The 115,343-nt window shown below is 63.4% G+C and carries 92 protein-coding genes and 3 pseudogenes (2 of these 95 cut by a window edge); 39 read left to right on the top strand and 56 right to left on the bottom strand.

All coding sequences use genetic code 11. From position 1 onward, the window contains the following. The 8 genes and pseudogenes from BMY90_RS17385 to BMY90_RS02180 form a co-directional block, all read left to right on the top strand. Positions 1-534, top strand: partial view of a copper resistance protein B gene (locus BMY90_RS17385; protein ID WP_245734805.1) — the 3' end only. 753 nt of this gene lie to the left of the window's left edge; the window shows 534 of its 1,287 coding nt (coding positions 754-1,287); its start codon lies beyond the left edge, outside the window; the stop codon is at positions 532-534. A gap of 9 nt (positions 535-543) precedes the next feature. Beyond that, a pseudogene (locus BMY90_RS02210) lies at positions 544-1,257 on the top strand (c-type cytochrome); the annotation flags it as partial. A gap of 34 nt (positions 1,258-1,291) precedes the next feature. Continuing rightward, a complete protein-coding gene (locus BMY90_RS02205) occupies positions 1,292-1,735 on the top strand; it encodes a hypothetical protein (protein ID WP_139201665.1) in 444 nt (147 codons plus the stop codon). A 75-nt stretch (positions 1,736-1,810) separates the two neighbouring features. Then, positions 1,811-3,100, top strand: a complete 1,290-nt coding sequence (locus BMY90_RS02200) for a TolC family protein (protein ID WP_092700946.1) — start codon at positions 1,811-1,813, stop codon at positions 3,098-3,100. Further along, positions 3,097-4,380 (top strand): efflux RND transporter periplasmic adaptor subunit, encoded by a 1,284-nt coding sequence (locus BMY90_RS02195; protein WP_092700943.1) that lies wholly within the window; start codon positions 3,097-3,099, stop codon positions 4,378-4,380. The genes BMY90_RS02200 and BMY90_RS02195 overlap by 4 nt, the downstream gene beginning before the upstream one ends. Continuing rightward, a complete protein-coding gene (locus BMY90_RS02190) occupies positions 4,377-7,556 on the top strand; it encodes an efflux RND transporter permease subunit (RefSeq protein WP_092700940.1) in 3,180 nt (1,059 codons plus the stop codon). The genes BMY90_RS02195 and BMY90_RS02190 overlap by 4 nt, the downstream gene beginning before the upstream one ends. Next, a complete protein-coding gene (locus BMY90_RS02185; RefSeq protein WP_092700938.1) occupies positions 7,553-7,903 on the top strand; it encodes a copper-binding protein in 351 nt (116 codons plus the stop codon). The genes BMY90_RS02190 and BMY90_RS02185 overlap by 4 nt, the downstream gene beginning before the upstream one ends. 131 nt (positions 7,904-8,034) lie before the next feature. Then, positions 8,035-8,376 carry a hypothetical protein gene (locus tag BMY90_RS02180; protein WP_092700936.1) on the top strand — a complete coding sequence of 114 codons (342 nt, stop codon included), beginning with the start codon at positions 8,035-8,037 and terminating at the stop codon, positions 8,374-8,376. 134 nt (positions 8,377-8,510) lie between these two features. On the opposite strand, the gene merR is transcribed toward BMY90_RS02180, so the two are convergent. Continuing rightward, positions 8,511-8,918: a mercury resistance transcriptional regulator MerR gene (gene merR / locus BMY90_RS02175; protein ID WP_092700933.1), complete on the bottom strand. Its 408-nt coding sequence runs from the start codon at positions 8,916-8,918 to the stop codon at positions 8,511-8,513. 68 nt (positions 8,919-8,986) lie between these two features. Here merR and merC point away from each other — a divergent pair, with 68 nt between their 5' ends. The 8 genes from merC to BMY90_RS02135 all read left to right on the top strand — a co-directional run bounded on the left by merC (position 8,987) and on the right by BMY90_RS02135 (position 17,171). Further along, complete coding sequence (gene merC / locus BMY90_RS02170; RefSeq protein WP_092700930.1) at positions 8,987-9,409, top strand: organomercurial transporter MerC; 423 nt, start codon at positions 8,987-8,989, stop codon at positions 9,407-9,409. A gap of 71 nt (positions 9,410-9,480) precedes the next feature. After that, complete coding sequence (locus BMY90_RS02165; protein ID WP_092700928.1) at positions 9,481-9,696, top strand: GDCCVxC domain-containing (seleno)protein; 216 nt, start codon at positions 9,481-9,483, stop codon at positions 9,694-9,696. A 107-nt stretch (positions 9,697-9,803) separates the two neighbouring features. Beyond that, positions 9,804-10,193: a hypothetical protein gene (locus BMY90_RS02160; RefSeq protein WP_092700925.1), complete on the top strand. Its 390-nt coding sequence runs from the start codon at positions 9,804-9,806 to the stop codon at positions 10,191-10,193. Between the two features lie 212 nt (positions 10,194-10,405). Next, positions 10,406-11,569, top strand: a complete 1,164-nt coding sequence (locus BMY90_RS02155; RefSeq protein WP_092701089.1) for a TolC family protein — start codon at positions 10,406-10,408, stop codon at positions 11,567-11,569. After that, a complete protein-coding gene (locus tag BMY90_RS02150) occupies positions 11,566-12,663 on the top strand; it encodes an efflux RND transporter periplasmic adaptor subunit (protein ID WP_092700922.1) in 1,098 nt (365 codons plus the stop codon). Before BMY90_RS02155 ends, BMY90_RS02150 begins: the two co-directional genes overlap by 4 nt. Next, positions 12,663-15,797, top strand: coding sequence for an efflux RND transporter permease subunit (locus tag BMY90_RS02145; protein ID WP_092700919.1), 3,135 nt, complete (start codon positions 12,663-12,665; stop codon positions 15,795-15,797). The genes BMY90_RS02150 and BMY90_RS02145 overlap by 1 nt, the downstream gene beginning before the upstream one ends. Further along, positions 15,794-16,120 (top strand): P-II family nitrogen regulator, encoded by a 327-nt coding sequence (locus BMY90_RS02140; protein ID WP_008209838.1) that lies wholly within the window; start codon positions 15,794-15,796, stop codon positions 16,118-16,120. The genes BMY90_RS02145 and BMY90_RS02140 overlap by 4 nt, the downstream gene beginning before the upstream one ends. A gap of 94 nt (positions 16,121-16,214) precedes the next feature. After that, positions 16,215-17,171: a cation diffusion facilitator family transporter gene (locus BMY90_RS02135; protein ID WP_008209840.1), complete on the top strand. Its 957-nt coding sequence runs from the start codon at positions 16,215-16,217 to the stop codon at positions 17,169-17,171. Between the two features lie 27 nt (positions 17,172-17,198). Here the strand turns inward: BMY90_RS02135 and BMY90_RS02130 are convergent, their stop codons facing one another. The 3 genes from BMY90_RS02130 to BMY90_RS02120 are packed head-to-tail and all read right to left on the bottom strand — an operon-like array spanning position 17,199 to position 20,262. Next, positions 17,199-17,783, bottom strand: coding sequence for a phosphatase PAP2 family protein (locus tag BMY90_RS02130; RefSeq protein ID WP_008216069.1), 585 nt, complete (start codon positions 17,781-17,783; stop codon positions 17,199-17,201). Then, the gene (locus tag BMY90_RS02125; RefSeq protein ID WP_027489457.1) at positions 17,780-18,403 is read right to left on the bottom strand and encodes a cation efflux transmembrane domain-containing protein; all 624 of its coding nucleotides are present in this window, start codon (positions 18,401-18,403) and stop codon (positions 17,780-17,782) included. The genes BMY90_RS02130 and BMY90_RS02125 overlap by 4 nt, the downstream gene beginning before the upstream one ends. Continuing rightward, the gene (locus tag BMY90_RS02120) at positions 18,400-20,262 is read right to left on the bottom strand and encodes an FTR1 family protein (RefSeq protein ID WP_027492554.1); all 1,863 of its coding nucleotides are present in this window, start codon (positions 20,260-20,262) and stop codon (positions 18,400-18,402) included. Before BMY90_RS02120 ends, BMY90_RS02125 begins: the two co-directional genes overlap by 4 nt. Positions 20,263-20,559: 297 nt before the next feature. On the opposite strand from BMY90_RS02120, the gene BMY90_RS02115 reads away from it, so the two are divergent. Then, positions 20,560-23,553 (top strand): Tn3 family transposase, encoded by a 2,994-nt coding sequence (locus BMY90_RS02115; protein WP_027489456.1) that lies wholly within the window; start codon positions 20,560-20,562, stop codon positions 23,551-23,553. Positions 23,554-23,814: 261 nt separating this feature from the next. Here BMY90_RS02115 and BMY90_RS02110 read toward each other — a convergent pair whose 3' ends face one another. The 7 genes from BMY90_RS02110 to BMY90_RS02075 all read right to left on the bottom strand — a co-directional run bounded on the left by BMY90_RS02110 (position 23,815) and on the right by BMY90_RS02075 (position 33,624). After that, positions 23,815-25,317 (bottom strand): hypothetical protein, encoded by a 1,503-nt coding sequence (locus tag BMY90_RS02110; protein ID WP_139201664.1) that lies wholly within the window; start codon positions 25,315-25,317, stop codon positions 23,815-23,817. 223 nt (positions 25,318-25,540) lie between these two features. Beyond that, positions 25,541-28,156, bottom strand: coding sequence for a GAP1-N1 domain-containing protein (locus tag BMY90_RS02100; RefSeq protein ID WP_092700910.1), 2,616 nt, complete (start codon positions 28,154-28,156; stop codon positions 25,541-25,543). After that, the gene (locus tag BMY90_RS02095; RefSeq protein WP_092700907.1) at positions 28,156-29,004 is read right to left on the bottom strand and encodes a TRAFAC clade GTPase domain-containing protein; all 849 of its coding nucleotides are present in this window, start codon (positions 29,002-29,004) and stop codon (positions 28,156-28,158) included. Before BMY90_RS02095 ends, BMY90_RS02100 begins: the two co-directional genes overlap by 1 nt. Further along, entirely contained in the window at positions 29,001-29,882 is an 882-nt protein-coding gene (locus tag BMY90_RS02090) for a TRAFAC clade GTPase domain-containing protein (RefSeq protein WP_139201663.1), read from the bottom strand. The genes BMY90_RS02095 and BMY90_RS02090 overlap by 4 nt, the downstream gene beginning before the upstream one ends. A gap of 125 nt (positions 29,883-30,007) precedes the next feature. Continuing rightward, positions 30,008-31,027 carry a GTPase-associated system all-helical protein GASH gene (locus tag BMY90_RS02085; protein ID WP_092700901.1) on the bottom strand — a complete coding sequence of 340 codons (1,020 nt, stop codon included), beginning with the start codon at positions 31,025-31,027 and terminating at the stop codon, positions 30,008-30,010. Continuing rightward, complete coding sequence (locus BMY90_RS02080) at positions 31,024-32,373, bottom strand: metallophosphoesterase family protein (protein ID WP_175481471.1); 1,350 nt, start codon at positions 32,371-32,373, stop codon at positions 31,024-31,026. The genes BMY90_RS02085 and BMY90_RS02080 overlap by 4 nt, the downstream gene beginning before the upstream one ends. 156 nt (positions 32,374-32,529) lie before the next feature. After that, the gene (locus tag BMY90_RS02075) at positions 32,530-33,624 is read right to left on the bottom strand and encodes a site-specific integrase (RefSeq protein WP_092700895.1); all 1,095 of its coding nucleotides are present in this window, start codon (positions 33,622-33,624) and stop codon (positions 32,530-32,532) included. Positions 33,625-33,729: 105 nt separating this feature from the next. Here BMY90_RS02075 and BMY90_RS17380 point away from each other — a divergent pair, with 105 nt between their 5' ends. Both BMY90_RS17380 and BMY90_RS17375 read left to right on the top strand, forming a co-directional pair. Continuing rightward, positions 33,730-34,674 carry a DNA-binding protein gene (locus BMY90_RS17380; protein ID WP_092700892.1) on the top strand — a complete coding sequence of 315 codons (945 nt, stop codon included), beginning with the start codon at positions 33,730-33,732 and terminating at the stop codon, positions 34,672-34,674. Positions 34,675-34,759: 85 nt separating this feature from the next. Then, complete coding sequence (locus BMY90_RS17375; RefSeq protein WP_175481470.1) at positions 34,760-34,969, top strand: nucleotidyltransferase family protein; 210 nt, start codon at positions 34,760-34,762, stop codon at positions 34,967-34,969. Between the two features lie 541 nt (positions 34,970-35,510). On the opposite strand, the gene BMY90_RS02060 is transcribed toward BMY90_RS17375, so the two are convergent. After that, positions 35,511-35,822 carry a type II toxin-antitoxin system RelE/ParE family toxin gene (locus BMY90_RS02060; RefSeq protein ID WP_092700889.1) on the bottom strand — a complete coding sequence of 104 codons (312 nt, stop codon included), beginning with the start codon at positions 35,820-35,822 and terminating at the stop codon, positions 35,511-35,513. Continuing rightward, positions 35,819-36,103: a type II toxin-antitoxin system ParD family antitoxin gene (locus tag BMY90_RS02055; RefSeq protein ID WP_092700886.1), complete on the bottom strand. Its 285-nt coding sequence runs from the start codon at positions 36,101-36,103 to the stop codon at positions 35,819-35,821. Before BMY90_RS02055 ends, BMY90_RS02060 begins: the two co-directional genes overlap by 4 nt. 653 nt (positions 36,104-36,756) lie before the next feature. On the opposite strand from BMY90_RS02055, the gene BMY90_RS02050 reads away from it, so the two are divergent. Further along, positions 36,757-37,167, top strand: coding sequence for an ester cyclase (locus tag BMY90_RS02050; RefSeq protein WP_092700883.1), 411 nt, complete (start codon positions 36,757-36,759; stop codon positions 37,165-37,167). Between the two features lie 56 nt (positions 37,168-37,223). After that, on the top strand, positions 37,224-37,640 hold the full coding sequence (locus tag BMY90_RS17540) for a MarR family winged helix-turn-helix transcriptional regulator (protein ID WP_369501456.1): 417 nt from the start codon (positions 37,224-37,226) through the stop codon (positions 37,638-37,640). Positions 37,641-37,863: 223 nt separating this feature from the next. On the opposite strand, the gene BMY90_RS02040 is transcribed toward BMY90_RS17540, so the two are convergent. From BMY90_RS02040 to BMY90_RS02015, 6 genes are all read right to left on the bottom strand, one after another. Next, positions 37,864-38,709 (bottom strand): sulfotransferase family protein, encoded by an 846-nt coding sequence (locus BMY90_RS02040; protein ID WP_008214253.1) that lies wholly within the window; start codon positions 38,707-38,709, stop codon positions 37,864-37,866. An 83-nt stretch (positions 38,710-38,792) separates the two neighbouring features. Beyond that, positions 38,793-39,800, bottom strand: a complete 1,008-nt coding sequence (locus BMY90_RS02035; RefSeq protein WP_008214250.1) for a LacI family DNA-binding transcriptional regulator — start codon at positions 39,798-39,800, stop codon at positions 38,793-38,795. A 31-nt stretch (positions 39,801-39,831) separates the two neighbouring features. Then, a complete protein-coding gene (locus BMY90_RS02030) occupies positions 39,832-42,504 on the bottom strand; it encodes a glycosyl hydrolase 2 galactose-binding domain-containing protein (RefSeq protein WP_092701083.1) in 2,673 nt (890 codons plus the stop codon). A 58-nt stretch (positions 42,505-42,562) separates the two neighbouring features. Beyond that, complete coding sequence (locus BMY90_RS02025; RefSeq protein ID WP_092701080.1) at positions 42,563-43,948, bottom strand: APC family permease; 1,386 nt, start codon at positions 43,946-43,948, stop codon at positions 42,563-42,565. Positions 43,949-44,128: 180 nt separating this feature from the next. Continuing rightward, a complete protein-coding gene (locus BMY90_RS02020) occupies positions 44,129-47,344 on the bottom strand; it encodes a TonB-dependent receptor (RefSeq protein WP_092700880.1) in 3,216 nt (1,071 codons plus the stop codon). Between the two features lie 324 nt (positions 47,345-47,668). Then, on the bottom strand, positions 47,669-48,685 hold the full coding sequence (locus tag BMY90_RS02015) for a glucokinase (protein ID WP_092700877.1): 1,017 nt from the start codon (positions 48,683-48,685) through the stop codon (positions 47,669-47,671). Between the two features lie 307 nt (positions 48,686-48,992). On the opposite strand from BMY90_RS02015, the gene BMY90_RS02010 reads away from it, so the two are divergent. Beyond that, complete coding sequence (locus tag BMY90_RS02010; protein ID WP_092700874.1) at positions 48,993-49,838, top strand: NAD-dependent protein deacetylase; 846 nt, start codon at positions 48,993-48,995, stop codon at positions 49,836-49,838. Between the two features lie 54 nt (positions 49,839-49,892). Here the strand turns inward: BMY90_RS02010 and tadA are convergent, their stop codons facing one another. After that, a complete protein-coding gene (gene tadA, locus BMY90_RS02005) occupies positions 49,893-50,390 on the bottom strand; it encodes a tRNA adenosine(34) deaminase TadA (protein WP_092700871.1) in 498 nt (165 codons plus the stop codon). Between the two features lie 566 nt (positions 50,391-50,956). Here tadA and BMY90_RS02000 point away from each other — a divergent pair. From BMY90_RS02000 to BMY90_RS01990, 3 genes are read left to right on the top strand one after another with little or no spacing between them, the layout of a single operon-like run. Beyond that, the gene (locus BMY90_RS02000) at positions 50,957-52,474 is read left to right on the top strand and encodes an efflux transporter outer membrane subunit (protein ID WP_139201662.1); all 1,518 of its coding nucleotides are present in this window, start codon (positions 50,957-50,959) and stop codon (positions 52,472-52,474) included. Next, positions 52,464-53,639 carry an efflux RND transporter periplasmic adaptor subunit gene (locus tag BMY90_RS01995; RefSeq protein ID WP_092700868.1) on the top strand — a complete coding sequence of 392 codons (1,176 nt, stop codon included), beginning with the start codon at positions 52,464-52,466 and terminating at the stop codon, positions 53,637-53,639. Before BMY90_RS02000 ends, BMY90_RS01995 begins: the two co-directional genes overlap by 11 nt. Further along, complete coding sequence (locus tag BMY90_RS01990; RefSeq protein WP_092700865.1) at positions 53,636-56,764, top strand: efflux RND transporter permease subunit; 3,129 nt, start codon at positions 53,636-53,638, stop codon at positions 56,762-56,764. The genes BMY90_RS01995 and BMY90_RS01990 overlap by 4 nt, the downstream gene beginning before the upstream one ends. 195 nt (positions 56,765-56,959) lie before the next feature. On the opposite strand, the gene guaA is transcribed toward BMY90_RS01990, so the two are convergent. From guaA to folD, 3 genes are all read right to left on the bottom strand, one after another. Beyond that, complete coding sequence (guaA, locus tag BMY90_RS01985) at positions 56,960-58,537, bottom strand: glutamine-hydrolyzing GMP synthase (RefSeq protein ID WP_092700862.1); 1,578 nt, start codon at positions 58,535-58,537, stop codon at positions 56,960-56,962. Between the two features lie 225 nt (positions 58,538-58,762). Further along, positions 58,763-60,220, bottom strand: a complete 1,458-nt coding sequence (gene guaB / locus BMY90_RS01980) for an IMP dehydrogenase (RefSeq protein ID WP_092700859.1) — start codon at positions 60,218-60,220, stop codon at positions 58,763-58,765. Between the two features lie 143 nt (positions 60,221-60,363). After that, positions 60,364-61,218 carry a bifunctional methylenetetrahydrofolate dehydrogenase/methenyltetrahydrofolate cyclohydrolase FolD gene (gene folD, locus BMY90_RS01975; protein WP_092700856.1) on the bottom strand — a complete coding sequence of 285 codons (855 nt, stop codon included), beginning with the start codon at positions 61,216-61,218 and terminating at the stop codon, positions 60,364-60,366. Here folD and BMY90_RS01970 point away from each other — a divergent pair. Then, positions 61,205-61,894, top strand: coding sequence for a GNAT family N-acetyltransferase (locus BMY90_RS01970; protein WP_245734803.1), 690 nt, complete (start codon positions 61,205-61,207; stop codon positions 61,892-61,894). The genes folD and BMY90_RS01970 overlap by 14 nt on opposite strands. Here BMY90_RS01970 and moeB read toward each other — a convergent pair. The 8 genes from moeB to ndk all read right to left on the bottom strand — a co-directional run bounded on the left by moeB (position 61,855) and on the right by ndk (position 69,961). Beyond that, on the bottom strand, positions 61,855-63,024 hold the full coding sequence (moeB, locus tag BMY90_RS01965) for a molybdopterin-synthase adenylyltransferase MoeB (RefSeq protein WP_092700850.1): 1,170 nt from the start codon (positions 63,022-63,024) through the stop codon (positions 61,855-61,857). The two genes, BMY90_RS01970 and moeB, sit on opposite strands and share 40 nt — an antisense overlap. Before the next feature lie 128 nt (positions 63,025-63,152). Next, positions 63,153-64,553, bottom strand: a complete 1,401-nt coding sequence (der, locus tag BMY90_RS01960; RefSeq protein WP_008214605.1) for a ribosome biogenesis GTPase Der — start codon at positions 64,551-64,553, stop codon at positions 63,153-63,155. A gap of 36 nt (positions 64,554-64,589) precedes the next feature. Continuing rightward, a complete protein-coding gene (gene bamB, locus BMY90_RS01955) occupies positions 64,590-65,807 on the bottom strand; it encodes an outer membrane protein assembly factor BamB (RefSeq protein WP_092700847.1) in 1,218 nt (405 codons plus the stop codon). Next, positions 65,804-66,454 (bottom strand): YfgM family protein, encoded by a 651-nt coding sequence (locus BMY90_RS01950; RefSeq protein ID WP_008214601.1) that lies wholly within the window; start codon positions 66,452-66,454, stop codon positions 65,804-65,806. Before BMY90_RS01950 ends, bamB begins: the two co-directional genes overlap by 4 nt. Positions 66,455-66,620: 166 nt before the next feature. After that, on the bottom strand, positions 66,621-67,586 hold the full coding sequence (locus BMY90_RS01945) for a helix-turn-helix domain-containing protein (protein ID WP_081491834.1): 966 nt from the start codon (positions 67,584-67,586) through the stop codon (positions 66,621-66,623). A gap of 26 nt (positions 67,587-67,612) precedes the next feature. Then, positions 67,613-68,389: a type IV pilus biogenesis/stability protein PilW gene (pilW, locus tag BMY90_RS01940; protein ID WP_092700844.1), complete on the bottom strand. Its 777-nt coding sequence runs from the start codon at positions 68,387-68,389 to the stop codon at positions 67,613-67,615. Continuing rightward, a complete protein-coding gene (gene rlmN, locus BMY90_RS01935; RefSeq protein WP_092700841.1) occupies positions 68,379-69,533 on the bottom strand; it encodes a dual-specificity RNA methyltransferase RlmN in 1,155 nt (384 codons plus the stop codon). Before rlmN ends, pilW begins: the two co-directional genes overlap by 11 nt. A 2-nt stretch (positions 69,534-69,535) precedes the next feature. Further along, positions 69,536-69,961 (bottom strand): nucleoside-diphosphate kinase, encoded by a 426-nt coding sequence (gene ndk / locus BMY90_RS01930; protein ID WP_092700839.1) that lies wholly within the window; start codon positions 69,959-69,961, stop codon positions 69,536-69,538. Positions 69,962-70,178: 217 nt separating this feature from the next. Between ndk and BMY90_RS01925 the strand changes: the two genes are divergently transcribed. From BMY90_RS01925 to BMY90_RS01910, 4 genes are all read left to right on the top strand, one after another. Then, a complete protein-coding gene (locus BMY90_RS01925; protein ID WP_037101613.1) occupies positions 70,179-70,814 on the top strand; it encodes a TetR/AcrR family transcriptional regulator in 636 nt (211 codons plus the stop codon). A gap of 90 nt (positions 70,815-70,904) precedes the next feature. Beyond that, positions 70,905-73,295: a 3-hydroxyacyl-CoA dehydrogenase/enoyl-CoA hydratase family protein gene (locus tag BMY90_RS01920; RefSeq protein WP_092700836.1), complete on the top strand. Its 2,391-nt coding sequence runs from the start codon at positions 70,905-70,907 to the stop codon at positions 73,293-73,295. 151 nt (positions 73,296-73,446) lie between these two features. After that, on the top strand, positions 73,447-74,652 hold the full coding sequence (locus BMY90_RS01915; RefSeq protein WP_092700834.1) for an acetyl-CoA C-acyltransferase: 1,206 nt from the start codon (positions 73,447-73,449) through the stop codon (positions 74,650-74,652). Positions 74,653-75,025: 373 nt separating this feature from the next. Continuing rightward, on the top strand, positions 75,026-76,612 hold the full coding sequence (locus BMY90_RS01910) for an SDR family NAD(P)-dependent oxidoreductase (RefSeq protein ID WP_175481476.1): 1,587 nt from the start codon (positions 75,026-75,028) through the stop codon (positions 76,610-76,612). A 235-nt stretch (positions 76,613-76,847) separates the two neighbouring features. Here the strand turns inward: BMY90_RS01910 and BMY90_RS01905 are convergent, their stop codons facing one another. The 3 genes from BMY90_RS01905 to BMY90_RS01895 form a co-directional block, all read right to left on the bottom strand. Further along, positions 76,848-77,849: a GlxA family transcriptional regulator gene (locus BMY90_RS01905; protein WP_245734799.1), complete on the bottom strand. Its 1,002-nt coding sequence runs from the start codon at positions 77,847-77,849 to the stop codon at positions 76,848-76,850. Next, positions 77,797-78,345 carry a cysteine hydrolase family protein gene (locus tag BMY90_RS01900; RefSeq protein WP_092700828.1) on the bottom strand — a complete coding sequence of 183 codons (549 nt, stop codon included), beginning with the start codon at positions 78,343-78,345 and terminating at the stop codon, positions 77,797-77,799. The genes BMY90_RS01905 and BMY90_RS01900 overlap by 53 nt, the downstream gene beginning before the upstream one ends. A 312-nt stretch (positions 78,346-78,657) precedes the next feature. After that, entirely contained in the window at positions 78,658-79,659 is a 1,002-nt protein-coding gene (locus BMY90_RS01895; RefSeq protein ID WP_217638542.1) for an MBL fold metallo-hydrolase, read from the bottom strand. 311 nt (positions 79,660-79,970) lie between these two features. Between BMY90_RS01895 and BMY90_RS01890 the strand changes: the two genes are divergently transcribed. Beyond that, positions 79,971-80,891 carry a LysR family transcriptional regulator gene (locus tag BMY90_RS01890; RefSeq protein ID WP_092700822.1) on the top strand — a complete coding sequence of 307 codons (921 nt, stop codon included), beginning with the start codon at positions 79,971-79,973 and terminating at the stop codon, positions 80,889-80,891. 24 nt (positions 80,892-80,915) lie between these two features. On the opposite strand, the gene BMY90_RS01885 is transcribed toward BMY90_RS01890, so the two are convergent. From BMY90_RS01885 to BMY90_RS01870, 5 genes are all read right to left on the bottom strand, one after another. Beyond that, positions 80,916-81,350: a hypothetical protein gene (locus tag BMY90_RS01885; RefSeq protein WP_139201661.1), complete on the bottom strand. Its 435-nt coding sequence runs from the start codon at positions 81,348-81,350 to the stop codon at positions 80,916-80,918. Next, complete coding sequence (locus tag BMY90_RS16955) at positions 81,347-82,192, bottom strand: hypothetical protein (RefSeq protein WP_139201660.1); 846 nt, start codon at positions 82,190-82,192, stop codon at positions 81,347-81,349. Before BMY90_RS16955 ends, BMY90_RS01885 begins: the two co-directional genes overlap by 4 nt. Before the next feature lie 69 nt (positions 82,193-82,261). Next, on the bottom strand, positions 82,262-82,870 hold the full coding sequence (locus BMY90_RS01880) for a hypothetical protein (RefSeq protein ID WP_092700817.1): 609 nt from the start codon (positions 82,868-82,870) through the stop codon (positions 82,262-82,264). A gap of 432 nt (positions 82,871-83,302) precedes the next feature. After that, complete coding sequence (locus BMY90_RS01875) at positions 83,303-84,400, bottom strand: hypothetical protein (RefSeq protein ID WP_139201659.1); 1,098 nt, start codon at positions 84,398-84,400, stop codon at positions 83,303-83,305. A gap of 327 nt (positions 84,401-84,727) precedes the next feature. After that, positions 84,728-85,624: a LysR family transcriptional regulator gene (locus BMY90_RS01870; protein WP_092700811.1), complete on the bottom strand. Its 897-nt coding sequence runs from the start codon at positions 85,622-85,624 to the stop codon at positions 84,728-84,730. 198 nt (positions 85,625-85,822) lie between these two features. Between BMY90_RS01870 and BMY90_RS01865 the strand changes: the two genes are divergently transcribed. Further along, positions 85,823-86,698, top strand: coding sequence for an aldo/keto reductase family oxidoreductase (locus BMY90_RS01865; RefSeq protein WP_092700808.1), 876 nt, complete (start codon positions 85,823-85,825; stop codon positions 86,696-86,698). A 403-nt stretch (positions 86,699-87,101) separates the two neighbouring features. Next, positions 87,102-88,565, top strand: coding sequence for a DHA2 family efflux MFS transporter permease subunit (locus BMY90_RS01860; protein WP_092701075.1), 1,464 nt, complete (start codon positions 87,102-87,104; stop codon positions 88,563-88,565). Positions 88,566-88,636: 71 nt separating this feature from the next. On the opposite strand, the gene BMY90_RS01855 is transcribed toward BMY90_RS01860, so the two are convergent. Continuing rightward, positions 88,637-88,900 carry a DksA/TraR family C4-type zinc finger protein gene (locus BMY90_RS01855; protein ID WP_008212863.1) on the bottom strand — a complete coding sequence of 88 codons (264 nt, stop codon included), beginning with the start codon at positions 88,898-88,900 and terminating at the stop codon, positions 88,637-88,639. Between the two features lie 272 nt (positions 88,901-89,172). Here BMY90_RS01855 and BMY90_RS01850 point away from each other — a divergent pair, with 272 nt between their 5' ends. The 3 genes from BMY90_RS01850 (at position 89,173) to BMY90_RS01840 (ending at position 91,925) form a co-directional block, all read left to right on the top strand. After that, positions 89,173-89,874 carry a pirin family protein gene (locus tag BMY90_RS01850; protein WP_092700805.1) on the top strand — a complete coding sequence of 234 codons (702 nt, stop codon included), beginning with the start codon at positions 89,173-89,175 and terminating at the stop codon, positions 89,872-89,874. A gap of 275 nt (positions 89,875-90,149) precedes the next feature. Then, positions 90,150-91,157: an NAD(P)H-quinone oxidoreductase gene (locus tag BMY90_RS01845; RefSeq protein ID WP_092700802.1), complete on the top strand. Its 1,008-nt coding sequence runs from the start codon at positions 90,150-90,152 to the stop codon at positions 91,155-91,157. A gap of 114 nt (positions 91,158-91,271) precedes the next feature. Then, positions 91,272-91,925 carry a thiopurine S-methyltransferase gene (locus BMY90_RS01840; RefSeq protein ID WP_092700799.1) on the top strand — a complete coding sequence of 218 codons (654 nt, stop codon included), beginning with the start codon at positions 91,272-91,274 and terminating at the stop codon, positions 91,923-91,925. Between the two features lie 94 nt (positions 91,926-92,019). Here BMY90_RS01840 and BMY90_RS01835 read toward each other — a convergent pair whose 3' ends face one another. The 5 genes and pseudogenes from BMY90_RS01835 to BMY90_RS01820 form a co-directional block, all read right to left on the bottom strand. Continuing rightward, positions 92,020-94,455 (bottom strand): GH92 family glycosyl hydrolase, encoded by a 2,436-nt coding sequence (locus BMY90_RS01835; RefSeq protein ID WP_092700796.1) that lies wholly within the window; start codon positions 94,453-94,455, stop codon positions 92,020-92,022. A gap of 58 nt (positions 94,456-94,513) precedes the next feature. Next, positions 94,514-95,968 carry a glycoside hydrolase family 125 protein gene (locus BMY90_RS01830; protein WP_092700793.1) on the bottom strand — a complete coding sequence of 485 codons (1,455 nt, stop codon included), beginning with the start codon at positions 95,966-95,968 and terminating at the stop codon, positions 94,514-94,516. 28 nt (positions 95,969-95,996) lie between these two features. After that, positions 95,997-97,445 (bottom strand): annotated as a pseudogene (locus tag BMY90_RS17535) (glycoside hydrolase family 3 C-terminal domain-containing protein); the annotation flags it as partial. Positions 97,446-97,685: 240 nt separating this feature from the next. Beyond that, positions 97,686-98,459, bottom strand: a pseudogene (locus tag BMY90_RS17530) (glycoside hydrolase family 3 protein); the annotation flags it as partial. Positions 98,460-98,599: 140 nt separating this feature from the next. Further along, entirely contained in the window at positions 98,600-101,200 is a 2,601-nt protein-coding gene (locus BMY90_RS01820; RefSeq protein WP_092701072.1) for a beta-mannosidase, read from the bottom strand. Positions 101,201-101,616: 416 nt separating this feature from the next. On the opposite strand from BMY90_RS01820, the gene BMY90_RS01815 reads away from it, so the two are divergent. Continuing rightward, positions 101,617-102,537 (top strand): MBL fold metallo-hydrolase, encoded by a 921-nt coding sequence (locus tag BMY90_RS01815; protein WP_008212853.1) that lies wholly within the window; start codon positions 101,617-101,619, stop codon positions 102,535-102,537. A gap of 13 nt (positions 102,538-102,550) precedes the next feature. Here BMY90_RS01815 and bla read toward each other — a convergent pair whose 3' ends face one another. From bla to cmk, 11 genes are all read right to left on the bottom strand, one after another. After that, positions 102,551-103,384, bottom strand: a complete 834-nt coding sequence (bla, locus tag BMY90_RS01810; protein WP_092700788.1) for a subclass B3 metallo-beta-lactamase — start codon at positions 103,382-103,384, stop codon at positions 102,551-102,553. 250 nt (positions 103,385-103,634) lie between these two features. Continuing rightward, positions 103,635-103,982 (bottom strand): tRNA-binding protein, encoded by a 348-nt coding sequence (locus BMY90_RS01805; protein ID WP_008212849.1) that lies wholly within the window; start codon positions 103,980-103,982, stop codon positions 103,635-103,637. A gap of 8 nt (positions 103,983-103,990) precedes the next feature. Further along, positions 103,991-105,280, bottom strand: coding sequence for an NAD(P)/FAD-dependent oxidoreductase (locus tag BMY90_RS01800; RefSeq protein WP_092700785.1), 1,290 nt, complete (start codon positions 105,278-105,280; stop codon positions 103,991-103,993). Positions 105,281-105,376: 96 nt separating this feature from the next. Continuing rightward, on the bottom strand, positions 105,377-106,249 hold the full coding sequence (gene galU, locus BMY90_RS01795; protein ID WP_092700781.1) for a UTP--glucose-1-phosphate uridylyltransferase GalU: 873 nt from the start codon (positions 106,247-106,249) through the stop codon (positions 105,377-105,379). Then, complete coding sequence (locus BMY90_RS01790; RefSeq protein ID WP_008212841.1) at positions 106,246-108,144, bottom strand: polysaccharide biosynthesis protein; 1,899 nt, start codon at positions 108,142-108,144, stop codon at positions 106,246-106,248. Before BMY90_RS01790 ends, galU begins: the two co-directional genes overlap by 4 nt. Next, the gene (locus BMY90_RS01785) at positions 108,131-109,162 is read right to left on the bottom strand and encodes an MraY family glycosyltransferase (protein ID WP_245734793.1); all 1,032 of its coding nucleotides are present in this window, start codon (positions 109,160-109,162) and stop codon (positions 108,131-108,133) included. The genes BMY90_RS01790 and BMY90_RS01785 overlap by 14 nt, the downstream gene beginning before the upstream one ends. 7 nt (positions 109,163-109,169) lie before the next feature. Then, entirely contained in the window at positions 109,170-110,342 is a 1,173-nt protein-coding gene (lapB, locus tag BMY90_RS01780) for a lipopolysaccharide assembly protein LapB (protein WP_092700776.1), read from the bottom strand. Further along, positions 110,339-110,599, bottom strand: coding sequence for a LapA family protein (locus tag BMY90_RS01775; protein WP_008212836.1), 261 nt, complete (start codon positions 110,597-110,599; stop codon positions 110,339-110,341). The genes lapB and BMY90_RS01775 overlap by 4 nt, the downstream gene beginning before the upstream one ends. A 140-nt stretch (positions 110,600-110,739) precedes the next feature. Further along, positions 110,740-111,039, bottom strand: coding sequence for an integration host factor subunit beta (locus BMY90_RS01770; protein WP_008212834.1), 300 nt, complete (start codon positions 111,037-111,039; stop codon positions 110,740-110,742). A 68-nt stretch (positions 111,040-111,107) separates the two neighbouring features. Next, on the bottom strand, positions 111,108-112,784 hold the full coding sequence (gene rpsA / locus BMY90_RS01765) for a 30S ribosomal protein S1 (RefSeq protein ID WP_092700773.1): 1,677 nt from the start codon (positions 112,782-112,784) through the stop codon (positions 111,108-111,110). Between the two features lie 175 nt (positions 112,785-112,959). Continuing rightward, positions 112,960-113,640 (bottom strand): (d)CMP kinase, encoded by a 681-nt coding sequence (gene cmk / locus BMY90_RS01760; protein ID WP_008212832.1) that lies wholly within the window; start codon positions 113,638-113,640, stop codon positions 112,960-112,962. 102 nt (positions 113,641-113,742) lie between these two features. Here cmk and BMY90_RS01755 point away from each other — a divergent pair, with 102 nt between their 5' ends. Together BMY90_RS01755 and BMY90_RS01750 are read left to right on the top strand one after the other, a co-directional pair. Further along, the gene (locus BMY90_RS01755; protein WP_092700770.1) at positions 113,743-114,006 is read left to right on the top strand and encodes an acyl-CoA-binding protein; all 264 of its coding nucleotides are present in this window, start codon (positions 113,743-113,745) and stop codon (positions 114,004-114,006) included. A 211-nt stretch (positions 114,007-114,217) separates the two neighbouring features. After that, positions 114,218-115,343 carry the 5' portion of an NADPH-dependent 2,4-dienoyl-CoA reductase gene (locus BMY90_RS01750; protein ID WP_092700767.1) on the top strand. 893 nt of this gene lie beyond the right edge of the window, so the window shows 1,126 of its 2,019 coding nt (coding positions 1-1,126); it begins with the start codon at positions 114,218-114,220; its stop codon lies beyond the right edge, outside the window.

The raw sequence follows: 115,343 nt of genomic DNA, 5'->3' as shown, positions 1-115,343 counted from the left end.
AACGACGAGAACAAGCTGTGGATCCGCACGGAAGGCGAACGCAGTCGCGGCAAGCTCGACGATGGTGATCTGGAAGCTTTCTGGAACCACGCCATCGCGACCTACTGGAGCACCCAACTGGGTGCTCGCCAAGACATAGGCGCAGGTCCGAAGCGGACGTGGGCCGCGTTCGGCGTGCAGGGGCTGGCGCCGTACTGGTTCGAGCTGGAGGCCACCGGCTACGTCGGCACCAACGGCCGCACGGCCGCGCGCCTACGGGCCGAATACGAGCTGCTATTCACCCAGCGATTGATCCTGCAGCCCGAGGCCGAGGTCAATCTGTACGGCAAGGACGATCCGCAACGACGCATCGGCAGCGGCGTGTCCGACCTGCAGTTCGGCCTGCGCCTGCGCTATGAGTTCCATCGTCAATTCGCGCCGTACATCGGCGTGAACTGGACGCGCCGCGTCGGCACCACGGCCGATTATGCGCGACAGGATCACCAACCCGTACTCGACCGGCAGATCGTGGCCGGCGTCCGCATCTGGTTCTGAGGGGCACTTATGAAAAAACATACCGCACACGTCATCACGGTCGCCGTTACCTTGGGCGTATTGGCCATCGGCGCCGGCGTGTTCGCCTATTCCGGTCTATACAACATCGGTGCGGACGATCACCACACCAAGCCGGTGTTCGCCGTGCTGCAGACCCTGCGCGACCGTTCGATCCACGTGCGCTCGGAGGATCTGACCGTGCCGAATCTCGACGATCCACAGTTGATCCTGAAAGGTGCTGGCCAGTACGCGGCGATGTGCACTGGCTGCCATCTGTCGCCCGGCGTCAATGACTCCGAGCTGCGGGTCGGCATGTACCCACAGCCGCCCAACCTCTCCAAAGTGCATGTCGATCCGCAGGATGCGTTCTGGGTGATCAAGCACGGCATCAAGATGAGCGCGATGCCCGCCTGGGGCAAGGCGGGCCACGACGATCCGACCATCTGGAGCATGGTGGCCTTCCTTGAAAAACTGCCCGGCATGACGCCTGCCGAATACAAGGCCATCGTGGCGAAGGCGCCACCGGACGACGACATGGACATGGACGAAGACAGTGGCCACAACCACGGGGACAGCGATGCGCATGCCCACGGTGCGGCGGCGGCCATGAAAGGCATGGACATGAAGGGCATGGACATGTCCGGCCAGGGTGCTGCATCCGCACCCCCGCCCGCGATGGCCGGCACGGTCGGCGCGAAGCCGACCGGCGACGGGCACGCGCATCCGTAACGGACTTCGCATGGCACGCGCCCGATCCATGCCACGCAGACCGCGCCCATGGCGATTGCGCGAGCTTCGTCGCGCCCGCCTGACACGCGGGCTGCTGCTGGTCGGCGCGCTGTTCATGCTGGGTCTGCAGACGGCGCTCGCGGCCTTCGCCTGCACCATGCCGCCGACCCTGATGGGGCCGGTCATGGCGATGGGCACGGCCGCAGGGGATGCCGCCATGCGCGGCACCTGCCCGGAGATGCGGCATGCCGCGGCCGACCGCGTCCTGTGCGCCCAGCATTGCGCCTCGCAGGCATCCGCACCCAGCGACGCGCGGCCCATGACGGTGCCGCCCAACCTGCTCGCGGCGTTGCCGCCCGTCCTGCCGCTCGTCGTCCCGCCAACGCCAGCGGCCTCGATTCCCGAACGCTACTACCGGCTGCGTGCGCCACCGCCACCGGCCACCCTGCTGTTCTGCTCCCTGCTGATCTAGCGCACTCCGGCCATCGCCGAGGTGCCGTCGTGCCTGCGTGGTGCGATGTCTGTTCGATCACGGGAGTGAATCCTCATGCTGTTTTCCAGTCTTTCCGGGCGCCGTTGCGCGTGGGCTCTGCTCATCGCCCTGGGCGGGTCGGTGGCTGTCGCCGCGGCCCAAACCGCCGACGCACCCCTGACGCTCGCCGCCGCCGTGCGGCAGGGCATGGCACGCGCGCCGCTGCTCGCCGCGCGCAACGCCGACCTCGAAGCCGTGCGCAACGAGGCGGTGCGCGCGGGCCGCTTGCCCGATCCGTCGTTGACCTTCGGCGTCTCCAACTACCCGGTCACCGATCCGGGCGCTTTCAGCCTGCGCTCGGACACGATGACCATGCGCACGATCGGCGTGATGCAGGCGATTCCTTCGCACGCGGCGCGCGCGGCGGATCGTTCGCTTGCGGCGGCGCAGGTCGATGCCGCCGAGGCTGACCGCACCGCCACCGCACAGGATGTGCGCGAGCGCATCGCCGACGCCTGGATCGGCGTATGGGCGGCCACACAACAGCGCACTTTGCTGGAAGCTTTGCGCGACGAAAGTACCCTCGCGGTGCAGGTCGCCACGGCGCGGTTGCACGGCGGCACCGGCAGTGCGGTGGACGTGCTGGCGGCACAGGCCGAGGCGCTGACGCTGGCCAACCGGATCGAAGCAGCCGACGCTGATCTGCAGGCGGCAAACGCGTCCTTGCAGCGCTGGCTGGGCGATGCGCCGACTGCGCTGGCGGACGCCCCGGACTTCGACCAGTTGCCGGTCGCGCCGGATCAACTCGAACGGCACACCGATCGGCAGGCGCCAATGCAGGCGTGGCGAGCCCGCGAGCAGGTGGCCGACGCCGCACTGGCGCAGGCGCGCGCCTCGAAGCATCCGGACTGGAGTGTGGACGTGACCTACGGTCACCGCGCGCCGTATCTGTCCGACATGGTGATGGTGCAGGTCGGCGTGAGCCTGCCGCTGTTCACACGCAACCGGCAGGACCGCGACATCAGCGCGAAGCAGGCGCAACGTGATGCGGTCGAGTCGGCGCACGAGGATGCCCGCCGTGCGCAACGTGAAACCGTCGCGCGCGACGTCGCCGCCTGGCAGGGCTGGGGGCGGCAGATCGCACGCGATCGCACGGCGCTGCTGCCGCTGGCCCGCGATCGCAGCCAGGTGGCGCTGGCCGCTTACCGCGGCGGCGGCACGCTGCAGCCGTGGCTGGATGCACGACGCGACGAGATCGCGTTGCGTCTGAGCTACGCCGATGCACTGGCCGCCCGCGCCCGCGCGTGGGCCGCCTTGGCCTATCTGTTGCCCGAATCCACCTCGTCTTCGGAGAACCTGCCATGAAACGGATCGGTATCGTGATCGGTGCGCTGGCGGGTGCCGCCGTGCTGCTGGCTTTGGGCTATGTCGGTGGCCGCCATGTTGGCTCTGCATCGATGCCGGCCAGCACCACGGCGGACACGCAAGGTGCGCAACGCAAGGTGCTGTACTGGTACGACACGATGGTGCCCGACCAGCACTTCGACCACCCCGGCGTGTCGCCGATGGGCATGCAAATGGTGCCCAAGTACGCCGACGAAGCAGGAGGCGACAAAGCCGTGGTGCGCATCGACCCGGCCACCGTGCAGAACCTGGGTGTGCGCACCGTACCCGTGGTGCGCCGGGTATTGGCGGCCCAACTCGAAGTGCCGGGCACCGTGAGCTGGAACCTGCGCGACGCCGTTACTGTGAGCGCGCGCGTCGACGCGACGGTGGAGCGGCTTGACGTGCGCGCGCCGTACACCGCCGTCAAGGCTGGGCAGCCGTTGGCCGAACTGCTGGCACCGCAGTGGAGCAGCGCAATTGCCGAATACCGCGCCCTGCAACACGCGCAGTCCCCTGACGCGCAGGCGTTGCGCGCAGCCGCGCGACAGCGACTGCAAGTGCTGGGCCTGACCGCACGGGACATCGCCTCGGAACGGGATGGTCATATCACGCTGCACGCGCCGCAGGACGGCGTGGTCACGACGCTGGACGTGCGCGAAGGTCAGCAGGTCGACACCGGGCAGACGCTGATGACGCTCAACGGCCTGTCCACGGTGTGGGTGGAGGCGGCGCTGCCGCAGGCCGCAGTGGGCACGGTGCGCGCCGGCACGCCGGTGACCGTACGTGCGGCGGCCTTGCCCGGCCAGGTGTTCCGCGGCCAGGTGGAAACCCTGCTGCCGGACATCGACGCCATGACCCGTACCCAGCGTGCGCGCATCGTGCTGGCCAATCCGGATCACGCGCTGAGTCCCGGCATGTTCGTCAGCGTGGAGTTGCAACCGACGGCGGGGGCACCCGAACCTGTGGTGCCGGATGGTGCCGTGATCGCCACCGGTAGCGACACACCGCGGGTGATCGTGGCCGAGGGCAATGGACGCTTCCGGCCGGTGGCAGTACGCCTTGGCCATTCGTCCGGCGGCTACACCGAGATTCTCGCGGGGCTTTCCGGCGATGAGCGCGTAGTGGTGTCCGGCCAGTTCCTGATCGATTCGGAAGCGAGCTTGTCCGGCGCGTTGCAACGCCTGCAGACGGGCGAGTCGGTGCCCGCGCCGGCGACCAGCACAGCCATGCCGGGCATGCCGATGGGAGACGGGCGATGATCGCCGCGCTGATCCGCGTTTCGATCCGGTATCGCGTATTCGTGCTGCTGGCCGCGCTGGCGCTGGCGGCGGTCGGTGTGTTCTCGGCGTGGCATACGTCCATCGACGCGCTGCCGGATCTCTCCGACACCCAGGTGATCATCCGCACCAGCTACCCCGGCCAGTCGCCGCAGGTGGTGGAGGATCAGGTGACCTATCCGCTGGCCACCACCATGCTGTCGGTGCCCGGCGCGACCACGGTGCGCGCGTATTCGTTCTTCGGCGACTCCTACGTGGATGTGCTGTTCAGCGACAGCACCGACCTCTACTGGGCACGCTCACGCGTGCTGGAATATTTGAGCCAGGCGCGCGATCGACTGCCGGCCGGCGTCAATCCCGCACTGGGTCCGGATGCCACCGGGCTGGGCTGGATCTACGAATACGCGCTGGTCGACCGCACCGGTCGACACGACATCGGCCAGCTCACCGCGCTGCAGAACTGGAACCTGCGCTTCCAGCTGAAGACCGTGCCGGGTGTCGCCGAGGTGGCCACCCTGGGCGGCATGGACCGCGCCTGGCAGATCGTGCCCGATCCGCAGGCGCTGGCCGCGCGCGGCCTCACCGTGGCGCAGCTCGTTGATGCCGTGCGCGCCGCCAACGGCGCCAACGGCGGCTCGGTGATCGAGCAGGGCGAGGCCGAGCTGATGGTGCGCAGCGAGGGGTATCTGAAGACCCGCGCCGACTTCGAGAACGTGCCCATCATCGCCAACGCGAACGGCGTGCCGGTCCGATTGCGCGACGTCGCCACCGTGCGTCGCGGCCCGATCTTCCGTCGCGGCCTCGCCGAGCTGGATGGGCAGGGCGAAGTGGTCGGCGGCATCATCGTGATGCGCTCGGGCCAGAACGCCAAGGCCACCATCGCGGCAGTGAAGGCGCGCTTGGTGCAGTTGCAACGCAGCCTGCCGCCGGGCGTCGAGATCGTGCCCACCTACGACCGCTCCCAGCTGATCGACGCCACCGTGGAGAACGTCTGGCGCAAGTTGCTGGAGGAGTTTCTCGTCGTCACCCTGGTCTGCGCGCTGTTCCTCGGTCACCTGCGCTCGGCGCTGGTCGCCGTGATCACCCTGCCGCTGGGCGTGCTCGCCGCCTTCATCGTGATGAACCTGCAGGGCGTCACGGCGAACCTGATGTCGCTGGGCGGCATCGCGATCGCGATCGGCGCGATGGTGGACGCGGCGATCGTGATGATCGAGAACACCCACAAGCATCTGGAGCATTGGCGTGATGCGCACGACGGCGCGGAACCACAGGGCAAGGCACGCTGGGCGTTGATCGCCGAGGCCACCGTGGAAGTGGGGCCGGCGCTGTTCGTGAGCCTGCTGATCATCGCGCTGTCGTTCGTGCCGGTGTTCGCGCTGCAAGGCCAGGAAGGCAAGCTGTTCAAACCGCTGGCGTTCACCAAGACCTATGCGATGGCCGCCGCCGCGGGACTGGCGGTGACCCTGGTGCCGGTGCTGATGGGCTACCTGGTGCGCGGACGCTTGCGCGCCGAGCACGCCAATCCGATCAATCGTGGCCTGATCGCGCTGTACCGGCCGATCCTCGACACGGTGCTGCGTTTTCCGAAGGCCACGCTGGGGCTGGCCGCCTTGGTGCTGCTCACGGCGCTGGTGCCGCTCAGCCGCCTTGGCAGCGAGTTCATGCCCGCGATGGACGAAGGCACGCTGCTGTACATGCCCACCGCGCTGCCCGGGTTGTCCGCCGGCAAGGCCGCGCAGTTGTTGCAGCTCACCGACCGCATGCTCAAGACCGTGCCCGAGGTGGCCCACGTGTTCGGCAAGGCAGGACGCGCCGATACCGCCACCGACCCGGCACCGCTGGAGATGTTCGAGACCACGATCACGTTCAAGCCGAAGGACCAATGGCGGCCCGGCATGACGATGGCCAAGATCAAGGCTGCGTTGAACCAGGCCGTGCACGTACCGGGCCTGACGAACCTGTTCGTGCCGCCGATCCGCAACCGCATCGACATGCTCTCCACCGGCATCAAGAGTCCCATCGGCATCAAGGTGCTGGGCACCGACCTGACCACGCTGCAGACGGTGGCCGACCGCATCGAAGCGGTCGCCAAGACCGTGTCCGGGGTCAGCTCGGCGGTGGCCGAGCGTCCGACCAGCGGGCGCTATGTCGACGTGCATATCCGCCGCGATGAGGCGGCGCGCTATGGACTGACCCAGGAACAGATCCAGCAGCTGATCGCCACCGTGGTGGGTGGCGATCCGATCGGGCAGTCCATCGAAGGACGCGAGCGCTTCCCCATCGTGGTGCGCTACCCGCGCGTGGATCGCGATTCGGTACAGGCGCTGCGGCAGTTGCCGATCGTGGCCGCGAACGGTGCCCAGCTCACGCTGGGTCAGGTCGCCGACATCACGGTCGCGGCGGGGCCGTCGATGCTCAAAAGCGAGGACGGCCAGCTCGCGACCTACGTCTACATCGACACGGCCAGCAGCAACCTCGGCGGCGTGGTCGCTCGGCTGCAGCAGGCCGTGGCGCTACAGGTCACGTTGCCGCCCGGCGTCACGCTGGACTGGTCGGGCCAGTTCCAGTACCTGGCCACTGCGGCGGAGCGGCTCAAGCTGGTGGTGCCGGTCGCGCTGCTGATCATCTTCGCGCTGATCTATGCAGTATTCCGACGTGCCAGCGAGGCGGCGCTCATCATGGCCAACGTACCACTGGCGCTGGTCGGCGGTCTGTGGCTGATCTGGCTGCTCGGCCATGCGGTATCAGTAGCCACGGTGATCGGCTTCATCGCGCTGGCCGGCGTCGCCGCCGAGTTCGGCGTGGTGATGCTGCTGTACCTGCGCCATGCGTGGGATCGGCAACTTGCGCTGGATCCCCGTGCGGGTATCGACGCGCTGGATGAAGCCATTCGCCAAGGGGCCGCACAGCGCGTGCGGCCGTTGGCGATGACCGTGGCGGTGATCATCGCTGGCCTGCTGCCGATCCTGCTCGGCCACGGCGCTGGCTCCGAAGTCATGCAGCGCATCGCCGCACCGATGATCGGCGGCATGGTCACCGCGACGCTGCTGACCATGCTGGTGCTGCCGGCGGCGTTCCGTCTGCTGATGCGGTACCGGCTGCGCAAAGCAGCGCGATCCACCCCGACGTTTCATCCACCCCAGGAGATCCAACCATGAAGAAGTACGTTTTCACCCTCGCATGCTCCAGTGCGCTGGCCTTGGCCTCGACCGCCGCGTTCGCCCAGCAGATGGATCCCAACATGCCTGGCATGGCCGGCATGCAAGCGGCGAAGCCCACCCAGGCGCAGGGCGTGGGCATCGTCAAGGCGATCGATACGGCCAAGGGCACGATCACGCTGCAGCATCAGGCCATCGCCGCGATCGGCTGGCCGGCGATGACCATGACCTTCAAGGCCGATCCGCCGGCGCTGCTGCAAAAGGTGAAGGTGGGCGAGCAGGTGAAGTTCACCCTGCATCCGGCCGGCATGGCCAGCACGGTGACGGCGATCAGCCCGGCAGGTTGATCGGGAACCGCCGCCAACCGGCGCTTGCCTCCGGCAGGGGCCGACCGGCGGGGGTGGCAGTGCGGCCACGTGCATCGTGAGGTTTGTGGCCGCACCTGTCCACGGTAGTCCGATGATTTTGGAGTACACCGATGAAATCGCACACTGCGTATCTCGGCACCGCCCTGCTATTCACGGGCTTGACCATCGGCACGATCGCGCACGCGAACAATACTTACGCCGACGGCTGGATTGGTCATGTTAACGGACGGCAGCTGGACATCTGCTACCGGGTTACGCCACTGCCCGCCGTCGGCACGCGGCTGCAGGTCATGAGGGTGGCTTACGTGATTCCCAGCAAAGGCGTGCCCATTGAACACTTCGCCGCGAGCGGGCAAGCCACGGTAACGTCGATCACGGACGCGCATTGCGTGCGGGCCGAACTGATCCAGGGCACGGCGCAGTGGGCCGATCACGCGCGGCCCATGCCCTGAACCGGCGCGACGACGAGGCCGCCAAGACTGCATGCTCCGCAACGGGCCATGGCGGAGTGGCCAAGGCGTGGTTACACCATCCAGCCGATGCGGTTCACCGGCGTCATGCCTGTCGCATCCTGCCAGCCGCCATTTCAGCGGGCATACAACGAGGCGATTAGCGGGCAGGACACGTTGCGCTGACGTGTGCCGCATTGCTCGACAAGCGCAGCGAGGGCCGTCTCCATGCGTGCGAGGTCGGCCAGCCGGTTGCGTACATCGGCCAGCCGCAACGCGGCCAGATCGGCCGCTTCCGTGCAATGGGCGCCGTCCTCCAGTCGCAGCAGCTGCGCCACCTCATCGAGGCTGAACCCCAAGCGCTGCGCGGATTTCACGAACTTCACCCGTGCTACCTCCGCGTTTCCGTAGCGACGGATGCCGCCCGGCGGACGGGCGGGTTCCGGCAACAGGCGCTTGCGCTGGTAGAAGCGAATCGTCTCGACATTGACTCCGGCTGCCTTGGCGAAGGCGCCGATGGAAAACGTATCCTGCCTGGATGGCATGGGCTTGACTCCGTACTTGACTACGGGAATACCTTAGACCACCGGCATCCCGCGCGAAAGGAGACTCCATGTCCTTGCTTACCCGGCTGGCCGACAAGGCCGGACTGATCGGCAGTGCCGTCTCGGCGGCGGCCTGCGTGAATTGCTTTCCCGCCCTGGCCGGCCTCGGTGCGGCGATCGGGCTGGGCGTATTGAGCCCGTATGAAGGCCTGTTCATCCGCATCCTGCTGCCGGCGTTTGCCGCCATCGCGCTGCTTGCCAACGCGCTGGGCTGGCTCAGTCACCGGCAGTGGCCGCGTGCCGCGCTCGGTGTGCTCGGCCCGCTGCTGGTGCTGCTGGCGGTATGGGTGATGCGGGCCAGTGACCATCGCACCGGATGGCTGCTCTATCCGGGCCTGCTGCTGATGATGGCGGTGTCCCTCCGCGATCTGCTGGCGCCAGCACCCAGCGCATCCTGTCGCACAGCCAGCGATACGGCGGATGCCCGCTGAATCGACACGATTGGCAAGGGCATAGCGAAGACCCTGTCAACACTCCACTCTCATTATCTCCGGCGAAACGCTTGACGACCGAACTCATCCTGCAGAGCACGCTGACCTGTCCGCATTGCGGCCACCAGGCCACCGAGACCATGCCGACCGATGCCTGCCAGTTCTTCTACGACTGTGAGGGGTGCGGCGAATTGCTGCAGCCCAAACCCGGCGACTGTTGCGTGTTCTGCTCCTACGGCAGCGTGCCGTGTCCGCCGATCCAGCAGCAGAAATCGTGCTGCAGGTAGACCATCTTTCATAGGGTCATATGGCGCCGGTAGGGGCTGTCTGAATTCATCACAACCGGCGCCAAGTGAAATTGTCTAACAGCGCGACTGTCGTTTAGGATCGAAGCATGTATCGGTCCGCGCCATCCCTGCTGACTCGCCTGCGCCGCCACCGCGGTCTGTGGGTGTTGGTCGTGGCCGTGTTGCTGATCAAGCTGGTCAGCGGGTCGATCTGCGTGGCCGATGGGGCCGGGATGCGATTCGCTTCGACGACTTCCGCTGCCTCGACCATCTTGGTGACAGATACCGCCATCAGCTCGACCTCGGCTGACGATGCGAACAGCTGTCTCCTGGGTGAAGGGAGCAGCTGTCATTGTGCCTGTGCGCATTCGGTGACGTTGCCGGCCAGTGCACCGCTTCCCATCGCCAGGATGGAGGCGCACTTCGCGCCGCTCACCTTCCATTCGGGATTCATGCCGGCCACGACCGGCTCGCTGCTGCGCCCTCCGATCGCCTGAAACCGCTCCGTTACGCGACGCCACCGCCTGTGCGGTGCATCGCTTCGTGACCGTTTTCAGGAGATCGCTTCATGTCTGTTTTTCGTTCGGTGCCGATCGGCGCCGTGTGTCTGTTGTACGCGGCCATGCTCAGTGCCGCCCCCGTAACTCATCCGTCCTCACCGGTAGCTCCCCTGCCGACAGCATTGGCGTCATCACCGTTGCAGGCGGCGGTGCGTCGTATCTGGCAAACCAGCCCCGAGGTGCAGGCCGCGCGGGCCGATCTTGACGCGGCCCAAGCCCGTGCACGTGCCGCCGCGCAGCCGCTGTACAACCCCTCTCTGTCACTCGATGCGGAGAACGCCGACGTCAATCGGCGTACGGCTGGCATCAGTCTGCCGCTGGATCTGTCCGGTAAGCGTCGTGCCCGGGCCAGTCAGGGCGAGGCCGACCTGCGCGCCGCCGAGGCGGCCTATAACCTAGTGCGGCGTGACGTCGCCGCCCGCTGGCTGAAAGCCTGGTCGACGGCCGCGCTCGCGGCCCGACAGAGTGAGCTGGGCCAGCGTCGCCTCACGCTGATGCAGCGCTTCGATGACCTGGCCGCGCAGCGGCTGAAGGTCGGCGACATCAGTAGTCCCGAACGCGATCTGGCCGGCCTGGCACTGGGTGAGGCGCAGGTGCAACAAGCCACGCTCGCGAGCAACGAAGCGGCGGCCCGTGCCGCGTTGCTGGCCATCAGTGGCGATCAAGGGGCCGCGCTTCCGCCGTTGCCCAAGGGCCTGTCACCGGCGGCGGGCAGTGTCACGCCGTTGCCCGTCGACGAGCTGCCCGAACTGCGTCAGTCCCGCGCCCAGCAAGCGAGTGCCGAGGCCGGGGTGCAGGTCGCCCGCCGTGCACGCATCCCCGATCCCACGCTCAGCCTGACCGGCGGTCAGGTACGCAGCGGACCGCGCACCGATCAGGTGATCGGCCTGAGCGTGTCGATTCCCTTGCCCGTGCTCAACACCGGACGCGCCGAAGTGGACGCCGCTCGTGCGGAAGCCGATGCGGCGGCCGCGGGCGTGCGTTCGCGCCAGTTCGTGCTGCGCGCAGGGTTGCAGGAAGTACAAGCCCGCTACGCCGCCTTGCGTAGTGCCACCGAGGCTTTTCGCAGCGGTCGCGCCGCCGCGTTCGAGGATCGCACCGCGTTGCTGGAGAAGCTCTGGCGTGCCGGTGAAATCAGCACCTCCGATTACCTCGTACAGCTCAAACAGAGCCTCGATACCGCGCTGTCCGGCCAGGAACTGGAAACCCAAACCTGGCAGACCTGGTTCGACTACCTCACCGCTGCGGGCCGTCTGACCGACTGGCTCGACGGCCGCACTCAGGACGGCCCTACTCAGGATATCTCCCGATGAATCTCTCTTTTTTGAAACGCAGTCTGCTCGGCATGGCGCTGCTTACTGCGCTGGCCGGTCCCGTCATGGCGCAGGAACCCGCACCCGCCAATCCGCTGGCGCTGGACGCCAAGGCGATCAAGGACGCCGGCATCGTCCTCGACAAGGCCGCCACGCGCGCCCTGACCGATGAACTGAAAGCCCCCGGTGAAGTGAAGGCCGACGCGTATTCCACCGTACTGGTGTCGCCGCGTGTGGAATCGCAGGTGCTGGCCCGCAAGGCCAAGCTCGGCGACGTGGTGAAAGCCGGTGCACCGTTGGTGGTGCTCTCCAGCGTGCAGGTCGCCGAGACCCAGGGCGCGTTCATCGTGGCCGAACAGGACTGGCAACGGATCGCGTCGCTCGGCCCTCAAGCGGTCTCGGCACGACGCTACAACGAAGCGAAGGTGCAGCGCGATCAGGCGCGCGCCAAGTTGCGTGCCTACGGTTTGTCCGACGGCCAGATCGGCGGCTTGCTGCGCAAGGGTTCGGCCGGTGCCGACGGCAGCTTCGAGTTGCTCGCGCCGGCCGCTGGTCGCGTCACCACCGATGAATTTCTGGTCGGTGAGCGGGTGGAACCGGGTCGCACCTTGTTTACCCTGGTGAAGGAGGATTCGGTCTGGGTCGTCGCGCAGATGGCACCGGCCGATGCCGAACGGGTCAAGCCCGATGCCGACGCCCGCATCCTCGTGCACGACACCGCGATCCCCGGCAAGGTGGTGCAGCGCTCGCATCAGACCGACGAGCGCACCCGCACCGTGCCGGTGCGCATCGAAGTCGACAACCGCAAGGACCTGTTGCACCCGGGCGAACTGGTAGAGGCGCGCATCGCCGCCGGCAGCGCGGTGCAAAAGCTGGCGGTGCCCGCCGAAGCGATCGTGTTGCTGCAGAACCAGCCAACGGTGTTCCTCGCCAAAGGCAACGGCCCGTTCGAGCCAGCATCGGTCATGGTCGGCGACACGCGTGATGGCTGGACGGTGATCACCCAAGGCCTCAAGGCCGGCGACAGCTACGTGCGCAAGGGCGCGTTCGCCTTGAAGGCGCGTCTGTTGCGCTCGCAGCTGGGAGAAGAATAATGCTGGAACGTCTGGTTGAACTCTCCCTGCGCTACAAGGTGCTGGTGCTGATCATTTTCGTGGTGATCGGCTTCCTCGGTTTCCAGGCGGTGCGTCAGCTGCCCATCGACGCGTTTCCCGATGTCACACCGGTGCAGGTCAATGTCTACACCGAGGCATCGGGGCTGGCGGCGGAGGATGTCGAACAACTCCTCACCACGCCGGTGGAATCGGCGCTCGCCGGCCTGCCCAAAGTGGAGCAGATCCGCTCGGTGAGCTTGTTCGGGCTGTCCTATGTGTCGGTCTACTTCGACGACAGCATGGACATCTACTTCGCTCGCCAGCTGGTCAACGAACGGTTGCAGCAGGTGGGCGATCGCTTGCCGGCCGGCTACGGCAAACCGGAGATGGGACCGAACACCTCCGGTCTCGGCCAGGTGTTCTGGTACACCGTCGAACGCGCCGACAGCACCTTGAAAGGCGCCACGGCCGGTACGGCACCGAACGACATGGATCTGCGCACACTGCAGGACTGGACCATCCGTTTGATCCTGCGCACCGCACCGGGTGTCGATGACGTCAGCTCATGGGGCGGCCAGGAAAAGCAGTTCCAGGTGCGCATCGACCCGATGAAACTGATCGCGCACAAGCTTGGCTTCAAAGAGGTGATCGAGGCGCTGCAGGCCAACAACGCGCAAGTCGGCGGCAACTTCGTCGATGTCGGCCGCGAGCAGTACCTGGTACGTGGACTGGGCCTGATCCAGAACGCGAAGGATCTGGGCAACATCGTGCTCAAGACCGAAGACGGCACGCCGGTCTACGTGCGTGACGTGGCCACCATCACCGAGGCGGGTGCGCCCCGCACCGGTGCCGTGACGCGCGATGGCAAGGAAGTGGTGATGGGCCAAGCGCTGGCTCGCATTGGCGAGAACGCCAAGAGCGTGGTCGATGCGGTCAAGGCCAAGCTCGACACAGTGAAGCAATCCTTGCCGCCGGGCGTGGTCGTAAAACCGGTGTACGAGCGCACTGAACTGGTCAACGCGGCGGTGGGCACCGCGGTGCGTGCGCTGGTGGAAGGTTCGATCCTGGTGGCACTGGTGCTGTTCCTGTTCCTGGGTGAGTTTCGCAGCGCGCTGGTGGTCGTCGTGGCGTTGCCGTTGGCGATGCTGATCGCCTTCATCTGCATGAATCAGGTCGGCCTGTCGGCCAACCTGATGTCGCTGGCGGGGTTGGCGATCGGTATCGGCATGATGGTGGATGGCGCCGTGGTGATGGTGGAAAACGCCTACCGCATCATGGCCGAGCGCAAGGCGCATGGCGGCCCGGTCGATCGCACGTCCGCGGTGCTGGCCGCGGCGCGCGAGGTGGCCAATCCAATGGCGTTCGCGATCCTGATCATCATCGTGGTGTTCCTGCCGCTGTTCAGCCTGCAAGGGCTGGAAGGCAAGATGTTCAAGCCGATGGCGTTCAATATCAGCTTCGCGATGGCCGGCTCGCTGATTCTCGCCTTGACGTTGATACCGGTGCTCGCCGCGCTGGTGTTGAAGCCGAAGGAAGAGAAGGACACCTGGCTGGTGGCATTCCTGAAACGCCACTACGCCACGGTGCTCGCCTGGGCGCTGGCGCGCCGCAAGCTAGTGCTGGGCATCGCCGCCGGAGCCTTGGTCGGCAGCCTCGCGCTGTTCCCGTTCCTCGGCAAGGAGTTCATGCCTAACCTGAAGGAAGGCGCCATCATGTGGCGCATTACCTCGATTCCGTCGGCATCGCTGGACGAATCGATCGCCATCTCCAAGCAAGTGTCGACACTGGTCAAACAAAAGTTTCCGGAAGTGGAAACCACGCTGGCGATGATCGGTCGCGCCGAAAAAGGCGAAACGGCGGATGTGAACTACATGGAGGTGTACACGCCGCTGAAACCGAAGGATCAATGGCGCAAGGGCGAGACGCTGGAAAGCATCGAGGAAGCGATGCAGAAGGAACTGTCGGCGGCGCTGCCCACCGCGGTGGTGAGCTACACGCAGCCGATCCAGATGCGCATCGAGGAACTGATCTCGGGTGTGCGCGCCACGCTGGCACTGAAGATCTATGGCGATGACCTGGGCGAACTTGATCGCTTGAGCAGTCGCATCAAGAACGTGTTGGCCGGGGTGCCTGGCGTCGCCGATCTCGCGCTGGAGGCGAACATCGGCAAGCCGCAGATCCGCATCAAGGTGGATCGCGATGCGCTGGCCCGTTACGGCTTGAACGCCGACGACGTGCTCACCGTGGTGAAGAACGGCATCGGCGGCGAGCCGGTGACGACCTTACTCGACGGCGTGAAACGCTTCGACATCGCCGTGCGGCTGGACGATGCGGACAAGGCCTCGTTGCCGGCGATCAAGCGCATTCCGATCCGCACGCCCAGCGGCGCACTGGTGCAGCTGTCGCAGGTGGCTGAGGTCAGCGATGCGGAAGGCTACTCGTTCATTCGTCGAGAACAACTGCAGCGCTATGCGGTGATCCAGATGGATGTTCGCGGTCGTGACATCGACGGCTTCGTCAAGGAAGCCAATGCGGCCATCGCGCAACAGGTGAAGTTGCCGACTGGCTATTACAGCGAATGGGGCGGCGCGTTCGAGAACCAGCAGCGGGCGTTGAAGCGATTGTCGCTGATCGTGCCGGCGACGATTTTCTTCATCTTTGTCTTGCTCTACACCGCGTTCAACTCGGTGAAGCACGCCACGCTGATCTTGGCCAACGTGCCGTTTGCCACCATCGGCGGCATCGTCGGCTTGGCGATCACCGGGCAATACCTGTCGGTACCCTCGGCCATCGGCTTCATCGCGGTGTTCGGCGTGGCGATGTTGAACGGCATCGTGCTGGTGAGTTTCTTGAACGAACAACGTGAGAAAGGCTTGCCTGTGCGCGAGGCAGTGATCCGCGGTACGGCCCTGCGCATGCGCCCGGTGATGATGACCGCGAGCGTAGCGATCCTGGGCCTGGTGCCGATGCTGCTCTCCAGTGGCGTGGGTGCGGAAACCCAGCGCCCGCTCGCCACCGTGGTGGTCGGTGGTCTGATCACCTCGACCTTGCTGACGCTGGTGCTGCTGCCGGTGCTCTACGACTGGATCGAAGAACGCGCCGCCCGGCGCCTCGCCAAGGAGAAGACCCCATGAAAGAAGTGAAGGCCTTCATCCATCGTGGCCGCGTGGTCGACGTCATCCATGCGCTGGAAGAAGCGGGGTTTCGTTACCTGTCGGTGAGCGACGTCAAAGGTCTGCTGACCGCGCTCAACGGCCAGGAACAGGTCTATTCGATGGAACTGGGCGAACGGGTGACCCGGCAGATCAAGCTCGAAGTGTTCTGTGAGGACGATCAGGCCGAACGGGCGGTGCAGTTGATCCGCCTGCACGGGCGCACCGGTCAGAGTGTGGCCGGCTGGGTCTACCAGAGCACGGTGGATCGGGCGTGGCCCATCGACGGTCAAGGGGCTGAATGAAGAAGACGGGCGGGTCACTCCCGCCCGTCCTTCCCGATGTCATGTCATAACACTTTGGCGCTCACGTAGAGTGGCCGCCGCACTGGAGACTCCTATGGGCACAACCAAGCCCCACGAACATGACCATCATCACGACCATAGCCATGGCGTGGCACCGGATGCGGACAAGAAGTACCTGACCATCGCGCTGTTGCTGCTGCTCGGCTTCATGGCGGTCGAGGTGGTGGTCGGCATCCTGGCCAAGTCGTTGGCCCTGATTTCCGATGCCGGGCACATGCTCACCGATGTGGGCTCGATCGGACTGGCGCTTGTCGCGATGCGTCTGGCCAGCCGCCCGGCCAGTGGCAGCTACACGTTCGGACTCAAGCGGGTCGAAATCCTGAGCGCCCAGGCGAACGGGCTGACGCTGTTGTTGCTGTCGGTCTGGTTCATCGTCGAGGCGATCCGCCGGCTGATCGACCCGCCGGTGGTGGAAGGTCTGCTGGTCACGGTGATCGCGGTGGTCGGTATTGGCGTCAACCTGCTCGCCGTGTGGGCGATGAGCAAGGCCAACCGGCAAAGCCTCAACGTGGAAGGCAGCTTCCAGCACATCCTCACCGATCTCTACGCCTTCATCGCCACTGCCATTGCCGGTGCCATCATCTGGTGGACGGGTTGGAATCGCGTGGACTCCCTTGCCGCACTGGTCGTCGCCGGATTGATGCTGAAAGCCGGTATCGGACTGGTGCGCGACTCGGGCCGCATCTTCCTGGAAGCGGCACCACGCGGTCTGGACCCAGTATCCATTGCCGAGGCGATCCGTGCCATGCCGGCGGTGACTCGGCTGGACGATCTGCACGTGTGGGAAGTGACCTCGGGCATGCCGGCACTGTCGGGCCACATCTACGTGAATCACGACATCGACTGCCACGATGTGCGCCGAGAGATCGAAGCGATGCTGCATGATCGTTTCGCCATCACGCACACCACCTTGCAAACCGATCACGCGACCACGGACGAATCGGCCCGCGCGACAGGCTGCACGTTCACCTCACCCGGCGCAGCGCACTAGACCCTCGCTTCGCAGCGGGGCGAAACCTTATCCCTGAGATGGCAATGGCGCGATGGCTGATGTCACGGACCGGCGAAACCACAGCCAGCCACTGAGCATGGCCAGTCCGCCCATCCCGAGGGCTCCCAGCATATCGCCGGGGTAGTGCACGCCCAAGTAGATCCGTGCCCAGGCCATCGGCAGGCCGAGCAGTGCGATCCCGATGCCCCAAGGCCGGCTGCATTGATTCAGCAACAGTATGCCGGCCACCACCCATTGCACAGTCAGATGGTCGCTGGGAAAGCTGCCGGTCGCCGCATGAGACACCCATGCTTGACCGACTCCAGCGACAAAGGGACGTGCGCGATCCCAAACCAAGCCGATGATCAGGTTCGCGAGCAATGCTGCAGCGGCGGCACCCGATGCTTTCAGGGCGATCAAGCGCATCGACTGGCGAGGAACCATCAGCATCCACCCAAGAAGGAGAGCTGTCAGGATCAACGGTCCATCGGCCAGGACGCGCGCCACATGAAGCATCGCTGGCGACGGTGGCACCGGCGAATGAATGGCGTTGAACAGTCGAAGGTCAACGGCGTAAACCATCGAGCCAAATCCCGAGATCGGCGACGTCATGGCTTGCCGTTCGGTGCAATGGCGGCGATCCGTGCGTCCTTCGCTTCGCGCAGAATGCCCAACGCCTCCTTCAGCACGTAGCAGGCGATGGCCGTACCGATCACCAGATCAGGCACGGCGCTGTGCAGAAGAAGCACCAGCACACCGGACACGATCACCGCCAGATTGGCGATGACGTCGGCCCGCGTGCATATCCAGATGGCGCGCAGATGCACTTCACCGTGACGAAATCGCGCCAAGAGCCTCAGCACCGTGGCATTCACGATCAAGGAAACGAAGGCAACGCTCATCATCCATAGGCCTTCCGGGTGGCTACCGGTCACCAGACGCCAGAGCACCCCCACCAGTACGCCGACGCCAAGAACCACCAGCAAGGTTCCATTCCAGTGCGCGGCCGACGCCTTGAAATAGGCGCTGCGTGTCCACGCCAGCAAGGCGATGCCGTAGGCGCAGGCATCGCCCAGCATATCCAGCGAATCAGCGACCAGGCCCATCGATTGGGCGATCAGGCCGGCCACGACACCGACCACGAACATGGTGGCATTGAGACCGAGCGCGATGCGCAGGATGCGGCGTTCCGCCTCGCTGGCGGCTTCGGCGTGGCAACCGCAGTCGCTCATGCGCGATCCTCTTCCGGGCGTGTAGTGGTGGATGCGGGCAATGCGTCGGGAGCGCTACGGCCACGAAGCATATTGAACATGAAACCCGCACTCAGCATCAGGACCACGGCGATTTGTGCGAGCAGCGTCTGCCAGGTCGGATAGATGCCGAGCAGTTCAATGTGCGGCACCGGGGCGACCGTCACCGACACCCAGCCAGCTTCCTGCAACGCGGCGATGCCCTTACCCGCGAGAACGACGGCCAGCACGGCGATCAGGATCGAACTCGCCGCGAAGAACTTGCCGATGGGCAGACGCCGACTGGTGCGCAGCAGGAGCCAGGCGATCAGTCCCAAGGTCACCGCGCCGGCCGCAATGCCGCCCAGCAGCCAGACTTCCTGGCCGTCGTTCCAGAGCGCGGCGTAGAACAGGATCGTCTCGAACACTTCCCGATACACCGAAATGAAGGCGAGGCCGAACAGGAACCACGCCGAACGTCGGTCGAGTGCCGCGGCCATCTTTTCCTTCAGGTAGGCCTGCCAGCGTCCACCAATACTCTTTTGGTGCATCCACAAGCCGACACTGAGCAGCACCACGGCGGCGAACAGCGAAGACAGGCCCTCGGTTAGTTCGCGACCGGCGCCACTGATCGAGATGGCATAGCTGGCCAGTGCCCAGGTGATCCCGCCGGCCACCAAGGCAAGAATCCAGCCGGCATGCACGTAACGCACTTCCACGCGTCGATCTGCCTTGCGCAGGAAGGCCAGCAAGGCGACGACCACCAGCAAGGCTTCCAGACCCTCGCGAACCAGAATCGTGAAGGCGCCGAGGAACGTGGCGGCCGGATCGCCCGCCGCATCCGCCGTGACCTCCTGCGCCTGCGCAAGCAGGACATCCACGGCGTGGGCCTGCTGGGTCACCGCCGGCAGCGCGGCCTTGCCCGACACCGCTGTGCGATAGGCGCCCATGGCCGTTTCGATGCGGGCGCGTAGCGCGCCATCGCGTGCGTTGAGCTGGGGTTCGATGGGTTCGACGCCATCGAGATAGGCCGACAATGCCAGTTGTGTGGCTTCCTTGGCGTCGCCGGCACGATAGGCCGCCAGGCTTGCAGCAAGTCGCCCCCGCGCAAGCGGAAGCCCCGTCAACGCCTGTTGCATCGCCTGCGGATGCGCACGCAGGTAACCGATGATCGCGCGGGCATGTTCGGCACCCAGTGCAGGAGCCAGTTGCGACACGCGTGCTTGCGACAACTCCTTCAGGTCCGCGATCTGCGCACGCGCGGCCGTATCGTGCTGCCAGAGGGTCGCACCGGTCGTGGCTTCGCGGGTATAGGCTAGCGACCCCACGTAGTACGCGAGTGCCCATCGCTCGTCCGACGACAGCCGGGACGAGTAACTGGCCATCGGCGTTCCCTCGACACCGTGGCTGATCACTTCGTACAGGGACAGCGGGCTGCGCTGGTCCGCACGCGCCTGGTCAGTGAAGTCCACCGGTCGCGGATTGAGCTGCAGCCCCACGGGACCATCGCCATGCCCGGTGGCGCCGTGACACATGGCGCACTGGTTCTGGTACAGCGTTGCGCCCTGCGTCAGATCGGGCGCTTGGGCCGGCGCGGTGGGTATCGGGTACGCCTTCAGCAAGGCATCGGCCAGGGCATGTGCCTCGATCGCCACCTGCGCTGGCGAGGCCTTCGCATCCACTGAAGCGATGAGCTGGTCGGCCTGGGACAACAACGCGGGTGTACCGGGCGTCGGCGGCAACGCCTGAAGGCGGCGATGCACGGTGGCTGTGAACTCCCGCATCTCGGCGTATTCAGACGCGCTGAGCACCGCTCCGTTCTTGACCGCGCCGGCGTAATCCGTGGCCAGATAGTCGATCATCTGCCATGTCTGCGGCACGGTTGAACTGACGTCTTGAGCATGCGCCCGCGGGAGTGGGAGTGCCCAAAGCAGAAGGGCGGCCACGGAGAGGTTGCGCAATATGCTGCGAATACGAGTCGTTATCATTCATGTATCGTACTCGACCTTGGCGAAACCGCCAATGCAATGCCTCCCGGCAGAACCCAAGAAACATGGTTGAAGGCGATCCCACCTCGCCAGCTCCAAGGCGTGATGGGCGAAAGGCTTGATTTTCAGTGATGGAACCTTCTACCCAACTCTCCGCAGAAGGAAACCTTGATGCCGGTCAGCTACGTTACCGAGGGACAACGCGACAATTACGGCCGGTACAACGGCAACCCGTCCAGCGACGAACTGGCACGCTACTTCCATCTCGACGATGCAGATCGCACCTACATCGCGCGCAAGCGCGGTCATGCGAATCGTTTGGGCATCGCATTGCAGCTGACGACGCTGCGCTACTTGGGAACATTTCTGGACGATCCGCTGGATCTCCCTGCGCTGGTGTTATCCACCGTTGCCAGGCAGCTGGATATTACGGACACGGATCCCTCCCTCGACGACTACCGGACAGGTGAACTCCGGTGGGATCATCAGCGCGATATCTGTCGTCAATACGGCTTCGTCGAAATCACCGAACCGCCTATCGGCTTTCGATTGGGTCGCTGGCTGTACGCACTCTGCTGGACGGGAACGGAGCGGCCCAGCGTCCTGTTCGAGCGAGCCATGACATGGCTGTTGACGCACAAGGTACTGCTTCCCGGGCGCAGCACACTCGAACGATTTGTCGCTCGCGTGAAAGCCCGCGTCGAAGAGCATCTTTGGCGGCGTCTGGGAACCCGTCTCTTGGACAGGCAGCGCGAACGCCTCGAACAGTTGTTGATCGTGCCAGCCGGCAGCCGCTACTCGCTGCTGGATCAGCTGCGATCGGGCCCCACGCGCGTCAGCGGACCGGCACTCATTCAAACGCTGATGCGACTACGGGAGGTTCGTGAGCTCGGCATCGACCTGCCCAGGGTGTCACACCTTCCGGCCAGTCGCGTCATGGCACTGGCTCGCTTTGCGGGAGCCGCCAAAGCCAGCGCCGTGAGCCGCTTGCCCGACGTTCGCCGCCTTGCCACTCTCGTAGCGTTTGTGCATTGCCTGGAAGCCACCGCGCATGATGACGCCGTCGAAGTTCTTGAAATGCTGCTGCGGGATGTTTTTTCCACAGCGCGCAAGGAGGATCGGAAAACACGCTTGCGCACGCTGAAAGACCTGGATCGTGCGGCCACGCTGCTGGCCGATGCTTGCCAAGTGGTGCTGGACAGCACGCTCCCGGACAAGAAACTACGCAAAGCCTTGTTCGCCAAGGTGCCGCGCGACGTCCTCGCCCAGGCGCTCCAGGAAGTGAGCAACCTGGTACGACCGCCCGACGACGTGTTTTACAGCGAGCTGAGCGAACGCTATCGGCGCATCCGGCGCTTTCTCCCCTTTGTGCTGGAGAATCTGCGTTTCGGCGCGAGTCCCGCAGGCGAGGCTGTGGTCGCCGCCTATGAATGGCTTCGCTCGCATCCCGGGCGATTCAAGGCCGACGACGACGTCCCGCGTGATGTCATTCGCAAACGCTGGCAGCGCTACGCGATTCGCGACGACGACAGCATCGATCATCGGGCCTACACTTTCTGCGTGCTCGACGAATTGCATACGTCGTTACGCCGGCGCGACGTGTTCGTCGCCCCCAGTTGGAAGTATGCCGACCCGCGCGCAGGGCTGTTGAGCGGCAACGAATGGGAGACTGCGCGCCCCATCATCTGCCGCACGCTCAGCTTGTCTCCAACGCCCTCGTCGGCACTCGTCGCGATCACCAAAGAACTCGATGAGACCTACCGCGCGGTAGCGTCCCGACTTCCGGACAATCCTGCGGTGCGGTTCGAAGGCGAGAACGACCTGGTCGTCAGCTCCCTCGACAAGCTCGAAGAACCAGCGTCTTTGCTGGCCTTGCGCGCTGCGGTTAATGAGCGTTTGCCACGCGTGGACATTGAAGAGGTATTGCTGGAGATTGCGGCCCGTACCGGTTTCACCGATGCCTTCACCCATCTCACCGAGCGGTCTGCTCGTGCTGCGGAGCTTCCGATCAGCCTCTGTGCCGTATTGCTGGCTGAGGCGAGCAACACGGGCTTCGAACCCCTCGTTCGTGCCGACATCGCTGCACTGAAACGATCGCGTCTGTCGTGGGTCGACCAGAATTACCTCCGCAACGACACCCTGGTTGCGGCCAATGCCATCCTGGTGGCGGCTCAGAACCGGTCGATTCTGGCCCATCAGTGGGGTGGTGGCGACGTGGCGTCAGCCGACGGGATGCGTTTCGTCGTGCCCGTGCGCACTGTGCATGCGGCCGCCAATCCGAAGTATTTCGGTCGGGAACGCGGCGTGACCTGGTACAACCTGATCTCCGACCAGTTCAGCGGTCTCAACCACATCACCGTGCCGGGCACGCTGCGCGACAGCTTGATCTTGCTGGGCGTGGTGCTCGAACAGCCCACCGAATTGCAGCCGACGCAGATCATGACCGACACCGGCGCATACAGCGACGTGGTGTTCGGGTTGTTCAGGCTGCTGGGGTACCGGTTCTGTCCCCGATTGGCGGACGTCGGCGGCACGCGATTCTGGCGCATCGATCCCGAGGCCGACTACGGCGACCTCAATGCCGTTGCCCGCCAGCGGGTGAAACTGCCATTGATCGAGGAGCAGTGGGACGACATCCTGCGGCTGGTGGGCTCGCTGAAACTGGGTCGTGTACCAGCCAACGGCATCATGCGAACCTTGCAGATCGGCGACCGTCCAACCCGTCTGGCCCAGGCCTTGGCTGAGTTCGGACGGATTGAAAAGACCCTGCACACACTGACCTATATTGACGATGAGGCGAAGCGGCGTAGCACGTTGACCCAACTCAACCGTGGCGAGGGGCGTCACAGTGTGGCGCGCGCCATTTTTCACGGAAAACGCGGCGAACTCCGGCAACGCTATCAGGAGGGTCAGGAGGACCAGCTGGGCGCGCTGGGCCTGGTGCTCAACATCGTCGTCTTGTGGAACACCATCTACATGGAGGCGGCACTGGATCAGTTGCGTCAAGACGGTTTTCCCGTACGGGATGAGGACGTCGCACGGCTGTCGCCGCTCAGCCATGACCACATCAACATGCACGGCCGATATTCCTTTGCCGTGCCCGAGGCAGTGGCCCGCGGAGAACTACGCCCGCTACGAGATCCCAACGATAGGGAAGGCGATTGAGAGGATGAGTGCCCCCGGAGGGGTGTTTGGCTATCTATATGGTTTCTATGGATAAATAGACCTTATCCCGGTTTTTCGTTCCATTGCTCCCCAAACCCCTAGATCGGCAATGTCGATCCGAAAGCGAACCTGCCGCGACTCGATAAATGGACGCGCAGCCCGGTCATTTCAGGGCTGGCATAGGTCGCATCCAAGGGCGGGCCTGAACTCATAGCAGGAGGACATCGTGTGGCCCGCCAGCGGCCAGGGAGGACCCGATAGCTATACCCCCCCCAGGACTCTCTTCAAATCGCGCAACGCAATAATTCGCTTGTTCTCAGAAAAGACTGGGAAACGGGAGATCACGTAATGGCGAATCTCTCTCAGGCCTATTTTTGCAATCAGTAATGCCTCACGCGCCTCCTCCTTGCGCAGCGCGCGCTCGAAATAGCGAACAATTCGCTTATTATGACGAATGAAGGTCTTTATATCGCTTTCCATCTGCTGATAATCTAAGCGCACATTCTTGCACTGGAAGTTGTGAATTATCCCGTTTCGCGTTGTCACAACATCGAACTCCTTCCGCTGAATGCGCTTGATGCCCAAGACCGTGAAGCCCAGGTGAACGAGGTCATTCTTAATAAGATCCTCAAAGAGGAACCCGGAGCGAATCTGATAACGGCGATGCTTTTCCAGTATTCGATCGCGAGTGTTGTAGGCGAAGCGCATCAAAAGGAAGAGGTTGGATTCGAAGGATCCACCGATCTCGACAAAGGGGGCAAATGATCCAAGAAACGGATGCGCCGGATCAGCCCGATAGACTGCCCGCTGCAGCCACCACGTGTGTACGTACCGTGCGGAAATGGACCTATATGCGTCCACTGGCACCCGAACAAAGTAGTCATCCTTGGTATACGACAAGAGCTCCTCAATAAAAAATGTGAGATCGGAGAATCCTTTCTCCCTCAGATCAAATTCCTGATAACTGTTCTCGATCTGGGAGAGCATCCCGCGAAGCTCCGCCGCTGATATGATCTTTCGCACGTCAAATAGAGATCGATCGAGCTCCTGTGACGGAAGGTCTGTGATGGCAATGCGCTCTGCCTCCAAATAGTTGTCATCAAGGAACTCCTGCCAATGCAGACTGCCGTCTAGCAGTCCATTACCCGTATGCCAGCACCCGTAACCGCTATACAAATCTATCTTGGCTAGCTTCTGATGGAGGCCTGTCAACGTTACGAGTGTGTAGTCGGTTATGCGAAAGGCGAGCCTAAAGAGCTCGGCAGCGGACAACTTCGCGTTACCAGTACAGACATCAGACACTGCATACAGTAGCGTATTGAGATGTCGGCGTCTTGATTTCAAGTAGTTAGCCAGATCCCTTGGGGTGCGCAAGCCAGAAAATCGCCCGTCAAAATCACCCTGATACGAGAGAATAAACTCGCGCAGCACGCTCACGTGTGAAAATAATCCTATTACGCGCCGACATGCCGCCTCGTCAAAGCGCCGTTGAAGAGCCTCCCCAAAGCTTTCTTGAGCGTCTTTGCTTTGAAGGCGATCCAACGCGACATTCATTGCGCGATCAAGAGCGACGTTGTGCGACGCGACCTCGTCAATGTTGATCAGGTCTTCCACACTCCTGATCAGCTGATGCAATCCAGTCCAAGTGTGTCCGCGATCGAGTTTGCTTAACTGATGAATGGCTCCTTCAGAGTGAAGGCGGCTTTGCTCTTCTAAAATGTGCCTCAATGATTCGCCAGAAACCCAATTATCGTGAGTATTCATTTCCTTTGACCCTGGAAGTCGTGAGATTGCGTCGACGCAATGCATCCATGCCAATGCAATAATGGGCCGGCGCCAGCTTCGAGGAGTTACGGCCCGGGGCACGCGTACCACGCGACAACCGCAGCCCTAGACGCAAGGTGGCGAGGTCCCCCCGCTTTGAGTAGCGGGACGGTTTGGAGTCCGGGGTCAACGTGCACCAGGCCCAAGTGCGATGGCCAGCAGTCTAACTCTTGCGCTTCGCATGACTAAGAAGCCGTAGCGAGTCCATCTGCAGCTCTTTGGGCAACTCTCGTGCGGCTTCCTCTAGCTTCACAAGATATCGTTCGCCCTGCCATCGATCGCTAATGCGCCTGAAGATCGACTGTGGGTTTTCCGAAAGCATGGCGCAAACTAACAAATCATACGGTGGCCAAGACGAATCCATGAAGGCGCGGACAAGGTCACCTTCAATCCACTTGGCCTTACTCATCGCCCAAGGCCAAGCACCTCGTTCGCGAGCTCGAGCTGCTTGGTAAGCTACAGGGAAGGTGGCTACTACAAGTGAGCTGGCAGGATAACGGACCAAACGCAGCGCATATTGCAACACCTCGAATGCCGTGCCAGTAGCGCTTTGGGGGTCTTTTGCGAATGCAGTCGATAGCAAATCAGCCCACACGATATAGGCGTTCTCGCCATAGTTGGCTTGCCAACGAAAGAGGGACAACGATAGCGGCTCTATGCGGCTCACGAATTGAGCGCGCAGCCGACTGTCCCCGGAGCAGAGCACTACAAGATTCCGACCGACGAACTGCTCGCTTCCGCGCTGTCGGAAGGCGTACTCCATGAGTCTATCTACTGATTGGCCTGCCTCGACGAACGCATATGCGAGATCCTCAATCAGGGCGGTAGGCACTGCCAGATCCGTCATCGCATACTTCAGCAGGGCATCGAGCAACACAGATCCCCGGAACTCATCCAGCAAGGGCAGCACCTTCATTCCAATCGTAAATTCGTGCCCGTTTGAAATACCCTTGACACCAAGCAACCCAGCAATGGCTCGAAAGGTCAGCTCGGGCTCATTGGCGAGCATTGTGAATACACTCTCCAGTCGGACTTCATCGCCAGCAAGCGTGGCGATCTCCTCAGTGCTTGCATTATCAAGGAGAGCTGTTAAGACAGAGATCTTTCGGAGCTCACTGAGCTCTCGAGCCTTGGAAAGCCAATCGATATCTGGCCCGTGCAGCGTCAGCGTTGACGAAAGAAAATGCTCTGTCTCCGGGGTGTACTCAAATTCCAGTATCGCTCCTCGCAAGGGCTCGAGCTGACCGTCGCACCACTGAATGAAAACCTTGTTCAGTGCCATTTGGTCGAAGCGCGTGGCAAGCCAGATATCAGAGAGGGTCCGCTTCACATCCTTCCAGCCGAGCTCTTGCATCAGGGCACTTAACAGCGCGCGCCATCGATCTGAGCGGAATCGCGCGGCGACACTGCGCAGCAATCGTCGCTTGCTCATAGAAGGTGCCGTCTGCGCAATGTCAGTCAGCGCTTCAATGCCCAGCTCGCTCGGGTGCGATTCGTAGTAATCGACCAGCGCACGCGCGAGGTGCCTGCTAGCGATCACGAGACGCGAGCTCACTGCACTAGGGAGATGCCATATTTCAGTAAGATTGAAAGCGTTTGATTGAGCCAGGCCCTCGCCAATCCATGCATCGACGAGCGGAGGAGTGTCTCGATCCGTGCTCTCAAGCGTCACGACGTGAGACAGAGAGTCTTGCGGCGACCTGCCCACCAAACAGATGACCGCCTGATGGAGGTGTCGCCGTAGAGAAGACGGAATACGCCCCCTGGGAAGTTTAGTAAGCAGCGCGGTCAGAAACATCCAAGCCTGATCAATGGGAAACTCAAGCGCCACCCGCGTCGCGGCCTGCTTGATGACTGGAAAGATTCCAGTTGCCCCATCCAGAGGGGGGCGACCACGCACACGGAGGATATCCAACAGGCCGAGCACGGCTGTCGGCGACTCAGCTGCGCTGTTCACTAACTCCTTCCAACGTAACGACATGCGCAACGAACTCTCGTCTATGCGCTCGAATTCGGGGACAAACCCCAATGCGGAATCGACCTCGAGGCGGGCACGATCCTTGTCAAAGATGCGGCGAACCAAGTCGGCTGTCCAACGGTGACGCGACTTCTCCGCACCTGTCTTGGTTGCATCGATCCTCCGTCCGGACCAGCTAGTGAACCGCGCTCGGGCATCGGAAGGGGCAAACAAGAGATCGAAAGGACGTCCCTCGATGAATCGAGGCGCCAAAGCGTAGGTGCAAAATGCGAAGTTGGATCGAATGCTCGAAAGGAGTGCGCTCTCAAGCCTTAGCGCAATCAGTTCCGCCTCTGCGCAGTCAAACATGACGATCGGCTGTCTATCTTCAAGGAAGAGCGCCTCCACTAGCTCAAATCGCCGCGGATCTTTGACCACTGAGTCTGAAGGCAACGTATGCTCAACAATGCCCATGACCTCAAACGGCGGCCTCTGAAAAGATGGAAGCAAGGCGGCAATATCAGGCAATTCCACCCACTGCCATATGGGTATCAGCAAGCTTTGTGTCCACACGCAACCGGACCTTGGCGCACCTTCATCCTGCCAAGTCTTGGCCAAGACAAAATGCTCACCGCTGGGCAGGGGGTAGCCCGTGAGATACGGGGCGAAACGTTCACCAGGCCGCAGTTGTCCGGCCATGTCTGACAGGCGATCGACTACGTCCTGATCCAACCTGGAAAGTCGGATAGTCGCCGACAGCAGCTGGTGCCCGCTGCGATAACCATGTATCTGCTCATCAAAGTGAGGGCTGGGGAGATCCATTACTTCGCTCGAATGCACCATGCCAATGGCGAAGTTAAATCTTGGGAGTACTGGAGTTCGTCATTCGCCTGTTGAACAATGTATCCCCGGCCCTGAATGCTGTTGGACGCTAGGAATTCTTCCTTGAACAGCAGATCTTCGGCGGGATCTCCCCCAAGTATGCTCACGCCGAACACGCCGATTTCTAACCGCGTGATGTCCCGCAGGCGCCCAGCCAACATCGGAAACTGTTGCCGGATGTAGCGCTCCGGCCCTTCTTCTTGCTCCTCAGGGGAGAGCAAGTCCCACGCCGTGACCAGCACAGCCACGCGTGGCGCAACACCGTTTTTCCTCGCGAGCGCGATTTCGAGGAAACGAAGGAGTTCGCAGAGCATGACCTGCGTGGGCGTATCGGTGGCATCAGCAGGTTCACCAGGCTGATGCTCCATGCTCCGCTTGGTTGCCACCCAGTCGAGGGGTTTGACTACATCTTGTGAATGAACACGCAGCAAGAGCAAAACGGCATTGCTTGAATGTAGTCGGTCCATCCACTCCTTCGGCAGTTCGGAGTTAAGAACTGCGGCCTTCCACAGTTCGCCCCGCACGTCCGGAACCATAAGTGGCATCACCTTGCCGGACGATGGGTCAGTTACCTCTAATACAAAGGGCCTTGGCTCTTCATTCTGATTGGAACGCGGCGCAAACTGCCCCTGGAGCAAATGCAGCACCAACGATTCCACGTACGTGATGTCATCAGGAGTGCCGTGCGGTTTGACCGCACAACCCTTCTCAGTGAGCGCAATCCAGGTTCGCGCTAGAAAATTAGTTTTCCCCGAATCGGGTAGCCCAATCAGCAATACGGGGTTCATACATCACCCTCCGCATGGCACCTATAGCGGAGCATTTCGCGGGCACCGATGTCATGCCGGCCAGACCCGCTCGCGATGAGACGTGCCGGGCGCTCAGCAGCAGAGGCGTGAATCAGCTGCTCAACGCCTTCGCCCGGCTGAACCTCGGAGTCTTCTCCCGCAAATGACGCAACCAAATGAACAGTTGCTTCGAAGCCGCGCTCCTCGGCCAAAGTCTTCATGCGATCAAGGATATCCCTTGGAACGTCCACCACATCTCGCCGCGTAGCCACAAGGAAAACAGGGGGGTACGGTGGGGTTAATAGTGACTGGAGCCGAGTAAGCAACAGTGATAGGCGGTGCAGTTTCAGCAGATGCTGCCCATTGGTCAGTCCGCGTCCGTCGACTATTAGCCACAGCACATCCGCCGAGTCCAAGAAATCCCAGCGATCCGTGCGTGCCTCATCAATCAAGGATTCGGTCCATTCACCCGGTAAGTCCGGAATCAGGAAATCTGCAACCCTTTCTAGATTCATCGCACGCAGACGCAGGTGCAAAAAGCCTGGAATTCGCTCATCAGCCATCTGGGTGTGGTCGGTTAGCTGTTCCGGCAAGCGACCATTATTCCAGTGACGAGCCCCCTTGCTGATTTGTTCAAAGCCCATCAACGTCTTGCTGTCAGCGAACGCATAGTCCGCCAGACGATCATGGGCGACCAACAAGTAGAGGCTGGCCAGTAGCGCTGTTTTTCCCGAATCGGGAGCACCCAAGATACCCACCGTATGACAGTAGCGGTTGGCGGACAGTTGAGCGACTTCAGCCAATCCGAAAGTCGTACTGGCGGGAAACCTTGGGTTTTCTTCCGGTGTGGGCAGGGCTGGTGCGAGTCCCGTCTCCACCTCGATTTCTTCATTTGCCGGTGAGATTGGCGCTATCCGCCGGGGGCACTGTGCCGTCGGATTTCCAAGGACGCAGATGCCCGTCACCGCGACGGTGCAATCCGGCTGCGTGCATCCATCCACGCTCACGACTCGGCCTGCGACGCGAGCACTTGGCGGGCCAGGGCGGCCTCCGTGAGCACTCGTCTAACCCATGTGGAAAAGGAGTGCGCACAATCGTCATCGCTCCCCGTTGTCTGTCCACTAATCAGCGAAGAGAGCAGGGGGAATACGGCGCGATGATTTGGCACCAACTCTTGTAGGTGTTCGAGACCCTGACGCAGGGCCCCTATATCAGCCGCCGTCGCCTCGATAAGCCCGCTCAACGTGCAGCTCGAATCGGAAGGAACGAAGCGGAGAATAATCTGATAATGAGATTCGGCGGGCAGGTGTCGAAGCTTGCCAGCCATCTCCAGCCCTCCCGCCAAGAAGCCGGCCAGATCATCTCGGCGAGAAAAATGCGTCCGCAGGAGACTACTCCAGTCGGCCAGCACCCACCACAGCAGATCGATCTCCTCCCGGTCCAATTCTGCGTTCCACCGCAACGCGTCAACGGCTTGGAGCAGGGCATCTGGGCGCGCGTCGCCCTCACTCTCTTCTTGCTCCGCACCTGAGAAGCTTTCGACTTCGATTCGCTCCCTGAGCGCTTCAGCGCGTTGTGCCACTCGGCCGAGGGCCGCCTCCAAAACTTCCTTTCGCAGAGCTTCAAGCCGTGCTTCTGCCAAAGGCTTTTGGAATCGCAGGCCGGATGACAGTGCGCAGGCAAACGCATCGCGTGCATCAAAGCTCGCGTCATCTGATGCGGTGCTAGCTAAACACCTTAGGGCGGCTGCCAAGCTGCACACCAACGCATCCAGCTCGCCATCCTCAATCGAGAAAGACGGACTATGCAGCGCGATGACTCCCGCCGTTTGCTCGCCCAGCTTTTTCGGGAGCTTACCTTCTCGGACGCCGCGAACTAGGTCGGCCGCAAGTTGCAAAGCGCTCAGCGGCGTTTCTTCGGTAAGGTAGGCTTTGCACAAGCCTTCAATTGCAGCGCTTCGCTTCTCAACAAGTTCATCGCTGGGCTGCAGATTAAAAATTCGGACGTACCTTGCCACGTTCATCGGCCAGAATCCTTCGTCGGAATCGATTTGGAAATTTGCGACTGCTCGTCAATCGCATGCTTGAGCCTCTCTAACCCGTCGCCGTGCCTCAAGCTATCCAGTGCCCGCGTTTCGTCTGCATGGGTTAGCGGCGGACTGAAGTCAGCGGGCAAAACGTCGAGTGCTACTAGAACAGCTACCCGCTGCCTTGGCGAAAGGGCGCGAAAGAAGCGGTAACGCAGTTGTGGGTAGATGTCGGGGGCGCTGTTCATATCGTCGTTCGGGCGCAAGATTTCTTGCTCGATTGATGGCGATACTTGGAGACTCACCTCGTCAGGGACTCGCGATACCTCAATCGCTTCCTCACCCGGTGGTGTGGGGCGCCGCAACATGACCACGCGATTGCGCCCACCCAGGCGCGTATCATCAGGGCCAAATTGCTTGCGCTCCGGCATCCAGGCCCGCGGGTGAACCGTCACTGCCAGAGCCTCTTCTTCGGCCACCCACGCGAACTCCAACACGTTATAGGTATAGGCTACTTCGGTCTCGTTCTCGGGGCGTGCTGCAGCGCCAGCCGCCAACATCATCAGCTGGCCGCCATGCTCGAGATCTAAGACTTCGAGTTTCGGGTCATGCTCGTGACCAGTAATGAGAACGCGCGCTCGATTGAGAATGTAGCCCTTGGCATCCGTGGAATCCTTCAGCCAGTCCAGCGGGTGGTGAATGAGGACAACAACCTCTTCGTGATCTTCACAGGCGATTGGCCACTGCCGCCGTCCAAGCAGCAGATGCCCCTTCTCATCCTTTTTTCTACAGGTAAGCGCGGAGTTGAGACCTACAAAGCGTAGTACACGACTTTGATCGGGCGTGAGATAATACGACTGTGCCTCGGGACGCCCTCCCTCGCGATCGAGTGGACAGTTGTACGCCAACGCAAAGGGCTGATATGCCTCGAATCGCCGGTAAAGCGTATCCCTGTCGTGGTCGGTCTCAAGGAACCCTTCCAGGCTGGCCTGTCCGTTGTTCCGGATGTCGTCCAGCATTAACTGGGCTCCCTTGTCGATAGTGGCCTGATCGATGTCGTGGTTACCTGGCACCATCATGACTGCTGTGCGATCACAGCCTCCTGCCGCAGTTAGCAGATCAAGCCACGTTCCCGCGTCCTGGTACTGCGCAGCCTTGCCGCTAAAGGCGATGTCCCCTGTAACTAATACACCCGATACTTTTTTGTTCGGGAGGGTACCCACGAATCGGCGGACGTCCTCAATCAACTGCGCCTTGACATCATTGTTGATGTGAAGAAATCCATTCTTCTCCTGGCCAAAATGGATGTCCGACAAATGAATAAAAGCAACTGAGTCCGTCACGTCATACCGCCTCGTTCCATCGATAGGCCGCGCCGTGGGCCATGAATTATTGGGGTTTGCGCCAGTCGTAACTATACGGTGTTCGGATGCACGGTTGGCTGCCATCTTGACCGAATCCGACGACTATTTCCGTACCGGAAAAGCCCATCCGAGGCATCAGCCGCTCCCATCATCCAGTAAGCGTGCGGCGGGATTCTTGTCGACCGACCCAGCCTGGAAGTAGCCCACCACGCTGGACGCCGCCCGGTGCTCGGTCATCGCCATGATCGCCGGCAACGCCACGCCCTGGCGGCTGGCCTCGGTGACGAAGCCCGAGCGCAGGCTGTGGCCGCCGAAATCCCCCTCCAGCCCCGCCAGCCGCGCTCGCCGCTGTACCAGCTCGCCCACCGCCGCCGGGGAGAGGGGAGGGCCGACCCGGTCCTTCCACAGCCGCCGGAAGATGGCCCCCTCGGTAATGCCGGCCGCGCTCAGCCAGGCTTCCAGCGCTGCGGCCGCCCGATCGAGCACCGGCTTGTCCGGCGTGGAAGCCGCAGTGACGCCGCCTTGCTGGGTCTTGCTGTGCTCGAGGCGATAGATGTACGCCTGCGGGCCGATCCGGCGCAGGTCGCGCAGATCCGCCGCGGCGATCTCGCTGCGCCGGCGTCCGCCGCTGGCGAAGCCGAAGCAGAGCAGGGCGCGATCGCGCAGGCCTTCCAGCGAGTCGTCGCAGGTGGCGAGCATCGCCTCGAGCTCAGGCAAGGTGATCGCCGTCTTCTTGCGTGCCCGCTCGCCCCGTTTGACCGCGGCCCGGGCGGCGCGGCTGAGCACGGTGCGGATCGCCGGCTGTTCGCACGGATTCGGCAGTTGCTTGAGCCGGTGGGCGGTCGAGAGCACGGCGACCCGATGGCGCACGGTGGCCAGCGTCCACGGACCGGGTTTGGCCTTGAGGCCGGCAGCCACCAGGGCCTGGTCGACCGCCGGCGGCAGTTCCCACGCCAATTCGCCCTCGGCCGAGCGCCGCACCACGTGGTCGACCACGAACTGCAGCACGGTGGCTTCGGGGACCGGCAGCGCCAGCTCGACGCCGTAGCGCGCCGCGTGCCAGCCGGCCCAGTAGCGCAGGGCGCTGGCGTAGCTGCGGGTGGTGTTGGCCGCGGCCGCCTCGGCAAGCAGTTCGCGCACCGCGTCGGCGGCCTGCTGGGCCAGCTGTTCGGGCAACGCCAGGCTGGACGCGGGTTGCGCGAGGGTCGGAAGGGCGAAAATATCGTTCATAGTGTGTAATGTATACTACGAAATAGGGCGCCTACCCACGATAATCATCACTTATCACCAGTACGTAATCAACCGGGCAGGGCGCCGACAAGGGAGACATCCGCGATGGCCAAAGGCATCACCCAAGACCAGGTCAGCGCCGCCGCCGATGCGCTGGTGACCGCCGGTGAGCGGCCGACAGTGGAGAAAATTCGGGCGCGGCTCGGGACGGGCTCGCCCAATACCGTGACCCGTATGCTGGACACCTGGCGGGGCGCACTAGCCACGCGGCTGAGCCAGGTGCTCGAATTGCCTGAGCTGCCAGGGGATGTGGGGCAGGCGTTTACCGAGGTCTGGCGCCTCGCCACGACCCAGGCGGGGTCGCTGGCGCAGGCCGCCCTCGCGCAAGAGCAAAACGCCCTGCTGGCCGCTCAATCGGCACTCACTCAAGAGCGAAAGCTCTGGGACATCGCGCTCGCCGAAGCCCAGGAGGTCGCCCAGAGTGCCGATCAGGCTCGTCAGCTCGCCGAAACGCGACTGGCGGACATGCAGCGTCTCGTCGAGCAACAAGCGGGTCAACTGGCAGAGCTGACCCAGCAACGCGATACCTGGCAGCGGCGTGCTGAGCAGTTGGACGATGCGTTCGAGGCGCACAAAGGCAGCGTGGCGGCCGAGCGTGAGTCGCAGGCGTCGCATGTTCGGGCGGTCGAAGATCGGGCGCACGCCGAAATCGATCGGGCCCGGGAAGAATCCAAAATACTGCAGGCAACATTGCGCCGGCAGGAGCGGGAAGCATCAACCATGGCCGCACGGCTGGAGCGCGCGCTGGATTCTGCTCGCGTGGCCGAGCACCGGGCCGCCGAACAACGGACTTGCGCCAAAACCTTCGAGCAGCAACTGGCCCGGATGGATGGCGTTCCTGCAGCCTTGCTGGCGGCTCAGCAGTCCCTGCAGGCGGCCCTGCAGCGAGAAACGATTCTACAAGCCAAACTGGATCATCTGGCCAAGGGCAACAGGACCCCTGCCGCCGTCAGGAAAAGAAAGCCTCGGAGTGCGTCAGGGGCGAGCTAGGATTTGGGCCAATGGGTACCGTATCATAAAATTAGCGGGCCTCAGCTCGATCGGGTGTCTGGTGTGTCATGGGCGTATCGCGCGGGTGTTCGGCTCTGTCTTGCATGGCCTGGACACGGACAACAGCGACCTCGACATCCTCATCGACTCAACGCCAGAGACGACGTTGTTCGACATCGGCGCGATTCGCCACAAGCTCGGCCAGTTGTTGGGTGTGCCGGTGGATGTGCTGTCGCCCAACGCCTTGCCCGATGGCTTCCGAGCCACGGTGCTCGCAGAGGCACGTTCCGTATGACCCGTGCGGCCCAATCTTAAGTGTCGATTCCAATGAACACCGTGACTCGACAGAAATGCGTGCGAGCGTTGGAATCTGTACAACTCGATCCGTGCGCCGCAGCGCCTGACCAGAATTCTCGGGGCCAATTGCACAGAAAGTCTGCGTCGTCTGTTCAACTTTTTCCGTAGCCAACAAAGCGTTCTCCGCTGCGTAAGGTTCGCTGCGTTGCATTCTTTGGTTCGAGGTTGAGGGTCGGCAGGGATTCGTCCAAAAACCGGCAATCTCGCGCGTAAGTTTGCGATATACCTTGCGATCTTGCTTCGACGCTGACCTTCGGTGTCGGCGTCGAACACTGGCGCGGTCGCGCGTGCCCGTGTATTTCGTACTACGGTACATAATGCGTCATTACGTAATGAACATTGGGGCTTGTTCAGTTTCGTGGCGTCGATTCTAAGGCGGGATAATCCGGAGTTATCCCGCCTTACCTGCCGCAGAGCGTTGCTCGGTGGCTTTGGGCAATACGTGTGAGCACGTTCGCCTGTATCCGCCGCAAGGCGTCCTACGACTCTTGCAGGACGGCCTCGTAATCTTGGCCACCGTAGAATACGCCCACGATGGCCACCGCCTCAGCAGCCTTGCTCACGACAAAGGCAATCACCGCATTGCCACGATAGTTGGTGATTCGCAGTCCAGGAAATAGATCGTCGCGAGACGTTCCTCGCTCCGGGAACGTCGTCAGAGTTTCGCAGTAAGCCACGATGGCATCGACATACCGGGCCGCCGGGATCGGCGAGCTAGCCTCGGCAATATACTGCTCGATGACATCGAGGCGATCTTGCGCCTCGGGTGAAAAAATGACGCGCCAGCTCACGCCCGCGAGCGGCCGGTGCGTGCAGCCCTTTTCGAGGTGAGGTGTTTGCGCACCTGGTCGATCGGAATTCCGCGCGACGGATCACTTTCAAGTGCTTCGGCCGCTGGCACCACCTGGTCACGCAACCAAGCTTCGACAGCCTTGTCGCGGGCAGCCAACGTGCGCAAGCCATCGCGGATGACTTCGCTTTCGGTCGCGTACTCGCCGGCGGCGACCTTCGATCGCACTAAGTCGGCCATTTCATTCGGAAGGGTGATGCTGAACTGCTGTGTGGTGCGCATACGTGGCTCCTCGAGAAGCGTAGGATTAAATCCTACGCCATCGCGCGAAAACTGCAAGCACTCTACGACCATTTCCCCAGAGGGGGCGGTTGGTTACGGATGAGATTGCCGGTTTTTGGACGAATCCCTGCCGATCCTCAGGTTTGTATGCGCTGCTTCCCCCAGTGTCGAGGTCTGTGTGCGCCAAATGAGGGAGTTTGGTGTCGTGGGTGTAGAGGTCACTCTGCGGAGAACAATTACCTCAAAGTTGTGAACTCGACTCCGTCGAGGTAGCGTACGACCACAATGCATGGCTAAAGCCTGAAAAAGAGCGCACATCAATGTGTTACGAGCCTCAGCGCAGCAAAGTTGTGACTCAGTCTGGTTCTTTTGGGGCGGAGCACTGAAGTCGTGATCTGCGCAGCGCAGAGCTAGAAACAATACAAAAGCGGCTTCTCAAGCGGGCTAGATCACGAGATTAGTTGGGGAACCTGGGGAGATGTACCAGAGGCGCTTGCGGGGCCGTCTGGGGGTCTTGGCGATTGCGCATAATGTATATTATGTAAAATTACAAAATGACTTGGTCGGCTGATGTCTGCGGTCCCAATAGATAGATGTATACAGTTTTACTGTATATAATGCTGAACATAATTTTGATTAGCTAGAGTGAAGCCATGTCCGAAATTGCCAACAAGGAAGTCGTCCGCCGCTTCAATATCGAGGTCATCCAGGAAGGCCGACGTGAGGCCTTTGACGCGTTAATGGCTTCCGATTTCGTCAATCGGTCGGCACCGGCCGGCACACCCAACGATGCGGAAAGCATGTGGAACACGTTTAAGAACATGCTCCACCCGGCGTTGACGGACCTTACCGTGATCATTCACGAACAGATTGCCGAAGACGACAAAGTCAGTACGCGCAAGACCATCCATGGCGTTCATACCGGACAACTGCTGGGAATCGCTCCGACCGGTAACGCGATTTCGATCGATGTGATCGACGTCGTACGTGTACGTGACGGGCGATATATCGAGCATTGGGGAATCAACAGCTTGTCGAGTGTGCTGGCGGGACTCAGGGCTTGAAGCGGCACGGAACAAACTTCGCACCTGACGACGATATCTTCGGGTTGGCGGAGCGCATGCGGCAGGTGCTGGGCGATTTCGTTCGAGCTGCACGCGCGCAAGCAGACACCCCGAGTACAGCCCGTGCGGAAACACTAGGCCTTCTCGATCGCGAAGGAGCGATGAGTACCGCCGCACTGGCCGAGCGTCGCAGCGTCAAGCATCAGAGTATGCGTCTGGTCGTCGCTCAGCTTAAGGCAGATGGGTTGATCGGACAGACTGCGGCCCCCCACGACCGTCGAAGTCAGTTGGTGACTCTCACGACAAGAGGGCACGCTGCGCTAATCAAGGACCGCCGAGCTCGTGCCGAATGGCTTGCCGCGGCTTTGCGCAACCAAGTAACTCCGCAGGAGCACCAGACGCTTGATGCTGCGGTCTCCATTTTGAGAAGGATTGCGATGGCTTCTTGGTGCGAAGGATCGGAGGACAATTAGTGCTCCGTAGCTAGTTGCGGACTAACCGCGTACCCCTACGTGAAGGAGCGCGCCGCCTCCCCTCACCCTCGCAAGTCAACTCCGGACCTCCGCGTACGCAGCTGTGCAAGCACTTGATCGCGTATGGCGATGAGGCACGCGATCGACTCGTTGTGTTTCAAAGGAACAATGGTGCGATCAGCTTATGACAAGGTTAAGTGGAAGGCGACAGCACTCGTGTCTCTTACACGATCGGCACCTGGCTGACGTTGTTCTTCGGGTCCATCCAGAACGACTCGTTGACGAAGCGGCCGAAGATTTCGCGTGGCAGGATCGAGGTGCGTTCGACCGGCTCCACTTTCGGGCGTACGGCGTGCAAACCCGGCATGCCGACGCGGGCGTCGAATTCGTCCGCGGCATAGGCGATGTGGTCGAAGTCGTGTTCGAACCAGGGTTCGCCGAGGAACTGGTAGACCGCGCGCATGGCGGCGGCGGGATTGCGCACCAGGCTTTCGTAGGTCAGCAACAGCAAGTGGCCTGGCGCGTATTGGCCGTAGAACGCATCCTTGGTGGCCTGGAAGGCGAAGCCGACCATGCCGCGTGGATCCGTCAGTGCCTCGACGCGCGAGTACACCGTGGTATTGGTGTCGAAGCGGAATACCTTACTGACGCCGACCGGCTGTTTGCGCACCAGGCGTTCCATGCTGTCCAGCACCCATGACAGCTGACGCACGCAGGCGATGACCTTCGCTTCCGGAAACAGCGTGTCGAGCATCGGCATTCGGCTGCACCACAGCCGACTGGTATCGAACACCACCGCGGCATCCGCCTGCCCTTCGTAGAAGTTCTCGACCAGGCCACGCAACATCGCGGCACGCTGCGCGTCGGAGACGTCGAACGAAAAATCGTTCTTGCTGCTCGCCTCGGCAATCACCACGCCCATGATGTCGGCCAGCGGGCTGGTCATGCCGGCGCGAAAACGCGGGTTCTGGTTGAGGATCGCGGCCAGCAGCGTGCTGCCTGAGCGTGGCAGCCCCGAGATGAAGTGGAACTTCCGGGCGGGTTTCGCGATGTCGGATGCGGCTGGCATGCAGGCACTCTCCTCTGGATCGGTGGTGTGGATGGCGCAATCGTGTTCCGCTCGGGGTGTCTGTCGGCTGGAACGCGATCAGGCTACACGGTGGGCGCGGTGGACGCGCGGATGCACATTTCGTAGTCGACCTCGACCATCTTCGGCTCGCCCTTGTTCAACACCCGCAGCAGCAATTCCTGGGTGGCACGCCGGCCCATCTCGCGCACGGGCTGGTGGATGGTGGTCAGCGGTGGCCACACCTGGGTTGCAATGGTCGTGTCGTCGAATCCGCAGATGGACATGTCGCGCGGGATCGATACGCCGGCTTCCGCAGCGGCCCAGATCGCACCGACGGCCATGTCGTCGTCGGCCGCGAAGATCGCGGTCGGCCGCTGCGGCAACGCCAGCAACTGGCGCATGGCAGCCACGCCCGACTCGAAGGAAAACCGGCCCTGCACCATGTACGCGGGGTCTTCTTTCAGTCCGGCGCGCTTGAGTCCGTCCCGATAGCCCGCCAGTCGCCAGATGCCGGCGCCATGTTCCGGGTCGCCCAGAATATGCGCGATGTGCCGATGGCCCAGTGACACCAGGTGATCCACCATCGCTGCGGCGGCTTCGCGCTCGCGCAGTATCACGCCAATGCATGTCTCCGGGTGCCGCGGCGCGATCGAGGCGAACGGCACACCGTGCTGGCGCAGGCATTCCAGCAGTTGCGGATGATCCGTGAGCGGCGGCGTGAGGATCAGTCCGTCGGGCTGGTGCCGCGTGAGAATGTCCTCGATCCGCTCGACGAAATCCGCCGAGGTGGAGACCAGCGGCTGCACCATCATGCTGTAGTGCTGCGCCTCGCACGCCTCCAGCACGCCGGCCTGCACTTCCATGATGTAACTGGGCGAACGGTTGTCGTACAGCAGACCGATCATGAAGGAACGGTTGGTCGCCAGGCTGCGCGCCGAGGTCAGCGGCCGGTAATTGAGCTCCGCGACCACCGACAGCACGCGCTGGCGCATCGACTTGCTGACATTCGGATCGTTGTTGAGTACCCGTGAAATGGTCTTTTTCGACGTCCCCACCGCACGGGCGACATCGCTGATGGTCACGCGCGTCATGAAAGTCTGGCCTGATTCAATGCGTCCTGGTTCAACGGGGTTTCCCTTGCGAAGCGTTCGACTGGCTCCCCACGACGACCGGAAAGCTCCGGGTGGGAACGTTCCAGCCGCCTACCTCGATGACCGGCGCTGCCGTCCCCCGCCCTGCGTAACGCGCGGTCAGGGTGATCGATTCGCCAGGCCACAGCGTGACGTCATTGTCACTCCACAGGATCGGCAGCGCGAGCTTGCCGTGTGCGGATTGCTTGATCGACACATGCTGGAACAATGCCACGGTCCTGGCCGATGCGGGCACGCTCAAGGTGACGGTAACAACGTTGTCGCTCCCTTCGCGGCGCATCGTGGCCTTGGCCTCGCTTGCAGCGGCCGGCAGCGACTGCAATGCGGTCAGATCCGCGTATTGCGCCACCGGCGTCAGGTACCAGTTCGAATGCGCCCAGTCGAGCTTGTCGGCTTGGGTGGACAGCCAGTACACATTTCGGCTGACCGGTTTGCCGTCGGCGGAGGTGAGCGCAAGTTCGACGAAGTACGTGGGCGACAAGCCGGTCGGCATCGGCAAGGTCGCCAGTTGCCGCGTGCTGTTGCCGGCGAGATCGATGTCGTGCAGCTGCCGCTGGTAGCGTACGCGGCCATCCAGGTTGCGCACGCGAATGCTCGCGTTCAAGCCGTGCACGCGGGTCGAGGTCAGGTTCACCAGCATGATCGCGTGGGTGTCGTACGAGTATTGGATGTGCACCGGCTCGTTGGCCTTCTTGGCGCCGAAGTAGGCGCCGGCCGGATTCATGTAGTAGTCGTACAGATGCCAATGCAACGAAGGCCAGGCATTGTTGAGCATCCAGTAGATCACGCCGGTCGACGGATTGGCCGCGTCCATGTGCGCGTTGTACGCCTCGAACTGGGCGCGGGTGTTGTCGTAATTGTCGAGTTGGGCCTTGGCGACGTAGTCCGCCAGGTCCTTGGGCGCGCCATAGCGCTTGGCCAGCGCGGTATCGAACGGCGCGATGCTGGCGAATGGCGACCATGCGGCTGAGGCGTGGTATTGCCGCAGCTCGGGATACTTCCACAGTGCTTCCTGCTCCTGCGGCGACAGCATGCGGACGAGGTCTTCCAGTCGCGGGATGTCGGCACCCGCGCTGGTCTCGGAATTGAAACCGAACGCACCGCCCAGTTTGTCGGCATACCAGTAGGACGGCGGAACCCATGCGTAGGGCCCGCTCATCTTCATGCCGGAAGGGCCGGTCTCGGCGGTGGCCTGGGCAGATGCCGCGGCAATGATCGGTGTCGACCAGTCTTCGGCGTGCAAGGTGTCGACATACATCTTCGCGACGGCCGGCGGCAGCGCATTGTCGCTGCCGATCAGGAAGCCGATCACCGAGGGATGATTGCGCAATAGCCGTGCCTCGCTGGCCATGGAGGCTTGGGCCACCTTCAGGTCGGCGGCATCCCATGGTGCCCCACCCGTCTTGGCCGCCGACTCCCACTTGTCGCAACACTCCCATCCGGCCAGAACCATGATGCCGTCGCGGTCAGCCAGATCGTAGAAACGCGAGTTCTCCAGCTTGCCTTCACTGCGAATGGTGTTGAGCCCGAGGTTGCGGATGTAGCTGAACTCGGCTTCCATGCGTTTGGGGTTGTCGCGCAGGAACATGTCCGGCGCCCAGCCCGCGCCACGAATCAGCAGCGGCTTGCCGTTGATCACGAACTGGCGATAGCCCTGCTTCGTCAGCCTGGAACTGACGCTGCGTATGCCGAACCTGGTCTCTGCCCGATCGGAGACCGCGCCATCGACGGTTGCGCTCATCTGCAAGTCGTACATCGGATGCGCGCCCATGCCGATCGGCCACCAGACGTTGGGATGATCGAGGTCGAGGCCGGGGTCGGTTTCGGGTGTGAACGACACGGTCTGCGTCTGGCCTGGCGCCAGGCGGATTGTCTGGCGCAGCGAAACGCCGGCCACCGTGCCGGTGATCGTTGCCTCGTGCGCCACGGTATCGAGGTTCCGCGCCTGCACTTTCACAGTCAGTGCGGCATGCGTGAGATCCGGCAGCGACAGCGTCGGTGTCACCTGCGGGAAGCGCAGCTCGACCGGCCCGCTGCGCACGATGTCCACGCCCCGCCACGGCCCCATGTTGTTGTCCGGCGGCGTCGGATTCCAGTCGACCCAGCCGATCGACAGGCTCCTGCGCGGGTCGGACGGATGCACGCGCAAGGCGAGAACGTTGTTGCCCGCATGCACCCAGCGCGTCACGTCGAGCAGGTGCACGGGATAGGCACCGGCAACGGCGGCATGGTCGGCGACTTGATGGCCGTTCACCCACACATCGGCGCTCGCGATGATGCCGTTGGTACGCAACAAGGTGTGCATCCCCGCCGCATTCCTGGCCAGCGTGAATTCGGTGCGGTACCACCAGGGATTCACGAACAGGTTGCCGCTGGCATCGGGCACCTGCACCGCGCGCAGATTGTCGCTGTAGAACACGTTCTTGTACGTGCCGTTTTCCAGCAGCCCGGCCATCACCGTCGCGCGGCCACTCACCGGATACCAGCCGTGGGTGGAAAAGCCCGATGATGAAGTCGCGGCGCCGCTTTGCTGCGCCTTGGCGCTGGATTGGATTTGCCATTGGGCCACGGCCGTCGTGGAACCTGCCCCACCGTCCACCTGGGTGGGCGAGAAAGCGGTTTTGGCATGAAGCGGGGCGGCCATGGACGCAGCCAGAGCCAGCATCGTCGCGCACAGGGATGGGGCAAGAATTCGCATGGTGTCAGTCGTTCCCGAGATAGGCTTCGCGGATTTCCAGTGACGCAAACGGCCAGGACCGGTTGACCCTGGCCCAGATCGCGAACACCACCAGGCCAGCGACGATCCACGCGCCGGACAGGATCAGCGACATGGCGGACGCCGACAGATAGACGTATATCCACCCTGCCAGCGCAATCACGCACGGTATCGGATACAGCCATTGCCTGTACGGCCGTTGCAGCGTCGGCTGGCGCTTGCGCAATACCACCAGCGCGGCGATCTGCGCAATGGACTGCACGATGATGGTCGCGGCCAGCAGCATGCTGATCACTTCGGTCAGGTCGAAGAACGTGCCGATCGCCGTCACCACGCCCATCGTCAGCAAGGCCACATGCGGGAAGCCGTGCTTCGCGTGCAGCTTGCCGAACACGGACAGGAACACTTTCTCGTGCGCTGCCTGGAACGGCACGCGCGAACCGCCGAGCAGGCCGGTAAATACCGAGGCGAACGCCGTCACGATGATCAAAATGGTCATGACCGAAGCCGCCGGGCGACCCCAGCTGTGCTCCACCACGAACGAGGCCACGGACTTGGACTGGGCGATCTCCTGCCATGGCGCCACGCCGAGCACGCTGATATTGAGGATGAGGTAGACAAACATCATCGCGACCACGGAGATGATGATCGAACCGGGCATGGTCCGGCCCGGATTGCGCAATTCGTCGCCCATGTAGGCGGTGGTGAAATAGCCGAGGTAATCGTAGATGCCGATGATGAGTCCGGCGCCCAGGCCGACGAAGAAGTGCCCGCCGAACGCGCCGGCCGGATAGGTGAAGGCGAAGCTCGCGTGGAAATCCCAGAAGCCGGCCGCTGACACGCCAACGACCGAGAGCAGCATGATCACCCACATCGCAATGGTGATCGCGCGGATCGATTCGATTCGCCGGTACAGCAGCAAGGTCACGAGGCCGGTCGCCGCCACGCTGACCAGATGCACCGGCCACCAGCCCAGGTTCGGCAGGAAGTATTCCAGGTATTCGACCATCCCGATGATGCCGGTCGACATCAACAGCGGAATCGTCAGCAGCACCGTCCAGATGAACAGGAACGGCATCAGTTTGCCGGTGCGGTACTGGAAGGCTTCGCGCAGATAGACGTAGGTGCCGCCGGAGCCAGGCATGGCCGCGCCCAGCTCGGCCCAGACCATGCCGTCGGCCATCGCGAGAATGGCGCCCACGATCCAGCCGACCACCGCCTGCGGCCCGCCCATGGTGGCAACCATGATCGGAATCGTGATGAACGGCCCGATGCCGCACATCTGCGTCATGTTGATCGCGGTGCCCGAGAACAGGCCGATGGAACGATGGAAGTTGCCATCGAAATGAGGTGGGGGCGTATTGGAGTCCATGTTTGCCTTGTCGCAATGGTTGCTTGCGTCGAAATTCGATTCGTTCACCCTGAGCGCAGGCCCAGAGGGCCGGAGTCGAAGGGCATCATGCGATGGCCGCTTCGACTCCACTTGCTGACGCAAGCTACGCTCGGCGCGAACGGGACTTTTTGCCGGGCATCGCCGTCGATCCGGTTTCCATCACCATTGCCCGCGAATGCCGACCATGAACATGCGCTCGGAGAAATTCGAGTGCGCGGGCTGGTCGGGCCACACGAGGTAGTAGCGCTGATACTCGTTGGCCAGGTTGGTGCCGTCCACGAACAGTTCGGCGTATTTGTCGATCTTGTACGAAACCGACGCGTCGACGTACTTCTGCGGCGCCTCGTACATTTCCATGCCGGTGATGCCGCCCACGTCCTCCGATGCGGCGCGCTTGGAGCGGTAGTTGTACGCGATGCGCGCCTGGAAGCGGTCGTCCTGGTACCACAGGATGAAGTTGCCGGACTTGGTCGAGTTGTCCTGGAACGGAATCTTGTGTCCGGCCAGGTCGGTCTCGCCGGTGTCGCTCGGCGCGTAGGTGGCGTTGACCTCCATGCCGGTCTTGGACAGGATGCCCGGCAGGAAGGTGAACCCCTGGCGGTAATCGAACTCTGCACCATGGATGCTGTTGCCGGTGCCCTGGATCGGTTCGCTGATCGTGATGCAATGATTGCGCACCACGCCATCCTCGTCCGGCAAGGTGCAATTGGTGACACTGCCGCTCTTGATGAAGCTCTGCACGTTGATGCGGAACAGTGCCAGGCTGAGCATGCTGGTGTCGTTGATGTAGTACTCGAGCGAAGCGCCGAAGTTGGTGGAACGCCACGGGTCGAGGTTCGGGTTGCCGTTCGAGCTGCCCGCCGCCACGCGGTACAGCGGACCTTGCGGGGTTTCCACCAGCGAATAATTCAGCTCCAGGCCACCGCCCCAGGTACTCAGGTCAAGCGGCATCATGTTCTTCGAATAGGCCAGGCGAAGCTTCAGTGCATTGGTGAGGTCCAGCGCGAAATTCGCGGACGGCAGGTAGTCCTTGTACTCGCGGCGCGTGACCTGGGTGCCCGCATCGGCCGGCTCCGTGCCATAGGCGCCCGGATCACCGGAAAGATGCTGGGTAACGTCGAGATTGGTGCGGATCGCGCGCAGGCCGACATTGCCGCTGTACGGCATGTTGCCGATGCTGCCATTGAAATCGGCTTGCAGATAAGCCGAGGTTTCCTTCATCCACACGGCCCAGGTGCGCCCCGGCGTGCCCTGCCGCATGGTGTCCGGATAGAGCGACTTCCAGTACGCCTCCGGATCGTCCATCGCGTGGGGATTGATCGCCCAGTAGTTGATCCCCGACCCGAGCAGGTTGTTGTACTGCTTCCAGTTGTTGGCCAGTGGTGGCGGTGTGTTCGACATCTGCAGCGCCGAGATCGGGCCGCCGCGGAAATAGCCCTGTGCATTGCCGGCGGTACACGCACCGCTGTTCAACACCACGTCGGCGCCCACGTAGCGCACCAGGCATCCGTTCGGGTCGCTGGCGCCCATGCCGGCGTATACCGGCGTGACCAGGGTGAAACCGATGTTGTCGGCGCTGCGGATGCTGTTGCGTACGCCGAAATCGAGCTTGATGCCGTCATCGAAGCTGTAGTGTCCATCGAAGCGCAACGCGCTGAGTCCGACCGAGCGGTCGTAGTCGCCGGCGGATTCCAGCGTCTTCATCGTCCAGCCATTCGGATTGGCAAATTGGTTGGCCAGCGCCGCCGGCATGCTGACGGTGATGTTGCGACCGCCGAAGTTCGCAATGATCGGAAGCGTGTTCTGGGCGATGCCGCTGGCATTGAACACGCGGTTTCCGCCCAGTTGGCTGGGAAAGATGAAGGTCCCGGGCGAGACGGCGTCATCGGGCACGCCGGGCATCAGCACATTGGGCCACAGGCCACCGTCGGAATCGGAAATGTTGACGTCGGTCTCGACGTTCGACTGACGCGCCGTATCACGAATGCCGCGCACGCTTCCCGTGAACGGGCCGCCATTGTCGAAGTCCACCTGGAGATTGAAGTTCTGCGCGGTGGAGTCCTTCCGCGTCACCTGCGAGAACGACTCCACGTCGCCGGGCCACTTTTCATACACCTGGGTGGTGTACAGCTGCATGCCGTCCCAGCCCGGCTCGGGCGTGCCGTACGAGCCGGCGATGGGGCGGCCGGTGTCGCGCGATTGCAGCGGTACGTAGGTCGCGCCCTGCCAGTTGGTGGAGTTGAACTGGATGCCGGCGACGCGATCGAACTGCTTCTGCTGCGCGTAGAAGTAGTCGCTGGTCAGGGTGAATCCGTTGCCAAGATCCATCTGGAACGAAGCATTGCCGGACTTGCGCTTGCGCTGGGTGGTGGTGTCGTACAGGCCGATGTTCTGGCTGCCCATGAACACGCCGTTGGATTTCCCGTCGCCGTTCACGTCGACACTGCCGTCGGGGTTCTGCACGATCTGCGAAGGAATCGGCGCACCGTTCCACGGCGTCAGGAAACCGTTGTAGCCGCCCGCACTGGCCGCGTTCTCGCCATTCAGGGCGACGCCGTACTGGTCCAGGCCTTCGGTCGAATTCTCCCGTGTGGTGTTGGAAAAGTCGGCGGAAACCAGCAGGCCCCATTTGCCATCATCGTTGTACGAGATGAGGCCGTTGGCCTCCGGTCCGGTCTTGCGGCTGGTGCGGCCGCGCTCACCATCGGCGGAATAGCTGTAGGTGAATCCGCTGGGAAGATCCCAGGGCCGATAGGTGTGCAGGTTGAGCGAGCCGCTGATGCCGCCGTCGGTCAGGCTGGCGGTAGGCGACTTGATGACGTCCACGCCGTGGAACAGCGTGGCCGGCAGCATGGTGAAGTCGGGCTGCTGCGAGTCGATCTGGTCCGCGGTGATGAATGCCTCGCCATTCAACATGGTGCCCACTTCGGGCAGGCCGCGCACATCCACCGTGGTACCGACGCCGGCGTCGCGGTTGATCTGCACGCCGGTCACGCGCTGCAGCGCATCGGTGATGGTCACGTCGGGCAACTGGCCGATGCCTTCGGCGGTGATGCTGTCCTGGATATCCGGCGCCGAACGCTTCAGTTCGATCGCACGCATCTGCGACGCGCGTACGCCGACAACGTTGACCGCCGCCAGCGTGGCTGCATGCTTGGCGTCCTTGTCCGTTCCGGTATCGCCGGTCGCGGGCTTGGCTTTCTTCGCGTCGGGCGCAGATGCTGCCTGCGCATTTTGTGGTGTGCTGGCCTGCGCTCCCGAGGTGTCCACCTGGACTCCCGCACGCGGTGATGCCATCGCGGATGTCGCCACCGCGGCGAACAGCGACATCGATATGGCAAATGACAAAGGATGCTTGCGATGTACGGTGGACATGAGCTTTCCCTCTTGGTTGATGTCTGCCGAATCTGTGGAGCTCCGCCATGCGTCAGCGCGCGCCCCGTTGGCGCCGGATGCGTGGCGCCTGCTGCAATGCCGAGCCCGAGGCAGCGACCCATGACACTGCGTGCCACGACCGCTTCCATCCGGCGTTCCCCCGCGGAATCCGACATCCGCGTATTGCCTAGAAACCGTGCGCGTCGTCCGCGCGGGTCCGTCGTCCCTGCACGCTTTTCGCGTGCACGCTCCCGCGTGGCCCTGCCCTGCGCATGCCACAACCTGGTTTCGTCCAGCCATACAGGCGCGGTTCCGTGATGCAGTTCATCCGGGTACCCCGTCAGCCGCGGCGCGACCGGGTTTCGTGTCTCCTGCCACGCTACGCCGGAGATACCAGCGTGCCGCCCCCAGCACGCCGTTGCGCCCGTGTTCCGTTACCCGTACCGGAACCTGCGACAGCAGCGCACGCACGCTGCGCCCATGCAGGAATCGCTGTTCGAAAGCGCTGCGCTCAAGCAACGTGAACATCGAATAGAGGAAGCCGCCGGCGAGGTACACGCCACCCGTGGCCATGAAGGTCATGGCCAGGCTGCCGGCAAAACTTCCCAGCGCAGCACAGAAGATCTCCACCGCTTCCACGGCCTGCGCATCGCTGCATGCCGCTGCTGCCGCGGTGATGGCTTCGGGCGAGGCCAGCCTTGGCGCTTCCCCGAGCAAGGCGCACAGCACCGCGTACAGGATCAGCAGGCCGGGGCCCGAGACGATGCGTTCGTACGCCACGTAGCCGCCGTCCGGTGCCAGGTGGGCAAGGACCTCGCGTTCGCGAATCGAATGGGGCGCGAAATCCGTCTGGCCGGCTTCCGTCGTCAGCACGTGGCCACCTGCGGAAGCGGGCAAGCGCACCGCCGCGCCAAGTCCGGTGCCCGGACCGATCACCAGCGTCGGGCCATCGGGCTGGCTGTCCGGTCCGCACAGCAGCCGTGCATTGCCAGCGGAGGGGTGGTCGAGGGCGTACCCCAGCGCTTCGAAATCATTGAGAACGGCGATGTCATCCAGCGCCGTGGCCTGGCGCAAGGCTGACAAGCGGATGGGCCAGGCGAAATTGTCGTTCAGGACTTCGTCGCCCATGACCTGCCCGGCGCAGGCGAGCACGCAGTGCCGCACCAGGGTGCGCGCATCGTTTTCGATGAATGTTTGCAGCAGTTCCGCCAGCCCGCGAAAGTCCGCGCACGCAAACTTGCGATAGGCAAGCACGTGGAGCGCTTGCCCGCTGTCCGGCGAGGCCTGCAGCAGTGCGACACGGGCATACGTTCCCCCGACATCCGCTGCCAGAAATGGCAACGTCAGGACGCTTGCTGGTCTATCAAGAGGGTCGATTGCCGCGTTCACCATGCCTCCCCGCACTGGAACGGGCACCAGCTTGGGATTCATTGTCACCGGTGTCAACTTGCAAAGCGTCATCTACAAGCAAGGTTGTAAATGCACTTTAATTTAATGTTTTATATGTATTTTTATAAAAATACATCAAATAGAAATAAGGATTTGAATTGCATCGCAACATTTCAGGATATTGTCCCGGGAGGACTCTGCTGGCGATGGCATGCAGCGTCGAATGGCAATTCGGCACATCGAGTGCGATAAAGCCTCCATGCAGGACTCCCCATCGACGACAACACCCCTCCCGCCCGCCCGCACCAACACGGCGCTGGCCGGGTTCATTGCCACGCACTCGCGCCTGTTCGTATTGACCGGCGCGGGTTGCAGCACGGATTCCGGGATTCCCGACTACCGGGATACGCACGGCCAGTGGAAACGCGCGCAACCGGTGACCTTCCAGGCCTTCACCGGCGATCACGCCGTGCGCCAGCGGTACTGGGCGCGCAGCCTGGTCGGCTGGCGCCGCTTCGGTCATGCGAAACCGAATGCAGCGCATCGCGCGTTGGCCACGCTGGAGGCGCGAGGCAAGTTCACCTTGCTGCTGACCCAGAATGTGGATCGCCTGCATCAGGCCGCCGGCAGCGTGAACGTGATTGACCTGCATGGCCGGTTGGATCGCGTGCGCTGCCTGTCGTGCGAATTGCAGTTGCCACGCCAGACGTTCCAGGAGGATTTGCTGCGCCAGAATCCGGCATGGGCGGCCGTCGACGCCGTGGACGCACCGGATGGCGACGCGGATCTGGAAGGCGACTTTTCACATTTCGTCGTGCCGCCCTGCCCGCGTTGTGGCGGCATGCTGAAGCCGGACGTGGTGTTCTTCGGTGAAGGCGTGCCACGCGAACGCGTGGAAGCGGGCATGCAGGCCTTGCACGAAGCCGATGCGATGCTGGTGGTCGGTTCGTCGCTGATGGTTTATTCGGGTTATCGCTTTGCCCGGGCGGCTGCGCAAACGGGCAAACCGATTGCCGCAGTCAACCTGGGGCGCACCCGCGCCGACGATTTGCTCAGCCTGAAAGTCGAACAGCCCTGCGCGCAGGCGTTGTCCTTTCTCGACTGAGGCAGAAGCTGCCGGCGGGGCCGGAACGGGCCACCCTCTGGCTGACCGCCCTGCTCAGGCGCCGCGTCGCGAGCGGAAAAATTCGCGCAACATGGTCGACGCCTCTTCGGCCAGCAAGCCGCCCTGCACGTCGATGCGGTGGTTGTGGCGGGCATCGATCAGGGTATCGAACACGCTGCCGGCCGCCCCGGTCTTGGGATCATTGGCGGCGTAAACCACGCGTCCGATCCGGGCATGGATCAAGGCCATGGCGCACATCGAACACGGTTCCAGCGTCACGTACAGCGTGGCGCCGACCAGCCGATGGTTCGCCTGTTTCTCACCGGCAGCGCGCAGCGCCATGATCTCGGCGTGTGCGGTGGGATCGTGCAAGGTGATGTTGCGGTTCCAGCCAAGTCCGGCGATCTCGCCGTCCAGTACCAGCACGGCTCCAACCGGCACCTCGTTTTCGGCATCACGGGCGTGCGCGGCCAACTGCAGCGCGCGCTGCATGTGCTCCCTGTCGGCTTCGGAAAATGCGGCGGCAATCGCCGGGGCTTCAGCTTTCGTCATCAATCTATTATGGATGAAACGCGAGAACGGCTGGCGCGACAGGGTGCGCTGCCAGCCCGTTGACTCCCGTCATCCGACAGCTCGTCATCAGGCCATGCGCTGGCGTGGATTTGTCCGCCTCCGGGCCGCACAGGTCACCGATCGGTCGCGTACTGCTGGCGCTCGGGGCAAGGTTGTAACATTATGTAATAACGTTTCATGTTGATGGCGTCTTGGTGTCGTTATCGCAAGAATTTGCGACAGATGACGACACGTTGGCGCTTGTTGCTGTTCCGGAACTTTTCGAACGCGGTGCTTTCTTCTACCGGGCCGACGGGCTGCCGCAGCTGTCCGGCAAAGAGCATTCCAGCGTGTGATCGACACCAGTAGCCAGGGGGCGAGCGTGGGAAGGTAGAAGCCAACGTGTTGTCGCAATGCTCCCGGCAACGGGCCGCTGACGTGCTTGGTCCAAGCCTGCACGCAGGCCCGATGGATACCGCCGGGAGTCCGGGAGCCTGGCTTCCGCCCAAAGCATCAGGTGGCCGCCTGCCGGTCACGACTGGCGCGCACAGAGAATCCATCCCACCATGGTTGTTCCTCCGAATGCCCGCACGCCCCGGCCCCGCGCATCGTGCGTTGTCGCGGCCCTGGCGACCTTGCTGATCGCCGGCTGCGCCGCCGGACCCGATTTCAAGACGCCACCCGCTCCCCATGTCGATCGCTACACGGCCAAGCCGCTCGCCGCAGCAACAGCTTCCGGCGGAAGTGGGGCTGCCGGTGGCGTGCAGCATTTCGATGCTGCCGGCGATGTCACTGCCGACTGGTGGACCCTGTTCCACTCTGCGGCGCTTGATCGCCTGATTCGCCAGGCACTGGCACACAACCCCGACCTCAAGGCCGCACAAGCTGCGCTGAAAGCCGCACATGAAGATGTATTGGCCCAGCGCGGCAGCTATTACCCGTCGGTATCGGCCAGTCTTTCCGGCAGTCGCGAGAAAGATCCAGCCGGCGCCCTGGCCCCGGTGCCCAGCAACAACGCCTACCTGTACAACCTGTTCACCCCGCAGGTCAGCGTGTCGTACACGCCGGACGTGTTCGGGCTGAACCGGCGCTCGGTCGAATCGCTGAAAGCGCAGGAACAGGCCGTGCGCTTCCAGATGATCGCCGCCTACAACACCCTGACCGCCAACGTGGTGGTCACGGCGATCCAGATCGCTTCGCTGCAGGCGCAGATCGACGCCACCCGGAAACTGGTCGACCTCAACCGGCACATGCTGACCATCCTGCACTACCAGCTGACCGGGGGCTTGGTCAGCCAGCAGGATGTCGCTGCTCAGCAGGCACAGCTGGCACAGGCCGAGTCCGCCCTGCCCGACCTGGTCAAGCAGTTGAGCCAGCAGCGTAACCGCATGGCCGTGCTGGCCGGGCGCTTTCCCAGCCAGGGCGTGGATGCCGATTTCACCCTGGCAAGCCTGCATTTGCCCGAGCAACTTCCGGTCAGCCTGCCCTCGAAACTGGTGGCGCAGCGCCCGGATATCCGCCAGGCCCAGGCCAACCTGCATGCCGCCAGTGCCCAGGTCGGCGTTGCCGCCGCCAACCGGCTGCCGCAGATTCAGCTGAGCGCGGATGCCGGCAGCACGGCGCTGGCCATCAGCAAGGTGTTTTCCCCCGGCACCGGCTTCTGGAACCTGACGACGTCAATTACCGCGCCGATCTTCGAAGGCGGCACGCTGATGCACCAGGAACGCGCCGCCAAGGCCAACTACACGCAGGCTGCTGCGCAATACCGCAGCACCGTGCTGTCGGCCTTCGAGGATGTCGCCGACACCCTGACTGCACTGGAACAGGACGCCAAGGGTCTGCAGGCCGCCGCGACGGCCGCCGACGCGGCCAAGACTTCGCTCGACATCGCGCAACGGCAAGTGAAGGACGGTTATGCCGCACCGCTATCGCTGCTGAATGCGGAACAGGCCTGGCAGCAGGCGCAAATCAGCCTCGTACAGGCGCAAGCCAACCGTTACGCCGATTCGGCCGCGCTGTTCCAGGCGCTCGGCGGTGGCTGGTGGCATCGCAAGGATTCAACCCGGGACACCCATGAAAAGTGAAACCTTCCGCGGTCTGGCTAACGCCGCGCGCCCTGGCGCCCTCAGTGTCGCCCTCTTGTTTGCCGTTGCCGCACTCGCCGGTTGCTCACACCCGGACAAGCAGGCTGCCGCGGATGCGTCGACGACACCCCAGAACGTGACGTTGACCAAGACCCAGCTCAAGCGCATCCATTTCTACACCGTGGCGCCCTCCAGCTATCGAAACACGGTCGATGCCACCGGCGTGGTCGGCTTTGACGACAACCAGGCCACCAGCGTGATGGCGCCGATTTCCGGCCCGGTCACCCGCTTGCTGGTCAACCCTGGCGACCAGGTAAAGAAGGGCCAGCCGCTGGCCATGGTGGCTTCACCGGATTTTGCCGCCGCCATCAGCGCATACCGCAAGGCGGTAGATTCGGCGCGCACGGCGCGCAAACTGGCGGATCAGGACAAGGACCTGGTCAAGCATCAGGGCGTCTCCGAGCGCGAGGCCGAGCAGGCGCAGACCGATGCGTCCAACGCCGAGGCTGATCGCAATGCCGCGCTGCAAGCCTTGCTGGGCCTGGGCGTCGATCCGAAGGACATCAAGGCGGTGCAGGCCGGTCTGCCGATCGCGCATATCGAAGGCATGATCCGCGCGCCGATCGCCGGCACCGTGGTGCAACGTTCGATCACCGTCGGCCAGCTGCTGCAAGCGGGCAGCACGCCCTGCTTCACCATCGCCGACCTGTCGCGCGTGTGGGTGAAGACCCAGTTGTTCGGGTCGGATCCTGCCTTGGTGAAAGCCGGCGACTCCGCCGAAATCGACACGGGCGACGGCAGCAAGCCGCTTGCCGGCAAGGTGACCTACGTCGCGGCGGAAGTGGATCCGGATACCCGCGCGACGCTCGCTCGCGTACAGGTGGACAACCCGGGCGGCCTGCTGAAAAAGCAGATGTACGTCAGCGTGAAGATTCATTCCGCCAACGCCGAAACCGGCCTGCGTCTCCCGGTGGGGGCGATCCTGCGCGACGACGAAAACCTGCCCTTCGTCTACGTCGCCCAGCCTGACGGCAGCTTTGCCCGGAAGCATGTGACGCTCGGCGCCCGCAACGACGACCAGTACGTCATCACCAAGGGCCTGCGTCCCGGTGACCGCGTCGTGATCGACGGCAGCATCTTCCTCATGTTCATGCAAACCCAATGAGTACGCCATTGACGCCGGAAGGCAATGCACCCCACAAAGCCTCGATCATCAACCGGATCGTTGCGTTCGCACTTGAGCAGCGCTTGCTGGTGATATTGCTGTCGGCAGCACTCGCTGCCGCAGGGGTATGGGCCTACAAGGTCCTGCCGATGAATGCGTACCCGAACCTGTCACCGCGGATGGTGGAAATCATCAGCCAGTGGCCGGGGCATTCGGCGCAGGAGGTCGAGCGCCTGATCACGGTGCCGATGGAACAGGGCCTCAACGCGATTCCGGGGCTGATCAGCAAACGCTCGATTTCGCTGTACGGACTGTCCGATCTCACCCTGACGTTTGGCTACGGAACCGATCCCTATTTCCCGCGCCAGCGCGTGTACAACCGCTTGTCGGGGATTTCCCTGCCCGCGGGCGTCACGCCGTCCGTCGCACCGATGTCGCCGCCGTCCGGGTTGGTCTATCGCTATGTGCTGCAAAGTTCCGATCGCTCGCCGATGGAACTCAAGACGCTGGATGACTGGGTGGTCGTGCCGCAATACCGCAGCGTACCGGGCGTCGCCGACGACTCGGCTTTCGGCGGTGGCACCATGCAATATCAGGTGCTGCTGAATCCGGTGAAGACTGCCGCGCTCGGCTTGAGCGTCTCGCAAGTCGAAGCATCGCTCGCGGCCAACAACAGCAACGCAGGCGGCGGCTTCTACCAGCAAGGCGGCCAGTTCTTCTATGTGCGTGGGCTCGGGCGCATCAAGACGCTGCAGGACATCGGCAACATCGTGCTGGCGGTACACAATGGCACGCCAGTGCTGGTCAAGGATGTCGCCGATGTAAAAATCGGCACCGCGCCGCGACTGGGCGAATTCGGCTACATGAACCAGAACGACGCCGTGGAAGGCGTGATCCTGGGGCTGACCGGCAGCAAGACCGAAGACGTGCTGAAGCAGGTCGAGGCGAAGACGAAGGAACTCAACGACACGATCCTGCCCAAGGACGTGAAGGTCCATCCGTTCTACGACCTCACCACGCTGATCAACCAGACCAAGAACGTGGTGATGCACAACCTCACGCTCGGCCTGGTGCTGGTGGTCGTGGTGCTGGTGTTCTTCCTGTACGACATGCGTGCGGGGCTGATTGCCGCCGTCACGGTTCCGCTGGCCTTGCTGTTCGCGTTCCTGTGTCTGGACCTGAAGGGCGCGCAAGCCAACCTGCTGTCGATCGGCGCCGTGGATTTCGGCATCCTGGTGGATGGCGCGATCTTCATGGTGGAGAACATCTTCCGCGAGCTGGCTGCACGCCAGGGCACCGAATACAACCTCAAACAGGTGATCCTGTCCGCGGCGGCCGAGATCGATCGCCCGCTGGTGTATGCCGTCGCGGTGATCGTCGCGAGCTTCCTGCCGATCTACTTCCTCACCGGTCCGTCCGGCACGCTGTTCAGGCCAATGGCCGACACCATGATCTTCGCGTTGATTGGCTCACTGCTGGTCACGCTGACCTTGTTGCCCGTGCTTTGCGGGATATTCATGCGCAAAGGTGTGCGTGAGCGGCGCAATGCTGGCTTCGAGAAGCTCAAGGCGTGGTACGTCCGCGGGCTTCGCAAGACCGCACGGGTGCCGTGGCGCGTGGCAGGCGTTTGCGTGGTGCTGTTTGTCATCACCGTCGTGATGATGCAGAACCTCGGTGCCGAATTCATGCCGCATCTCGACGAGGGCGCGTTGTGGGTACGCGCGACGATGCCGTACAGCATCGACTTCAACGAAGCGTCCAAGATCAGCCCGGAAATCCGCAAGGTGCTGCGCTCCTTCCCGGTCGTTACCACCGTGACCAGCGAACTCGGCCGCCCGGATGACGGCACCGATTCGACCGGCCTCTACAACGACGAGTTCTTCACGGGCTTGAAGCCGTACTCGGAGTGGCATGGCAAGTACCGCGACAAACAGGCATTGATCAAGGCCATCAACGCCAAGCTGACGGCGAAGTTTGCCGGCATCCAGTTCAACTACAGCCAGCCGGCCGAGGATGCGGTGGACGAGGCCGAAACCGGCTTGAAGAGCGCGTTGGCGGCCAAACTCTACGGACCGGATCTGCAGGTACTGCAGAAGGAAGGCAAGGCGATCAAGGCGGTGATGGAAAAGGTGCGCGGCATCACCGACATCACGGTGGTGCACGAGCTCGGCCAGCCCAATCTGGCCATCCATATCGATCGCGCGAAGATTGCCCGCTACGGCCTGAATGTCGATGACATCAACAACCTGATCAATGCCTCGATCGGCGGCAGTGTCGCCACCGAAGTGGTCCAGGGCGACAAGCAGTTCGACCTGCTCGTGCGCTTGCAGAAGCGCTTCCGCAACAACCCGGAAGAGATCGGCAACATCCCGGTGGCCACGCCCGGTGGCCAGGAGATCCCGCTCAAGCAACTGGCCAGCATCAAGGTGGAGAACGGTGCCTCCTTCATTTACCGCGAGAACGGTTCGCGTTACACAGGCGTCCAGTTCTCGGTGCAGGGCCGCGATCTCGCCGGTGCGGTGAACGACGCGATCGCGCAGGTCGCGAAGAACGTGAAACTGCCGCAGGGCTACCACCTCGAATGGGGCGGCGAGTACAAGGAATACACCGCATCACGGGCCCAGATGCGGGTGATCCTGCCGTTGACCGTGCTGCTGATCTTTGCCCTGCTGTTCGTGCTGTACGGCAACTTCAAGTTCCCGCTGATCACCGTGGTGGGCGTGTTGCTGTCGGCCCCGCTCGGTGCGGTATTCGCCATGTGGGTCACCGGCACCGCGTTCTCGGTGTCCTCCGGCATCGGCTTCATCGTGCTGTTCGGCGTCTCGGTGCTGACCGGTGTGGTCTACATCTCCTGCGTGAACGAGCTGCGACTCGGCGGCATGGATATCGACGAAGCGCTGCATGAGGCTGCGGTATTGCGCCTGCGCCCCATCATCATGACCGCCCTGGTCGCAGCGCTGGGCCTGCTGCCCGCCGCCATCGCCACCGGCGTGGGCACCGACTCGCAGCGCCCGTTCGCGCTGGTGATCGTGGCCGGCATGATCTCGCGCCTGGTGATCGGCATCTTCCTGATGCCCACGCTATACCGGCTGGTGGCTCGCCCAGGCGACCACTTGCAGGTGTGATATCCGGACTGGCCATGCCGTGGGCATGGCCAGTCCGCGAGGGCGCCTGAAGAGCCTTCAGCCGCACGGGAGACCGGGGCATTCACCCTCAATCCTGCGAGGAGTATTTTCCATTTATTTCATTGATTTACAGAGCAAACATGAAAAAGCCGGCACAAGGCCGGCTTTTTCGATACGCGCAAGTGGCTGATTTTTCTATTCCCACTCGATCGTGGCCGGCGGTTTGCCGCTGATGTCATACACGACACGAGAAATGCCACGTATCTCATTGATAATACGGTTGGAAACCTTGCCAAGAAACTCATACGGCAAGTGCGCCCAATGGGCCGTCATGAAGTCGATGGTTTCCACCGCACGCAGTGCCACCACCCATTCGTAGGCGCGCGCGTCACCTACCACACCCACCGATTTCACTGGCAGGAACACCGCGAAGGCCTGGCTGGTCTTGTCGTACAGGTCGGCCTTGCGCAATTCCTCGATGAAGATGGCATCGGCGCGGGCCAGCAGTTCGGCGTATTCGCGCTTCACTTCGCCCAGGATGCGCACGCCCAGGCCGGGGCCGGGGAACGGATGGCGATAGACCATCTCGCGCGGCAAGCCCAGCGCCACGCCGATGCGGCGCACCTCGTCCTTGAACAGCTCGCGCAGCGGCTCGACCAGCTTGAGCTTCATGTGCTCGGGCAGACCACCCACGTTGTGGTGGCTCTTGATGACGTGGGCCTTGCCGGTCTTGCTGCCGGCCGACTCGATCACGTCGGGGTAGATGGTACCCTGTGCCAGCCACTTCACCTTGCCGCCGTGGGCGATCAGCTTCTCCGATTCCTCGTCGAAGATCTCCACGAACAGGCGGCCGATGATCTTGCGCTTGGCTTCCGGGTCGGCCTCTCCTTCGAGTGCTGTGAAGTAGCGGTCCGCGGCATTCACGCGGATCACCTTGACGCCCATGTGCTCGGCCATGGTGGCCATCACCTGGTCGCCTTCCTGCCAGCGCAGCAGGCCGGTATCGACGAACACGCAGGTCAGTCGATCACCGATGGCCTTGTGCAGCAGCGCGGCCACCACCGAGGAATCCACGCCACCGGACAGGCCCAGCAGCACGTGATCCTCGCCCACCTGTTCGCGCACGCGGGCGATCTGGTCGTCGATGATGTTGGCCGCCGTCCACAACGTGGCGCAGCCGCAGATGTCGGTGATGAAGCGCTTGAGCAGCGCACTGCCCTGCTTGGTGTGGGTCACTTCCGGATGGAACTGCACGCCGTACCAGCGTTTCTCCGCGTTTTCCATCACCGCGACGGGAATGCGCTCGGTGGTGCCGGTGACGACGAAGCCCGGGGGCGCCTTGCTGACGTGATCGCCGTGGCTCATCCAGACGTCCAGGCGATGGGCGTCGGCATGATCGCTGAGGCCATCGAACAACTGGCTGGGGGCCACGATGTCCACGCTGGCGTGGCCGAACTCGCGCGCCTCGGCCGCCTCGGTGGCGCCGCCAAGCTGGGCCGCCAGGGTTTGCATGCCGTAGCAGATGCCGAGGATCGGCACGTCCGCATCGAACGCCTGTTGCGGCGCCTTGGGCGCGTCGACCAGCGTGGTCGACTCGGGACCGCCGGAGAAGATGATGCCCTTGGGTGCGAACGCTGCGATTTCGGCCGGATCGTGGTCCCAGGCCCAGATCTCGCAGTACACGCCGAGTTCGCGTACACGGCGTGCGATCAACTGGGTGTACTGCGCACCGAAATCGAGTATGAGGATCTTGTCGGAATGGATATTGGTCATGAGCGGCTGGCCGGAAGGCTGGAGAGTTCGGTCGTCGTCATTCCGGCGCAGGCCGGAGGTGCTTTACAACAGCTGCAAGCTGGTCATCCAGTGACTGCACGCTCCGCTCGTCGCGGGTGTATTCCGGAGGTACCCAGCCCGGTCGGGCAGGCCCTCTTCGGCATCGCTACTGGATTCCGGCCTGCGCCGGAATGACGCGCGGGGAGCACAAGCGCCCCGCACTGGTCAGGAATTGAGCCGGTAGTTCGGCGCTTCCTTGGTAATCTGGATATCGTGCGGATGCGCTTCGGTAACGCCGGCCGAGGTCACCTTCACGAACTGCGCCTTGCTGCGCACGTCCTCGATGGTGGCTGCGCCCACGTAGCCCATCGAGGCGCGCAGGCCGCCGATCAGCTGGTGGATGATGTTGCTCAGCGGCCCACGGTACGGCACGCGACCCTCGATGCCTTCGGGCACCAGCTTGTCGGCGTCGGCCTCGTCCTGGAAGTAGCGATCCTTGGAGCCAAGCTGCATCGCGCCGATCGAGCCCATGCCGCGATAGCTCTTGTACGAGCGGCCCTGGAACAATTCCACCTCGCCGGGCGATTCCTCGGTGCCGGCAAACATCGAGCCGAGCATCACCGACGACGCACCAGCGGCAAGCGCCTTGGGAATGTCGCCGGAATAGCGGATGCCGCCATCGGCGATCAGCGGGATAGAGTCCTTCAGAGCCGTGGCTACCATGTCGATCGCGGTGATCTGCGGCACGCCCACGCCGGCCACCACGCGGGTGGTGCAGATGGAACCCGGGCCCACGCCCACTTTCACCGCATCGGCGCCGGCGTCGCGCAAGGCCAGTGCGGCATCACCGGTAACGATGTTGCCGGCGATCACCTGCACCTGCGGGAAGTTCTTCTTCACCCAGGCCACGCGATCGATCACGCCCTGCGAATGGCCGTGCGCCGTGTCCACCACCAGCACGTCCACGCCGGCCTCGACCAGCGCATGGACGCGCAGCTCGGTATCGCCGCCCACGCCCACCGCCGCGCCGACCAGCAGCGCCTCGTTGGCGTCCTTGGCGGAATTGGGGTTGTCGCGGGCTTTCTGGATGTCCTTCACGGTGATCAGGCCGCGCAGCTGGAAGGCGTCGTTGACCACCAGCACCTTCTCGATGCGGTGCTTGTGCAGCAACTGCAGCACTTCGTCCTGGCTGGCGCCTTCCTTCACCGTGACCAGCTTGTCCTGGCGGGTCATGATGTTGCGCACCGGATCATCGGGCTTGCGCTCGAAGCGCATGTCGCGGCTGGTGACGATGCCGACCAGTTGCTCGCCCTCGACCACCGGCACGCCGGAAATGTTGTGTGCGTGGGTGAGCTTGAGCACTTCGCGGATCGAGGTGTCCGGGCTCACGCTGAACGGACTGCGGATCACGCCGGCTTCGAACTTCTTCACCAGCCGCACTTCCGCGGCCTGCTGCTCGGCGGTCATGTTCTTGTGGATGATGCCGATGCCACCCTGCTGGGCCATGGTGATGGCCAGGCGCGCCTCGGTCACCGTGTCCATGGCAGCGGACACGATGGGAATGTTCAAACGCAGGCCGCGGGTGAATCGGGTGGAGGTGTCGACGTCGCGTGGCAGCACGACGGAGTGGCCCGGGACGAGGTAAACGTCGTCGTAGGTCAGGGCCTCGGCGAGGATGCGCATCGGAAAGTTCCCTGCAAAGAGGGGATTATACGCGCCTCGCAGGTGCTCTCGCCAGACATGCGGCGTTCTGCAGGAGCTCGCTCGCTGGCGATGCTCCCGTTTCGATGCAAACCGGAGCAGAGGCTTCGCCCGCGAGCGGGTTCCTACGGGATGCTTGCCTCGGCCGCTTCCAGCGTGTTCTCCAGCAAGGTGGCCACGGTCATCGGGCCGACGCCGCCGGGCACCGGAGTGATCCAGCTCGCGCGTTCGGCCGCCGGCTTGAAATCCACGTCACCGACCAGGCGGCCGTCATCGAGCCGGTTGATGCCGACATCGATCACCACCGCGCCGGGCTTGATCCACTCACCCTTCACCAGACCCGCCTTGCCCACCGCCACGATCAGGATGTCGGCTTGGCGCACGAAGCCTTCCAGGTCCCGCGTGAAACGATGGCAACAGGTGGTGGTGCAGCCGGCAATCAGCAGTTCCAGCGCCAGTGGCCGCCCGACATGGTTGGACACGCCCACCACCACGGCATGCTGGCCGCGCACCGGGCGATCGGTATGGCCCAGCAAGGTCATCACGCCCTTGGGCGTGCACGGGCGCAAACCGAATCGGCGCAGCGCCAGGCGGCCCACGTTCACCGCCTGGAAACCGTCCACGTCCTTGTTCGCATCGATGCGGTCGACCAGTGCATCCTCGTCGATATGCGATGGCAGCGGCGATTGCACCAGGATGCCGTGCACGGCCGGATCGGCATTGAGCTGGTCGATCAGTGCGAACAGCTCGGCTTGCGTGGTGCTGCTCGGCAAGTCGTGGTCGAACGAGCGAAACCCCACCTGATGGCAGGCTTCGCGCTTCTTGCGCACGTACACCGAGGAAGCTGCATCGTCGCCCACCAGCACCACGGCCAGACCAGGCTCGGGCAGGTTCTGCGCCTTGCGTTCGACTACGCGTCGCTTGATTCGCGACAGCAGTTCCTGTGCGATCCGTTTGCCGTCGAGAATGCGTGCGCTCATGATCGCCCTAGTCCTGCAAAGGCGCACATTATCGCGGTTGGCTGCCAACCACACAAACGAAAAAGGAGCGACGATGCCGGTCGAGCCCATCGATCCCGCACTGGAACTGGTCAACGGAGAATGGCTGCTTCGGCCCTGGCGCCTTTCCGACGCCGCCGCGTTGCTGGAAGCCGTGCAGGCATCCCTGCCAAGCCTTGGACATTGGCTGGACTGGTGCCATGCCGGGTACGGCGAGAAAGAAGCCCAGGCCTGGGTCCGCGAGTGCCGGCAAGGCTGGCTCGAACAGCGGCATTTCGCGTTTGCGATCTGCGACCGGGACAGCGGTGAACTACGAGGGAGCGCCGGACTCAACCAGTTCAACCCGCAGCACCGGATCGCCAGCCTGGGTTATTGGGTCCGCCAATCGCATCAGGGCCAGGGCATTGCCTCGCGCGCAGCGGCGACGGTGGCGCGCTTCGGTTTCGAACAGCTGGCACTGGCGCGCATCGAGATCGTCGTCCTGCCCGACAACCACGCCAGCCGAAGCACCGCCGAAAAGGCCGGAGCCAAGCTGGAAGGCCTCGCCCGGCACCGGTTGTGGGCGCGCAATCGAGCAACCGACGCCCTGGTCTACTCGCTGATTCCCGAGGATCTTGTTCAACCGCCGCTTGCGCAGAGTCGGGCCACGTCTTCGTAACCACGGAATGCGGCATGCCGACCGCAGCCAGGGCAATCCGGATCGCGCGGCAAACGTGTCTCGCGAAAGTGCATGGCGAGGGCATCGAAGGACAGCAGCCGGCCCGTCAGGGGTTCGCCCAGGCCAAGGATCAGCTTCAGCGTCTCGGTGGCCTGCAGCAGGCCGACGATGCCGGGCAACACGCCAAGTACGCCGGCTTCGCTGCAGTTGGGCGCATCGGCAGCAGCCGGCGGTTCGGGGAACAGGCAGCGATAGCACGGCGATGCGTCGCGTCGCGGATCAAACACGCTCACCTGCCCCGTGAAACGCTCCACGGCGCCGTACACCATGGGCAACTTCAGCCGCAGCGAGGCCGCGGCCAGCAGGTAGCGTGCAGGAAAATTGTCGGCGCCGTCGATCACCACGTCATGACCGGCCAGCAGCCGCTCCACGTTGTCGGCACGCAGGCGTTCGTCGCGTGTATCCACCTGCACTCGCGGATTCAACGCGTGCAGCGCCAGGCGCGCCGACTCGGTCTTGGCCATGCCCACCCGGGCATCGGCGTGGATGACCTGGCGATGCAGGTTGGAACGTTCGACCCGGTCATCATCGATCAGGGTCAAGCGGCCCACGCCGGCTGCGGCGAGATACAACGCCGCCGGGGCGCCGAGGCCACCGGCGCCCAGCAGGACGACACTCGCCGCCGCCAGTTTGGCCTGCCCGGCCTCGCCCACCTGCGGCAGGCGCAACTGGCGGGCATAGCGCTCGCTGGCGTCGGCGTCGAGCGCACCCCGCACCACCGGCAAGCCCTCGGTCTTCCAGCGCTCGAAACCGCCGGCGACCGATTGCACGTGCCGATAACCGAGTCGCTGCAGGGTTTCGGCCGCCAACAATGAACGCGTGCCGCTGCCGCATAACGTGAGAATGGGACGCTCGCGATCCGCTTCAGCCTGCTCGATGCGCAATTCCAGGAAACTGCGCGACAAACCCAACGCACCTGCGGGCGAACCGGTCGCGCGTTCGCTGTCTTCGCGTACATCGATCAGCAAGGCGCCCTGCGACTGCTGCGCCAAGGCGGCGGTCGGCGCTACTTCTGGAATGCGGCTGCGCAACTCGGCCAGCCAGGTTTCGCTATCGGGGAGAGGAGACATAGCGGGAAGTGTAGCTTTTCTCCCGTGTTCTTCCGTCGACCTCAAAGCGGGTTTCGATGGGTGCTATCGCGAGCACCCGCCCCTCACCTCGGTCCTCTCCCCGGCGGGGAGAGGAAGCAAGCGGGCCGTTACTTGCGCTTTTTCATCTCGCGGATCATGCGCTGGCGCTTGCGCTGCTGGGCTTCGGTCAGCACGTTCTTCTTGCCGGCGTACGGATTCTCGCCTTCGCGGAATTCGATGCGGATCGGCGTGCCTTCCAGCTTGTAGCGCTTGCGGAAGAAGTTCTCGAGGTAGCGACGATACGCCGGCGCGATGTGCTTGGTGCGGCTGCCGTGGATCACCACGGTGGGCGGGTTGCTGCCGCCGGGATGGGCAAAGCGCAGCTTCGGCGCATGGCCGCGCACCAGCGGCGGCTGGTAGCTCTCGTAGGCCTTTTCCAGCGTGCGGGTCAGGTCGGACGAGTTCAGTTCTTTCGTGGCCGAGGCATGTGCCCGCATCACGGCACGCATCAGCTCACGCAGGCCGGAGCCATGCAGCGCGGAGATGTACACCTGCTTGGCCCAGTCGACGAACACCAGTCGACGATCCAGCGCACGTTGGCACTGCTCGCGCTGGTAGGCGTCCAGGCCGTCCCACTTGTTGACCGCAATGACCAGCGCCCGCCCCTCTTCCATGGCATGGCCGATCAGGGTGAGATCCTGGTCGGCCAGGTTTTCGCGGGCGTCGATCATGATCACCACCACCTGCGCGGCAGCGATGGATTGCAACGTCTTGATGACGCTGAATTTCTCCACCGCTTCCTCGACGCGGGCCTTGCGGCGTACGCCGGCCGTGTCGATCAGGGTGTAACGCTTGCCGTCGCGTTCCAGCGGCACGCGGATCGGATCGCGGGTGGTGCCGGCCACGTCGGAGACGATCAGGCGATCCTCGCCCAGCAGGCGATTGATCAGGGTGGACTTGCCCGCGTTCGGACGGCCGACAATGGCCACGCGAATGCTGCCGTCCTCGACCTGCTCTTCCGCCTCGTCCGGCTCGGCCGGCAGCAACGGCAACAGCATGTCGACCAGGTCTTCGGTGCCACGGTTGTGCGCAGCGGACAGCGGCAAGGTGGCCGCAATGCCGAACACGGCGAACTCGGCCAGCGCGGTCTCTTCGTCCAGTCCATCGGTCTTGTTGACCGCGGCGATGATCGGCTTGCCGCTGCGACGCAGCTCGTCGAGGATGGTGCGATCCTGCGGCAGCAGGCCATCGCGCGCATCGACCACGAACACCAGTACCTGGGCTTCCTCGATGGCCAGGCGCACCTGGCGTGCGGTCAGGCCATCGAGACCGTCATCGATACCGGACAAGCCGCCGGTGTCGACCACCACGAAGGGACGTTCCTCGTTCGTGCGGCAGATGCCGTAGTGGCGATCGCGGGTGACGCCCGGCATATCGGCCACCAGGGCGTCACGGCTGCGCGTCAGTACATTGAAAAGGGTCGATTTACCGACATTGGGGCGACCGACCAGAGCGACGACGGGCAGCATGGGGAGGCATGTTTCCTTGAATCAGCGCGGCAGCGATCAGTGGCCGCCGAGACGGTAGGCGCCAATATGGCCCTCCACGTCCTCGACGTACACCACATCACCCACCACCACCGGCTGGGCACGAATCGCCACCTTCCGCGACAGGCGTTCGCGCGCGGCCAGCGCACCGTCGCCGGTCTGCAGCCAGTGCACGTAGCCGTACATGTCACCGACCACCACGTAGTCGCCCTGCACCGCCGGGCCGCTGAGCCAGCGATAACGCAGCTTGCTGTTCTTCCACATGTCGCTGCCGCTGCTCTTGTCGAACGCCCACACCTGCGAGGAATCGTCGACGCCATAGACGGCGCTGCCGTTCACCGCCAGCGAGGTGTAGCTGGAGAACGGGTGCGACCACATCGGGCGCCCGCTGGGGCCGTCCACTGCGAGCAGGTTGCCGTGATAGGCGGCGGCGTAGAGCGTGCTGCCATCGAGCAGGATGCTGCCGTCGGCATCATCGAGGCGGTCGATGTCGGTACGACCCTCGCCACTGGCCAGCGGCTGTTCCCACAGCTTTTCGCCATTGTCTTCACGCAGAGCGACCAGCTTGCCGTTGTCGCTGCCGAAGAACACCACGCCATTGGCCGCCAGAATCGGGCCATTGCCACGCAGGCTGAGGCTGGGCACGGTGCCCTGGTCATAGACCCAGCGACGCTCGCCGGTGGCGCTGTCCAGGCCGTACAGGTTGCCGTCCTGGGTGCGCACGATGACCAGGCCATTCGAGATCACCGGCGAATCGATCACTTCGGACGTCAGTGCGGCGGTCCAGCGCGGCTTGCCATCCTTCGCATCGAAGCCGTAGACGTGGCCGTCGAGCGTGCCGATCACCAGCAGGTCACCGGCCACCGCCGGACCACCGGAATAGAAGGAATCCTTGCGCTTCTTGTCACCCCAGCCGAACCAGCCGTGCTGGCGCGAATGCTCGGACCACAGCTTCTTGCCGCTGGTGGCGTCGATCGCGGCAATGGTGCCATCGGTGCTGGCCGCGTAGAGCACGCCGTCGACCACGGTCGGACGCATGCGGATACCGCTTTCGCCCGCGCCCTTGCCAACCCGGTCCTTCCACAGGCGGGTGACCTGCACGGTGGGCGTGAAATCCTTGGCCAGCGGCGTCGGCGGCTGGATGTTTTCCTTCTTGAAGGAATGGCAGCCTGCCAGCGCCACAAGGGAAGCCGTCAAAGCGACCGCGCATGCCCGTTTCGTGAATCCTGCTTTCATGCACCCTGCTTTCCGGCCACGGCCAGATCGTCGATTTTCATTTGCAGGTCACCGCCCTGCAGCTCGGATTTGCCCAAGGCGGCCTCGGCGGCCTGGTATGCCTTGCGCGCGTCATCAGGACGCTTGAGCTTGACCAGCGCATCGCCGCGTAGTTCCTCGACTAGGCCCGGATAATCATTCGCGGAAATCTGCCCGAGCGTGGTGATGGCCTGCTGGGCGTTGCCCTGCGCCAGCTGCACGCGCGCGATCCGCAAGTTGACCAGCGCCTTCAGCGCAGGCGATTTGGCGTGTTGCTGCGCCCAGTCCAGCGATACCAGTGCCTTGTCCAGGTGCTTGGCACGCACGTCGTCCACGGCGCGATCGCTTACCGCGAACAGTGCGTACGGGCTGTCGGCATAGTCCTTCATCAACTGCGTGATCAGCGCATTGGCCTGGTCGGTCTGGCCCGCGGCCTGCGCGGTGCGCAGGTTCACGTAAAGCTGCGAAGCGGCGGCCTGATGGTTGACCTGGTGCTTGCGCCACTGCTGCCAGCCGAAAATCGCCACCAGGCCAATCACGATGCCGACCACGATCGACAAGCCGTTCTGGCGCAGCCACTGCTGTACGCGTTCGCCCTGTTCGTAGTCGTCGTATGCGTCAAATGCCATGCAATCACCGTGTGGGGGAATACGCCCGGAGGCGCTGTTGTAAGCCGTCCCGACGATCAGCCACGGCCGCAGTCGGGATCATCCGCCCAACCATGGGGCGGAGAATGGGCAAGCATAACCGATTGCACCGGCCGCGCGGGCCGATGCGGGCATTCGATATCGCCGTTCAGACGCCGGCGGGTGCAGCCTTGCCATCCTGGATGGCCACGCGGAAGTGCGCGACGTTGGCGTGGCGGTAATCGCCCAGCGCCACCGGCTGCCCGTCAATGCTGACCTTGGCACCGGCGGCGTTGCCGATGCGCACGTTCAGCGGCTCGTTGCTGCGGTACGTCTTGACGGTTCCGGCGGGGAGCAGGCTGTATTCCAGCCGGTCACCATCGGTATTGGTCACTTCGACCCAGCTGTTGTTGTCCAGCGTCAGCACCAGCGAATGGTCGCCGCTGCCAACGGCCGTGGCTGCCGGCGGTGCCGGAGTCGCTGCCGTGTCACCGCCCAGGTTGGGCACCGGCATCATCGAGGCCATCAAGGGCTGGTCGACCTGCGGCGGCTCTACCGTGGGCAGCGGCAAGGTCGCTGCAAGCGCATGGCCGGATTTCTGCACGGGAGACGCGGCGTCCTGCTGCGCGACCGGAGCGGAATCCAGCGGTGCCAGGCGGCTCATGTCGCTGCTCAGCGTGCCATGCACGCCGAGCCAGATGGTCGGTACGGCAATCACCACCGTCAGCACCACGTAGGTGGCCGCGGTGGCATAACGCTCAAGCAGGTAGCGGGAATGCGAAATGCCGCCGGTCACCACCAGCTCGGGGCTGGCCTGCACCGAATCGCTGCGCTTGATGCGCGCGATCTCGGCGTCGATCTCGGCGTCGTCGACGCCCAGGTGACGACCGTATTTGCGGATGTACCCGGTCAGATAGACCTGGTAGTCGATACCCTGGCGGTCATCGCTTTCGATCTGGCGCAGCACGCGCACCGGCAGATGCATGGCGTGGCCGCAACTCTCCAGATCGAGGCCCCTGGCCTCGCGGGCGGCGCGCAAGCGACTGCCGAAACCGGGTGCGGAGTCGGTCAGGTCGATGGCAGGCTGCTGCCCCCCGGCAGCATCAAGGGTCGGGTCGGGGACTCCAGACGTCATATCCCCCGGGTGGGACGGCTGAACATTCATGGCTTTGCGTTGGTATTGAGGGCCTGCGCCTGTTCCGAATCAGGAAACTGGTTTTGCAGACGCTTGTTGTAGTTGCGAGCGGCATCCGTGTCACCCAGCCGAAGTTCAATCTCATAACCCAGCTTGAGCGACGCCGGGGTAGCTTTCCCCAATGCCTCGTAGCGCTGCAGAAAAGCGCTGGCATGGAAGGGATCGTTGTTCAGGTACATCACGTTGGCGAGCTGGTAAAGCGCCTCGTCATTGTTGCCGTTGATGGCGATGGCATGCCGGAAACTGGCTTCGGCGCCGACACGATCATTCATGTGCATGCGGCAGATGCCGTCGTTCGTCCAGGCCACGTCAGGCGTGGCATAGAACGGATCGGCGACGGCCCGCTGGAAATAGGTGAGTGCCTCGGCCGATTTGCCGATGCGGCACAGGAACGCCCCGAGGTTGTTGTTCGGCGCGCCCTTCTTCGGCTCCAACTGCTCGGCCTTGCGATAGTTCACTTCGGCGTCGGGCAGATCGTGGATGCGCTCGTAGATCACCGCGATCACGGTATGCGCGGGCGCGTAGTTGTCGTCGAATTGCAGCGCCAGCTTGAGCTTGCCCAGCGCGGACTGCAGATCACCGATCTGCATGTAGTGCTGGCCCAGCTCGGTGTGGATGCGCGCAGCGTCCTCTGCGCTCTGCGACTTGCTGGTCTTCGGCAGGCTTTCGCCGCTGTGGGTCGTGACACAACCGCCGAGAAGGGCGCAAAAGCCCACTCCCAGCAAAATACGTTCAAGCCGCATGGATGCCCCCCTCTTCCAGTCGCTTGCGGAACGCTGCCTGGCGACGCGTCCGGTCCAGCACCTGCCCCTTCAATTGGCCGCAGGCCGCGTCGATGTCGTCGCCGCGGGTCCGTCGCAGCATGGTCAGCACCCCGGCGTTGAGCAGCAACGTCTGGAATGCATGGATGGCCTGCGCGTCCGAACGCTCGTAGCGGGTGCCCGGGAACGGGTTGAACGGAATCAGGTTCACCTTGCACGTGGGCAGCTTGCGCATGAACTTGATCAGCTGGCGCGCATGCTCCGGCTGGTCGTTGATGCCCTTCATCAAGGTGTATTCGAAGGTGATCGAGGTACGCGGCTTGCGCGCGACCCAGCGCTGGCAGGCCGCGGTCAATTCGGCCAGCGGGTAGCGCTTGTTCAGCGGCACCAGCTCGGTGCGCAGCTCATCGTTGGCCGCATGCAGCGACACGGCCAGCGAGACGTCGATGGTTTCCGACAGCTTGTCGATCATCGGCACCAGGCCGGCGGTGGACAGCGTGACGCGCTTGGACGCCAGGCCGAAGCCCAGGTCGTCGCGCATCAGGCTCATCGCCGTGGTCACGTTGTCGAAGTTCAGCAGCGGCTCGCCCATGCCCATCATCACCACGTTGGTGATGCGACGGTTCTGGTGGGTGATGTTGCCGAGCTGCTTCGCCGCCACCCACATCTGGCCGATCACCTCTGAAGGTGCCAGGTTGCGGTTGAAGCCCTGCGTGCCGGTCGAGCAGAAGGTGCAGGCCAGTGCGCAGCCGATCTGCGAAGACACGCACAACGTGCCACGCGTGGGCTCGGGAATGTAAACCGCCTCGACCGCGTTGCCGCGATCCATGCCCAGCAGCCACTTGTGCGTGCCGTCGGTGGCTACCTTTTCCAGCAGCGTCTTCGGCGGACCGACGTAGCACGAGGCCTCGAGCTTGGCGCGCAGTGCCTTGCCCACGTCGGTCATCTTCTCGAAGTCGTCTTCCAGGTGGTGGTAGATCCACTTCATCACCTGCTCGGCGCGATACGGCTTCTCGCCGATCTGCGTGAAGAAATCACGCAGGCCTTCGCGATCGAAGTCCAGCAGGTTGACCTTGTCCGCCGGAGCGGTCGGGTCGGATGTCGTGGCGGCTACCTGGTTCACCATGCTTACCTGGACGCGATCTCGGTCTCGGCGAAGTAGTACGCGATCTCGACGCGCGCCGTCTCGGCGGCATCGGAACCGTGCACTGCATTGGCGTCGATGGAATCGGCGAAGTCGGCGCGGATCGTGCCCGGCGCGGCTTCCTTCGGATTGGTGGCACCCATCAGCTCGCGATGCTTCGCCACGGCGTTCTCGCCTTCCAGCACCTGGATCATCACCGGGCCGGAGATCATGAATTCAACCAGCGCCTTGAAGAACGGGCGCTCGCTGTGCACGGCGTAAAAGCCTTCGGCTTCCGCGCGCGACAACTGCTTCTGCTTGGCGGCCACGATCTTCAGACCGGACTTCTCGAAACGAGCGTAAATTTCGCCGATCACGTTCTTGGCAACGGCGTCGGGCTTGATGATGGAAAGGGTGCGCTCCAGCGCCATGGGAATCTGCTCCGGGAGAAGGTTCGTCAGGAATGTGAAGAATCGGTCGAGATGTCCGATTGTGAGCTAAAACCGACACGAAATACGGATTTAGCTCACGAAAGTTTGACAGATTCTAACTCAGAAGCAAGTCGCAAGCCCTTCTTAACAAACGTTCGTTTGACTCTCGGGAAGCCCCGCGCGTATGCTCAAACGATCGTTTGATTCGATGCCGACCATGCCCACGACGGGAACGCCTCCGAACAGCACCGCCTCGACCAAGGATCGCATCCTCGCGGCCGCCGAAACCCTGTTTGCACAACGCGGTTTCGATGGTGCGTCGTTGCGTCAGCTGACCGCCGCCGCAGGGGTCAATCTGGCGGCCGTGAACTACCACTTCGGCTCCAAGGAAAAGCTGGTCGACGAGGTGTTTCGCCGCCGTCTGGACGCCCTGAACCAAGGCCGACTGGCCGCATTGGCGACCGTTGCCGGCCGCGACAGCACCACCCTGGAAGACGTGCTCGAGGCGTATATCCGCCCCGCGCTGGAGCTGACCCACGACGACAACGGCGCCTTGTTCATGCGCGTACTGGCCCGCGCCTTCGCCGAGCACGACGACCATCTGCGCCAGTTCCTGTCGGAGAACTACGGCCACGTGATGCGCCAGTTCACCGCCGAATTCACCCACTTGCTGCCGCACCTGAGTCGCGCCGAGCTGTACTGGCGCATCGACCTGGTCACTGGCGCGCTGACCCACGCCATGTCCGGCTTCGGCATGATCCAGCGCAAGGGGGACGTCAGTGCCACCGCGCATCGCGAGCAAACCGTCGCCCATCTCGTCCGCTTCGCGGCAGCAGGCCTCAGTTCCCCATGAATTGACCCCGGATCTTTCACCGGCGGGTAACCGCCGCCCCTGTTCCATACCCGTTTTGCCCTACGTGTCCGCCTCACTTTGGAGAAGCCAATGACCGCTGCATCCTCCTCACCCAACCCGGCACTGCGCATTCGCAAGGCCGCCGTGCTGGGCGCCGGCGTCATGGGCGCGCAGATTGCCGCCCACCTGACCAATGCCGGTGTCGAAACCGTGCTGTTCGACCTGCCCGCGAAAGAAGGCCCCAAGAGCGGCATTGCGCTCAAGGCCATCGCCAACCTCAAGAAGCTTTCCCCTGCCCCGCTGGCCGACCAGACTCTGGCCAACGCGATCATCCCGGCCAACTACGACGACGATCTCGACCATCTGAAGGATGTCGACCTGGTCATCGAAGCCATCGCCGAACGGATGGATTGGAAGCTCGACCTGTACAAGAAGATCGCCGGCCATCTGTCGAAGACGGCCGTGATCGCTTCAAATACCTCGGGCCTGTCGATCACCAAGCTCGCCGAGGCGCTGCCGAAAGAAATGCGCCACCGCTTCTGCGGCGTGCACTTCTTCAACCCGCCGCGCTACATGCACCTGGTCGAGCTGATTCCGACCAAGCTCACCGACAAGAAGGTGCTGGACGGCCTCGAAGCCTTCCTGGTCACCACCGTCGGCAAGGGCGTGGTGATTGCCAAGGACACCCCGAACTTCATCGGCAACCGCATCGGCGTGTTCTCGATGCTGTCGGCGATGCATCACACCGACCAGTTCAAGCTGGGCTTCGACACCGTCGATGCGCTGACCGGCCCGGCACTGGGTCGGCCCAAGAGTGCCACCTATCGCACCGCCGACGTGGTCGGCCTGGACACCATGGCGCACGTCATCAAGACCATGGCTGACACCCTGCCCGATGATCCGTGGCACAAGTACTTCAAGGCGCCGGTGTGGCTGCAGGGCCTGATCGACAAGGGTGCGCTGGGCCAGAAGACCGGTGGCGGGTTCTACAAGAAGGTCGGCAAGGACATCCAGGTGCTGGATGTGGCCAAGCAGGACTTCCGTCCGTCGGAACAGAAGCCGTCCGATGAAGTGGCCGCCATCCTGGCGATCAAGGATCCGGCCGAGAAGTTCGGCAAGCTGCGCGCCTCCAGCGACCCGCAGGCGCAGTTCCTGTGGGCCAGCTTCCGCGACCTGTTCCATTACAGCGCCTACCACCTAGCCGACATCGCCGACACCGCGCGCGATGTCGACTTCGCGATCCGCTGGGGCTACGGCTGGAAGCTGGGGCCGTTCGAGACCTGGCAGGCCGCCGGCTGGCAGCAGATTGCCGCGTGGATCAACGAAGACATTAAGGCCGGCAAGGCGATGAGCGACGCACCCCTGCCCGCCTGGGTCACCGACGGTCGCAAGGGCGTGCACGGCAAGGACGGTTCGTACTCGGCCAGCGCCAACGCCGACAAGCCGCGTTCGCAGCATCCGGTGTATCAGCGCCAGCTGTTCCCCGATCCGATCCTGGGCGAGAAATTCGATACCGGCACTACGGTGTGGGAGAACGATGGCGTGCGCCTGTGGACGCTCGGCGACGACGGCATTGGCATCCTTTCGTTCAAGACCAAGATGCATACGGTCAACGACCACGTGCTCGATGGCATCCAGCACGCCATCGGCGTGGCCGAGGAAAAGCTCAAGGCCGTGGTGATCTGGCAGACCAGCGAACCGTTCTCCGCCGGTGCGGACCTGAAGGGCGCGCTGGGCCTGCTGAAGGAAGGCAAGTTCGACGACTTCGAGCACATGGTCGCCAACTTCCAGCGCACCAGCATGCGCATCAAGCACTCGCTGGTGCCGGTGGTCTCCGCCGTGCGCGGCCTGGCGCTGGGCGGCGGTTGCGAATTCCAGATGCACTCGGCGCGCACCGTGGCCGCACTGGAAAGCTATATCGGCCTGGTCGAGGCTGGCGTCGGTCTGCTGCCGGCCGGTGGCGGCCTGCATGAGCTGGCCGTGCGCGCGGCGCATTCCAACCCGTCCGATCCGTTCGAGGCGCTGAAGAAAGTGTTCGAGACGGTGGCCATGGCAAAGGTCTCGCCCAGCGCGATGGAAGCGAAGAACATGGGCTTGCTGCGCGACAGCGACGTGGTCGTGTTCAACGCCTACGAGCTGCTCTACGTCGCCAAGCAGGTGGCCAACGCGCTGGCCGAGTCCGGCTATCGCCCGCCGTTGTACCAGCGTGCCATTCCGGTCGCCGGCGACGTCGGCACCGCCACCTTCAAGGCCTCGCTGGCCAACCTGCAAGCCGGCTACTTCGCCTCGCCGCATGACGTGGAAATCGCCACCCGCATCGCCGACACCCTCTGCGGCGGCGTGATCGAGCGCGGCTCCACGGTGGACGAGGAATGGCTGCTGGCGCTGGAACGCAAGCACTTCGTGGAACTGGCCAAGATGGAAAAAACCCAGGCCCGCATCGCCCACACCATGACCACCGGCAAGCCACTCAGGAACTGACCGCAGCCCTCCACACCGTCATCCCAGCGAAAGCTGGGATCCAGTGACTTCAGACTCACACCCAAGACACTGGATTCCAGCTTTCGCTGGAATGACGATCAAAAACCAAGACGCGTCGCCGCGAATCGCGCGACGCAACGGAGCAAGAACCATGACCAAGCAAGTGCAAGACGCCTACATCGTCGCCGCCACCCGCACCCCGGTCGGCAAGGCGCCGCGCGGCGTGTTCCGCAATACCCGTCCGGACGACATGCTCGCCCACGTGATCCGCGCCGTGATGGCGCAGGCGCCGGGCATCGATCCGCACCGCATCGGTGACGTCATCATCGGCTGCGCCATGCCCGAGGCCGAGCAAGGCATGAACGTGGCGCGCATCGGCGCGCTGCTGGCCGGTCTGCCCGACACCGTGCCCGGCGTCACCGTCAACCGCTTCTGCTCGTCCGGCCTGCAGTCGGTGGCAATGGCCGCCGACCGCATTCGCCTCGGCGAAGACGACCTGATGATCGCTGGCGGCACCGAGAGCATGAGCATGGTGCCGATGATGGGCCACAAGATCGCGATGAACCCCGCGATTTTCACCGACGAGAACATCGGCATCGCCTACGGCATGGGCATCACCGCCGAAAACGTGGCCAAGCAGTGGAAGGTCAGCCGCGAGCAGCAGGATGCGTTCTCGGTGGAAAGCCACCGCCGCGCGCTGGCCGCCCAGGCCGCCGGCGAGTTCGACGACGAGATCAGCCCGTTCGCACTGGACGATCACTACCCGAACTTGGCCACCCGCAAGATCATCACCGACAGCCGTACCATCAGCGCCGATGAAGGTCCGCGTGCCGGCACCACGATGGAAGTGCTGGCCAAGCTGAAAACCGTGTTCCGCAACGGCCAGTTCGGCGGCACCGTTACCGCCGGCAACTCCAGCCAGATGTCCGATGGCGCCGGCGCCGTGCTGCTGGCCAGCGAAAAAGCGATCAAGGAATACAACCTGCAGCCGCTGGCCCGCTTCGTCGGCTTCTCCGTCGCCGGCGTGCCGCCCGAGGTGATGGGCATCGGCCCGAAGGAAGCGATTCCCAAGGCACTCAAGCAGACCGGTATCAGCCAGGATCAACTGGACTGGATCGAACTCAACGAAGCATTCGCCGCGCAGTCGCTGGCCGTCATCCACGACCTCGGCCTGGACACAGCCAAGGTCAACCCGCTGGGCGGCGCCATCGCGCTCGGTCATCCACTCGGCGCCACCGGCGCGGTGCGCATCGCCACGCTGGTGCACGGCATGCGTCGCAGGAAGCAGAAGTACGGCATGGTGACCATGTGCATCGGCACCGGCATGGGCGCGGCAGGCGTGTTCGAAGCGCTCTGAGCCACGCCACTCCAGCAAAACAGAACGGCGCCGTTGCGAAACGGCGCCGTTCTTGTATGGAAACATCGAAAAGCCTCCCTCACCTCGGCGAAGGCTGGAGCCCGGCGCCTTCAACGCATTGAAATGCAAAAGCACGGGATGACCAGACACCCGCCTGTTGAAAAGCACCTCGCTGGAATGACGAACAAAACAGGGTTATTCGAGGCGTCCGCATGCGCTGTCGAACGGACGCGCAGACTTCGACGCACGGGCAGCAGGAAGGCCGAAATACCCGCTGCAAGGCCAGAACAGGCAGAATAAGCGGTTAACTACATGCGATGCGCCTGTTCCGGCATCTCACATCGCTCTGCCCAACTCGATACAGATCATGCTTATGAACACCACCACGCCACTGTCTGGTGACACGGTCACCGATGACGCGGACACCGCATTGCTACAACGTGTGCGCGCCGCCGCGGAACTGCTGGAATCGTTCGCCGCCGATCGACAATCGCTGGACCGGCTGCCCGCGGATGACCGCCAGCGCCTGCACCGAGCTGTGGCGCAGGCCTATCACCCCGATCCTGGCGCGCGTCGGATCAAGATGAAGGCAGCCGAGAAAGCGCGGCATGCGCTGAAGATCCAGGCCGAGGATGCCGTGCTCAATCAGACCGGCATCCGCGAGCTGCGCCGCCGGCCGGTGTTCACCACGCCGAATGTGCATGCCCCGCTTGGCTTCGAAGCGCACGACATCGCGCCGGATGCCGATGCCGCGCAACCGCGTGAGTCGATCGAGCCCAAGCACTGCTACGTGTGCAAGCAGAAGTATTCGACGATCCATTTTTTCTACGACCAACTGTGCCCCACCTGTGCGGCATTCAACTACGCCAAGCGCACCGAGCTGGTCGATCTGCACGGTCGCGTCGCGCTGCTGACTGGTGGGCGCGTGAAGATCGGCTACCAGGCCGGCCTGAAATTGCTGCGCGCTGGCGCGGAACTGATCGTCACCACGCGTTTCCCGCGCGATTCGGCGGCTCGCTATGCCGAGGAACCGGACTTCGGCGAATGGGGCCATCGCCTGCAGATCTATGGACTCGACCTGCGCCACACGCCGAGCGTGGAAGCGTTCTGCCAGGAACTGGTGGCCACCCGGCCGCGGCTGGATTTCATCATCAACAACGCCTGCCAGACCGTACGCCGTCCACCGGACTTCTACGCGCACATGATGGAAGGCGAGACCGCGGCGCTGCACGACATGCCCAGACATGTGCGCCAGCTGGTCGGTCACTACGAAGGCCTGCGCGGCTCGAACATCCTGCCCGAGGCGGGTGCCCCGGCGAACCTGCTGGCCAGCCGCACATCAGAGCTGCCCGGCCTGACCCACGCCGCCGAACTGTCCCAGATGCCGCTGCTGCCAGAGGAACTGCTGGCGCAAAGTCATCTGTTCCCCGAAGGCAAGCTCGACCAGGATCTACAGCAGATCGACCTGCGCCAGCGCAACTCGTGGCGACTGCTGATGGCCGAGGTGCCATCGGTGGAATTGCTCGAAGTGCAACTGGTGAACGCGATCGCACCTTTCATCATCAACGCGCGCCTGAAGCCGCTGATGCTGCGCACGCCCGAACGCGACAAGCACATCGTCAACGTGTCGGCGATGGAAGGCCAGTTCTACCGCAACTTCAAGACCACCCGGCATCCGCATACCAACATGGCCAAGGCCGCGCTGAACATGATGACGCGCACCTCCGCCACCGACTACCACAACGACGGCATCCACATGAACAGCGTCGACACCGGCTGGGTGACCGACGAGGATCCGGCCGAGCTGGCCGCGAGGAAAGTGCTGGAAGAACGCTTCCACCCGCCACTGGACATCATCGACGGCGCCGCGCGCATCGTCGACCCGATCATCAGCGGCATCAACACCGGCGAACACGTGTGGGGACAATTCCTGAAGGATTATCGTCCGACCGACTGGTAAGGCTGCGCGCACCATAAGGGTGAGAGCGCACGCGGCTCACATCAGATGCGATGAGAAGTCGACTCCACTTCTGCTAGCGATAACCCATCCGGCTCGTCATTCCGGCGCAGGCCGAAGGAGTCTTTCAACAGACGAATGTCTGGTCATCCAGTGACTGTGTAGCCTGAGCAGGCGTGATCGCTACTGGGTGACCAGGCATTCGGCTGTTGAAAAGCACTTCGCCGGAATGACGTGCTCAGCGTCGGCGTCGCGCCGATGCGGGGCTGTCGCTGGCATAGGTCGACCACAATCGGCGCAACTGTCGGGCCGAGCCCACGCCGGCGCGTTCGGCGGCGCGCTCCACGCTGTCGCCTGCAGCCAGCGATTGACGGGCAAGTGTCAGCCGCAGGCTGGCGTGGTAGCGATTGACCGACATGCCGCTGGCTTCGCGGAAATGGCGCGTCAGGCTACGTACGCTCATGTGTCCGATGTCGGCAAGGCGCGCCAGCGGCCAGTCCTGCTCCGGTGCCTGCGCCAGCGCATCCTGCACGCGATGAATGGCCATGTTCATGTGGTTGCGACCTTCCAGCCACGGCGACAAGGCCGGATCGCCGGCGGCACGTCGCACGTACACCGCCATCTCCCGTGCCACTGCGGCAGCCAGGCGCGGCGAGCCGAGCTTGGCAATCAGGTGCAGCGCCAGGTCGATGCCCGCGGTGATGCCGGCGCTGGTGTATACGTCGCCATCCTCGACAAACACACGACTGTCCAGCACCTCGGCAGTTGGAGCGAGCCGGCGAAGATCGTCGAGCAGGCTGTGGTGGGTAGTGCAGCGTCGGCCATCCAGCAAGCCGGCGGCAGCCGCCATCAACGCGCCCGAGCAGACGCAGGCAAGCGGTCGGCCGTTGCCGCCATGCCGCCGCAGCCACTCGATCAAGGCTGCGCTTGCGGGCGAAGACAACACCTTATCGCCACTGCCGGTGGCGCCGCACACCACGATCAGCGTGTGATCGCCCAGTTGCGCCGGCAACGGCTCGATGCCGGTGAGGCCCACGCCGAGCGCGGTCGAGGCAGCCTCGCCGCCCGCCACCGGTGCCAGCATGCGCAGGCGAACCGGCAGCCCCATCGACGCGGCAATGCGAAAAGCATCGGCGGCGCCGGCGAGATCCAGCAGGATCAGCGCCGGCGGCAGCACAAAGCACACCTCAGTGATCGGCGAGTACGTCATCGACGGTGCGGATGCGGGCAAAGCGGCCATCCAGAACCAGTTCCGTGCGCTGCTTGATGTCCTGTGCATCGTAGTGGCTTCCGCTGCCGGCGTGGACCATCGGAAAGGTCAGCGTCGCCTCGGTCACGTAATCGACGGCGAAACCGAGATCGGAAGCCACACGCGCCGTGGTCTCGCAGCACTGTTCGGTGCGGATGCCGCTGACGATGACCCGGCCGATGCTACGTTCGCGCAGCCATGCCTCAAGACCGGTATCGGTAAAGGCGTTGTGGACATGCTTGTGGAACAGCACATCATGCGCATCAGGCATCCACTCCATCGGCTGCACCAGGCCGGACGCTGCCGAAAAATGCCCAGTGCTTTCCTCGTGCAGGATACGCACGACCGGCCAGCCACGCACGGCGGCGGCATCGAGCAGCTTCAACAAGTTCTGGCGGAACGCAGGCACATCGTCCTCGCGCCAGTACGGCGCTTGCAGGAACGATTGCTGGACATCGATCACAAGTACGGCGGGGATATCAGACATGGGGCGATGACTCCATCGACAAGGGAGTGGTCACTCTAGGCACGGCGCGCGCGGCCGGCGAGCACCATCGCGGACCGCAAGCGGACCGATCAGGCCAGCTTGCCAGCGACGCCCATGCAAACCGGTATCTATCGAACTCGACGGCACCGACATGGGCGCGTCAGGCATGTTCCCGGCGCTGTAACGCCCGTCATGCCAGCGAAAGCTGGCATCCAGTGACTTCTGCGAGAACAAACAACGACGCCGTATCGCTGCAGCGCCGTTGCTGTTTCCACGCATCCGTCCTGCCTCACGGCAAGCGCGTGTGCCGCATCACTTCCCCGCGCGGTTGCGGTAATCCACCGGCACGAACGCCCAGCCCGAGGCTGCCTTGCGGATATGCCCCAGGCCCGGGAACGGCAGGTGCGCGGCAGCGATCAGCTCGCGCTTGCCGGCCAGGTTCGCGAACTGCTTGAGGCGTTGCGTGGCCGCTCCGCTCTGGCTGAAATCAAAGCTGGTGGTGATGCCGGGTTGCGGGAACTGCACCGCTTCGGAATTGACCAGGTCGCCCACGAATTCGATCGAATGTCCCTGGCTTTGCACCAGATAGAAACTGTGGCCCGGCGTATGCCCCGGCGTGGGAATCGCCTCGATGCCGGGAAGGATGTGCGTCACACCGCTGAATGGCTTCAGCTTGCTGGCCTTCGCATACGGCTCCAAGGTCAGCACCGCTTCGTGGAAATACGACTTGTCGTAGCCATCCACGCCATTCTGGTGGGCCGGGTCCATGAACAGGTCCACGTCCGGCTTGCCCACGAACACCGTGGCGTTGGGAAACACCCGCTGCCCGTCGTGAACCAGGCCGCCGCTGTGGTCCGGATGAATATGGGTGAGCAGCACATCGTCGATGCGCGCCGGGTCATAGCCGGCGGCTTTCAGATTGGCGACCAGCTTGCCGCCAGCCGTGGGGCCGAACAGATCGCCCGCGCCGGTATCCACCAGAATCAAGCGCGTGTCCGTGTCGATCAGGAAGCCGTTGATCGATGACTCCACCGGATTGGTGAGGAACGACCGATCCAGCAGCTTGTCGACCACGCCCTTCGGCGCATCCTTCATCAGCGCATGCAGATCCAGCGGCACGGTGCCGTCGGAAAGCGCCACGATCTCGAAATTGCCCACACGGTAAGGATAGAAACCCGGCATCGGCACGGAGGCCGCAACTGCGGTGCTGGCTGGCGCGGCATAAGCAGGGACGACAGGCGCAAAGGTACCGCCGATGGCGGCTGACAGCGTCAGCACGGCAGCAAGAACGAGATGTTGCTTGGAGGTATTCATGAGCATGTTCCGATAGATGGCAGAAGGAGAGCCTCGAAAAACCGCTTTTCCCGTCATTCCTGCAAAAGCAGGAACCCAGTGCCTTTGCTTTCAAGAGCGCAGGAAGGCGCTGGACCCCAGCGTTCGCTGGGGTGACGGCAGTTTTCGAAACCCTGATGGAGTACGGAGCCCGCCACAGCGCGTCATGAAGGAATGACATTGGTGCCGTGGGGGTGTGTCCCACTACGCTGCGGTCTGCTCCGGCACCGAAACGATAGGCGCGCCATCGGCCTCAGCGTGAGTCGGCATTCCCTATACGAGGTATCACCCGCGTGGATATCAAGCGTTCCGACCTGCCCCTGCTGATCTCGCTCGACGCCATGCTGGACACGCTCAACGTCACCCGCGCGGCCCGCCGCCTGAATATCAGCCAGCCGGCGCTATCCGGGCAGCTGAGCCGCCTGCGCGAGCTGTTCGATGACCCGCTGCTGGTGCCCTCCGAACAAGGCCGCGGCATGGTGGCCACGCCGCGCGCACTGGAACTCCAACCACGACTCAGCCAGGCGCTGAGCAGCTTGCGCAGCGCGGTAAACACCCAATCCGCATTCGACCCGGCCACCGCGCAACGCACCTTTGTGGTCGCCAGCAACGACAGCATCTTCACCATCATCGGCGTCACCGCACTCAGCACCATGCTGGCGCAAGACGCCCCGGGTCTGCGCATCAGCTTCGTGGCGCCGCCACGCGAAGACCTCACCGCACGCATGGAGCGTGGCGAGATCGATCTCTATATCGGCGCCTCCGAGAAAGTGCCCGAAGCACTGAAAGCGCGCTTTCTGCTGCGCGACGGCTTCAGCATGGCGCAGGGAAAACACCACCCGCGCGGCAAGGGCCACGCCAGCCTCGACGACTACTGCGGCCTGCGCCACATCATGGTGTCGCAGAACGGCGACTTCAGCAGCTCCGTCGACGACACGCTGGCCGCGCTGTCGAAAACGCGCAAAGTGGTGGTCACCGTCTCCAGCTACAACCAGGTCGCCCTGGTGCTCTCCAGCACCGACTGCATCGCCACCCTGCCCAGCCGCCTGCTGCAGAAATACACCACCCTGCTCGACATCCTGCCCCTGCCCTTCGCGATGGAACCGTTCGAAATCGCCATGGCCTGGCATCCGAGCGCGCAGCATGATGCGGGGCATCAGTGGTTGCGGGAGAGGTTTGCGGAGGTGGCTGTGGAGGGAGATTCTGGCCCATAACAGCCCTTGGAAGGGCCATGTCGATCAGAAATCCAGTATCAGGAATACGCTTTTGGTTGTGTCGTAAAGTATCTGCAAGGAATATAAAAATGATGCAATCAAAAGAATCTGATAAATCTCATTCGAAAAATTAAATGGTGGACACTTCGCCGTGGCGAGAGAAATAACAGCCAAAGAAATGATGATAAGAGCCACCTGCTCTTTGATCGAAAGAAGCATCTCTCTTTTAGCTGACATAAACTCTTCGCGTTTTCCGTTTTTATCTATAATATCCTTAACCTTAGTCAACACTATACCCAGAGTCGCTCCGTTAATGGCAAGAAGTGCAACTTGAAGAATTGTAATATTAGATTTAAGAAACAAGAACACAAATTGTGACTGTATTATGTGAAGCATGAACTGAAAAATACATGCAACACCAATAGATGTGAGTGCCACTCGCGCAATACTCTTTATCACCGCAGAGCCTCTCTAATTACAGCGATTATTTGCTCAGGTGATGCCGTAATTTCAAGACCAGAAAGATTGACTTCCCGAGATGACTTTGACGTATGGAAGCGCTTTCTAATGCCTTTAACTTTGACGGTTATATCACCGCCACCCTCACTCGTGTATTCAACCAACCCCTGAATCGTTTCATTACTAGGCGAAATATCCAGTGATACAGCAGGATCGGATGTTATTGCAAGATCTTCACGTACCGCATTGGTGTCTTTCCCTAAACTCTTAAGGCTCTCAGACAGAGTTCTCGATATGTTAGACATATTCGGTGTGATAAATTCGAACTCCACCATTACAACCCTATTCCTATACTCCTCAATCAGATCCCAAAAGTACGCACTCTCAAAAAGCGGCTCAATGTGTAAGCTAAGGCCCAATTTTTCAAGCGCATGCCTAGTCCCCACTTTGACCAAATTTGATACAGCATCGGTGTTTGCAAAGGCAGCGACTCGGTCCTGAATGAGCAAATACTGTTCATTCGGTTTATTCAAAATAAATGCTGTTATATGCGGCCAGTTTTCAACTTTCTCTAAATTGGATTGAGAAGTCTCTCTCGTCAAAGGTCGACTAGGTGCCAGATGTATAGAAAAAACATCTTTACCAAGTGATTTAACATCGATCAAAATTTCAGATTTACGGTGCCTCACCCTTGGAAGTAAATTGAGCGACTCAGCAAAAAATTCGTTCTTACGATTGATTATTTCGGCAGCTGTCAACTCGTTATACATATCCTTCGTTTCATTACGATCCAATGGCAGAAGTTGATACCTGTACGCACGAAAAGTCGTATATCCATTCATTTTTAGCTCCTAGATTTAACTAATCAAAAATTTGTCAATCTGAATCCATCAATGGATTACAGTCATATATCACTCACCCTGCTGTCCCCGAAACACTCGCCTCACCTCCGGATCCAACACATTCATCCGCCGCTTCGACTGCAGCAACGCCCGTTCCCCTGCCCCGAGCTGGCAATTCCGCGACAACACATCTGCGCCTTCCGACGTGGTCGCCATCACGTCCTGCACGTTGACGACCACGGCCAACGTATCGCCCAGCGGCGCCAGTGCGTCGCAGACGCGATCGATGGTGTCCATGTTGCGGTAGCGGCCGCCGCCAACCATCACCAGAAGATTGCTGCGGTCGATCCATGCGCTGGAGCGCACGCCTTGCAGCGGGCGCACGGCGGCGCGGGCGGCTTCGTGATTGATGGGGCGAGAGGTATCGGCCAGGCGCATGTCGCGCATCAGGTTGTGGTGCATGGCTTCGACGTGGCCGCGCACGGCACGCTGGTTACCGCTCAGGCCGGCGGCCTCGATGGCTACGAGGTGGCCTGCGGTGACCAATGGGTTGGTGCCCTGCCCGGCTTGCGGCGAGCGCTGCGTCAATGTCGCCGTGTTTCCCTGTGGCGTCTGGTTACAGCCCGCAACGACTGCACAGCCAAGGGCCACGGCGATCAGTCCGAATCGCTTGATCATCCCTTATCCCCCTGAATCCGGGTCGAGGATAACGCAAGTGTGATGGTGTCGACATTATTGGCGTGACGTCGCCCGTGCTGCGAACGTTGGCAACAGGGTCCAGCGCTTGTCATTCCGGCGAAGGCCGGAGGCGCCTTTCAACAGACGGCTGTCTGGTCATCCAGTAGCCGTATGGTTTGGACAGGTGTGATCGCTACTGGATCCCGGCCTGCGCCGGGATGACGAGCCGGAGAGGTGCTCACTGCCAGAAATGGAGTCGCCCCCTTGTTGCATCTCGCGCAAACGGCGCGGGTGTTCACTCTCGAAGGACATCCCGGGATTATTCCGGACAGCAGTGAGCTGTCCGCTGGGATGACGCTTCTGCAAGGTTCGGGGCGTGGATGGCGCTGCACACGACGGCTCAGGACGTCCACATGGCCGCCCCGGCCAGACTTACTTGAACACGCCCTTGATCCGCTTCCACAGCGAACGCTTGGCCGGCTTGGCTGTCGGCGGAGGTGGCACGTAGCCGGGCTGCAGTGCCTGGCAATCAGCGTAGAACGCGCGGGTCTGCGGTTCCACCACGGCGGGATCCAACCAGAAACCGAGGCGCACGGGGCTGCCCATCACCTCGATCCGCGCGGCCAGCAAGGGCGCACGCAGCACGGTATCCAGCTCCGTGAAGGGCAGCTCGCGGGTGAAAACCAGCGCATCGCCATCCGCTTTCGGTCGCGCGCCCTGGCGCATGCCCAGCGCCTGTTTGCCGACTTCGAAATAGGCGTACATGGTGCGTGGAGCGAGGCGTTCGGCGGACGAGTCGCTCTGCACGTAGCGGGCCGTCAACGAGAACTTGCCGGATGCGCACTGCAGCACCATCAGGCTGCGATTGCCTCGCACCTCCTGGGTCAAGGTCAGCACCGGCGCGCCGGGGGCTTTCCGGTACGACGCGGTGGGCGGCAGGCGGCCGTTATTGGCCACCAGCCACGGCGCCATTTTTTCGGTGTTCCACCAGGCGATGCCGTTCATCACCAACTGGCTGACCTGCGCGAAGTACACCGGACGCACGCCCATCGACGCCATGTAGTCGCGCAACTGTTGCGGCGGGGGTGTGCCGGGCGCGGTGGTGGTGCGATCCGGCAACAGGTTTTCGTGCAGGCCGATGCGATCGGCACCACTGGGCGACCAGCGGTACACACCGCCGAGATACGCGTAGGCGCAGGCATCCAGACAGGTGGCCGGGAGCGCGGATGATCCGCTCGCGCGCCAACTCCCGCTGCGCCAGGCGCCCAGATGGGTGTTGAAGCGGGCATTCCGGAACAGCTTACCCAACGCCATGCCGGAGGCGACATCGCCATGGGACGAGTCCAGATAGACATCCGTCCCCGGCGACAAGCGCCCCGACTGCAACAGTTGCTGCACCTGCGCTACCGCGCCAGCATCGATCGTGCCCGCAAGATAAAGCTGCGGCGCCTTGGCCATGCGCAGCGTCATGCGGTCGCTGCGCAGGTGGACGGTGAGCGGGCCAGCGAAACCCGGGGGCGTTTTCGCCATGGCAGGGATCGCCAGCATGCAGCCGGCCGCGGCCAACAGCCGTTGCAGGCGCCGATTTACGAACAAGTGGGGCAAGGTCGTGCGCCTTGTGGGGGCAAAGAAATGAAGTGTCGCGCAATCGCACCGTGCGCTGCATGAATGCGCGGCGGCAAGGCTACAGCATGGCCTTGCTCCTCGTGACGGCGCCGGGTAGAGGCACTTTTCGACAAGCGAATCCGGTCACCCGGTGAGGGTGTGCCCCGAGCAGGCGTGGTCGCCACGGAATCCCGGCCTGCGCCGGGATGGCGAGCACAGTGACGATTTCACATGCATGCCGCGAAGGAAATTTCAGCGCGATCGGATGAAATCGATAAAGGCCCGCAGCGGCGACGGAAGATGCCGACGGCCCGGGTAATAGAGGAACGGGCCCGAGAACGTCTGCCACCACGGTTCCAGCACGGGTTCCAGCGCGCCGCTGTCGAAGTGCGGTCGCAACCATTCTTCGAACAGATGGATGATGCCGAGGCCATCCATGGCAGCTGCAACGGCGAGATCCACCGCCGCGCCAATACGCACCAATAACGGTCCGCTGGGATCGACTTGCAGCACCTTGCCATCGCGCTCGAATTCCCAAGTGGGAATGGACCCGCTGGGAAACTGCCCGCGCAGGCAAGCGTGGTCAAGCAAGTCGCGCGGATGTTCCGGCCGGCCTCGCGCATCGAGATAGGCTGGTGCGGCAGCGGTAGCAATGCGCTGGAAGCGCGGGCCGATAGGCACGGCGATCATGTCCTGCTCCAGCCGCTCGTCGTAACGAATACCGGCGTCGCAGCCCGACGCCAGCATGTCGACGAAGCTGTCTTCCGCAATCACTTCCAGCCGGATATCGGGATAGGCCTTGAGGAATGGCGTGACGATGCCAGGAAGCACCAACCGGGCCGCCACCGTGGGCACGTTGAGCCTCAGGGTTCCGGCCGGCCGGTCGCGAAAGCCGCTGACCACATCCAGCGCGGCATCCACTTCGCCGAGCGCAGGCACCAGGCGTTCGGCCAGACGAGTGCCGGCCTCGGTCGGCACCACACTGCGGGTGCTGCGGTTGAGCAAGCGCACCCCAAGACGCGTTTCCAGCCGGCGCACGGCTTCGCTCAGGCTCGACGCAGAACTGCCACTCTTGCGCGCCGCTTCGCGAAAGCCGCCTGCCTGCACCACGGCGAGGAAGGCGAAAAGCTCCTGAAGATCGGTTGCCATTGTTCGAATTTCCGTACAGCCCGTGCCGATTTGAGCGGATTATCGTGCAGGCGGTCAATGCCTATAGTGGCGCTGCACCTGTTCCGCCCTTCCCCTTCAGAGAACCTCGAGTAACCGTTTTATTTGCTCGTCATCCTGTCCTTCGCCGGGATGACGCAAATTGGGAGGTTTTTCGATGTTCCCCACACTGGAATCACCATGACTGATCTCACGAAATCCGGAAGCTTTTCCCTGGGCGATCGCCGGGTGACCCGCATGGGCTACGGCGCGATGCAGCTCGCCGGGCCCGGCGTGTTCGGGCCGCCGAAAGACCATGCCACCGCGCTGGCCGTGCTGCGTGAGGCCGTGGCCTCGGGCGTGAACCACATCGACACCAGCGACTTCTACGGTCCCCACGTAACTAACCAGCTGATCCGCGAAGCCCTGCATCCGTATGGGGACGATCTGGTGATCGTGACCAAGGTGGGCGCCACGCGCGGTGCCGATGCGTCGTGGAATGCGGCACAAAGCCCGGCCGAGTTGACACAGGCGGTGCACGACAACCTGCGCAACCTCGGCGTCGACGTGCTCGACGTGGTGAACCTGCGCATCATGGGGAACATCCACGAACCCAGCGAGGAATCGATCGAGGAACGCTTCACGGTATTGGCCAAGCTTCAGCAGCAGGGCCTGATCCGGCAGCTTGGCCTGAGCAACGTCACGCCAACCCAGGTGGCCGAAGCGCAGCGCATCGCCAAAGTGGCCTGCGTGCAGAACCACTACAACCTTGCGCACCGCGACGACGACGCATTGATCGACACGCTGGGCCAGCAAGGCATCGCCTACGTGCCGTTCTTCCCGCTGGGCGGATTCACGCCGTTGCAGTCCGGCACCTTGTCGGCCGTGGCCGAAAAGCTGGGCGTGACGCCGATGCAGGTGGCACTGGCCTGGCTGCTGGCACGCGCGCCGAACATCGTGCTGATCCCGGGCACGTCGTCACTGGGGCATCTGCGAGAAAACCTTGCGGCGGCCGAACTGGTGCTTGCGGACGAGGTGCTGGCCGAGCTGGATGGGATTGGCAGCGAGGGCGAATAAGGAATTGGCACTGGAAACGGCATTCGCCACGCTTTGGCTTGTCATACCGGAGCAGGCTGTCCACGTGCCTCGAAGGGCGAGCTGAACGCCCCCTCCCCTGCGCGCAGGGGAGGGTTGGGGAGGGGTGCTTTTGGCTTGGGGATAAAAGCGTCACCCCCTCCCAACCTCCCCCTGCGGGCAGGGGGAGGAGCCAATCCAGCACCATCCATCTGAACGGCAGCCAGACGCCCTGCTGAAACATGCCCTCTTCGCCTTTGGTCGTACTTGTCGCGGCCATGACAACGGTGGACAATTCGTCATGTTGCAGCGCACCACCCCCGATGCGTTGTGGCATTCGCACGTTTCCGTATGCCGACCACCCCAGTCGGTGATGGCTGTCTGCGGCTGTTTCCAGGAACCTTTCGTGAGTCTGCACACCGAGGAAAAGGCGAACGCCACGGCTCTCCCCACGCCGGCGTTTCCCGATTACCGCGTGATCTCCCTGATCGTGGCCTGCGCCATCTTCATGGAGCAGATGGACGCGACCGTGCTGGCCACGGCGCTGCCCACGATGGCCCGCGATTTCCACGTGCGCGCCCCGGCCATGAGCATTGCCATGACCAGCTACCTGCTGGCGCTGGCCGTGCTCATTCCGATCAGCGGCAAGGTGGCCGACCGCTTCGGCACCAAGCGCGTGTTCAGCGGGTCGATCATCGTGTTCGTGCTGGGCTCGATCCTGTGCTCACTGACCCACAGCCTGCCGTTGATGGTGGCCGCGCGCCTGCTGCAGGGCGCGGGCGGCGCGATGATGGCGCCGATCGGGCGGCTGGTGTTGCTCAGCGCGGTGGAGCGCAAGCATTTCGTGTCGGCGATGTCGTGGACCCTGGTGCCGGCCTTCCTCGGGCCATTGATCGGTCCGCCGCTGGGCGGCTTCATCGTGCAGTATCTCGACTGGCGCTGGATCTTCTACATCAACGTGCCGATCGGCATGCTCGGCTTCTGGCTGGTGCGCCGGTTCATTCCGTACATCCCCAGCGCCGCGCGTCCGTCGCGTTTCGACCTGGGCGGATTCGCGCTGTGCAGCGTGGGCCTGGGCTGCCTGCTGTTCGGTTTCGAGGAAGTGGGCCAGAGCGCCAACCTGCCGCATGCGCTGAGCCTGATGACGGTCGGGGCGGCGGCCTGCATGGGCTATCTGTGGCATGCACGGCACCGCAGCGATCCGCTAATCGATCTTTCGCTGCTGCGCATCGATTCGTTCCGGCTGTCGGTGATTTCCGGTGCGCTGATGCGCATCACCCAGGGCGCGCAACCGTTCCTGCTGCCGCTGATGTTCCAGATCGGTTTCGGCATGTCGGCCGTGCGCAGCGGCCAGCTGATCCTGGCGACATCGCTGGGCGCGCTGCTCATCCGCAGCGCCACGCCAGCCTTGCTCAAGCGCACCGGTTTCCGGCGCGGCATGGTGATCAACGGCGTGCTGTCCAGCATGAGTTACGCCGTGTGCGCGTTCTTCCAGCCGGACTGGCCGTTCGCGCTGATGTTCGTGCTGCTGATGGTGTGCGGTGCGTCGATGTCGTTCCAGTTCGGCGCCTACAACACGGTGGCCTACGAGGCGGTGCCGGCCGAGCGCATGAGCGCAGCCAACAGCTTCTACACCACGCTGCAGCAGCTGATGCTGTCGGTCGGTGTGTGCAGCGGGGCGATGATCCTCAAGCTGAGCATGGCGACCGAACACCACAGCCAGCTCGGCCAGCGCGACTTTGCCATCGCCTTCCTGGTGGTCACCCTGATCTCGCTCTGCGCCACGCGCTGGCACCTCAAGTTCGCCCACGATGCTGGCAGCGAGATGAGCGGGCATCGCGGACGCCGTACCGCACGCGGATCGGCCTGAAAGCCTGATGCCTCACTGATGCAGGAGCCATGACTTGGCTCTTGGCTGAACCGAGCAAGCCCGAAAGCGCTTCAGCGCAGCTGGCTGTCCTTGCTGCCGCGACGGTTGTAGAGGCCGGCACTGCGCTCGGCATCCTGCGCCTGCTGGCAGGCCACGCACAGGCGCACGCCGGGCACCGCCTTGCGGCGGGCTTCGGGAATCGGGGCGTCGCATTCCTCGCAATGGGCCAGCCCGGGCCCTTGGCGCAGCTGTTGCCGCGCGCGCTGCACCGCATCGCTGACGGTGGCGTCGATCTGGTCCTGTACGGCGCCGTCGCCGGCCCAACCGGTAGCCATGGGAACCTCCGCAAAACGCTAAATGGCCGATCTCTGAATATGCGGCTCCGCGGCGGGAATTTCCAGCTTCGCGCCCGTCACCGTTCAGGCCGGTGACGACTGACGACGGAGACGCGGGAAGCCCCAAGGAGCAGAACAGGCCAGGGATGGCCGCGCATCGAGGAGAGCGAGGAAAATGACGCCATTCGCGCAACAATCCGTTCGCCCCGTGTCCGTTCCATCGCTGAGCGCCGGGCCCCATGCTGTGGCGAAGCATCCACGGAGGTTTTCCCATGATCGAACGTCGCCCCTTTGACCGCCTCGGCGGAGCCGACCACGGCTGGCTCAACGCCAAGCATCATTTCTCGTTTGCCGGCTACCACGATCCCGCGCGCATGGGCTGGGGTGCATTGCGCGTGTGGAACGACGACACCATCGCGCCGCACACCGGCTTCCCGCCGCACCCGCATGCGGACATGGAAATCATCACCTATGTGCGCGAAGGCGCCATCAGCCACAAGGACAGCCTGGGCAACGTCGGTCGCACGGTCGCCGGCGATGTGCAGGTGATGAGCGCGGGCAGTGGCATCACCCACGCCGAATACAACGACGAAGCGGAAGCCACGCGCATCTTCCAGATCTGGATCATCCCCGACAGCGCAGGCCAGCCGCCGTCATGGGGAACGCGACCGTTCCCGAAGGGCGAGCGTTCCGGCCGCTTCGTGGTACTGGCCAGCGGATTCAAACAAGACGCCGACGCCCTGCCCCTGCGCACCGATGCGCGCGTGCTCGGCGCCACGTTGAAAGCCGGCGAAACGGTCGAATATGCGATGGCGGAAGGTCGCTACGGCTATCTGGTACCTGCCAGCGGGGTGGTGGAAGTCAACGGTGTGCGGATCGATGCACGCGACGGCGCCGCGATTCGCAACGAGCCCGTGTTGCGCGTGACCGCGCTGGAAGATGCCGAACTGGTGCTGGTGGATACGGCAGCATGACCTAACCCCACCCCTGCGTGCAGGGAAGGGAGAGTGAACGCTGCGATACCGTCGCCCCTCCTCCTGCAAGCAGGGGGAGGCTGGGAGGGGGTGAGCTTTGCGGCGAACTGGTTTTACCCCACCCCAACCCTCCCCTGCGCGCAGGGAAGGAGAATGAACGCCCGCACATCAAACGAAGCGTTCGACACATCGGCATGATGTCGGGCTTGATACGGTCGCCGCTGCCACCAGACTGATCTGAATCACCGAGCCGACCAGGAATCCCCATGCCCACCATGCAAGCCATCGAGATCACCCGCTTCGGCACACCTGACGTGCTTCAACCCGTGCAGCGACCCAGACCGCAACCGGGACCGGGCGAGGTGTTGATCAAGGTCGCAGCCTCCGGGGTCAATCGGCCGGATGTCTTCCAGCGACGCGGGCATTACGCGCCGCCGCCGGGTGCGTCCGACCTGCCGGGATTGGAAGTGGCGGGCACGCTGGTCGAAGGCGATTTCGCTGCGGCCAACCCGTTCGGCCTGAAACCCGGCGATGCCGTGTGCGCCTTGCTCGCCGGCGGCGGTTACGCGGAATACGCGGTTGCGCCGTTGGTGCAATGCCTGCCAGTGCCGAAGGGTTTCTCGATGATCGAGGCCGCGGCGTTGCCGGAAAACTTTTTCACCGTGTGGAGCAACGTATTCGTGCGTGGCCAGCTTGGCCATGGCGAAGGCGGTTCGCACGAAAGCCTGCTGGTGCAGGGCGGCTCCAGCGGCATCGGCGTCACCGCGATCCAGTTGGCCCATGCACTGGGCCATCGCGTGTTCGCCACCGCCGGCAATGCGGAGAAATGCGCCGCTTGCGAAAAGCTGGGCGCGGAGCTGGCGATCAATTACCGCGAGCAGGACTTCGCCGAGGTGGTGAAACAGGCCACCGATGGCCGTGGCGTGGACGTGATCCTGGACATGGTCGCCGGCGATTACATCCCGCGCGAAATCGATGCCCTCGCCGAAGGCGGGCGGCTGGTATTCATCGCCACGCTGGGCGGCGCCAAGGGCGAGATCGATGCCGGCACGATCATGCGGCGCCGGCTCACCCTCACCGGCTCCACGCTGCGTGCACGTCCGGTGACCTTCAAGGCCGAACTCGCCCGGCAACTGCATGCGCAGGTCTGGCCACTGCTGGAGGCCGGCAAGGTGCGCCCGGTCATCCATGCCGTGCTGCCGGCGGGCGAGGCCGCACAGGCCCATGCCTTGATGGAAAGCAGCGAGCATATCGGCAAGATCATGCTTGCCTGGGAAGCCTGACGCAGACTTCGGCGAAGGGCTGAATGAAGCCCGTCTCCCATCAACACAAACACGCGCGTTTGTCGGACGCATTGATAAGGTGGCCGACAATTTCCCCACGCCTCGGAGTAACCCATGCAAGCGGAATTCTGGCTGCAACGCTGGCGCGAAGGCCAAACCGGCTTTCATCGCGACCAGCCGATGCCACTGCTGGTGAGACATTGGCCGACCCTGACACTGCCGCCGGACAGCCGCGTGCTGGTGCCACTGTGCGGCAAGACATTGGACATGCCGTGGCTGGCGGCGCAAGGCCACCACGTGCTGGGCGTGGAGTTGTCACCGTTGGCGATCGAACAGTTCTTCGCCGAACAACGACTGACGCCGGAACGGCACGAATCACCACTGGGTGTGCATCATGTGGCCGGTCGCATCGAGATCATCCAGTGCGACGTGTTTGCGCTGGATGACGCCACCCTCGCCAGTTGCCATGCGGTGTATGACCGCGCCGCCGTGATTGCCCTGCCCCCGCCCTTGCGCGAACGCTATGCACGCGAGGTTTACGGCCGATTGCCCAAGGGCTGTCGCGGCCTGATGATCACCCTGGACTACCCGCAACAGGAAATGGATGGGCCGCCGTTTTCCGTCGATGCCGGCAACGTCGACGCGCTGTTTGGTCACAGTTGGAACGTGGGCCTGATCGAACGACGCGACATTCTCGTCTCGCAGCCGAAGTTCGTTGAGGCTGGCGTGAGCTCGCTGCATACCAGTGTTTATCGGTTGCAGAGGTAAGCGCATCTTGCAGGAACGCACCTTGTGCGCGAAAGGCTTTTGGCGATAACCAGCCAAGAGCTTTTCGCGCACAGGGTGCGCTCCTACGGGGGATTCACGCGGTAGCGGCGGCACCGAACGATGGCGGACGGTCCGCCGGTGCGGCGCCGAACTTCTTGTTCGGCGTAGCACCCATGGTGAAGGCCAGCGTGCCGCCTTGCGCCAGCTCGGCATGGCTGATCCAGCTCTTCGTCCAGGGCTTGCCGTTCCAGGTGATCGACTGGATGTAAGGCTTGTCCGGACCGTTGCCATGCGCAACCACCGCCAGTTTGCGGCCCTGGCCCAAATCAACCTCGGCGCTGTCGAGCAACGGGCTGCCGAATACGTAGTGGGCGCTGACTGGATCAACGGCGTACAGGCCCAGCGCGCTGATCACGTACCACGCACTCATCTGCCCGCAGTCCTCGTTGCCGGCCAGGCCGTCGGGAGCTGCGCGGTACATGGTGTCCAGCAACATGCGCACGCGCGACTGCGTCTTGTAGTGCGCACCGGTGTAGGCGTAGAGGTAAGCCACGTGATGGCTGGGCTCGTTGCCGTGGGCGTACTGGCCGACCATGCCGGCGATGTCCGGCGGCGCATCGGCCGGCAGCTCGGAGCTGGTGGTGAACAAGGTGTCCAGCTTCTTCTCGAACGCCGTTTCGCTGCCGAACAACTTCATGTAGTCGTACAGGTCGTGCTGGTTGAGGAAGGTGGCTTCCCAGGCATTGGACTCGGTGAAATCGCGCCACTTGCTGGAGTGACCCATGCCACGTGGATCGAAGGGTTCCAGCCACTTGCCGTTCTCGCCGCGCGGACGCGTGAAGGTCATCTTGCGATCGAACACGTTGCGATAATTCTGCGAACGCTTGCGCAGCACCTTGGCGTCATCGTGCGCACCGACGGCCTCGGCCAGATGCGCCATGGCCCAGTCGTCGTAGGCATATTCCAGGGTCTTGCTGACCGCCTCGTCCACCTTGTCGCTGGGGATGTAACCGAGCTTGCGGTAATACGGCAGGCCGCGGTAATCCTCGTCCATCGCCAGCTTGCGATACACCGGCCACGCCTTGGCGTAGTCGATGCCCTTGAAGCCCTTGGCGTGTGCCTCGGCCAGCACCACCACCGAGTGGTAGCCGATCATGCAGTAGGTTTCCACGCCTTGCAGCGGCCACACCGGTGGACCGGCCGGGCTTTCCAGTGACATGCGCACCAGGCCGTTGACCAGGTCCGGCACGCGCTCGCTCTGGTACAGGGTGAGCAGCGGATGCTGCGCGCGATAGGTGTCCCACAGCGAGTAGGTGCTGTAGTTGTGCTCGCCTTCGGCCAACTGGTGCACCTTCAGGTCCATGCCGCGATAGCGACCATCCACATCGCTGAACAATGTGGGCGCGAGCATGGTGTGGTACAGCGCGCTGTAGAAGGTGCTGCGCACCGTTGCGGAGGAGGTATCGAAGCGGATGCGACCCAGCTCGCGTTCCCACGCATCGGCGGCGGCACGCTGCACGCGCTCGAAGTTCCAGTCGGGGATTTCGGCGTCGACGTTGCGCATGGCACCGTCGATGTCCACCGCCGAAATGCCGACCTTGGCCAGCAACGGTGCGTCGCCTGCATCGCTGAAATGCAGCGCAGCCTTGAGGTGGGTGCCGGCGGCCTGTCCGCCGGATACCTGCGCATCGTTCGAGAAGAGCTCGGCCCTGGTAAACGGACGCGACAGCTTCATCGCGAAGTGGATGTAGCGACCGTTCGCCCACTGATGCACGCGGCGGCTGCCGACCAGGGTGTCGTTGCCGACCAGCTTGAGCGTGGCATCGGTGACCTTGCACGGCACCTTCGCGTTGTCATGGAAGCCGTGCGCGAAATCCACCAGCAGATGGCCGGAACCTTTCTTGCCGAAGGTGTAGCGATGCAAACCCGCGCGCAAGGTGGCGGTGAGTTCGGCGAGGATGTCGTGGTCGGTCAGGCGCACGCGGTAATAGCCCGGCTGCGCCTGCTCGCTGGCACGATCGTAGCGCGAGCGATAACCGGGACCGGGAACGCCGACGAGGTCGGGCGGCAATCGTTCAGCGGCTACCGCGGCACTGTCGTAACGCGAGCGATAGTTCTTGTCCGGCAGGCCACGTGCGCCCGGCTGCAGCAACACCGGCCCCTGTGCCGGCATCACCAGCACGTCGAGCATGTCGCTGGCACCGGTGCCGCTGAGATGGGTATGCGAGAAACCCATGATCGAGCCGTCGTTCTGGTGGTAGCCCGAGCAGGCATCCCAACCGGCATCGTTGGTATCCGGGCTGAGCTGCACCATGCCGAACGGCATCGTGGCGCCCGGATAGGTATGGCCATGGCCACCGGTGCCGACGAACACGTCGACGTAGTGCGATACACCCTGGGCCGCAGGTATCGCCGACGATGACGTGCCGCGCATGCCGGCCACGGCCGCGGCCAGGGCGCGTTGCTGGCCAACGCCGCCGATCAGTGTGAGGGCTGCCGCGCCTTGCAGGAATTGTCTGCGGGTCACCATGCTGAGTTCTCCTGTTCCTGGATGGGTTGTTGTATCGGGGGAAGAAACCGTGGTGCGCTCAGGCGCGCCGCAGCAGATCGGGATGGCGTCCAGCCAGGTCGACGATGAGTTCGCCGAACAGCGAGTTGGCCCAGGCGAACCAGGGCCGGGTGAAATGGGTCGGATCGTCCTGATCGAAAGCTTCATGCATGAAACCGGTACCGGCATGCGTGGTCTTGAGCCAGTGCAGGCACTGGCGGATTTCGTCGGGGTCGTTGCTGGTCAGTGCGCGCACCATGATCGACATCGGCCAGATCATGCGCAGCCCCTCGTGCGGGCCACCGATGCCCTGCGCTGCGGTGCCGCTGAAGAAGTACGGGTTGCGCGTGCTCCAGGCCTGCGTGCGAGTGCGCTGGTAACGCGCATCGTCGCGTTTGCAGAAGCCCAGGTAGGCCATCGCGGACAGGCTGGGAATGTTCGCGTCATCCATGAACAACTGGTTGCCGTAGCCATCCACCTCGTAAGCCCATACGTCGGTGCCGTCCGCATCGCGGATCAACGCGTGCTGCTGCAGTGCCGTTTCCACTTCACTGGCCAGCGCTTCGCAATCGGCGGCGAAAGCGTGGTCGCCATGCAGCGCGCGTGACATCTGTGCGAGCTGGTGCAGCGAGACCACCGCGAACGCATTCGCCGGTACAAACAGCGGATAGATGCAGGCATCGTCGGAGGGGCGGAACATCGAGAAGATCAGCCCGACCGGTCGCGCCGGGTTGCCGTAACCACCCAGCGGCACGGTATCCGTGGGGATCGCCGAACTGCGCTGGAAATGGTACGGGCCGTGTCCGTGCTTGCGCTGTTGCTCGCGGAAGGTGGCCAACACTTTGTGCATCGAGGCACGCCAGTCGTCGTCGAACGGCGTGCGATCGCCGGTGGCCTGCCAGTAGCCGTGCATCATCCGGATCGGCCAGCACAGCGAATCGATTTCCCATTTGCGTTCGGCCACGCCGGGCTTCATGTCGGTGAGATCGTGCTGTGCCCAGTCCAGCGTGGTCTTGCCGTGCGGATCGGGCAGGAAGGCGTTGGCGTAGGGATCGATCGAAATGCACAGCGCCTGACGCCGGATCAGTCCCTGGAACAAGCGGCGCAGCGATTTGTCCTTCGCCGCCAGCGGCAGGTAAGGCCATACCTGCGCCGAGGAATCGCGCAGCCACATTGCATCGATGTCACCGGTGACCACGAACGTGTCCGGCTTGCCGTGCAGCGTGTCCAGATGCACGGTGGTGTCCAGTGTGTTCGGGTAGCAATTGCCGAACAGCCACGCCAGCTCGGGATCGCCGATCTTCGACTGGATGCGCGCAATCTCCTGCTCCACCGCCGCGCTGGTGAACTTGCGCTTGGCCGGCGGCGGTCGGTGGCTGATCAGCGCTCCCGATGCCGACGACACCGCAGCCGCCATGCCTTGCGTGGTGAGCGCAAAGGCGCTGGTGGCGGCAGTGCTGCCGATCAGTTTGAGCATGTCTCGACGTGTAAGCATGGCAGGACTCGTGGGAGGATTTTCGTGGTCACGGCGCCAGCGCCTCGCGACCGTCGATGGAAAAATGTGCCGCGACGCCAGCGGCATGCCCGGGTTGACCCGCGCCAATGAAAACGCGGTACTGACCGGGCTCGACTGCCCTCGCACCAGCCGCATCGACGCTACTCAACTGCCGCGGCGCCAACGTGAAACGCACCAGGCGCTGCTCGCCCGCGGCAAGGTGGATACGACGAAAACCGACCAGTGCATGACGTGGTGCCAGCGGCGATGGCGGAGTGTCCAGATAGACCTGCACCACTTCGTCGCCGGCACGCTGACCGGCATTGCGCACTTCGGCGCTGACTTGCAGGGTGCCGCCCGCTTTCAGCGTCGCTGTCGACAACGTCGGCGCCGCATACGTGAACCGCGTATAGCTCAGCCCATAGCCGAACGGGTACAACGGCCTGCCATCGAAATAGCGATAAGTGCGCCCCTGCATGGCGTAACTGACATACGGCGGCAAGTCGCGGGTCGACCGGTAGAAGGTCACCGGCAGGCGGCCGCCCGGGTTGTAGTCGCCCGCCAGCACCTGCGCGATGGCAGTGCCACCGGCCTGCCCCGGATACCACGCTGCGAGGATGGCATCGGCATGTTGCTGCGCCCAGTCCAACGCCACGGCACTGCCTGACAGCAACACCACGATCAACGGCTTGCCGGAAGCCCTGGCGCGTTCCAGCAGTGCGCGCTGCGGTGCCGGCAAACCGATATCGGTGCGATCGCCGCCATCGAAACCCGGCACGTCGATGCGCAATTGCTCGCCTTCGACATCCGGCGACAGACCGATGAAGGCGACCACGGCATCGGCGTCGTGTAGTACGCGTTCCGCGGCCGCCAATTGCGCGGCCGGTGGCGCCTGCCACTGCAGGCGCACGCCCTGGTCCTGGCCGCTATGCACCAGCTCCAGGCGCAGGGTATGGGGATGGCTGTCGGCAAAATGCAGTTGGACCTTGAGGTCACTTGCGTCGCTGTGATCGGCGATCACCGGCTTGCCATCCACGTACAGGCGCACGGGATCGTGGCCGCTGCAGTCGAAGCAGCGATCGACATGCACGGCCAGCACGTAATCGCCTAGCCCTGGCGGAAGCAGTTGACCGCTCCAGCGCACAGCGTAGTGATCGGGATCGAGGCCGACGGCCGGGGCGACGCGATCCCAATCGAAATCGATCACGCGATCGGTACGTGTGAGCTTCGGCGTGCCGCTGAAATCGAGGTTGTCGTAGTACGCCCCGGTCAGACCCACCGCGCCGCCATCCGTGCGCAAGGCGGTCTCGGGCACCGGTATCGACACGCCGAGCGCGATCGGCGCGCCTTGCGCATAGGCCACATGGTCGGCCCCGAAACGTGCACGCAACCCCTGCAACGGTGTCACCGGATGGCGCGCGGTACCGTGGTAATTCGCTTCCAGCGTTTCCAACGCATCCGCGTCCGGACCGATCACCGCCAGGCGCATGCCGGCATGCAATGGCAAGGTGCCATGCGCGTTTTTCAGCAGCACCAGCGACTCCAGCGCTGCCTGCAAGGCCAGCTTGCGATGCGCCGGGCTGTCGATCTGATCCGCACCGATGCGGGCATACGGATCATCGCTGCGACCACCCAGCTCGCCGAGGCGGTAGCGCGCGGTGAACAGGCGCACCAGCGCGGTATCCAGCGCGGACTCGGCAATGTCGCCCTGGCGCACCGCCTGCGCCAGGCTGGCATAGGTGTGGCCGCAGTCGAGATCGGTGCCCGCTTGCACGGCAGCCACCGAGGCCTGCACGTCATCCGGTTTGAAATAATGGTACGAGGCGATGTCGCCAACGGCATCGCAGTCGGACACGACATAGCCGGCAAAGCCCCAGTCCTTGCGCAGGCGCGTGTCCAGCAACCCCGCATTGGCGCAGGCCGGCGTGCCATGCAAGGCGTTGTACGCGCACATCACCGAACCGGCATGGCCATCGACGACCGCAGTGCGGAACGCCGGCAGGTAGGTGTCTTCCAGATCATGCGGAGAGACATCGACGTCGAAGCTGTCGCGCCCGGCTTCCGGTCCGCTGTGTGCGACGAAATGCTTGGGCGTGGCGATGGCGCGCGGATGCTGCGGGTCATCGCCCTGGATGCCGCGCACGAAGGCCACGGCGAGCTGGCCAGTCAGGTACGGATCTTCGCCATAGGTTTCCTGCCCACGGCCCCAGCGCGGATCACGGAAAATGTTGATGTTCGGCGACCACAAGGTCAGCCCCTGGAACAGACCGTGGGCATGACCGCTGCCCGATGCGTTGAACTTGGCCCGTGCCTCGGTCGAGATCACCGTGCCCACCGCATGCAGCAGCGAGGTGTCCCAGCTTGCGGCCAGTCCGATCGCCTGCGGAAACACGGTGGCGTAACCGTTGCGGGCGATGCCGTGCAAGCCTTCGCTCCACCAGTCGTAGGCCGGCACACCCAGGCGCGGGATCGCCGGCGCATCGTTCTGCATCTGCGCCACTTTCTCCGGCAGCGTCATCTTCGCCACCAGTGCCACCGCACGTGAATGCGCGTCCGGCGTCCGTGCATCGACACACCCCGCCACCAGCGCGAAACCAAACGCGCAAGTCATGGCGAGGGCGCCGACCGGCATCATGGCCGCGTATCTACCGTGGCCCCGGCGAGGCTGCGCACATGCAAGGCATGGCGCAACGCGGCTGGATCGGCATCGCTGTGGACCTGCAAGGTGACCTTCTGCCCGGGCAGCAGGGTGAATGCATTGTCGGAAAGCCGCGCATCCAGCTTGCCGAAATCGACCCACACTTCGCGCGCAAGGTTCCTGGCGCTGACCGTAAGCTGATGGCCGTCCGACGAAAGCGTTGCGTGCAGGCCAGGATCGGGCAGGTCCAATGCCTTGGCCACGTCGAAGTACAGCACGTGACGACTCAGCAACTTGCCGTGATCGAGCAGATCGAACACCGCCATGCTGCGATGCGAATCGGCGCCATGCAGCAGCTGCGCATCGGCCAGGTCGGCGACCCGCGTGCTGGCTAGCGCGGCGACGTGCACATCCTGCACGTGCTGCTGCAGCAGTTTGCCGTGCATGTCCAATACGCGCGTGCGCAATTGCGCATCGAACGGCGTGGTGCGATCGGACACCAGCGACACCTGCGTGCGGCCATTCTGGCGGATCGGCACCACCCGCAGCGGCGCGTAGAAGCGCTTCGCGTGGTACTGCAACGCCTTCCAGCGACCGTCGTAGTCGATGCTGGCCCAGGTGATGCCGGGCCACACGTCGTTGAGCTGCCAATACAGCGAGCCCATGGTCTGCGGACGCGAGGCGCGCAGGTGCTCGGCGGCCAGCTCGATGCCCTCGGCCTGCATCACCTGGCTGAGATAGACCAGCGCAGCGAAATTCTTCGGCTTGCCGTACTCGCGCTCGACGTACATCAGCAGGCGCTGGTTGCCCTTGCCCTTGTCGAACTTCTGGTGCGCGCGCAACACGGGCGAATCGAGGGAGAGATCGGCCGGCTTGAGCACGCTACGCAATGTCGCCAGCGCGGGGAACGACTGCAGGCCGTATTCGGACTGGAAGCGCGGTGTCACACCCAGATAGGCGGTGGCCGGCAGCGCGTCACCCGACCACACGTTCCAGTAATGGTAGTCGCCGTTGTCCAGCACGTTGGCCTTGGTGTCGTAGTCGCTGCTGGGGGTGCTCGGCCAATACGGCACGTCGGGTGATTGCGATGCGACCACGTCGCGCAAGGTGTGGTCGAACAACTCACGCATGCCTTGCTCGACGCGCTGGCTTTCGGCCTTGCCCTGCGCTTTCTTGAAATCCAGGCTTGTGCCCCAGGACTCCCACGCGGTTTCGACCTCGTTGTTGCCGACCCAAACGACGATGGACGGATGGTCGCGCAACCGATCCACCTGCTGGATCGCCTCGATCCGGGTGTTGTCGCGGAAAGCCTCGTCGTAAGGCGGGATCGCACCGCCGAACATGAAGTCCTGCCAGATCATCAGGCCCAGCTTGTCGGCCTCGGCATAGAACGCATCATCGAAGTAATAACCACCGCCCCAGACGCGCAGCATGTTCATGTTGGCATCGCGCGCGGACTGCAGCATCGCGTCGATGCGGGCTGGCGTGACGCGATTCGGGAACATGTCCTGCGGAATCACGTTCGCGCCCTTGGCGAAGATCGGCACACCGTTCACCACGAACTCAAAGCTCTTGCCCCACTGATCCTTTTGCCGACGCAGCTCCACGCTGCGCAAGCCGGTTTCGCGATCCGCGCTGGCCAGCATCTTGCCGCCGCGGGCGATATCCACGTGGAAGTCGTACAGGTTGGGTGCGCCGTAGCCGACCGGCCACCAGCGCTGCGGATGGTCGATGCGCAGCGGCAACGCAACGTGGTTGTCGCCGACCTTCAGCACGACCTCGTGCTGCAACGACTGCGTACTGCCATCCGGCGCGCGCCAGTGCAGCGTCACCTGCACCGGACCGGCTGAGTCGGAGTCGATGTCCAGTTGTGCCTGCAGTTCCGCGACGTCGGCGGTGACGTGCGGTTGCGCCATGTGGAAATCCGCCAGCCGCAGGCTGTCCCAGCCCTGCAGTCGCACGTCATGCCAGATGCCTTCGGTGACGATGCGCGGGCCCCAGTCCCAGCCGTACTGGTAGGCCGCCTTGCGCACGTAGTTGGCGGTCTGCTTGCCCACGGGTTCGTCGCCGAACGCCGAGTCGAACTCGCCGGGCAACGCATACGCCTGCTTGAGCAGCCATGGCTGCAGCCGCTTGATCGGCGAATGCAGGGTGACGGTAAGCGTGTTCGCGCCGGCATGCAGCAGTTTCTTCACCGGCACCCGCCAACGCCGGAACATGTTGTCGGCAGACAGGATCGGATGGCCATTGAGGCTGACGTCGGCAAAGGTATCCAGGCCATCGAACACCAGATCCACGTGGCCTTGCTGCAGCGTCGCGGCATCCACCTGCAACGTGGTCCGGTATTGCCAATCGGCCAGGCCGACCCACTGCACCTTGGCTTCGTTGTCGCGGTAGTACGGCGCCGGGATCAGGCCGGCCGCCAGCAGGTCGGTCTGCACCGTGCCCGGCACCTGGGCGGAATGCCAGGTGCTGGCGCCGGGGTGTTCAGCCGCCGCGGTCGACCCGGGCACCAGACGGAATTGCCAGCCGTGGTCAACCGTTTGCGTCGCGGCCATGGCCGGAAGGGTCAGGCTTGCAGCAAGCAACAGCATGGCGCCGAGCAGGGTCAGGTTACGTCCGAAGGCGAAGCGGCCATGGGCGTTGCCACGTTCGGCAAGCGCGGGCGCAGGCTGTCCGACAGTCTGCGTGGACGCGGGCGGCGCAAGGCCGTCGTTGCCGTTTCGGTATCCGTCCACAGTCACACTGCGCTTCATCATCCGATCTCCCCCGCCCCGCCAGACCTGTCCCATGCCGTTCGAGCCCGTCCAGCCGCAGCTCTTCAACGGATAATTTAAATCGATCTAAACGTACTCCACGAAAGATACCGTCGTTTGGGTTTTGTACGCAAGCCGGGCCGACCAGGCGCGCACGGGCTACGGCGGATATTCGACTTATCGCCAATCCTTACTCTCCACTCGGGTTCAGTTGGCCTTGTTATCCTCGTCTTTCACCCATGTGCGAGCAGACCATGTCCCTACCCGACATCATCACCATCGACACCGGTTTCGTGCGCCCGCATTTCGACGCGGCCTATCTGCTGGTGGAAAACGGTCGGGGCGCCTTCGTCGATTGCGGCACCAACCATTCGGTACCGCGCATGCTGGCGGCGCTGGACAAGGCCGGGCTGACGCCAGCCCAGGTCGACTGGCTGATCCTCACCCATGTGCACCTCGACCATGCCGGCGGCGCGGGCGAGCTGATCGCGCAATTGCCGAACGCGAAACTGGTGGTGCATCCGCGTGGTGCGCGGCACATGATCGATCCCTCGAAACTGTGGGCCGGCGCCAGTGCGGTGTACGGCGACGAGGTGATGGAAAAAACCTATGGCCGGCTGAAACCGATTCCCGCCGAACGCGTGATCGAGGCAACCGACGGTTACGAGGTGGACCTGGCCGGACGCACGCTGCGCTGCCTGGACACCCCGGGCCATGCACGCCACCACAACACCGTGCACGACGTGCGCAACAACGTGTGCTTCACCGGCGACGTGTTCGGCCTGTCCTATCGTGATTTCGACACCGCGAACGGCCCGTTCATCCTGCCGACCACCTCACCGGTGCAGTTCGATCCCGAGGCCCTGCACGCCTCGATCCATCGCCTGCTCGCATTGAACCCCGCGGCGATGTACCTGACCCATTACGGCCGCGTGGAAGACGTTGAACGGCTCGCCGCCGACCTGCATACGCAGATCGATGCGATGGTGGCCATCGCGCTGGCGGCCAACAGCAAGCATGATCGGCATGCCGTCCTGCTCGACGATCTGGCCAATTTCTATGCCGGCCGCGCCGCCGCCCACGGCTGGACGAAAGGCCGTGAGGCGCTGGGCGAGCTGATCGGCATGGACATCGAGTTGAACGCGCAAGGGCTGGAGGTATGGCTGGGGCGCTGAGGCGTAATCCGGTTCAGTGCACCGCACGTTCCTTCGCCAGCACTGCATCGAAAGCGCGGCTTGCTGAAGCCGCTAAGCGCTTGCAGGCATCGGCATCGACCAGTGGATCAGGCCGCACGCCACGATCACGCGCAGCCACCTTGGCCATGAAGTCGATGGCGTCAGGATGCGGCGTCAGCAGGATGTCGCACGGCAACGCCGCCACCGTCCGGAACGAATGCCGAAATGACGCCACCACCTGCGGGTGTGCACTGAAACGGTAGCCCGGGCGACCGATCGCGGTGAGGCTTCCGACATACGCCATCGCCCGACAACGCGAACCCTCGCACGAGCGCCAGGTGAACGAAGCATTCCCCGGTGTGTGGCCCGGCGTGTCATGCACCGCGACTGCCAACGGTCCGACGCGCACGACACCGCCATCACGCACCGTTTCCACATGCGCGACGGCAGGATAGCGCGGCACATCCCCATACAAGGGATCGCCAGGATCGTTGCCGCCGGCTTCAAGTTCGCGTGCACCCTCGACGCTGGCAACGACGCGCGCGCCGCTGTCCCGCGCCAGTGCGGCGATGGCCCCGGCATGGTCATGGTGGGCATGCGAATTCAGGATCACGCGGATATCGTGCAGATGGAACCCGAGAGCACGGATGTTCGCCTCGATCATCGGTGCGTTCCGGGTCAGCGTCCCGTCGATCAGGATATGCCCCTGCGGCGAGGTGATCAGGATCGCGCTCAACCCCTCCGAGCCGACGTACCAGGTATTGGCGTAGATGCGGAAGGGTTTCCGCGGCTGGCTCCAGCTGGCGTCCATCGCCATGCTGGCGCCGGCCATCGACAGCAATGCCATCGCGAGAAGAAATCGAGCGGATCGTGCCACAGTACACTCCACGGAAAGACAGGACCCTCCATGCTGGGCCGCATCACTGCTCGCGGAATGACCTGGCAAGCAAAACCCGTAGCCATCGAATGGCCATTTCATGGCAACACGCCGGGCGGCCACTCAGAGCCTGCCCACGATCTCGTTCATGCCCTCATCTTTCCGATGCGGGAGCCACTCGTAGGCGCCCGTTCAACAGGGAAAGATCGTGAACAGACTCTCAGGCCAGTCGCGTACCGTTCGGCACAGGGCGCTCGATGGCGGTGAGCACCACGCCTTCGTCGGTGGGAAAGCCGGTGAGCAGGAACTGCGAACGGAACGGGCCGATCTGTTTCTCCGGAAAATTGATCACGCCCACGATCTGCCGGCCGACAAGTTCCTCGGCACTGTACAGGGCGACGATCTGCGCACTGGTTTTCCTTTCGCCGTAAGGGCCAAAGTCCGCCCATACCTTCCACGCCGGCTTGCGCGCTTCGGGGAAAGCTTCCGCCTTCACCACGGTACCGGCCACGATCAATACCTTTTCGAAATCGTGCCAGCTGATTTCAGCGAAGTCTGTCTGCGTCATTGTGTGGTTCATCCTTCCAGTCTCGTCTTCAACCAGTCATTGCCTTCCTGCCACCAGTAATTGGCCTGCGCGGCGAGAAAACCCAGCGGTTTGTGCGTGCTGGCCAGGCCGTAATCGGCAAACTGTTTCCAGCCCTCGTCACCCTCGGCAATGGCCGCGGCCAGCAACTCGCCGGCGGCACAGGTGGGCGCCAGGCCATGGCCACCGAAGGCCTGCGCCCACCACAATCCCTGGCCATCGCTGCCGAGTTGCGGCATCTGGTGCCGCGCGTAACTCATCAGGCCGGACCAGGCGTAATCGATCTTTACACCATCCATCTGCGGAAACACGCGCAGCAGATCCCGCCGCAACAAGCGCTGCACGGCATGCGACGAGCGATTGCGAATGGAGATGCGTCCGCCCCACAACAGCCGCGTATCCGGCAGTGGGCGGTAATAGTCGAAGGCGAAGCGGGTGTCATAGATCGCCGCACGCGTGCGCAGGCAATCCGCCAGACGATCGCCCAGCGGCTCGGTGGCCATCACGTAAGTGGCAATCGGCAGGACCGAGCGGTCGATGGTCCGATTCAAACCGGCCAGATAGCCGCCACAAGCCAGCACCACCTGTTCGGCCTGCAGCTCACCGTGCGGCGTATCGAGGCACCAATGCGCGCCTTCGCGACGCAGGCGCCAGACCTCGCTGTTCTCGTGGATGCGCACGCCCTGCCCGACCGCCCCGGCCGCCAGGCCAATGGCATAGTTGAGCGGATGCAGGTGCAAGGCGTTGCGTTCGTACAGACCGTCGGCATAGCGCCGGCTGCGGATGCGCTCGCGCAGTTCATCCTGCCCCAGCCATTCCCAGTGCGTGTCGTAGTGCTCGGCCAGCAGTTGCTGGCGTCGGCGCAACACGGCCGGATCACGGAACCAGTTGGCCCAGATCACGCCTTCGTCCACTGCATCGCACGCAATGGCATGGGTGGCGATGCGTTCGCGGATGCGCTGCACCGCTGCCGTGGTCAATCCGAACAAGGCCCGCGCACGGGCCTCGCCCAGTTGATCAAGCAGGGCCTGTTCGCCCAGTGAGTAGCCGGCGAAGACGAAGCCACCGTTGCGACCCGAGGCACCGAAACCGACCTGTTCGCGCTCCAGCAGCACCACGTCGCGCACGCCACGCTCCGCCAGACCCAATGCGGTATTGAGACCGGCATAACCACCACCGATGACGACCACGCGCGCTTCATGCCGCCCTTGCAGGGGCGCATGCGGTGCGTACGGCGTGGCCGTGGCGCGATAGTACGAAGGAACCGGTGGCTGCTTCATGGGTGAGGTGAATGGACCGGGCGACAGCCGAGCATAGCGCGATCCATCGCGCCACCGAACCCGACGGGCCTGCCACCCCCGAAGCGGGTCGTCAGCTCAGAGCTGGCTGACGAACTCGCGCACGGTCGGTGCCAGGGTCGGATCCTGCATCGCCATGTGCATGGTGGCACGCACCAGGCCAGCCTTGTTGCCGCAATCGAAGCGCGTGCCCTCGAAGCGATAGGCCAGCACCTTGCCCTGTTCCTTCAGCAAGGCTTCGATGGCATCGGTCAGCTGGATCTCGCCGCCGGCGCCCGGCGTGGTTTGTTCGAGCAACTGGAAGATGCGACCGGGCAACACGTAACGTCCCACCACCGCGAGGTTGGACGGCGCGTCGGCCGGCTTCGGCTTTTCCACCATGAAACGGATGCGTGCGCTGCGTTCGTCGATGCGTTCCGCGTCGACGATGCCGTACTTGTCGGTCTGGTCGTGCGGCACCTCTTCCACCGCGATCACGCCAGCCTGTTCGGCGTCACCCAGTTCGGCCATCTGGCGCAGGGCGCCATGGCCCTTGTTCCAGATCAGGTCATCGGGAAGCACCACGCCGAATGGCTCGTCGCCCACCACCGGTTTGGCGCACAGCACCGCATGGCCGAGGCCAAGCGCTTCCGGCTGGGTCACGAAGATGGCGCGCACGTTGCGCGGCAAGGTGCCCTGCACCAGCGCCAGCAATTCGTCCTTGCCCTTCTTTTCCAGTTTCGCTTCCAGCTCATAGGCCTTGTCGAAATAATCGGCAATGGCGTGCTTGTAGCGATTGGTGACGAAAATCAATGTGTCGGCGCCGGCATCCACCGCCTCGTCCACGGCGTACTGGATCAGCGGCCGATCCAGCACCGGCAACATTTCCTTGGCCACCACCTTGGTGGCCGGCAGGAAGCGCGTGCCGAGACCGGCTACCGGGAACACCACCTTGCGCAACGGTTTGCTCACACACTTTCTCCTGATTCATGACGGCGCATCGAGATCACGTTGTCCGGCTGCACCGCATCGCTCCAGCGGAACGAGGGCAACAGGCCGGATACGCATTGCCGCAAATGGTCTTCATCGAATTCCACGACCGCCTCGGCGGCCTTGGCAAACTGCACCTGCAGCAACTCCCACGACACCTGGCGATGCTGCGCCAGGAAGATCTTGGCGTGCCGCGTCGCGGTGTAGTTTTCCAACGGGTGGAACAGTTCCTCGAACAGTTTTTCGCCGGAGCGCAAACCGGTGTAGACGATCGGGATCTCGCTGCCAGGCTTCTTGCCGGCGAGGCGGATCATCTGCTCGGCCAGGTCACGGATCTTGATCGGCTCGCCCATGTCCAGCGCGAAGATCTCGCCGCCCTCGCCCAACGTCGCGGCCTGCAGGATCAACTGGCTGGCCTCGGGGATGGTCATGAAATAGCGCGAGATTTCCGGATGGGTGATGGTGACCGGGCCACCACCGCGAATCTGTTCGCGGAACAGCGGAACCACCGAGCCGGCCGAATCGAGCACGTTGCCGAAGCGCACGGTAATGAAGCGCGTGGCCGAATGCGCATTGAGATTCTGGCACCAGATTTCGGCGATGCGCTTGCAGGCGCCCATCACGCTGGTCGGGTTGACGGCCTTGTCGGTGGAAATCAGCACGAAGCATTCCACGCCGTAGCGATCGGACAGGTCAGCCACGATGCGCGTGCCCAGCACGTTGTTGCGGAAACCGGCACGCAGTTGCCCTTGCAGCATCGGCACATGCTTGTAGGCCGCCGCGTGGAACACTACCTGCGGCTTGGTTTCGGCGAACAATCGGCGCATCGCCACCTCGTCGCCGCAATCGGCGAGGATCCCGTTGAAGATCATTTCCGGGTAGGCAGCGCGCAATTCACGCCCGATCTTGTACAGGTTGTACTCGCTGCGCTCGACCACGGTGAGCGAATGCGCGCCCAGTCGCGCCACCTGACGGCACAGTTCCGAACCGATCGAGCCACCACCCCCGGTCACCAGCACGCGGCGCCCGGTCAGGGTTTCGCGAATGGCCGTCCAGTCCAGTTCGACCGTATCCCGGCCGAGCAGGTCCTCGATGGCCACTTCCTTGATCTCGTTGAACTGCGCGCGCCCGGCGACGACGTCTTCCAGCTTGGGCACGGTGCGATAAGGCAGGCCTGTGCCGTCGCACAGTTCGACCACGCGCCGCACGTCGGCAGGACTGGCCGCAGGCAAGGCAATCAGCAGCATTTGCACGGCTGCCTCGCGCGCCACGTCGGGCAATTGCTCCAGCGAGCCCAGTACCGGGCAGCCGTTGATGCGGGCACCGCGCAGGCTGGGTCGATCATCCACGAAACCGACCACCGCGTAGCGGGCGTCACGCTGCAGGTCCCGCAACAGGGCCTCGCCTGCGCTTTCCGCCCCCAGGATCAGCACGCGCTGCCCTCCCTGGTTCGGGAACAAGGCCAGACGGCTATCCTTCCATACGCGATAGGCCACGCGCGGGGTACCCAGGCACATCGCCAGCACGAACGGATACAGCAGCAGCACCGAACGCGGCACGCCATCCAGGCGGTTGTAGACGAACAGGGCGAGATAGATGGCAATCGCGCCCAGCACCGCGGCGCGCAGGATGTTCCACAGGTCCGGCAGGCTGGCGAAGCGCCACACGCCCTTGTAGAGGCCGGTCCAGGCAAAGATCAGCCCCTGCACCGCCAGCACCACCGGAAATTCCAGTTGGGCGAAGCCGATCTGCAGCGAGGGATCCAGCGCGTAGCGAAGTTCCTTCGCCGCCCACCACGCCAGCGCTGTCATCAGAAGGTCGTGCGCAATGATGGCGACACGAGGGTGGACGATGCCGATGGTTTTACGGAGCGACATGACGAGCCTTGTGCAGATTGCGCCGCAAGAGTCGGCGTTTCAGCGCCAGCCATGTTGCTGCCGCAGCCAGGTAGGCCACGACGCAGAACGGCAACGCCATCCCTGGGACAAACAGGGAAGCTGCCGCCAACGGCAACGCTACCAGGAGATTCCATCCCAGATAACGCGCAACACCCCCTGTATGCGAACAGCCCTTTCTCACCATCCACTGATAAAGGTGTTCGCGGTGCGCACTATACCAGCGGCGTCGACGTTGCATCCGGCTCAACAAGGTTAGACTGGCGTCTGCGACAAAGGCTGAACAGAGAATCAAGGCCGGCCAGAGCAAACGGGGCTCGATCCGCCACAGCATGGCGATCAGCATGAACAGCAGCAAACCGAGGCTACCGCTTCCCGCATCGCCCATGAAAATGCGGGCCGGCGAAACGTTGTAGCGCCAGAAGCCGAGACAGGCCGCTGCCGTACAGGCACATGCCACACACAAGGCCGGCTGTCCGACCAGCCATGCGATGACGCCCAGCCCGCTGGCCACGAAGATGCCCTGCTGCGCCAGCAGGCCATCGATGCCGTCCATGAAATTGTGCAGGTTGACGCTCCAGGCCCCGGCCAGGATCAACAGCGCCCACCACCCCCATGACAGACCGCTGGCCAGCAGCAGGCCCGAAAACAGCGCGGCGGCAATCAACTGGATGCCAAATCGCGGCAGGATCGGCAGCGAATGATGGTCGTCCAGCCAGCCGACCAGGGCCACCAGCGCAAAGGCCACGGCCAGCCCGATGACCACCGTCACGGGCCATGCCTGGGGTAGCAGATACAGACTTGCCGGCACCGTCACCAGCACGGCAGCCACGATGCCGACGCCCCCGCCACGCGGCGTGGGCACGGTGTGCGAGCGACGATAGCCCGGCTGATCAAGCATGCCGCGACGATGCGCATAACCGATGGCCGCGCGCACCACGCCAGCCGACAGCAGCAGCGATGCCAGCACCATCCCTATCGCCAGCACGAAAGGTGACATCAGCGCCTCACTCGTTGGCAACGCCGTGGATCGGGCGGATCGTGCTCCAGTTCTTGCAGCTCGGGCACTGCCAGTGATGCGCCTTGGCGCCGAAGCCGCAACGGCTGCAGCGGTACATCGCCTGCCCTTCCAGAAGCTTGCGCGTCAGGTCGCGCAGGATCAGGAAGTTCTCGCGCGCCTCGCCCTGGATCTTGTCCATGGTGGCATCGATCAAGGCCATCAGGCCGCGCACCGAAGGCCGCTGGCGCAACTGCGAGGTCAGGAATTCGATGGCCGGCTTCTCGCCATCGCGCTGCTGGTACAGCCGGGTCAGTGCCAGTACCGGGGAAATACCGTTGTAGCGGGCCAGGATGTCGCAAAGGAACCGTTCCGCACGCTCCATCTGGCCGGAGCGTGCATAGCCATCCAGCAACGGCGGAAGGATTTCCGGGACGAAGGCGATGTCGGCGTTCACCGCTTGCTCGTAAGCATCCACAGCGTCGGCCAGGCGGCCCTCATCCACATACAGGCGACCGGTGAGCATGAATGCGCGCACGCATTCGGGTTGGCATTCGAACGCCTGCTTCAGGTATTCGCGCGCTTCGGCTCGTGCCCCATGCTGGCGCGATTGCTCGGCCAGTTCGCAATAAAACTGCGCGATGGTGGTCGACTCGTCCTCGCCGGCCATCGCCTCCAGCCGACGCGCATGCTCGATCGCCTTGTGCCAGTCCCGCTCGTGCTGGTAGATCGCAATCAGGTGACGCAAAGCTGAGGGCGCATGCGCATTCATCGCCACCAGGTCGGAGAACAGTGTTTCGGCGCGATCGAGCAGGCCCGCGCGCATGTAGTCTTCGCCCAGTTCGAGCAGGGCCACCGTCTTCATCGCCTCGGTCAGGCCGGGGCGCGACACCAGGTGCTGGTGCAGGCGGATGGCACGATCGACTTCGCCGCGACGGCGAAACAGGTTACCCAATGCCAGATGCGTTTCGACGGTATCGCGGTTGTATTCGGCCAGGCGCAGGAAGACTTCGATGGCCTTGTCCTGCTCCTCGTTGAGCAGATAGTTCAGGCCGCGGAAATAGTCCGAAGACAGCTCGCTCACGCGCGCTCCCGAGCGCCGCGCACCGGCCCGGCGCGCCGTCCACCAGCCGCTGATGAAGGCCGCGGGAATCAGCAAGGCCAACAGGTAGATCGGAGTCATGCGTCAGCCGACGCCTTGGGATCGCGCTTGCGCGCCTGCAGCCGGCGTTGCCGGCGGTGTTTCGACGACACGCCCAGCCATGCGGTCAGGCCGCCCAGCAGCCAGCCGATGACGAGTGCGCCAAGCAGCGCCGCGCCCTTGGGCAACTGCAACCGGGCGAAGCCCAGGTCGTAGTTCACCAGGTCGGCGTTGAGTGCACCCAGCACCACCCCAGCGGCAATGAAAAGCAGAAGGATGAGGATCACGATCGGTCGCATCGGATGACTTTAACCGATTGCCGTCGAACGGCACAGGCACTGCCAGCTTCCGATGGGCGGTCATTCACGATCTCCAGGCAAAAAGAAGGCAGGACCGGCTTGTCGCCGCCTGCCTCGTTTCGTCTGGCTGGAACAGGCCCTTAGTCGGCCGTCTGCTCCAGATGCATGTTCACGCGTTCGCGCAGTTCCTTGCCCGGCTTGAAATGCGGCACATGCTTGCCGGGCAGCGCCACGGCTTCGCCCGTCTTGGGATTGCGTCCCATGCGCGGTGGCCGGTAATGCAGGGCGAAGCTGCCAAAGCCGCGTACTTCGATGCGTTCACCATGCGCCAAAGCGTGGCTCATCTGCTCGATCACGCTCTTGACCGCCAGCTCGACATCGCCAAACGCAAGATGGGTCTGGCGCCGTGCCAGCGCCTCGATCAGTTCGGATTTGGTCATGGGTCCCCAATGTCCGTGACATGAAACGGCATGGGGCGGCGCAACACCGCCCCATGCCAGGCATGGCCTTAGTCAGCCTTGTTGAGCTGTTCCTGCAGCAGTGCACCAAGCTTGGTGGTGGCACCGCCATTGGCGGAACCATACTCGGCCATGGCGTCCTGCACGTCGGCCTCGTCCTTGGCGCGGATCGAGAGCGCCAGCTGGCGACCCTTGCGATCCATGCCGGTGAACTTGGCCTCGACCTTGTCGCCCACCTTCAGATGCTGGGTGGCATCCTCGATACGCTCCTTGGCGATATCGTTGGCGCGCAGGTAACCCTCCACGCCCTCGCCCAGGTCGATCACTGCACCCTTCGCATCGACTTCCTTGACGGTGCCGTTGACGATCGTGCCGCGCGGATTGGCTGCCATGAACTGACCGAACGGATCCTGCTCCATCTGCTTGATGCCGAGGGAGATGCGCTCGCGCTCCGGATCCACCGCCAGCACCACGGCCTCGATCTCGTCGCCCTTCTTGAAGTTGCGCACGAGGTCTTCGCCGGACACCTGCCAGGAGATGTCGGACAGGTGCACCAGACCGTCGATGCCGCCGTCCAGGCCGATGAAGATGCCGAAGTCGGTGATCGACTTGATCTGACCGGAGACCTTGTCGTTCTTCTTGTGCATGGCGGCGAACGCTTCCCACGGATTGGAACGCGTCTGCTTGATGCCCAGCGAGATGCGACGACGCTCTTCGTCCACGTCCAGCACCATCACTTCGGTCTCGTCGCCAACCTGAACCACCTTGGCCGGGTTGACGTTCTTGTTGGTCCAGTCCATTTCGGACACGTGGACCAGGCCTTCCACGCCCGGCTCGATCTCGACGAAGCAGCCGTAATCGGTGACGTTGGAAACCTTGCCGAAGATGCGGCTGCTGACCGGGTAACGACGCGAGATGTTCACCCACGGATCGTCGCCCAGCTGCTTCAGGCCCAGCGAAACGCGGTTGCGCTCGCGGTCGAACTTCAGCACGCGCACGTCCAGCTCATCGCCGACGTTGACCACTTCGGACGGGTGACGCACACGCTTCCACGCCATGTCGGTGATGTGCAGCAGGCCGTCGATGCCGCCCAGGTCCACGAATGCGCCGTAATCGGTGAGGTTCTTGACCACACCCTTGACGACGGCACCCTCGACCAGGCGCTCAAGCAGCTTCTCGCGCTCCTCGGAGAACTCGGTCTCGACGACGGCGCGGCGGCTGACCACCACGTTGTTGCGCTTGCGGTCCAGCTTGATGATCTTGAACTCGAGTTCCTTGCCCTCGAGGTACACCGGGTCGCGCACCGGGCGCACATCCACCAACGAACCGGGCAGGAACGCGCGAACGTCCTTGATGTCGACGGTGAAGCCGCCCTTGACCTTGCCGGAAATCATGCCGGTGACGGTCTCTTCCTTGTCGAAGGCGTCTTCCAGAGTGTCCCACACCATGGAACGCTTGGCCTTCTCGCGGGAGAGCTTGGTCTCGCCGAAGCCGTCTTCCAGGGCATCGAGGGCAACCTTCACCTCGTCGCCCACCTGCACTTCCAACTCGCCCTTCTCGTCCTTGAACTGCTCGATCGGGACGATGCCTTCGCTCTTCAGGCCCGCATTGATGACGACGACGTCGTTGCGGATCTCCACCACGATGCCGGTGACGATGGCGCCGGGCTTGAGCTTGGCGATGGCGCTCTGGCTCTGTTCAAACAGTTCGGCAAAACTTTCAGTCATGTTGATTCCAGAATGAGAAAAGACCGTCTCCCCGAATGCACGCTGTTCGATTGGCGCGTGCAGGCGGAACGGCCCACCGGTTGTGGGTGTCTCGGAAAATCCCTTGGCGGGAAGCCCCTTGGCACCGTTGACCAAAACCCCCGCCGTGGCAGGGGCGCGAAACCGCCGTGCATCGTTACCGCTGCACGACGGCGAGAACCTTGGCGACCACCTCCGCGATGGGCATGCCGGTGGTGTCCACCAGAACCGCATCCGCGGCGGGCTTGAGTGGCGCGACCGTCCGTGATGCATCACGGCTGTCACGCGCTTCAATTTCGCGCTGAAGGCCGCCAAGTGTAACCGTGAGTCCCTTTTCCTTCAACTGCTTATAGCGTCTTTTCGCCCGCTCGGCGGCGCTGGCGGTGAGAAACACCTTGAACGACGCATCAGGGAAGATCACGGTGCCCATGTCGCGCCCGTCGGCCACCAGCCCGGGCTGCTTGCGAAAACCCAGCTGAAGCTCCACAAGTGCCTGACGCACCGAGGGAATCGAGGCAATCGCGGAGGCTGCCGCAGCGCCGGTTTCGGTGCGCAATTCGTCGGTGGCGTCATGCCCGTTGACCAGCACCCGCGTATCACCACCGTCAGCGGCCGCGTGGAAGCGGATTTTCGTGGCCAGCGCACAACGTGTCACCGCCTCGGCGTCGGACAGGTCCAGCCCGGCGGCCCCGGCGGCATAACCGACCGCACGATATAGCGCGCCGGAATCCAGCAACCGCCAGCCGAGCTGTTCGGCCACCAGCCGGCTTACGGTCCCCTTGCCTGATCCCGAGGGTCCGTCGATGGTCAGTACCGGGGCGGACGGGTTCGGGCTCATGCGGGCTCCAGTCAAATCGAAAGAGTCTGCTATCTTAACCCGCCGCCTCGACCGGAGGCGCGCATGGCCTCGCCTGCCTGACCCATCTGCTGGTTCCCCACGTTGCCCACGAACGATCTCCAGCGCGAATTCGAGCAGGCGGCCATCGACGTCAAGCGTCTCGGCGAGCGGCCCGACAACGACACCCTGCTCAAGCTCTATGCGCTGTACAAGCAGGGCGCGGAGGGCGATGCCAGCCAGGAGCGCCCCGGCTTCTTCGATTTCGTCGGCACCGCCAAGCACGAGGCATGGGCCACGCTGCGCGGCATGCCGGCCGATCAAGCCATGCGCCGCTATATCGACCTGGTACGACAACTGCTGGCCTGAACGTCACCTTCGCGTCGACTTCAACATCCACGCCCAAACGTCTGATCAAACGTAACATTTCCGGCACGGTCAGCGGCTAGGCACCGCGCCTTGCGGGCAACATTCCCGTGCACCGCCTTGAGCTGCCGGATCCACGGCGGACGGCACAGAGTGCTTGCTTTTGTCCCGGCACCCCGGCACATTCATACGATCGTTTGAACACGGCCGCGCCATGAGCTACCCGCATCTGTTCGCCCCGCTCGACCTGGGCCACGTCACCCTGCCCAACCGCATCCTGATGGGTTCGATGCACACCGGCCTGGAGGACAAGGCCGGCGATTTCGACAAGCTGGCGGCGTACTTCGCCGAGCGAGCACGTGGCGGCGTGGGGCTGATGGTCACCGGCGGCATTGCACCGAGCATCCAGGGCTGGCTGAAACCGTTCGGTGGGCGCCTCACCCAGCCATGGCACAAGCCACGGCATCGCAAGCTCACCGATGCCGTGCATGCCGAAGGCGGTCGTATCTGCATGCAGATCCTGCACGCCGGCCGCTATGGCTATCACCCGCTGTCGGTGGCGCCATCGAAACTGAAGTCGCCGATCACGCCGTTTACCCCGCGTGCGCTGTCCGCGCGCGGCGTGGAGCGCACCATCGACGATTTCGTGCACTGCGCGAAACTGGCCCGCGACGCCGGCTACGACGGCGTCGAGGTGATGGGTTCGGAGGGCTACCTGATCAACCAGTTCATCGCCGCGCGCACCAACCAGCGCAACGACGCCTGGGGCGGCGATGCCGCGCGACGGATGCGCTTTGCCACCGAAATCGTGCGGCGCACGCGTGAAGCGGTCGGCCGCGACTTCATCATCATTTACCGCCTGTCGATGCTGGACCTGGTCGAGGGCGGCCAGGACTGGGCGGAAATCGTCACCCTTGCCAAGGCCATCGAGGCGGCGGGCGCCAGCATCATCAACACCGGCATCGGCTGGCATGAGGCCCGCATTCCCACCATCGTCACCAGCGTGCCGCGCGCCGGTTTCGCGTGGGTGACGAAGAAACTCAAGGGCGAAGTGGGGATCCCGCTGGTCGCCACCAATCGCATCAACATGCCCGAGGTGGCCGAATCCGTCCTTGCCGGCGGCGAAGCCGACATGGTGTCGATGGCGCGCCCGCTGCTGGCCGACCCGAACTGGGCCAACAAGGCGCGCAACGACCGCGCCGACCGCATCAACACCTGCATCGCCTGCAACCAGGCGTGTCTCGATCACGTGTTCCAGAACAAGCGCGCCAGCTGTCTGGTCAACCCGCGCGCCTGTCATGAAACCGAGCTGACCATCACCCCGGCGACCACGCGCAAAC

Origin of the sequence: Rhodanobacter glycinis (assembly GCF_900114325.1) — a bacterium.
Taxonomy (GTDB): domain Bacteria; phylum Pseudomonadota; class Gammaproteobacteria; order Xanthomonadales; family Rhodanobacteraceae; genus Rhodanobacter_A; species Rhodanobacter_A glycinis.
Note: the sequence above shows the minus strand (reverse complement) of the source record. Positions and strands in the feature narration are given on the sequence as shown.

Coding starts and splice junctions, on each gene's coding strand:
- BMY90_RS02135 (WP_008209840.1), top strand. CDS start 16,215: ATGGGCACAACCAAGCCCCACGAACATGACCATCATCACGACCATAGC.
- BMY90_RS02205 (WP_139201665.1), top strand. CDS start 1,292: ATGCCACGCAGACCGCGCCCATGGCGATTGCGCGAGCTTCGTCGCGCC.
- BMY90_RS01845 (WP_092700802.1), top strand. CDS start 90,150: ATGCAAGCCATCGAGATCACCCGCTTCGGCACACCTGACGTGCTTCAA.
- ndk (WP_092700839.1), bottom strand. CDS start 69,961: ATGGCGCTGGAGCGCACCCTTTCCATCATCAAGCCCGACGCCGTTGCC.
- merC (WP_092700930.1), top strand. CDS start 8,987: ATGTCCTTGCTTACCCGGCTGGCCGACAAGGCCGGACTGATCGGCAGT.
- BMY90_RS02040 (WP_008214253.1), bottom strand. CDS start 38,709: ATGCCAGCCGCATCCGACATCGCGAAACCCGCCCGGAAGTTCCACTTC.
- BMY90_RS02200 (WP_092700946.1), top strand. CDS start 1,811: ATGCTGTTTTCCAGTCTTTCCGGGCGCCGTTGCGCGTGGGCTCTGCTC.
- moeB (WP_092700850.1), bottom strand. CDS start 63,024: ATGTCTCCTCTCCCCGATAGCGAAACCTGGCTGGCCGAGTTGCGCAGC.
- BMY90_RS02020 (WP_092700880.1), bottom strand. CDS start 47,344: ATGTCCACCGTACATCGCAAGCATCCTTTGTCATTTGCCATATCGATG.
- BMY90_RS16955 (WP_139201660.1), bottom strand. CDS start 82,192: ATGAATGGATATACGACTTTTCGTGCGTACAGGTATCAACTTCTGCCA.
- merR (WP_092700933.1), bottom strand. CDS start 8,918: ATGCCATCCAGGCAGGATACGTTTTCCATCGGCGCCTTCGCCAAGGCA.
- BMY90_RS17540 (WP_369501456.1), top strand. CDS start 37,224: ATGCGGCAGGTGCTGGGCGATTTCGTTCGAGCTGCACGCGCGCAAGCA.
- BMY90_RS02000 (WP_139201662.1), top strand. CDS start 50,957: ATGGTTGTTCCTCCGAATGCCCGCACGCCCCGGCCCCGCGCATCGTGC.
- BMY90_RS01840 (WP_092700799.1), top strand. CDS start 91,272: ATGCAAGCGGAATTCTGGCTGCAACGCTGGCGCGAAGGCCAAACCGGC.
- BMY90_RS01875 (WP_139201659.1), bottom strand. CDS start 84,400: ATGGCGAAAACGCCCCCGGGTTTCGCTGGCCCGCTCACCGTCCACCTG.
- BMY90_RS01925 (WP_037101613.1), top strand. CDS start 70,179: ATGCCCACGACGGGAACGCCTCCGAACAGCACCGCCTCGACCAAGGAT.
- BMY90_RS02130 (WP_008216069.1), bottom strand. CDS start 17,783: ATGACGTCGCCGATCTCGGGATTTGGCTCGATGGTTTACGCCGTTGAC.
- BMY90_RS01990 (WP_092700865.1), top strand. CDS start 53,636: ATGAGTACGCCATTGACGCCGGAAGGCAATGCACCCCACAAAGCCTCG.
- BMY90_RS01905 (WP_245734799.1), bottom strand. CDS start 77,849: ATGGCCGCTTTGCCCGCATCCGCACCGTCGATGACGTACTCGCCGATC.
- BMY90_RS17380 (WP_092700892.1), top strand. CDS start 33,730: ATGGCCAAAGGCATCACCCAAGACCAGGTCAGCGCCGCCGCCGATGCG.
- BMY90_RS02085 (WP_092700901.1), bottom strand. CDS start 31,027: ATGAACGTGGCAAGGTACGTCCGAATTTTTAATCTGCAGCCCAGCGAT.
- guaA (WP_092700862.1), bottom strand. CDS start 58,537: ATGACCAATATCCATTCCGACAAGATCCTCATACTCGATTTCGGTGCG.
- BMY90_RS01855 (WP_008212863.1), bottom strand. CDS start 88,900: ATGGCTACCGGTTGGGCCGGCGACGGCGCCGTACAGGACCAGATCGAC.
- BMY90_RS02150 (WP_092700922.1), top strand. CDS start 11,566: ATGAATCTCTCTTTTTTGAAACGCAGTCTGCTCGGCATGGCGCTGCTT.
- der (WP_008214605.1), bottom strand. CDS start 64,553: ATGCTGCCCGTCGTCGCTCTGGTCGGTCGCCCCAATGTCGGTAAATCG.
- folD (WP_092700856.1), bottom strand. CDS start 61,218: ATGAGCGCACGCATTCTCGACGGCAAACGGATCGCACAGGAACTGCTG.
- BMY90_RS02125 (WP_027489457.1), bottom strand. CDS start 18,403: ATGAGCGACTGCGGTTGCCACGCCGAAGCCGCCAGCGAGGCGGAACGC.
- BMY90_RS02095 (WP_092700907.1), bottom strand. CDS start 29,004: ATGAACCCCGTATTGCTGATTGGGCTACCCGATTCGGGGAAAACTAAT.
- BMY90_RS01870 (WP_092700811.1), bottom strand. CDS start 85,624: ATGGCAACCGATCTTCAGGAGCTTTTCGCCTTCCTCGCCGTGGTGCAG.
- BMY90_RS02055 (WP_092700886.1), bottom strand. CDS start 36,103: ATGCGCACCACACAGCAGTTCAGCATCACCCTTCCGAATGAAATGGCC.
- tadA (WP_092700871.1), bottom strand. CDS start 50,390: ATGACGAAAGCTGAAGCCCCGGCGATTGCCGCCGCATTTTCCGAAGCC.
- BMY90_RS01820 (WP_092701072.1), bottom strand. CDS start 101,200: ATGCTGTTGCTTGCTGCAAGCCTGACCCTTCCGGCCATGGCCGCGACG.
- BMY90_RS01995 (WP_092700868.1), top strand. CDS start 52,464: ATGAAAAGTGAAACCTTCCGCGGTCTGGCTAACGCCGCGCGCCCTGGC.
- BMY90_RS02100 (WP_092700910.1), bottom strand. CDS start 28,156: ATGGATCTCCCCAGCCCTCACTTTGATGAGCAGATACATGGTTATCGC.
- BMY90_RS01790 (WP_008212841.1), bottom strand. CDS start 108,144: ATGTCGCTCCGTAAAACCATCGGCATCGTCCACCCTCGTGTCGCCATC.
- rpsA (WP_092700773.1), bottom strand. CDS start 112,784: ATGACTGAAAGTTTTGCCGAACTGTTTGAACAGAGCCAGAGCGCCATC.
- BMY90_RS01950 (WP_008214601.1), bottom strand. CDS start 66,454: ATGGCATTTGACGCATACGACGACTACGAACAGGGCGAACGCGTACAG.
- BMY90_RS02025 (WP_092701080.1), bottom strand. CDS start 43,948: ATGGACTCCAATACGCCCCCACCTCATTTCGATGGCAACTTCCATCGT.
- BMY90_RS01785 (WP_245734793.1), bottom strand. CDS start 109,162: ATGTCACCTTTCGTGCTGGCGATAGGGATGGTGCTGGCATCGCTGCTG.
- BMY90_RS01920 (WP_092700836.1), top strand. CDS start 70,905: ATGACCGCTGCATCCTCCTCACCCAACCCGGCACTGCGCATTCGCAAG.
- BMY90_RS01835 (WP_092700796.1), bottom strand. CDS start 94,455: ATGGTGACCCGCAGACAATTCCTGCAAGGCGCGGCAGCCCTCACACTG.
- BMY90_RS02145 (WP_092700919.1), top strand. CDS start 12,663: ATGCTGGAACGTCTGGTTGAACTCTCCCTGCGCTACAAGGTGCTGGTG.
- BMY90_RS01815 (WP_008212853.1), top strand. CDS start 101,617: ATGTCCCTACCCGACATCATCACCATCGACACCGGTTTCGTGCGCCCG.
- BMY90_RS02180 (WP_092700936.1), top strand. CDS start 8,035: ATGAAATCGCACACTGCGTATCTCGGCACCGCCCTGCTATTCACGGGC.
- bla (WP_092700788.1), bottom strand. CDS start 103,384: ATGGCATTGCTGTCGATGGCCGGCGCCAGCATGGCGATGGACGCCAGC.
- BMY90_RS01805 (WP_008212849.1), bottom strand. CDS start 103,982: ATGACGCAGACAGACTTCGCTGAAATCAGCTGGCACGATTTCGAAAAG.
- BMY90_RS01830 (WP_092700793.1), bottom strand. CDS start 95,968: ATGCTTACACGTCGAGACATGCTCAAACTGATCGGCAGCACTGCCGCC.
- BMY90_RS02050 (WP_092700883.1), top strand. CDS start 36,757: ATGTCCGAAATTGCCAACAAGGAAGTCGTCCGCCGCTTCAATATCGAG.
- BMY90_RS02010 (WP_092700874.1), top strand. CDS start 48,993: ATGCAGGACTCCCCATCGACGACAACACCCCTCCCGCCCGCCCGCACC.
- BMY90_RS02195 (WP_092700943.1), top strand. CDS start 3,097: ATGAAACGGATCGGTATCGTGATCGGTGCGCTGGCGGGTGCCGCCGTG.
- bamB (WP_092700847.1), bottom strand. CDS start 65,807: ATGAAAGCAGGATTCACGAAACGGGCATGCGCGGTCGCTTTGACGGCT.
- BMY90_RS01910 (WP_175481476.1), top strand. CDS start 75,026: ATGAACACCACCACGCCACTGTCTGGTGACACGGTCACCGATGACGCG.
- pilW (WP_092700844.1), bottom strand. CDS start 68,389: ATGCGGCTTGAACGTATTTTGCTGGGAGTGGGCTTTTGCGCCCTTCTC.
- BMY90_RS02075 (WP_092700895.1), bottom strand. CDS start 33,624: ATGAACGATATTTTCGCCCTTCCGACCCTCGCGCAACCCGCGTCCAGC.
- cmk (WP_008212832.1), bottom strand. CDS start 113,640: ATGAGCCCGAACCCGTCCGCCCCGGTACTGACCATCGACGGACCCTCG.
- BMY90_RS02110 (WP_139201664.1), bottom strand. CDS start 25,317: ATGAATACTCACGATAATTGGGTTTCTGGCGAATCATTGAGGCACATT.
- guaB (WP_092700859.1), bottom strand. CDS start 60,220: ATGCGCATCCTCGCCGAGGCCCTGACCTACGACGACGTTTACCTCGTC.
- BMY90_RS01895 (WP_217638542.1), bottom strand. CDS start 79,659: ATGAATACCTCCAAGCAACATCTCGTTCTTGCTGCCGTGCTGACGCTG.
- BMY90_RS01775 (WP_008212836.1), bottom strand. CDS start 110,599: ATGCGACCGATCGTGATCCTCATCCTTCTGCTTTTCATTGCCGCTGGG.
- BMY90_RS02115 (WP_027489456.1), top strand. CDS start 20,560: ATGCCGGTCAGCTACGTTACCGAGGGACAACGCGACAATTACGGCCGG.
- BMY90_RS01880 (WP_092700817.1), bottom strand. CDS start 82,870: ATGATCAAGCGATTCGGACTGATCGCCGTGGCCCTTGGCTGTGCAGTC.
- BMY90_RS02140 (WP_008209838.1), top strand. CDS start 15,794: ATGAAAGAAGTGAAGGCCTTCATCCATCGTGGCCGCGTGGTCGACGTC.
- BMY90_RS01945 (WP_081491834.1), bottom strand. CDS start 67,586: ATGACGTCTGGAGTCCCCGACCCGACCCTTGATGCTGCCGGGGGGCAG.
- BMY90_RS02190 (WP_092700940.1), top strand. CDS start 4,377: ATGATCGCCGCGCTGATCCGCGTTTCGATCCGGTATCGCGTATTCGTG.
- BMY90_RS02160 (WP_092700925.1), top strand. CDS start 9,804: ATGTATCGGTCCGCGCCATCCCTGCTGACTCGCCTGCGCCGCCACCGC.
- BMY90_RS02035 (WP_008214250.1), bottom strand. CDS start 39,800: ATGACGCGCGTGACCATCAGCGATGTCGCCCGTGCGGTGGGGACGTCG.
- BMY90_RS01850 (WP_092700805.1), top strand. CDS start 89,173: ATGATCGAACGTCGCCCCTTTGACCGCCTCGGCGGAGCCGACCACGGC.
- BMY90_RS01915 (WP_092700834.1), top strand. CDS start 73,447: ATGACCAAGCAAGTGCAAGACGCCTACATCGTCGCCGCCACCCGCACC.
- BMY90_RS01865 (WP_092700808.1), top strand. CDS start 85,823: ATGACTGATCTCACGAAATCCGGAAGCTTTTCCCTGGGCGATCGCCGG.
- BMY90_RS01770 (WP_008212834.1), bottom strand. CDS start 111,039: ATGACCAAATCCGAACTGATCGAGGCGCTGGCACGGCGCCAGACCCAT.
- BMY90_RS02030 (WP_092701083.1), bottom strand. CDS start 42,504: ATGGCCGCCCCGCTTCATGCCAAAACCGCTTTCTCGCCCACCCAGGTG.
- BMY90_RS01800 (WP_092700785.1), bottom strand. CDS start 105,280: ATGAAGCAGCCACCGGTTCCTTCGTACTATCGCGCCACGGCCACGCCG.
- BMY90_RS01900 (WP_092700828.1), bottom strand. CDS start 78,345: ATGTCTGATATCCCCGCCGTACTTGTGATCGATGTCCAGCAATCGTTC.
- BMY90_RS01970 (WP_245734803.1), top strand. CDS start 61,205: ATGCGTGCGCTCATGATCGCCCTAGTCCTGCAAAGGCGCACATTATCG.
- BMY90_RS02120 (WP_027492554.1), bottom strand. CDS start 20,262: ATGATCGACTATCTGGCCACGGATTACGCCGGCGCGGTCAAGAACGGA.
- lapB (WP_092700776.1), bottom strand. CDS start 110,342: ATGACTCCGATCTACCTGTTGGCCTTGCTGATTCCCGCGGCCTTCATC.
- rlmN (WP_092700841.1), bottom strand. CDS start 69,533: ATGGTGAACCAGGTAGCCGCCACGACATCCGACCCGACCGCTCCGGCG.
- BMY90_RS02185 (WP_092700938.1), top strand. CDS start 7,553: ATGAAGAAGTACGTTTTCACCCTCGCATGCTCCAGTGCGCTGGCCTTG.